Annotated in this window: 101 protein-coding genes and 1 tRNA gene (1 of these 102 running past the window's edge); 62 read left to right on the top strand and 40 right to left on the bottom strand. The window is 62.3% G+C overall.

What is annotated here, in order from left to right:
• Positions 1-467 carry the 5' portion of an amino acid ABC transporter permease gene (locus OKB87_RS19305; protein ID WP_270828290.1) on the bottom strand. 199 nt of this gene lie to the left of the window's left edge, so the window shows 467 of its 666 coding nt (coding positions 1-467); the start codon lies at positions 465-467; its stop codon lies off the left edge, out of view.
• On the bottom strand, positions 464-1,675 hold the full coding sequence (locus OKB87_RS19300) for a threonine synthase (RefSeq protein WP_270828289.1): 1,212 nt from the start codon (positions 1,673-1,675) through the stop codon (positions 464-466). The genes OKB87_RS19305 and OKB87_RS19300 overlap by 4 nt, the downstream gene beginning before the upstream one ends.
• Before the next feature lie 235 nt (positions 1,676-1,910).
• Between OKB87_RS19300 and OKB87_RS19295 the strand changes: the two genes are divergently transcribed.
• The 4 genes from OKB87_RS19295 to OKB87_RS19280 all read left to right on the top strand — a co-directional run bounded on the left by OKB87_RS19295 (position 1,911) and on the right by OKB87_RS19280 (position 7,905).
• Complete coding sequence (locus OKB87_RS19295; protein WP_270828288.1) at positions 1,911-4,058, top strand: prolyl oligopeptidase family serine peptidase; 2,148 nt, start codon at positions 1,911-1,913, stop codon at positions 4,056-4,058.
• Between the two features lie 189 nt (positions 4,059-4,247).
• Positions 4,248-6,407 carry an AsmA family protein gene (locus OKB87_RS19290; protein ID WP_270828287.1) on the top strand — a complete coding sequence of 720 codons (2,160 nt, stop codon included), beginning with the start codon at positions 4,248-4,250 and terminating at the stop codon, positions 6,405-6,407.
• A gap of 171 nt (positions 6,408-6,578) precedes the next feature.
• Positions 6,579-7,115 carry a GNAT family N-acetyltransferase gene (locus OKB87_RS19285; RefSeq protein WP_270828286.1) on the top strand — a complete coding sequence of 179 codons (537 nt, stop codon included), beginning with the start codon at positions 6,579-6,581 and terminating at the stop codon, positions 7,113-7,115.
• A 55-nt stretch (positions 7,116-7,170) separates the two neighbouring features.
• Complete coding sequence (locus tag OKB87_RS19280; protein WP_270828285.1) at positions 7,171-7,905, top strand: SDR family oxidoreductase; 735 nt, start codon at positions 7,171-7,173, stop codon at positions 7,903-7,905.
• Positions 7,906-7,955: 50 nt separating this feature from the next.
• On the opposite strand, the gene glnE is transcribed toward OKB87_RS19280, so the two are convergent.
• The 3 genes from glnE to OKB87_RS19265 all read right to left on the bottom strand — a co-directional run bounded on the left by glnE (position 7,956) and on the right by OKB87_RS19265 (position 12,830).
• Positions 7,956-10,829 (bottom strand): bifunctional [glutamate--ammonia ligase]-adenylyl-L-tyrosine phosphorylase/[glutamate--ammonia-ligase] adenylyltransferase, encoded by a 2,874-nt coding sequence (gene glnE / locus OKB87_RS19275; RefSeq protein ID WP_270828284.1) that lies wholly within the window; start codon positions 10,827-10,829, stop codon positions 7,956-7,958.
• Between the two features lie 130 nt (positions 10,830-10,959).
• A complete protein-coding gene (locus OKB87_RS19270; RefSeq protein WP_017410669.1) occupies positions 10,960-11,400 on the bottom strand; it encodes a GNAT family N-acetyltransferase in 441 nt (146 codons plus the stop codon).
• A gap of 179 nt (positions 11,401-11,579) precedes the next feature.
• Entirely contained in the window at positions 11,580-12,830 is a 1,251-nt protein-coding gene (locus tag OKB87_RS19265; protein ID WP_029302409.1) for a methyl-accepting chemotaxis protein, read from the bottom strand.
• A gap of 31 nt (positions 12,831-12,861) precedes the next feature.
• On the opposite strand from OKB87_RS19265, the gene OKB87_RS19260 reads away from it, so the two are divergent.
• The 10 genes from OKB87_RS19260 to OKB87_RS19215 all read left to right on the top strand — a co-directional run bounded on the left by OKB87_RS19260 (position 12,862) and on the right by OKB87_RS19215 (position 26,195).
• Positions 12,862-13,683: a potassium channel family protein gene (locus tag OKB87_RS19260; RefSeq protein ID WP_011704725.1), complete on the top strand. Its 822-nt coding sequence runs from the start codon at positions 12,862-12,864 to the stop codon at positions 13,681-13,683.
• A gap of 152 nt (positions 13,684-13,835) precedes the next feature.
• Positions 13,836-14,441 (top strand): TIGR04211 family SH3 domain-containing protein, encoded by a 606-nt coding sequence (locus OKB87_RS19255; RefSeq protein ID WP_011704726.1) that lies wholly within the window; start codon positions 13,836-13,838, stop codon positions 14,439-14,441.
• A 269-nt stretch (positions 14,442-14,710) separates the two neighbouring features.
• Entirely contained in the window at positions 14,711-17,875 is a 3,165-nt protein-coding gene (putA, locus tag OKB87_RS19250) for a bifunctional proline dehydrogenase/L-glutamate gamma-semialdehyde dehydrogenase PutA (RefSeq protein ID WP_270828283.1), read from the top strand.
• Positions 17,876-18,075: 200 nt separating this feature from the next.
• A complete protein-coding gene (gene nudC / locus OKB87_RS19245) occupies positions 18,076-18,855 on the top strand; it encodes an NAD(+) diphosphatase (RefSeq protein ID WP_270828282.1) in 780 nt (259 codons plus the stop codon).
• 155 nt (positions 18,856-19,010) lie between these two features.
• Positions 19,011-20,078: a uroporphyrinogen decarboxylase gene (hemE, locus tag OKB87_RS19240; RefSeq protein WP_024943205.1), complete on the top strand. Its 1,068-nt coding sequence runs from the start codon at positions 19,011-19,013 to the stop codon at positions 20,076-20,078.
• 180 nt (positions 20,079-20,258) lie between these two features.
• The gene (locus OKB87_RS19235; protein ID WP_270828281.1) at positions 20,259-21,188 is read left to right on the top strand and encodes an ROK family protein; all 930 of its coding nucleotides are present in this window, start codon (positions 20,259-20,261) and stop codon (positions 21,186-21,188) included.
• Between the two features lie 49 nt (positions 21,189-21,237).
• Entirely contained in the window at positions 21,238-22,248 is a 1,011-nt protein-coding gene (epd, locus tag OKB87_RS19230) for an erythrose-4-phosphate dehydrogenase (RefSeq protein WP_010635047.1), read from the top strand.
• A gap of 62 nt (positions 22,249-22,310) precedes the next feature.
• Entirely contained in the window at positions 22,311-23,474 is a 1,164-nt protein-coding gene (locus OKB87_RS19225) for a phosphoglycerate kinase (protein ID WP_043164440.1), read from the top strand.
• 116 nt (positions 23,475-23,590) lie between these two features.
• A complete protein-coding gene (gene fbaA / locus OKB87_RS19220) occupies positions 23,591-24,670 on the top strand; it encodes a class II fructose-bisphosphate aldolase (RefSeq protein WP_011704732.1) in 1,080 nt (359 codons plus the stop codon).
• A 220-nt stretch (positions 24,671-24,890) separates the two neighbouring features.
• The gene (locus OKB87_RS19215; protein WP_270828280.1) at positions 24,891-26,195 is read left to right on the top strand and encodes an NAD(P)/FAD-dependent oxidoreductase; all 1,305 of its coding nucleotides are present in this window, start codon (positions 24,891-24,893) and stop codon (positions 26,193-26,195) included.
• Positions 26,196-26,379: 184 nt separating this feature from the next.
• Here the strand turns inward: OKB87_RS19215 and OKB87_RS19210 are convergent, their stop codons facing one another.
• From OKB87_RS19210 to cutA, 3 genes are all read right to left on the bottom strand, one after another.
• On the bottom strand, positions 26,380-26,793 hold the full coding sequence (locus OKB87_RS19210) for a hypothetical protein (RefSeq protein ID WP_242796194.1): 414 nt from the start codon (positions 26,791-26,793) through the stop codon (positions 26,380-26,382).
• A gap of 124 nt (positions 26,794-26,917) precedes the next feature.
• Complete coding sequence (locus OKB87_RS19205) at positions 26,918-28,690, bottom strand: protein-disulfide reductase DsbD (RefSeq protein ID WP_270828279.1); 1,773 nt, start codon at positions 28,688-28,690, stop codon at positions 26,918-26,920.
• Positions 28,687-29,004, bottom strand: a complete 318-nt coding sequence (cutA, locus tag OKB87_RS19200; protein ID WP_039214661.1) for a divalent-cation tolerance protein CutA — start codon at positions 29,002-29,004, stop codon at positions 28,687-28,689. Before cutA ends, OKB87_RS19205 begins: the two co-directional genes overlap by 4 nt.
• A gap of 193 nt (positions 29,005-29,197) precedes the next feature.
• On the opposite strand from cutA, the gene OKB87_RS19195 reads away from it, so the two are divergent.
• Positions 29,198-29,539: a hypothetical protein gene (locus tag OKB87_RS19195; RefSeq protein WP_016349513.1), complete on the top strand. Its 342-nt coding sequence runs from the start codon at positions 29,198-29,200 to the stop codon at positions 29,537-29,539.
• Positions 29,540-29,633: 94 nt separating this feature from the next.
• Here the strand turns inward: OKB87_RS19195 and OKB87_RS19190 are convergent, their stop codons facing one another.
• Complete coding sequence (locus OKB87_RS19190) at positions 29,634-30,071, bottom strand: PACE efflux transporter (protein ID WP_011704738.1); 438 nt, start codon at positions 30,069-30,071, stop codon at positions 29,634-29,636.
• A 124-nt stretch (positions 30,072-30,195) separates the two neighbouring features.
• Between OKB87_RS19190 and OKB87_RS19185 the strand changes: the two genes are divergently transcribed.
• Positions 30,196-31,074 carry a LysR family transcriptional regulator gene (locus tag OKB87_RS19185; protein ID WP_270828278.1) on the top strand — a complete coding sequence of 293 codons (879 nt, stop codon included), beginning with the start codon at positions 30,196-30,198 and terminating at the stop codon, positions 31,072-31,074.
• A gap of 13 nt (positions 31,075-31,087) precedes the next feature.
• Here the strand turns inward: OKB87_RS19185 and ygfZ are convergent, their stop codons facing one another.
• Positions 31,088-31,993, bottom strand: a complete 906-nt coding sequence (gene ygfZ / locus OKB87_RS19180) for a tRNA-modifying protein YgfZ (RefSeq protein WP_270828277.1) — start codon at positions 31,991-31,993, stop codon at positions 31,088-31,090.
• 113 nt (positions 31,994-32,106) lie between these two features.
• Between ygfZ and OKB87_RS19175 the strand changes: the two genes are divergently transcribed.
• Both OKB87_RS19175 and OKB87_RS19170 read left to right on the top strand, forming a co-directional pair.
• A complete protein-coding gene (locus OKB87_RS19175; protein WP_011704741.1) occupies positions 32,107-32,376 on the top strand; it encodes an FAD assembly factor SdhE in 270 nt (89 codons plus the stop codon).
• Positions 32,377-32,395: 19 nt separating this feature from the next.
• Positions 32,396-32,773 carry a protein YgfX gene (locus OKB87_RS19170; protein WP_270828276.1) on the top strand — a complete coding sequence of 126 codons (378 nt, stop codon included), beginning with the start codon at positions 32,396-32,398 and terminating at the stop codon, positions 32,771-32,773.
• Positions 32,774-32,958: 185 nt separating this feature from the next.
• Here the strand turns inward: OKB87_RS19170 and nadB are convergent, their stop codons facing one another.
• The gene (gene nadB, locus OKB87_RS19165; RefSeq protein WP_011704743.1) at positions 32,959-34,566 is read right to left on the bottom strand and encodes an L-aspartate oxidase; all 1,608 of its coding nucleotides are present in this window, start codon (positions 34,564-34,566) and stop codon (positions 32,959-32,961) included.
• Between the two features lie 182 nt (positions 34,567-34,748).
• Here nadB and rpoE point away from each other — a divergent pair, with 182 nt between their 5' ends.
• From rpoE to pdxJ, 10 genes are all read left to right on the top strand, one after another.
• Entirely contained in the window at positions 34,749-35,330 is a 582-nt protein-coding gene (gene rpoE / locus OKB87_RS19160) for an RNA polymerase sigma factor RpoE (RefSeq protein WP_005309371.1), read from the top strand.
• Between the two features lie 22 nt (positions 35,331-35,352).
• Entirely contained in the window at positions 35,353-35,943 is a 591-nt protein-coding gene (locus tag OKB87_RS19155; RefSeq protein WP_011704744.1) for an RseA family anti-sigma factor, read from the top strand.
• Between the two features lie 19 nt (positions 35,944-35,962).
• Positions 35,963-36,943: a MucB/RseB C-terminal domain-containing protein gene (locus tag OKB87_RS19150; RefSeq protein ID WP_016349517.1), complete on the top strand. Its 981-nt coding sequence runs from the start codon at positions 35,963-35,965 to the stop codon at positions 36,941-36,943.
• A 93-nt stretch (positions 36,944-37,036) separates the two neighbouring features.
• Positions 37,037-37,498 (top strand): SoxR reducing system RseC family protein, encoded by a 462-nt coding sequence (locus OKB87_RS19145; protein ID WP_011704746.1) that lies wholly within the window; start codon positions 37,037-37,039, stop codon positions 37,496-37,498.
• A gap of 120 nt (positions 37,499-37,618) precedes the next feature.
• Entirely contained in the window at positions 37,619-39,412 is a 1,794-nt protein-coding gene (gene lepA, locus OKB87_RS19140; RefSeq protein WP_016349519.1) for a translation elongation factor 4, read from the top strand.
• A gap of 3 nt (positions 39,413-39,415) precedes the next feature.
• Entirely contained in the window at positions 39,416-40,339 is a 924-nt protein-coding gene (lepB, locus tag OKB87_RS19135) for a signal peptidase I (protein ID WP_016349520.1), read from the top strand.
• Positions 40,340-41,011 (top strand): ribonuclease III, encoded by a 672-nt coding sequence (gene rnc, locus OKB87_RS19130; RefSeq protein WP_011704749.1) that lies wholly within the window; start codon positions 40,340-40,342, stop codon positions 41,009-41,011. It begins immediately after the preceding gene.
• Positions 41,008-41,907, top strand: a complete 900-nt coding sequence (era, locus tag OKB87_RS19125; protein ID WP_011704750.1) for a GTPase Era — start codon at positions 41,008-41,010, stop codon at positions 41,905-41,907. Before rnc ends, era begins: the two co-directional genes overlap by 4 nt.
• A complete protein-coding gene (gene recO / locus OKB87_RS19120) occupies positions 41,908-42,615 on the top strand; it encodes a DNA repair protein RecO (protein WP_017410656.1) in 708 nt (235 codons plus the stop codon).
• A gap of 162 nt (positions 42,616-42,777) precedes the next feature.
• Entirely contained in the window at positions 42,778-43,515 is a 738-nt protein-coding gene (pdxJ, locus tag OKB87_RS19115) for a pyridoxine 5'-phosphate synthase (protein WP_270828275.1), read from the top strand.
• Positions 43,516-43,600: 85 nt separating this feature from the next.
• Here the strand turns inward: pdxJ and ast are convergent, their stop codons facing one another.
• The 9 genes from ast to kbaZ form a co-directional block, all read right to left on the bottom strand.
• Positions 43,601-45,511 (bottom strand): thermostable cytotonic enterotoxin Ast, encoded by a 1,911-nt coding sequence (ast, locus tag OKB87_RS19110; RefSeq protein WP_270828274.1) that lies wholly within the window; start codon positions 45,509-45,511, stop codon positions 43,601-43,603.
• Positions 45,512-45,613: 102 nt separating this feature from the next.
• Positions 45,614-46,468, bottom strand: coding sequence for a tagatose bisphosphate family class II aldolase (locus OKB87_RS19105; protein WP_270828273.1), 855 nt, complete (start codon positions 46,466-46,468; stop codon positions 45,614-45,616).
• On the bottom strand, positions 46,459-47,658 hold the full coding sequence (gene nagA, locus OKB87_RS19100) for an N-acetylglucosamine-6-phosphate deacetylase (protein ID WP_270828272.1): 1,200 nt from the start codon (positions 47,656-47,658) through the stop codon (positions 46,459-46,461). Before nagA ends, OKB87_RS19105 begins: the two co-directional genes overlap by 10 nt.
• Positions 47,659-48,093: a PTS galactosamine/N-acetylgalactosamine transporter subunit IIA gene (gene agaF, locus OKB87_RS19095; RefSeq protein WP_010635027.1), complete on the bottom strand. Its 435-nt coding sequence runs from the start codon at positions 48,091-48,093 to the stop codon at positions 47,659-47,661.
• Between the two features lie 46 nt (positions 48,094-48,139).
• Positions 48,140-49,018: a PTS N-acetylgalactosamine transporter subunit IID gene (gene agaE, locus OKB87_RS19090; RefSeq protein WP_019839846.1), complete on the bottom strand. Its 879-nt coding sequence runs from the start codon at positions 49,016-49,018 to the stop codon at positions 48,140-48,142.
• Complete coding sequence (agaW, locus tag OKB87_RS19085; RefSeq protein WP_011704758.1) at positions 49,008-49,784, bottom strand: PTS N-acetylgalactosamine transporter subunit IIC; 777 nt, start codon at positions 49,782-49,784, stop codon at positions 49,008-49,010. Before agaW ends, agaE begins: the two co-directional genes overlap by 11 nt.
• Positions 49,785-49,799: 15 nt before the next feature.
• On the bottom strand, positions 49,800-50,273 hold the full coding sequence (agaV, locus tag OKB87_RS19080; protein WP_005309404.1) for a PTS N-acetylgalactosamine transporter subunit IIB: 474 nt from the start codon (positions 50,271-50,273) through the stop codon (positions 49,800-49,802).
• The gene (locus OKB87_RS19075) at positions 50,273-51,442 is read right to left on the bottom strand and encodes an SIS domain-containing protein (RefSeq protein ID WP_270828271.1); all 1,170 of its coding nucleotides are present in this window, start codon (positions 51,440-51,442) and stop codon (positions 50,273-50,275) included. The genes agaV and OKB87_RS19075 overlap by 1 nt, the downstream gene beginning before the upstream one ends.
• A gap of 12 nt (positions 51,443-51,454) precedes the next feature.
• Positions 51,455-52,768, bottom strand: coding sequence for a tagatose-bisphosphate aldolase subunit KbaZ (gene kbaZ, locus OKB87_RS19070; protein WP_039214649.1), 1,314 nt, complete (start codon positions 52,766-52,768; stop codon positions 51,455-51,457).
• A gap of 272 nt (positions 52,769-53,040) precedes the next feature.
• Between kbaZ and OKB87_RS19065 the strand changes: the two genes are divergently transcribed.
• Positions 53,041-53,838 (top strand): DeoR family transcriptional regulator, encoded by a 798-nt coding sequence (locus OKB87_RS19065; protein ID WP_005309410.1) that lies wholly within the window; start codon positions 53,041-53,043, stop codon positions 53,836-53,838.
• A 69-nt stretch (positions 53,839-53,907) separates the two neighbouring features.
• On the opposite strand, the gene OKB87_RS19060 is transcribed toward OKB87_RS19065, so the two are convergent.
• From OKB87_RS19060 to barA, 3 genes are all read right to left on the bottom strand, one after another.
• A complete protein-coding gene (locus OKB87_RS19060; protein ID WP_270828270.1) occupies positions 53,908-54,828 on the bottom strand; it encodes an N-acetylmuramoyl-L-alanine amidase in 921 nt (306 codons plus the stop codon).
• A 3-nt stretch (positions 54,829-54,831) separates the two neighbouring features.
• On the bottom strand, positions 54,832-55,311 hold the full coding sequence (locus OKB87_RS19055; protein WP_011704763.1) for a DUF1456 family protein: 480 nt from the start codon (positions 55,309-55,311) through the stop codon (positions 54,832-54,834).
• Between the two features lie 72 nt (positions 55,312-55,383).
• Positions 55,384-58,095 carry a two-component sensor histidine kinase BarA gene (barA, locus tag OKB87_RS19050; protein WP_024946174.1) on the bottom strand — a complete coding sequence of 904 codons (2,712 nt, stop codon included), beginning with the start codon at positions 58,093-58,095 and terminating at the stop codon, positions 55,384-55,386.
• A 153-nt stretch (positions 58,096-58,248) separates the two neighbouring features.
• Between barA and rlmD the strand changes: the two genes are divergently transcribed.
• The 14 genes from rlmD (at position 58,249) to rpoS (ending at position 72,866) form a co-directional block, all read left to right on the top strand.
• Positions 58,249-59,571, top strand: coding sequence for a 23S rRNA (uracil(1939)-C(5))-methyltransferase RlmD (rlmD, locus tag OKB87_RS19045; RefSeq protein ID WP_270828269.1), 1,323 nt, complete (start codon positions 58,249-58,251; stop codon positions 59,569-59,571).
• A gap of 266 nt (positions 59,572-59,837) precedes the next feature.
• Entirely contained in the window at positions 59,838-62,048 is a 2,211-nt protein-coding gene (relA, locus tag OKB87_RS19040; protein WP_016349532.1) for a GTP diphosphokinase, read from the top strand.
• Positions 62,049-62,132: 84 nt separating this feature from the next.
• Positions 62,133-62,930 carry a nucleoside triphosphate pyrophosphohydrolase gene (gene mazG / locus OKB87_RS19035; protein ID WP_041217124.1) on the top strand — a complete coding sequence of 266 codons (798 nt, stop codon included), beginning with the start codon at positions 62,133-62,135 and terminating at the stop codon, positions 62,928-62,930.
• Between the two features lie 141 nt (positions 62,931-63,071).
• The gene (gene pyrG, locus OKB87_RS19030) at positions 63,072-64,709 is read left to right on the top strand and encodes a glutamine hydrolyzing CTP synthase (RefSeq protein WP_017410643.1); all 1,638 of its coding nucleotides are present in this window, start codon (positions 63,072-63,074) and stop codon (positions 64,707-64,709) included.
• An 89-nt stretch (positions 64,710-64,798) separates the two neighbouring features.
• Positions 64,799-66,100, top strand: coding sequence for a phosphopyruvate hydratase (gene eno / locus OKB87_RS19025; protein WP_106553325.1), 1,302 nt, complete (start codon positions 64,799-64,801; stop codon positions 66,098-66,100).
• A gap of 178 nt (positions 66,101-66,278) precedes the next feature.
• Positions 66,279-66,596, top strand: coding sequence for a cell division protein FtsB (ftsB, locus tag OKB87_RS19020; protein WP_011704770.1), 318 nt, complete (start codon positions 66,279-66,281; stop codon positions 66,594-66,596).
• Positions 66,589-67,320, top strand: a complete 732-nt coding sequence (ispD, locus tag OKB87_RS19015) for a 2-C-methyl-D-erythritol 4-phosphate cytidylyltransferase (protein WP_270828268.1) — start codon at positions 66,589-66,591, stop codon at positions 67,318-67,320. The genes ftsB and ispD overlap by 8 nt, the downstream gene beginning before the upstream one ends.
• Complete coding sequence (gene ispF / locus OKB87_RS19010; RefSeq protein WP_065479376.1) at positions 67,317-67,793, top strand: 2-C-methyl-D-erythritol 2,4-cyclodiphosphate synthase; 477 nt, start codon at positions 67,317-67,319, stop codon at positions 67,791-67,793. The genes ispD and ispF overlap by 4 nt, the downstream gene beginning before the upstream one ends.
• Positions 67,793-68,851 (top strand): tRNA pseudouridine(13) synthase TruD, encoded by a 1,059-nt coding sequence (truD, locus tag OKB87_RS19005; RefSeq protein WP_077096098.1) that lies wholly within the window; start codon positions 67,793-67,795, stop codon positions 68,849-68,851. Before ispF ends, truD begins: the two co-directional genes overlap by 1 nt.
• Positions 68,832-69,578, top strand: a complete 747-nt coding sequence (gene surE, locus OKB87_RS19000) for a 5'/3'-nucleotidase SurE (protein ID WP_270828267.1) — start codon at positions 68,832-68,834, stop codon at positions 69,576-69,578. Before truD ends, surE begins: the two co-directional genes overlap by 20 nt.
• Before the next feature lie 4 nt (positions 69,579-69,582).
• Positions 69,583-70,200 carry a protein-L-isoaspartate(D-aspartate) O-methyltransferase gene (locus tag OKB87_RS18995; protein ID WP_011704775.1) on the top strand — a complete coding sequence of 206 codons (618 nt, stop codon included), beginning with the start codon at positions 69,583-69,585 and terminating at the stop codon, positions 70,198-70,200.
• Positions 70,197-70,778, top strand: a complete 582-nt coding sequence (locus OKB87_RS18990; RefSeq protein WP_016349540.1) for a YqaA family protein — start codon at positions 70,197-70,199, stop codon at positions 70,776-70,778. The genes OKB87_RS18995 and OKB87_RS18990 overlap by 4 nt, the downstream gene beginning before the upstream one ends.
• A gap of 10 nt (positions 70,779-70,788) precedes the next feature.
• Entirely contained in the window at positions 70,789-71,835 is a 1,047-nt protein-coding gene (locus tag OKB87_RS18985; protein WP_270828266.1) for a peptidoglycan DD-metalloendopeptidase family protein, read from the top strand.
• A gap of 47 nt (positions 71,836-71,882) precedes the next feature.
• Positions 71,883-72,866 (top strand): RNA polymerase sigma factor RpoS, encoded by a 984-nt coding sequence (gene rpoS, locus OKB87_RS18980; RefSeq protein WP_011704778.1) that lies wholly within the window; start codon positions 71,883-71,885, stop codon positions 72,864-72,866.
• A gap of 82 nt (positions 72,867-72,948) precedes the next feature.
• Here rpoS and tsaD read toward each other — a convergent pair whose 3' ends face one another.
• On the bottom strand, positions 72,949-73,962 hold the full coding sequence (gene tsaD / locus OKB87_RS18975) for a tRNA (adenosine(37)-N6)-threonylcarbamoyltransferase complex transferase subunit TsaD (protein ID WP_024946180.1): 1,014 nt from the start codon (positions 73,960-73,962) through the stop codon (positions 72,949-72,951).
• Between the two features lie 179 nt (positions 73,963-74,141).
• Here tsaD and rpsU point away from each other — a divergent pair, with 179 nt between their 5' ends.
• The 5 genes from rpsU to OKB87_RS18950 all read left to right on the top strand — a co-directional run bounded on the left by rpsU (position 74,142) and on the right by OKB87_RS18950 (position 79,043).
• Complete coding sequence (gene rpsU, locus OKB87_RS18970) at positions 74,142-74,357, top strand: 30S ribosomal protein S21 (protein ID WP_005309452.1); 216 nt, start codon at positions 74,142-74,144, stop codon at positions 74,355-74,357.
• A 15-nt stretch (positions 74,358-74,372) separates the two neighbouring features.
• Positions 74,373-74,816, top strand: a complete 444-nt coding sequence (locus OKB87_RS18965; protein ID WP_016349543.1) for a GatB/YqeY domain-containing protein — start codon at positions 74,373-74,375, stop codon at positions 74,814-74,816.
• 88 nt (positions 74,817-74,904) lie between these two features.
• Positions 74,905-76,692, top strand: a complete 1,788-nt coding sequence (gene dnaG, locus OKB87_RS18960) for a DNA primase (protein ID WP_242796129.1) — start codon at positions 74,905-74,907, stop codon at positions 76,690-76,692.
• Positions 76,693-76,875: 183 nt separating this feature from the next.
• Positions 76,876-78,771, top strand: coding sequence for an RNA polymerase sigma factor RpoD (gene rpoD / locus OKB87_RS18955; protein WP_263642045.1), 1,896 nt, complete (start codon positions 76,876-76,878; stop codon positions 78,769-78,771).
• A 195-nt stretch (positions 78,772-78,966) separates the two neighbouring features.
• A tRNA-Ile gene (locus OKB87_RS18950) sits at positions 78,967-79,043 on the top strand.
• Positions 79,044-79,471: 428 nt separating this feature from the next.
• Here OKB87_RS18950 and OKB87_RS18945 read toward each other — a convergent pair.
• The 5 genes from OKB87_RS18945 to purH form a co-directional block, all read right to left on the bottom strand.
• Entirely contained in the window at positions 79,472-82,054 is a 2,583-nt protein-coding gene (locus tag OKB87_RS18945; protein ID WP_270828265.1) for an alpha amylase C-terminal domain-containing protein, read from the bottom strand.
• 274 nt (positions 82,055-82,328) lie between these two features.
• Positions 82,329-82,883 (bottom strand): cytochrome b/b6 domain-containing protein, encoded by a 555-nt coding sequence (locus tag OKB87_RS18940; protein ID WP_270828264.1) that lies wholly within the window; start codon positions 82,881-82,883, stop codon positions 82,329-82,331.
• Positions 82,864-83,238, bottom strand: coding sequence for a cytochrome b562 (locus OKB87_RS18935; protein WP_011704785.1), 375 nt, complete (start codon positions 83,236-83,238; stop codon positions 82,864-82,866). The genes OKB87_RS18940 and OKB87_RS18935 overlap by 20 nt, the downstream gene beginning before the upstream one ends.
• 264 nt (positions 83,239-83,502) lie before the next feature.
• Positions 83,503-84,792 (bottom strand): phosphoribosylamine--glycine ligase, encoded by a 1,290-nt coding sequence (gene purD / locus OKB87_RS18930; protein ID WP_011704786.1) that lies wholly within the window; start codon positions 84,790-84,792, stop codon positions 83,503-83,505.
• Between the two features lie 110 nt (positions 84,793-84,902).
• Complete coding sequence (gene purH, locus OKB87_RS18925) at positions 84,903-86,495, bottom strand: bifunctional phosphoribosylaminoimidazolecarboxamide formyltransferase/IMP cyclohydrolase (RefSeq protein WP_270828263.1); 1,593 nt, start codon at positions 86,493-86,495, stop codon at positions 84,903-84,905.
• Positions 86,496-86,906: 411 nt separating this feature from the next.
• Between purH and zntR the strand changes: the two genes are divergently transcribed.
• From zntR to OKB87_RS18910, 3 genes are all read left to right on the top strand, one after another.
• Positions 86,907-87,344: a Zn(2+)-responsive transcriptional regulator gene (zntR, locus tag OKB87_RS18920; protein ID WP_005309469.1), complete on the top strand. Its 438-nt coding sequence runs from the start codon at positions 86,907-86,909 to the stop codon at positions 87,342-87,344.
• Positions 87,334-87,870: a dihydrofolate reductase family protein gene (locus tag OKB87_RS18915; RefSeq protein ID WP_270828262.1), complete on the top strand. Its 537-nt coding sequence runs from the start codon at positions 87,334-87,336 to the stop codon at positions 87,868-87,870. Before zntR ends, OKB87_RS18915 begins: the two co-directional genes overlap by 11 nt.
• Positions 87,871-87,997: 127 nt before the next feature.
• Positions 87,998-88,216, top strand: a complete 219-nt coding sequence (locus OKB87_RS18910) for an alternative ribosome-rescue factor A (protein ID WP_017410628.1) — start codon at positions 87,998-88,000, stop codon at positions 88,214-88,216.
• A gap of 254 nt (positions 88,217-88,470) precedes the next feature.
• Here OKB87_RS18910 and hemW read toward each other — a convergent pair whose 3' ends face one another.
• Both hemW and OKB87_RS18900 read right to left on the bottom strand, forming a co-directional pair.
• Positions 88,471-89,616 carry a radical SAM family heme chaperone HemW gene (gene hemW / locus OKB87_RS18905; protein WP_270828298.1) on the bottom strand — a complete coding sequence of 382 codons (1,146 nt, stop codon included), beginning with the start codon at positions 89,614-89,616 and terminating at the stop codon, positions 88,471-88,473.
• Between the two features lie 134 nt (positions 89,617-89,750).
• Positions 89,751-90,347 (bottom strand): XTP/dITP diphosphatase, encoded by a 597-nt coding sequence (locus tag OKB87_RS18900; protein ID WP_011704791.1) that lies wholly within the window; start codon positions 90,345-90,347, stop codon positions 89,751-89,753.
• Positions 90,348-90,569: 222 nt separating this feature from the next.
• Between OKB87_RS18900 and OKB87_RS18895 the strand changes: the two genes are divergently transcribed.
• The 3 genes from OKB87_RS18895 (at position 90,570) to OKB87_RS18885 (ending at position 93,446) form a co-directional block, all read left to right on the top strand.
• Positions 90,570-91,733, top strand: coding sequence for a multidrug effflux MFS transporter (locus OKB87_RS18895; RefSeq protein ID WP_042065976.1), 1,164 nt, complete (start codon positions 90,570-90,572; stop codon positions 91,731-91,733).
• 108 nt (positions 91,734-91,841) lie between these two features.
• Entirely contained in the window at positions 91,842-92,891 is a 1,050-nt protein-coding gene (locus OKB87_RS18890; RefSeq protein ID WP_270828261.1) for an oxidoreductase, read from the top strand.
• Positions 92,892-93,200: 309 nt separating this feature from the next.
• Positions 93,201-93,446, top strand: a complete 246-nt coding sequence (locus tag OKB87_RS18885) for a hypothetical protein (RefSeq protein WP_005309486.1) — start codon at positions 93,201-93,203, stop codon at positions 93,444-93,446.
• 102 nt (positions 93,447-93,548) lie between these two features.
• Here OKB87_RS18885 and rimJ read toward each other — a convergent pair whose 3' ends face one another.
• Both rimJ and OKB87_RS18875 read right to left on the bottom strand, forming a co-directional pair.
• A complete protein-coding gene (gene rimJ / locus OKB87_RS18880) occupies positions 93,549-94,100 on the bottom strand; it encodes a ribosomal protein S5-alanine N-acetyltransferase (RefSeq protein ID WP_101617728.1) in 552 nt (183 codons plus the stop codon).
• Entirely contained in the window at positions 94,100-94,654 is a 555-nt protein-coding gene (locus tag OKB87_RS18875) for a GNAT family N-acetyltransferase (RefSeq protein WP_017410624.1), read from the bottom strand. Before OKB87_RS18875 ends, rimJ begins: the two co-directional genes overlap by 1 nt.
• A gap of 351 nt (positions 94,655-95,005) precedes the next feature.
• Between OKB87_RS18875 and OKB87_RS18870 the strand changes: the two genes are divergently transcribed.
• Positions 95,006-96,775, top strand: coding sequence for a M4 family metallopeptidase (locus OKB87_RS18870; RefSeq protein WP_118881854.1), 1,770 nt, complete (start codon positions 95,006-95,008; stop codon positions 96,773-96,775).
• A gap of 52 nt (positions 96,776-96,827) precedes the next feature.
• Here OKB87_RS18870 and OKB87_RS18865 read toward each other — a convergent pair whose 3' ends face one another.
• Positions 96,828-97,727 (bottom strand): LysR family transcriptional regulator, encoded by a 900-nt coding sequence (locus OKB87_RS18865; protein ID WP_024946193.1) that lies wholly within the window; start codon positions 97,725-97,727, stop codon positions 96,828-96,830.
• 207 nt (positions 97,728-97,934) lie between these two features.
• Here OKB87_RS18865 and mdtH point away from each other — a divergent pair, with 207 nt between their 5' ends.
• A complete protein-coding gene (gene mdtH, locus OKB87_RS18860; protein ID WP_011704798.1) occupies positions 97,935-99,128 on the top strand; it encodes a multidrug efflux MFS transporter MdtH in 1,194 nt (397 codons plus the stop codon).
• Positions 99,129-99,192: 64 nt separating this feature from the next.
• Here mdtH and OKB87_RS18855 read toward each other — a convergent pair whose 3' ends face one another.
• The 3 genes from OKB87_RS18855 to aspA all read right to left on the bottom strand — a co-directional run bounded on the left by OKB87_RS18855 (position 99,193) and on the right by aspA (position 103,374).
• Entirely contained in the window at positions 99,193-100,284 is a 1,092-nt protein-coding gene (locus OKB87_RS18855) for a porin (RefSeq protein WP_024946195.1), read from the bottom strand.
• A 200-nt stretch (positions 100,285-100,484) separates the two neighbouring features.
• The gene (locus tag OKB87_RS18850; protein ID WP_011704800.1) at positions 100,485-101,804 is read right to left on the bottom strand and encodes an anaerobic C4-dicarboxylate transporter; all 1,320 of its coding nucleotides are present in this window, start codon (positions 101,802-101,804) and stop codon (positions 100,485-100,487) included.
• A 127-nt stretch (positions 101,805-101,931) separates the two neighbouring features.
• Entirely contained in the window at positions 101,932-103,374 is a 1,443-nt protein-coding gene (aspA, locus tag OKB87_RS18845) for an aspartate ammonia-lyase (RefSeq protein ID WP_011704801.1), read from the bottom strand.
• A 448-nt stretch (positions 103,375-103,822) separates the two neighbouring features.
• On the opposite strand from aspA, the gene OKB87_RS18840 reads away from it, so the two are divergent.
• Positions 103,823-104,299, top strand: a complete 477-nt coding sequence (locus OKB87_RS18840; protein WP_162493509.1) for an FxsA family protein — start codon at positions 103,823-103,825, stop codon at positions 104,297-104,299.
• 23 nt (positions 104,300-104,322) lie between these two features.
• Here the strand turns inward: OKB87_RS18840 and OKB87_RS18835 are convergent, their stop codons facing one another.
• Positions 104,323-105,723 carry an MATE family efflux transporter gene (locus OKB87_RS18835; RefSeq protein ID WP_270828260.1) on the bottom strand — a complete coding sequence of 467 codons (1,401 nt, stop codon included), beginning with the start codon at positions 105,721-105,723 and terminating at the stop codon, positions 104,323-104,325.
• Between the two features lie 182 nt (positions 105,724-105,905).
• Here OKB87_RS18835 and OKB87_RS18830 point away from each other — a divergent pair, with 182 nt between their 5' ends.
• From OKB87_RS18830 to OKB87_RS18810, 5 genes are all read left to right on the top strand, one after another.
• Positions 105,906-106,199, top strand: a complete 294-nt coding sequence (locus tag OKB87_RS18830) for a co-chaperone GroES (RefSeq protein WP_005309514.1) — start codon at positions 105,906-105,908, stop codon at positions 106,197-106,199.
• A gap of 41 nt (positions 106,200-106,240) precedes the next feature.
• On the top strand, positions 106,241-107,875 hold the full coding sequence (gene groL, locus OKB87_RS18825) for a chaperonin GroEL (RefSeq protein WP_011704804.1): 1,635 nt from the start codon (positions 106,241-106,243) through the stop codon (positions 107,873-107,875).
• 95 nt (positions 107,876-107,970) lie between these two features.
• Positions 107,971-108,468: a molybdopterin-binding oxidoreductase gene (locus OKB87_RS18820; protein WP_270828259.1), complete on the top strand. Its 498-nt coding sequence runs from the start codon at positions 107,971-107,973 to the stop codon at positions 108,466-108,468.
• Positions 108,469-108,491: 23 nt separating this feature from the next.
• A complete protein-coding gene (locus OKB87_RS18815; protein ID WP_270828258.1) occupies positions 108,492-110,423 on the top strand; it encodes a putative bifunctional diguanylate cyclase/phosphodiesterase in 1,932 nt (643 codons plus the stop codon).
• A 58-nt stretch (positions 110,424-110,481) separates the two neighbouring features.
• Positions 110,482-110,670 carry a hypothetical protein gene (locus tag OKB87_RS18810; RefSeq protein WP_073348952.1) on the top strand — a complete coding sequence of 63 codons (189 nt, stop codon included), beginning with the start codon at positions 110,482-110,484 and terminating at the stop codon, positions 110,668-110,670.
• Between the two features lie 73 nt (positions 110,671-110,743).
• On the opposite strand, the gene rluA is transcribed toward OKB87_RS18810, so the two are convergent.
• Together rluA and rapA are read right to left on the bottom strand one after the other, a co-directional pair.
• Complete coding sequence (gene rluA, locus OKB87_RS18805) at positions 110,744-111,400, bottom strand: bifunctional tRNA pseudouridine(32) synthase/23S rRNA pseudouridine(746) synthase RluA (RefSeq protein WP_069528708.1); 657 nt, start codon at positions 111,398-111,400, stop codon at positions 110,744-110,746.
• A gap of 109 nt (positions 111,401-111,509) precedes the next feature.
• Entirely contained in the window at positions 111,510-114,377 is a 2,868-nt protein-coding gene (gene rapA, locus OKB87_RS18800; RefSeq protein ID WP_270828257.1) for an RNA polymerase-associated protein RapA, read from the bottom strand.
• Positions 114,378-114,797 lie beyond the last annotated feature (420 nt).

The following is a 114,797-nucleotide window of genomic DNA, read 5'->3' as shown; positions in this document are numbered from 1 at the left end:
AGAAAGATGAAGTTGGCAAACAGCGCCGGCAGGCTGGCAAGCCAGGCCTGGGGCAGTTGGACGTGGCGCAGCAACTGCCAGCGGGAGAGGCCGATGGCTCGCCCCGCCTCCAGCTGGCTGGGGGGGACCGCCTGAATGCCCGCCCGCAGCGCCTCGGTCAGGTAGCCGCCGCCGAGGAAGGTCATGGCGATCACCGCCGTGGCAAAGCCGGAGAGCGAGATGCCGAGCGCCGGCAGCCCGAAGTAGAGAAAGAACAGCTGGATCAAGAGCGGCGTGTTGCGGGCCAGCTCCACATAGGCGCGGATCACCCCGTTCAGCCAGGGCTTGTGCAGGCTTTGCAGCGTCACATTGAGCAGCGCCACGACGAGCGAGGTGAGGATCACGATGGCGCCGAGCTGCAAGGTGACCCAGACCGATTGACCGAACGCCGGCAGGGTGGTGAGAACAAAGGACCAGTCGAAGCTCATGCCGGGATCCTCCCGTCGCGGCGCAGCCGCTGGGGCACGACCGTGATGGCGTCCGGGTACTTGATGCCGGCGCCGGTGTTGAGCACCACCACCCGCTCGCCCCCCTGGATCCAGCCCGCTTCCCGCAGCTGGCGGGCGGCGGCGAAGGCGGCCGCCCCTTCCGGGCAGATGAAGCAGCCCTCCTGGGAGGCGAGTTGACGCAGCTCGCGTTGGATGGCGCCATCTTCCACCGCGACGGCGCAGCCCTCGGTGCGATAGAGGGCATCCAGCACCAGAAAATCCCCCAGCGCCTTGGGCACGTTGATGCCGAACGCCAGGGTCTGGGAGTCGGGCCAGAAGTGCGACTCGCGCTCCCCCTGCTGCCAGGCCTGGACGATGGGGGCGCAGCCGCTCGCCTGCACCGCCACCAGTCGCGGCAGCGGTCCCTGCACCCAGCCCAGCTCCTGCAACTCCCGCAGCGCCTTGTAGATGCCGATGAGGCCGACGCCGCCGCCAGTGGGGTAGAGGATCACGTCCGGCAGAGTCCAGCTGAGCTGCTCGGCAATTTCAAACCCCATGGTCTTTTTGCCCTCAATGCGATAGGGCTCCTTGAGGGTGGAGGCATCGAACAGCCCCTGCTGCGCCACCGCCTCGGCCACCTGGCGACCGGCGTCGCTGATGAGGCCGTCCACCAGGTAGAGGCGGGCACCGGCCAGGGCGCTTTCCAGCCGGGTGATGGCGGGGGCTGCCTGTGGCTGGACTATGGTGCTGCGCAAGCCGGCGCGGGCGCCGTAGAGTGCCCAGGCCGCGCCGGCGTTGCCGTTGGTGGGCATGGCGAAGTGGGTGACGCCGAGTTCGCGGGCACGGGAGACGCCGACTGCGGCGCCACGGGCCTTGAAGGAGCCGGTGGGGGTGAGGCTCTCATCCTTCATCCAGAGATCTGGAATGCCGACCTGCTTGCCGAGGCGCGGCAGCGGCAACAGCGGGGTGAAGCCTTCCCCCAGGGTGACCACCTGGGCGGGGTCGCGCACCGGCAGCAGCTCGTGGTAGCGCCACAGGCTGGCGGGGCGCCCCAGCAGGGCGGCCGGGTGCCAGGCCTGCTTCAGGGCCTCGAGGTCGTAGCTGGCCAGCAAGGGGGCGCCGACCGGGCTCAGCTGCTGGGGCTGATCGGCATCCACAATCTCGCCGGTCTTGCTGCAACGCAGATGTGATAGGTAGCTGTACGGCATGCTTTATCCTGAATGAGTCGAGATGGTCAGTCGCTTATTCCATCCTGTGACCCAAGTGCCGGATAACAAACAAAATAAACTGGCAAACCTAAGCGAAAAAATTCATATGACTCCGATTGGTCAGGGTTGTGGCGGCTTCCCGCTCATGTCGCGTGGTCACCCGCTGGGGGGTTGGGCCGTCCGGCACTCTTTGCTAACCTGCCCGCTTCACCCGAAATCGCAGGGAGCCGCATCGATGCGAGCCATTGTCAGCCTGCTGGCCCTGTCACTGCTGTGTGCGTGCAGCGGCCAGTCAACCAAAGAGGATGCCATGTCAGGGAAAGCGCGCCTTCACTACCCCGTCACCCGCCAGGGTGAGCAGGTGGATCACTACTTCGGCCAGGCCGTGGCCGACCCCTATCGCTGGCTGGAGGATGACCGCAGCCCCGAGACCGAGGCCTGGGTCAAGGCCCAGAACGCCGTGACCCGGGACTACCTGGCACAGATCCCGTATCGCGCCGCCATCAAGGAGAAGCTGGCCGCCTCCTGGAACTACGCCAAGGAGGGGGCGCCGTTTCGCGAGGGGCGCTACCACTACTTCTTCAAGAACGACGGCCTGCAGAACCAGAACGTGCTGTGGCGCCAGCTGGAGGGCAAGCCGGCCGAGGTGTTCCTCGATCCCAATACCCTCAGCCCTGACGGCACCACGGCGCTGGATCAGTTGAGTTTCTCCCGCGATGGCCGCATCCTGGCCTACTCCTTGTCGCTGGCGGGCAGCGACTGGCGCGAGATCCACCTGATGGACGTAGAGAGCAAGCAGCCGCTGGAGGCGCCCCTCAAGGACGTGAAGTTCAGCGGCATCAGCTGGCTCGGCAACGAGGGCTTCTTCTACTCGAGCTACGACAAGCCGGATGGCAGCGAGCTGTCGGCCAAGACCGATCAGCACAAGGTCTATTTCCACCGGCTCGGCACGGCGCAGGAGGATGACCGGCTGGTGTTTGGCGCCATCCCGGCCCAGCACCACCGCTACGTAGGGGCGACCGTTACCGAAGATGACCGCTTCCTGCTCATCTCGGCGGCGAACTCCACCTCCGGCAACCGCCTCTATGTGAAGGATCTGAGCCAGGAGAACGCGCCGCTGCTGACGGTGCAGGGGGATCTGGATGCGGACGTGAGCCTGGTGGACAACCAGGGCAGCACCCTTTACCTGCTGACCAACCGGGACGCCCCCAACGGCCGGCTGGTGACGGTGGATGCCGCCAACCCGGGCCCGGCCCACTGGCGGGATCTCATCCCCGAGCGTCAGCAGGTGCTGACGGTGCACAGCGGCAGCGGCTATCTGTTCGCCGAGTACATGGTGGATGCCACCGCCCGGGTCGAACAGTTCGACTACGAAGGCAAGCGGGTGCGCGAGGTGGCGCTGCCCGGCCTTGGCAGCGTCAGCGGCTTCAACGGCAAGCATGATGATCCCGCCCTCTATTTCGGCTTCGAGAACTATGCCCAGCCGCCCACGCTCTACCGATTCGAGCCCAAGAGCGGCGCCATCAGCCTCTATCGCGCCTCGGCGGCGCCGTTCAAGCCAGCGGATTACGTCTCCGAGCAGCGCTTCTACCAGAGCAAGGACGGCACCCGGGTGCCACTCATCATCAGCTACCGCAAGGGGCTGAAACTCGATGGCAGCAACCCGACCATCCTCTACGGCTACGGCGGCTTCGACGTGAGTCTGACTCCGAGCTTCAGCGTGTCGGTGGCCAACTGGCTGGATCTGGGGGGCGTCTATGCGGTGGCCAACCTGCGCGGGGGCGGCGAGTACGGTCAGGCCTGGCACCTGGCGGGCACCAGGATGAACAAGCAGAACGTGTTCGACGACTTCATCGCGGCGGCCGAGTATCTCAAGGCCGAGGGCTACACCCGCACCGATCGGCTGGCGATCCGCGGTGGTTCCAACGGCGGTCTGCTGGTGGGGGCTGTGATGACCCAGCGGCCGGATCTGATGCGGGTCGCCCTGCCGGCGGTGGGGGTGCTCGACATGCTGCGCTACCACACCTTCACCGCCGGGGCGGGCTGGGCTTATGACTACGGCACCAGCGCCGACAGCGAGGCGATGTTCGACTACCTGAAGGGCTACTCGCCGCTGCACAACGTCCGGGCCGGGGTCAGCTACCCCTCGACCCTGGTGACCACGGCGGATCACGACGATCGGGTGGTGCCGGCCCACTCCTTCAAGTTTGCCGCCACCCTGCAAGCCGACAATGCCGGCCCCCATCCCCAGCTCATCCGCATCGAGACCAATGCCGGGCACGGGGCGGGCACACCGGTGGCCAAGCTTATCGAGCAGAGTGCGGACATCTATGCCTTCACCCTGTACGAGATGGGCTATCAGCAGTTGCCGCGTCAGCCTTGATCCGGGCGAGGCGGGCGCCAGCCATCCACTATCATCAGGGCCCTGCGGGGCCCTTTTCATTGCCGCGTGTTTGAACGTGGGCCTGCGACCATCCCTGTCTCGCCGCTGGCCCGTTTTGGCAGACGGGCCCCATCTGTCATCCCCCCGGTGGTATAGTCAGCCACAAGATCCGCATTCAAGGAGTCCATCGTGAAGAAGATCATCTATATCCTGCTGGGGTTGGCGCTGGCGGCCGTGGTGGCCATCGCCGCCCTGGTGTCCCTCATCGATCCCAACCAGTTCAAGTCCCAGCTGGTGGAACAAGTGCGCAAGAGCACCGGCCGCGAGCTGGTGATACAAGGGGATATCGGCTGGCGTTTCTGGCCAAGCCTGGGCCTCTCCCTCGAGCAGGTGGCACTGCGCAACCCCGCCGGCTTTGCCGAGCCCGACCTGGTGCGCTTCACGCGCGGGGAGGCCTCGGTGGGCCTGCTGCCGCTGCTCTCCCAACGGCTTGAGATCGGCAAGGTGACCCTGAGCGGCGCCCATCTGTTTATCCAGACCAAGGCTGACGGCAGCTCCAACCTGAGCGATCTGCTCAAGGCCTCCGCCGAGCCCAAGGGGGAGGCGACGACCTCCGAGCCCGCAGCAACGACGCCCCCGCCCGCCAGTGACAAACAGCCCTGGCAGATCAGTCTGCAAGGGGTGGAGCTGCAACAGGCCAGCGCCCTGCTGCAGGACGATCGCAACGGCACCGTCTCCCGCCTCGAACAGCTGGACCTGAACCTGGGCCAGCTGGCGGTGGATCAGTGGGTACCGGTGACCCTGGCCGCCAAGGGAGCCCAGGGTGAGCTGGCGTTTGATCTCAAAGGGTCGGCCCAGCTCAAGCTGGCGTCCGATGCCAGCCGCAGCGAGCTGAAAGATGTCGCACTGGCGGGGAGCCTGAGCGAACCGACCCAGCGGCTGGATGCCTTCTCCCTCAAGGCCGATCGGCTGGCACTGGGGCAGTGGAGCAGCCTCATCCTCAGTCTGCAGGGGGCCCAGGGGGCGGCGGACAAGCCGACCCTGGCCGGAACCCTCGAAGGAACCCTAAAGGCGCGCCTCGATGAGAACCGGCAACTGCTGGAGATATCGGATGCCGTGCTGGCCGCCAAGCTCAGCGGCGATGCCCTGCCACGTCCGCAGATGCAGGTGAAGCTGGCGGGCTTTGCCCGCGCCGAGCTGGACAAGCAGGCCGTCACCCTCAGCAACCTGGTGATGGGGGTGGATGATGCTCTGCTGAGCGGCAACGGCAGCGTGCAGCTTGGCGCCGTGCCCAGGGTAGGGTTTGACCTCAAGGGGGAGAAGCTGGATCTCGACGGCTGGCTCGGTCAACCGGCCAAGGCTGCACCTGTGGCCGCCACCTCGGGCGCTGCAGCCCCGGGCGGGACGACGGCGCAGGCCGCCGCACCCGCCGCCCAGGCGCTCTCCACGGCCGAACCGGATCTGACCGCCCTCAAGTCGGTGGATCTGGCCGGCCGACTGCAACTGGGCAGCCTGCGCCTCAAGGGACTGGATCTGAGCGCCGTCGATCTGCAGCTTGCCCTGGCCGGTGGCCAGCTCACCCTCAAGCAGTTCAGCGCCGGGGTGGCCGGCGGCCAGGTGACCGCCAGCGGTGTGCTCGATGCCCGTCAGCATCCGGCCCGCTATCAGGTGCACAAGCGGGTGCAGGGGGTCGATGTACGGCCGCTGCTGCAGACCCTGGCTCAGACCGACCTGCTGGAAGGCAAGGGGGATCTGGAGGTCGAGGCGCAGGGCTCAGGACTCTCCGAGCAGGCGCTGCGCAGCCGGATGCAGGGCAAGGTGAACCTCAGGCTGAGCGACGGTGCCCTGCACGGCATCAACCTGGCACAGATGATCCGCGAGGCGCGGGCCACCTTGACCGGCAAGGGAGCGGATCAGGTGAAGGAGGTGCGCAAGACCGACTTCAGCGCCCTCACCGCCAGCTTCCAGATTGCCGACGGGGTTGCCAGGAGCGACGACATCCAGCTGTTTGCCCCCGCCCTGCGGGTGAAGGGGCAGGGCCAGACCGCCCTGGTGCCGGAGACCCTCGACTTCCTGTTCCTCACCTCCGTGGTGGAGAGCAGCAAGGGGCAGGGGGGCAAGACAGTGGACGAGCTCAAGGACATCACCATACCGGTGCGCATCGGCGGCCACTGGCAGGCGCCGAGCTACAAGCTTGACGTGAAGGAGCTGCTCAGCAACAACAAGGTGCTGGAGGAGAAGGCCCGCAAGGAGGCCGAGCGCGGTCTCAAGAAGCTGCTGGGTGACAAGGCCGACAACGAAGGGGTGAAGGGGGTGGCGGACCAGCTGCTCAAGGGCCTGTTCAAATAGCCAACTTCCCGTTGTTGCCATCAAGAGCCCGCCCCGTGCGGGCTCTGTGCATGGTGCGTCGCTGCCTGGCAAAGTGTCGACACGCGATGTTGCCTGTACAGGTAGTGAAAAACAGGGGTGTTTAGGTCTGAAAAAGATGGTATCACTGTGGTTTTACCAAGGAGTAGATGAATGAGTCGAAGTGAAACCGTAAGAGAGATATCCCATCCGGACTGGCCGCTGGTCTGGCAGATCTATGGCAGCAGCTTTCCCCGTTACGAACAGCGCCAGCCGCAGCATCAAGAGCTCAAGATGGGAGACTCGCGCTTTCACTGTCAGCTCTTTTATCAGGGCGAGCAGCTGCTCGGCTTTATCTTCTGGTGGGACTGCGGCGAGCAGATCTACATCGAACACCTGGCCATCAACCCGGCCCTGCGCGGCCAGAACCACGGCTCACGCCTGCTTGCCGCCTTTTGCGAGACGGCGGGGCGCCCCGTCATCCTGGAGATAGACCCGCCAGAGGACGAGATCGCCCTGCGCCGGCTGCGCTTCTACCAGTCGCTGGGTTTTTGCCTGAACGAGCATGACCACGTGCACCCGCCCTATCAGCCAGATTGTGAAGGACATGCGTTGCGGGTGCTGAGCTATCCGGCCCCGCTCGATGAGCAGGGCTATAAGCGCTTCAACAAGGTGCTGGTGGAGACTGTGATGGATCACGGCCCGGTCTGACGCGGCTGCCATCCATCTCGCAGTGCCACCATGCGCCACACGACCAGGAGGGTCCATGAACAAACGGGTGCTGATCACTGGCGGCGGCAGAGGCATTGGCGCCGCCACCGCCCGCCATCTGGCGGGGCAGGGCTATCATCTGTGCCTCAACTATCGCCATGACAAGGGCAGTGCCGAGGCGCTGGTGGCCGAGATCCTGGCCCACTATCCGGTCCGCTGCATCGCGGTGCAGGCCGATGTCGGGGTGGAGGCAGAGGTGGTGCGTCTGTTCGAGGAGATGGACGCGCGGCTTGGCCCCATCACCCATCTGGTCAACAACGCCGGCAGGCTGCAGCCGCAGATGCGGGTGCTGGAGATGAGCGCCGAGCGCATCAACCAGACCCTGACCACCAATGTCACCAGCTGCTTTCTCTGCTGCCGTGAGGCAGTGCGCCGGATGACGGCGGGGGGCGCCATCGTCAATGTCTCCTCGGCCGCCGCCCGGCTGGGTTCGGCGGGGGAGTACGTGGACTATGCCGCCGCCAAGGGGGCCGTCGACGTGCTGACCAGGGGGTTGTCGCTGGAGGTGGCGGCCCAGGGGATCCGGGTCAACGGGGTGCGTCCGGGTTTTATCTATACCGACATGCACGCCGACGGCGGCGAGCCCGGTCGGGTCGACCGGGTGAAGGGGCAGATCCCGCTGCAACGGGGTGGTCAGCCGGCCGAGGTGGCTGCCGCCATCGCCTGGCTGCTGTCAGACGAGGCTTCCTACGTCACCGGCACCTTCATCGACGTGGCCGGCGGGCGCTGACCCCGACCCGAGAGTGAATACAACAAGGGGCGCCTCGGCGCCCCTTCGGTTTATTCCCCCAGCAGCTGTTGCCAGACCGCCAGCACATGGCCGCGCTCCGGCAGCAGCCTGTCGTCGCCAACCTTGCGGGAGACCTCGGAGAGGTTGAGGCGATGGCCGAGGTTGCGGATCTCCAGATAGGCGTGCTTGAGCCCCTCTGCCTGCTCCAGCGTGAGTACCCCCGCCAGCACGCACTCATCGAAGATGCGCACGTTATCGGACCAGCGGGTGAGCGCTTCGGGTTCGCCGCAGGCATGGGCCAGCACCAGGTACTGGGCGATGAATTCGATGTCCACCATGCCGCCGGGAGACTGCTTGAGATCGAACTCGCCGGCACCGGCTTTGAGCAGGTGATCCCGCATCTTGTGGCGCATCTCGCGCACCTCGCGGGCCAGGGTCGGCAGCTCGCGCTCCTTGGCCAGCACGGCGCGGCGGATGCGGGTAAACTCGGCGATCACAGCTTCATCGCCATAGATGGGGCGAGCCCGTACCAGCGCCTGATGCTCCCAGGTCCAGGCCTCGTTTTGCTGATACAGCTCGTAGGCCGACAGCGACGAGACCAGCAGGCCGGAGTCGCCGGAGGGGCGCAGCCGCATGTCGATTTCGTAGAGGATGCCGGACGGGGTGCGGGTGCTGAACAGGTGCAGGATCCGCTGGGCCAGGCGCAGGTAGAACTGGCGGCTGTCGATGGGCTTGCGCCCGTCGGTGTAGCTGTTGGGGTCACCGCCGTGCAGGAACACCAGGTCGAGATCCGAGCCGTAACCGAGTTCGATGCCGCCCAGCTTGCCGTAGGCCACCACCGCAAAGCCGCGCTGGCCGCTCACCGCCACCTCGGGCGGCACCCCGTAGCGTTCGCTCATCTGGGCCCAGGCCTGATTGACCACCTCTTCGGTGATCGCCTCCGCCAGCCAGGTGAGGTGGTCGCTCACCTTCATCAGCGGCAGGGCGCCGGCGATGTCGGCCGCCACGATGCGCAGCAGCTGCACCTGCTTGAACTGGCGCAGCGCCTCCATCTGCTGCTCTACGTCCTCTTCGGGGATGCGCAGCAGGAACTGGCGCAGCTGGGGCTTGTACTGATCGAGCGGGGTGGGGTGATAGAGGTGCTGGGGATCGAGCAGCTCGTCCAGCAAAATCGGGTAGCGGGCCAGCTGCTCGCTCACCAGATGGCTGGCGTCACACAGCCGCACCAGCTGGCGCAGGGCGCCCGGGTTTTCCGCCAGCAGCTGCAGATAGGCGCTGCGGGTGAAGATGCGGGTGAGCAGCTCACAGACTCGCTCGAACAGGCGGGCGGGCTGCTCGCTGGCGACCACCAGTCGCAGCAGCTCCGGCATCAGCCAGTCCAGCGCGATGCGCCCCTGCGGGCCGACCTGACGGCGCTTGTACTCCTCCTTGAAACGCAGCAGGGCGGTGCAGAGCGGGGCGGGCTCGGCCACCCCCTGCGCGGTCAGCAGTTGCTCCAGCTCGGCGGCGTCGAGCTCGGTGCGCCACAGATCGAGCCAGAGCTGCTCCAGATGGGCGGGGGCCTCTTTCTCTTCCCCCACCACTGCGGCGAACTCCTGATGGACGGCCGCCATCTCCTGATCGAGATGAGCCATAAAGGCACCCCAGTCAGCAAAGCCGAGGGCGGCGACGAGTCGCTGGCGATCCCGCTCCTCGGTGGGCAGGGTCTGGGTCTGCTGATCGCCGATCTCCTGCAAGATGTTCTCGACCCGGCGCAGGAAGCGGTAGGCCGTCAGCAGGCGCTCGCAATGGGCGGACTCGAGGGCGCCGCACTGGGCGATGGCGGCCAGCGCCTCCGGCAGGTGGCGCACCCGCAGCGCCGGCTCACGCCCGCCGCGAATAAGTTGCAGCGCCTGGGCGATGAACTCCACTTCGCGAATGCCGCCGGCCCCCAGCTTGATGTTGCCCTCCAGCCCCTTGCGGCGCACCTCGGCGGCGATCATCGCCTTCATCTGGCGCAGGCCGTCGATGACGCCGAAGTCGATATAGCGGCGAAACACGAAGGGGCGCAGCATCTCGGCCAGCTCCACTGCATGTTCGCACTGGGGCCCCAGCACCCGCGCCTTGACCATGGCGTAGCGCTCCCAGTTGCGGCCGTGGTGCTGGTAGTAATCCTCCATGGCGGCAAACGAGATGGCGAGCGGCCCCGCGTCGCCAAAGGGGCGCAGCCGCATGTCGACCCGAAACACCTGGCCGTCGACCGTGCTCTGGTGCAGGGCGTTGATGATGCGCTGGCCCAGCTTGATGAAGAATTGCTGGTTGGCGAGCTCGCGCCGCCCGCCGACCGTGTAGCCGTTCTCGGGGAAGGTGAAGATAAGGTCGATGTCCGAGGAGAAGTTGAGCTCGCCGCCCCCCAGCTTGCCCATGCCGAGGATCAGCAGCGGCTGCGGGTTGCCGTTGCCATCCATCGGGGTGCCCAGCTCGCCGCACTGCTTGGCGTAGAGCCAGTCGCGGGCCGCGCAGATGAGGGCATCCGCCAGTCTGGTGAGATGGACAAAGCTCTCTTCCACCGCCGCATGGCCCAGCAGCTCGCGCCAGGCGATCACCAGCATGCGGCTGCGACGGAACTGGCGCAGGATGCGCTTGAGCGCCTCCTCGTCATCCACCTCGGCCAGCAGGGCGGTCAGATCGTGCTGGTAGGCGGGCCAGCGCTCGGCCTGCTCCAGCTCCCCGGAGGCGAGCAGCTCGGTCAGCAACTCCGGTTGTTTGAAGAGGGAGTCGGCGACAAAATCGGAGAGACCGAGCAGGGTCAACAGGGTCTGACGCACCGGCTCGGGCAGCGTGCCGTAGTCGGGGGCCAGTTCAGTCAGCCGTTGCCAGTGGCGCTGGGCCAGCTCCTGCAGCAGGGGGGAGAAGGCGGAGAAAGAGGGAGAGTGCTGGGCCACGGTTGCCGTCCTTGTGATTAACGAAACTGCCGGATAAAAAGCTGGCTGCCAATCTAGCACTGTCGGGCCCCCGCGTCACAGTGCAGGGGCGAGAAGCATGATCCGGCGGGAATTATCGGCAGCCGGCCATTCAGGTGCGCTGGTAGATATCGGGGTGGTAGATCTCCATCAGGCTGCCGGGGCTTGCTGGCGGCACGAAGCCGAAACCGGCGTAGAGGCCGTGGGCATCCGAGGTGGCGAGGGAGAGGCGACGCAATCCCTGCAACTCGGGATGGTCGAGCATGGCCGCCACCAGCGCCTTGCTGTAGCCCCGGCCGCGATGCTCAGGCAGGACAAACACGTCGGCCAGATAGCCGAAGGTGGCCCGGTCGGTGATGACCCGGGCGAAGGCGACCTGCTGAGCGCCGAGGTAGCCGCCAAAGCAGAGCGAATGGTTGATGGCCCGCTGCAGGGTGGCAAGGGGAATGCCGCGACACCAGTAGGCCTCTTCAGACAAGAAGCGGTGGATCAGCGGCACGTCGAGCCGTCCCTTGTCGGCGCTGATTTCAAGCGCAAGTTCTGTGGTTTGCATCCTGGCTCCTTGCCGCGATGAAAAAAGAAAGGCCCCTCGTGGGGCCTTCCAGTCTAACCGGATTGCGACGTTCAACAACAGCGGCCCTGTGTCAGGCCAGTTTGAAGACCTGAATGATGAGTGCTGTCCAGGGGCTGGCTGTGCTGAGCCATCCCTTCCTGTCGGTGAGATGACGCCCGTCAGGCCAGTTTGAAGGCCTGGATATGGGTATCCAGGGTCTGGCTGTGGCGCTCCACCAGTTCGGAGGCCTCCTGCAGCTCGCGCAGCACCACCACGGAGCCCTCCACCACCTGCTTGACCTGCTCCAGGTTGCCGCTCATTTCCTCGGCCACCGAGCTCTGCTGCTCGGAGGCGGCGGCGATCTGGCGGTTCATGTCGGCCACCCCTTGTACCCTCTGCACTATGGTAGCGAGCTGGTCGCCGGCTTGGGTCACCTGTTCCACCCCCTTGTCGGCCTGCTGCACGCTCTGGGCCATCAGTTCGGCGGCCTGGCGGGCGTTGCCCTGCAACTGCTCGATCATCTTCTGGATCTCGACGGTGGCGGCCTGGGCCCGGTTGGCCAGTTCGCGCACCTCGGAGGCGACCACCGCGAAGCCGCGGCCGGCCTCGCCGGCGCGGGCGGCTTCGATGGCGGCGTTCAGCGCCAGCAGGTTGGTCTGCTCCGAGATGCCGCGAATGGTATCCACGACGGAGCCAATCTGCTCGACCCCCTGTTCCACCTGATTGACCACGGTGGAGGAGCGCTGAATGTTGCCGGAGAGGGTATCTATGGTATTGACGGTGGCGGCCACGCAGCGGCTGCCCTCCTCGGCCAGCAGGCTGGTCTCGGCGGTGGCGTGGGAGGCCTGCTCCGCATGGGCGGCCACCTCGCGAATGGCGCCCACCATCTGGCTCATGGCGCTGGCCAGTTGCTCAATCTGGGTGAACTCCTCGCTGATGGCCTCGTTGGCCTCCTCCATGCAAAGGGTGACCTGGGAGGCGATGTCGTTGAGCTCCTTGCAGGCGACGCGCTGGGTGCCGAACACCTCCTTGAGGTTCTCCTGGGAGTGGGCCACCGCCTTGGCGATGTCACCGAACTCGTCACGGGACTTGAGCAGCACCCGGTGGCTCAGATCCTTGCGGGCGAAGCGCTCCAGCAGGCCCACCAGATAGTGCACCTGCTTGACCATCAGGCGCGAGCCGGTCAGCAGCAGCACCACGAACAGCAGCCCCATGATGGCGGTCTCCATCAACCCGGTCCAGAGCAGGCTGTTGGCGATAGTGTCCGCCTTGTCGGGCGCGATGCCTTCGCTGAGCAGGGTGGTTTCCAGATTGCTGGCGTCGAACCAGAGCTTGACCAGCAGCAGCACAGTACTGAACACCATGAGCAGTACCACTTTGGGTACCAGCCGGATATTGCTCATTCGCCTCTCCAGCGGGTTTAACTGCATAATATTTCTCCTTTTAATGACCGGTTTTCCTTTGTCCTCAGGACTATCGGCATTATCTTCCTTTTTATTAATTCGCACCGTGCCTAAAGTGGGAAAATGTATGCGACATCACTTAACTCATCTGCGCGCCATGGATCTGCTGATGGCGTTTCTGTCGGTGATCTCGGTTTTGCTGGTCACGGCCCGCTGGTGGGGGCATGCCCAGCTCACCCCCCAGACCCTGCAGCTGTTCTATGACGTCGACAGCCTGATCTGCTACTTCTTCCTCGCCCACTTCGCCTATGGCTGGGCCCGAGCCTCCGACCGGATGGCCTTCTTCAAGGCCAACTGGTTCTATCTGCCGGGCAGCCTGCCGATGGTGGAGCAGTTGCGCTGGGCCCGTCTGCTGCAGCTGTGGCGGGTCTATCAGTTGTTCAAGGAGCACCCGGATCTCTGGGCCATGTTCCGTCGCGAGCGCAACGAGACCACCCTCTCCGGCATCCTGTTCCTGTTCTTCCTGCTGCTGGGGGTCGGTTCCGGGGTCATGTATCTGATCGAATCGGGCCAGCCCGGCAGCCAGATCCAGACCCCCTACGATGCCTTCTGGTGGACGCTGGTGACCCTGTCGACCGTGGGGTACGGCGATCTGGTGCCCAAGACGGAGCAAGGGCGTTTCGTCGCCAGCCTGCTGATCCTGTTCGGGGTCGGCCTGTTCGGCGCCATCAGCGGTTTCATGGCCAGCCTGTTTCTGCAGCCGGGGCGGGGGGATGGCGAGCTGGAGAAGTGGCGCCATCACCAGAGTGCGCAGCAGGATCTGTTGTTGCAGGAGCTGCGTGCCCTGCGGGACGAGGTAAAGGCACTGAAACAGAAATAGGCAGCGGCGTCCGGAATGGTCGCGTCGCGGCGCAGACAAGTTGCGAGCCAGCTCTCAGCTCGGGGGGCGCCACTTTTCTTTGCTTGTCCTTTGACCCGCAGGCGGCTTAACATTCGCCAGTCACCTAACCAAACGAAGAGAACCGATCGACCATGCGCGCCCTTCTCGGGATCCTGATCTGCTTGTGTGCCCAACAGGCACTGGCCGATACCCGTTATGTTTCAGACAACATCTTTACCTTTATTCACAATGGTCCGGGTACCCAGTACCGGATCCTTGGCAGCGTCAAGGCGGGTGAGCCGCTGGACGTCAAGGCTGTGAACAACGAAGCCGGTTTCACCCAGGTGGTGGATGGTCGTGGCCGTGAAGGCTGGATCAAGAGCAGCGAGCTGCAGGGCGAGATCAGCCTGCGCGAACGGCTGCCCCAGGTGCAAAAAGAGCTGGAAGAGGCCAAGGCCCGCCTGCTGAACCTCAACGGTGACAACGAGAAACGCTTCACCGAGAAGGATGGCAAGATCGCCGAGCAGAGCAAGGAGATCGCCAGCCTGAAGGCTCAGCTGGCCAGCCAGAGCGAGGAGATGGGCAATCTCAAAGAGCAGAACGACGCCCTGACCCAGAGCTACGACAACCAGGAGCACGACATGCAGATGGACTGGTTCATCCGCGGTGGTGCCATGGTGGGTGGCGGCATCCTGCTCGGCATCCTGTTGCCCATGCTGCCCCGTCGTCGCAGCCGCGGCGATCGCTGGATGAACTGACAACGGCTGTCGGAAGCAGAGTGAAGGGTCGCCATGGCGACCCTTCTTTTTTGCCTTGAGAAAAATTGTATACAAAATAAGGCGATGAATTTTGCCTGGTTAGCATATGGGGCCGATATCGTGCGTCATATGAGCCAATCAGCGATCTTTGTTAATAACAGGCAACAATTTCATTTCATCTATGGGTCGATATTGTATACATTATCGGCGTTTCGGCGGCACGGCCGCCTTCGTCGATATCAGCCCTAGGGCGTACAGGAAGACCCCATATGTTCAAAGCTACCCAAGTGCTTGCCGCTGACTATGTTCCCTCCGATCTGGCCGCCCTGCGCGAAGCCATCACCCAGAACTACGTGGTGGATGAAAATGCCTATCTGGCCGAGCTGTCGGCCATGCTGCCGGGGGATGGCGCCTCGCTGGAACGGGTGACCCAGCGTGCCCGCACCCTGGTGACCAAGGTGCGCAAGGAGAGCGGCTCCGGCGACGGCATCGATGCCTTCTTGCAGGAGTACAGCCTGGATACCCAGGAGGGGATCATCCTGATGTGCCTGGCGGAGGCGCTGCTGCGCATTCCCGATGCCGAGACCGCCGATGCCCTGATCAAGGACAAGCTCTCCGGCGCCAACTGGTCGTCCCATTTTCGCAAGAGCGACTCCACCCTGGTGAACGCCTCCACCTGGGGGCTGATGCTGACCGGCAAGATCATCAAGCTGGACAAGAAGCTGGACGGCAACCCGGCCAACCTGCTGGGCCGCATGGTCAACAAGTTGGGGGAGCCGGTGGTGCGCTCCGCCATGTACGCCGCCATGAAGATCATGGGCAAGCAGTTCGTGCTGGGGCGCGACATGAAGGAAGCCCTCAAGGCGAGCCGCAAGCCCCGCGAGAAGGGTTACACCCACACCTACGACATGTTGGGGGAGTCCGCCCTGACCCTGGCCGATGCCGACAAGTATTTCGGTGACTACCAGCGCGCCATCGAGGCGGTGGGCAACGAACGCATCAGCGACGGCGGCCCGGCCCCCTCCATCTCCATCAAGCTGTCGGCGCTCCATCCCCGTTATGATGTGGCCAACCGCGAGCGGGTGCTCGGCGAAATGTGCGAGCGGCTGGTGGGACTGGTGCGCCTCGCCCGTGACAAGGACGTGGCCATCAGCATCGACGCCGAAGAGATGGACCGCCTCGAGCTGTCGCTGGACTTGTTCGAGCAGCTCTATCGTTCCGAGGCGAACCGCGGCTGGGGCAAGCTCGGCATGGTGGTGCAGGCTTACTCCAAGCGAGCCCTGCCGGTGCTCTGCTGGTTGACCGGGCTGGCCCGCGAGCAGGGAGACCTCATTCCGGTGCGGCTGGTGAAGGGCGCCTACTGGGACAGCGAGCTGAAATATGCCCAGCAGGCCGGCCTGCCCGGCTACCCGCTGTTTACCCGCAAGGCGGGCACCGACATCTCCTACCTTGCCTGCGCCCGCTACCTGCTGAGCGAGGCGACCCGCGGCTTCATCTCGCCCCAGTTCGCCACCCACAACGCCAATACCGTGGTCAGCATTCTGGAGATGGCCGGCGATCGCCAGTTTGAATTCCAGCGCCTGCACGGCATGGGGGAGGAGCTGCACAACGCCGTACTGAACGAACATCCCGGCCTGCACTGCCGCATCTATGCGCCTGTGGGTGCCCACAAGGATCTGCTGCCCTACCTGGTGCGCCGCCTGCTGGAGAACGGGGCCAACACCTCCTTCGTCCACAAGCTGGTGGATCCCAACACCCCGGTCGATTCCCTGGCCGAACACCCGCTGCGCACCCTCAAGCGTTACTCCAGCCTGGCGAACGATCGCATTCCGCAGCCGGTGAACCTGTTCAGCGACCGCAAGAACTCCAGCGGCGTCAACATGAACATCGTCTCCATCCAGCGTCCCTTCTTCGCCAAGCTGAAAGAGCTGGAGAACAAGCAGTGGCTGGCGGGCCCCATCGTCGATGGCGAGACCCTCAAGCGTAACGAAGCCCGCGTGGTGTTGAGTCCGCAGGATGTGAGCCTGACCGTCGGCAAGATCCACTGGGCCGACGAGCAGGCGGTGGAGCAGGCGCTGGCCTCGGCCCATGCCGCCTTCCCGCGCTGGCGCGAGACCCCGGTGAGCGAGCGTGCCGCCGCCCTTGAGAAGCTGGCGGATCTGCTGGAAGCGAACCGCGAGCAGTTCATCTCCCTCTGTACCCGCGAGGCGGGCAAGCTGCTGCAGGACGGCATCGACGAGGTGCGCGAGGCGGTGGACTTCTGTCGCTACTACGCGGTGCAGGCCCGTGGCCTGATGGGGCAGGCGACCCTGCTGCCGGGTTACACCGGCGAGATGAACGAGCTGTTTCTGCAGGGACGCGGCGTGTTCGTCTGCATCAGCCCGTGGAACTTCCCGCTGGCGATTTTCCTGGGACAAGTCGCCGCGGCGCTGGCCACCGGCAACACCGTCATCGCCAAGCCTGCCGAGCAGACCGGTCTCATCGCCCACCTGGCGGTGACCCTGGCTCATCAGGCCGGCATTCCCGGTGACGTGCTGCAACTGCTGCCGGGTGACGGCGCCACCGTGGGTGCCAAGCTGACGGCGGATGCCCGCATCGGCGGTGTCTGCTTCACCGGCTCCACCGAGACCGCCAAGCTCATCAACATGACTCTGGCCCAGCGCGATGGCGCCATCCTGCCGCTCATCGCCGAGACTGGCGGTCAGAACGCCATGATCGTCGACTCCACCGCCCTGCCGGAGCAGGTGGTGCGCGACGTGGTGAGCGCCGCCTTCCAGAGCGCCGGCCAGCGCTGCTCCGCCCTGCGGGTGCTCTACCTGCAGGAAGAGATCGCGCCGCGGGTGCTGGAGATTTTGACCGGTGCCCTGCAGGAGCTCAAAGTGGGCAACCCGGCCGAGCACAACACCGACGTGGGCCCGGTCATCGACGCCGAGGCCAAGGTCGGGCTGGATGCGCACCTGGTGCACATGATCCCGCGTGCCCGCCTGATCGCCCAGGCGCCGATGCCGGCCGTGACCCTGGGGGGCCACTTCGTGCAGCCGACCGCGCTGGAGATCGGCTCCATCCGCGAGCTGACCCGCGAGCAGTTCGGCCCCATCCTGCACGTGGTGCGCTACGCCGCCCGGGAGCTGGACAAGGTGATCGGCGATATCAACGGCACCGGTTACGGCCTGACGCTGGGGATCCACAGCCGCAACGAATCCCATGCCGAGGAGCTGGCGAGCCGCATCAACGTGGGCAACGTCTACATCAACCGCAACCAGATCGGCGCCATGGTCGGGGTGCAGCCGTTCGGCGGGCAGGGCCTCTCCGGCACCGGTCCCAAGGCGGGCGGCCCCCACTACCTGAGCCGTTTCATTACCGAGAAGACCCGCACCATCAACACCACGGCGGTGGGCGGCAACGCCTCCCTGCTGGCGATGGGCGACGCCTGATCGACCGTGACCGACATCAGGCCGCCTGCGGGCGGCCTTTTTCATGGGCGTTCTCATGAGCATTGAAAAGCCGCCATCTTGGGGTCGCCACCCGGCTTGCCGCGTCTTAATATGGTGGCCGGTTGTCGCTTTCATCCGTCACCGCCGCCCAGCCCCGGGCGCGCATTCCGACCGACGTCACAACAAAGAGTGCTGCATCTATGCCATTAACCGAACAGGCCCGCTGGTTCGTGCTGGGGGGCGATCACCTCGTCCTGCTGGATGACCAGGGGCGCATTCCACAAGGCCCCCGTGCCTGTCTGCCCAGCCACTTGCAGCATGCCGCCTTTGAGCGCTTTGATGAGTGGGACGGGCTGCCCTGCCTGCTGCTGGATCTGGGGGAGGCGGCTGACACCGAGGCCCTGACCCCCCTGCGCCAGCTGATGGTGGCCGGTGATGAAACGGGCTTTCAGCTGGCCGGCCGCGCCTGGCAGCTCGTCACCTTTCGCCGCACCCACCGTTTCTGCGGCGAGTGCGGTACCCCCATGAGCCCGAAGGCGGGGGAGTGGGCGCAAGGGTGCCGCCATGGCCACGTCGTCTATCCGCGCATCTCCCCCTGCATCATCGTGGCGGTACGCAAGGGGCCCGCCATCTTGCTGGCGGCCCACCGCCGTCACTATCAGGCCGAGGATCCCATGTATACCGTGCTGGCAGGCTTCGTGGAGGCAGGGGAGAATCTCGAACAGTGCGTGGCGCGGGAGGTGTTTGAGGAGAGCGGCATCCGGGTGCGCAACGTGCGTTACGTGGCGAGCCAGCCCTGGCCCTTCCCCCACAGCCTGATGATGGGCTTCACCGCCGATTATGAGAGTGGCGAGATCCGGGTGCAGGACGAGGAGCTGGTGGCCGCCGACTTCTTCGAGGCAGACCGGCTGCCGCGGCTGCCGCCCCACGGCACCATAGCGCGGCGGCTGATCGAGCAGAGCCTGGGCGAGGCGGGCTGAGGTCGGGTTGAGCCTGGCAAAAAACGGGGCGCTTGTTTGCGCGCCTTCACATCTTTGCACTCCAACGGCGGCGGCAGGCGTTTGAGCCGCCCCCCGCCGCGTACAAAGTGGTATCATATCCGCCATTTTATGCTGGATATGACTCAGGAACTGGGATGAAAGAGCTGAAGAACGATCGTTACCTGCGTGCCCTGCTGCGCCAGGAAGTGGACATGACCCCGGTATGGATGATGCGCCAGGCTGGCCGCTATCTGCCGGAATACAAGGCCACGCGCGCCCAGGCGGGGGATTTCATGTCCCTGTGCCGTAACGCCGAGCTGGCTTGTGAAGTCACCCTGCAGCCGCTGCGCCGCTATCCACTCGATGCCGCCATCCTCTTCTCCGACATTCTCACCGTGCCCGATGCCATGGGGCTGGGTCTCTACTTCGAGCAGGGTGAAGGCCCGCGCTTCGAGCGTCCGATCACCTCCATGGCCGATGTGCAGGCGCTGCCGGTGCCGGATCCGGAAGATGAACTCGGCTACGTGATGAACGCGGTGCGCACCATCCGCCGCGAGCTCAAGGGCGAAGTGCCGCTCATCGGCTTCTCCGGCAGCCCCTGGACCCTGGCCACCTACATGGTGGAGGGGGGCAGCTCCAAGGCGTTCACCAAGATCAAGCAGATGATGTATGCAGAGCCCATGACCCTGCACCTGCTGCTCGACAAGCTGGCCGACAGCGTGATTGCTTATCTGAACGCCCAGATCAAGGCGGGTGCCCAGGCGGTCATGGTGTTCGACACCTGGGGCGGCGTGCTCACCCCGCGCGACTACCGCGACTTCTCCCTGCAATACATGCACAAGATCGTCGACGGCCTCATTCGCGAGCACGATGGTCGCCGCGTGCCGGTCACCCTGTTCACCAAGAACGGTGGCCAGTGGCTGGAGCAGATCGCCGCTACCGGTTGCGATGCGCTGGGTCTGGACTGGACCACCGACATCGCCGACGCCAAACGCCGGGTCGGCGACAAGGTGGCGCTGCAGGGCAACATGGACCCCTCCATGCTCTACGCGAGCCCGGCCCGCATCCGTGAAGAGGTCGCCTCCATCCTGGCCGGTTTCGGTCACGGCAACGGCCACGTCTTCAACTTGGGTCACGGCATCCATCAGGATGTGAACCCGGAGCATGCCGGCGTGTTCGTCAACGCGGTACACGAGCTGTCCGCTCAGTACCACGGCCGCTGAGCGCCGCCGACAGCACAGTGAACAACGGGGCCTGCGGGCCCCGTTTTGCTGCCCGCGACGGGGGCTGCATCCTGACCGCCGCTCGGGTTACACTGCAACCCGGTAGCGGGCGGTCGGCTGCAGGCGGGCACGGCAAGGTGCACCCGGGCCTGACGCCCCAAGGTCATGGCTGGAGGCAGGATGAGCAACAGGTTGTTGGATTGGGGTATCGACCTTGGCGGTACCAAGTGCGAATGCGTGGTACTGGACGGGGACGAGGTGCTGCTGCGCCATCGCATTCCCACCGAGCGTGCCGGCGGTTATGACCACATGATCGGCCAGATCGCCAAACTGGTGGCAGAGTGCGCCGAGAAGATCGGTCAGCGGCCGACCCTCATCGGCATGGGGACGCCGGGGGCGCGGGATCCGCAAACCGGCCTGATGAAGAACTGCAACACCACCGAGCTCAACGGCAAGCCGTTCAAGGAAGATCTGGAACGCAAATTGGGTGTGCCGGTGCTGATTGCCAACGACGCCAACTGCTTCGCGCTGGCGGAAACCCATCTGGGGGCGGTGCGCCAGCACCACCCTGATGCCAAGGTAGTGTTCGGCATCATCATGGGCACCGGAGTGGGCTCCGGCATCGTCATCAACGGTCGCATCCTCAACGGTCACCACGGCATTGCTGGCGAGTGGGGCCACAACGTGCTCTCCCCCGACGGCCCCGAGTGCTACTGCGGCAAGCGCGGCTGCGTCGAGACCTTCATCAGCGGCCCGGCGCTGGAGGCCTGGTACGAGGCCAAGGCCAAGCGTCACCTCTCGCTGGCCAAGATAGCGGCGGCGACGGCTCACGACCACGTGGCCAAGCTCACCATCGATCGGCTGCATCTGCTGTTTGGCCAAGCGCTTGCCAACGTGGTCAACATCCTGGATCCGGATGTGATCGTCATTGGCGGTGGGGTCGGCAACGTGCAGAGCCTGTACAGCGTGGGACGGGAGACTATTTTGCCCTTCCTCTTTAATCCCCGCTTCGCCACCCCCATTATTGCTCCAGCCCTGGGGGACAGCGCCGGGGTATTCGGGGCGGCACTGCTGGCCCGCGGTGAATTTCAGGATGCTTTGCTGTCGTGAGTCAGCCATCCGCTTGTCCCTTTGTCCCAGTTAAGGACCCAGAGTTTTCATGATCAAGATTGCCATCAACGGGTACGGGCGGATCGGCCGCAACGTGCTGCGGGCCCTCTACGAGAGCGGCCGCGACAAGAACATCAAGATAGTGGCCATCAACGAGCTGGCCGCCCCCGAGGCCATGGTGCACCTGACCCGCTTCGACACCAGCCACGGTCGCTTCCACCATCCGGTGCAGCTGGCCGGCAACAGCATGCTGGTGGGGGAGGATCTCATCTCCCTGTTCGCCGAGCGGGATCCGTCGCGCTTGCCGTGGCGAGCGCTGGGAGTGGACGTGGTGCTGGACTGCACCGGGGTGTTTGGCTCGCGGGCCGATGCCGAGCTGCATCTGGCGGCGGGGGCGGGCAAGGTGTTGTTCTCCCATCCGGCCGAGGCGGACGTGGACGCCACCATCGTCTACGGGGTCAACCATCAGGTGCTGACCGGGCGCGAGCGGATCGTCTCCAATGCCTCCTGCACCACCAACTGCGTGGTCCCCGTCATCGAAACATTGCATCGAGAATTCGAGATAAATTGTGGTACTATTACGACAATTCATTCGGCCATGCATGATCAGCAAGTCATCGATGCCTACCACAGCGACTTGCGTCGAACCCGCGCTGCCAGCCAGTCCATCATCCCGGTGGATACCAAGCTGGCCAAGGGGTTGGAGCGGATCCTCCCCCACTTCGCCGGCAAGTTCGAGGCTATCGCGGTACGGGTACCGACCATCAATGTAACGGCAATGGATCTCAGTATTACTGTTCGTAAAAAAGTGACGGTTACTGACGTAAATCAAGCCCTGCAACGGGCATCCAGAGGTACATTAAGCGGTATTCTGGATTACACGGAAGAGCCACTGGTCTCCGTAGACTTTAATCATGATGCTCACTCCTGCATCATTGATGGTACCCAGACCCGGGTCAGCGATGCCAACCTCGTCAAGATGTTGATGTGGTGTGATAACGAATGGGGCTTCGCCAACCGCATGCTGGATACCACCCGGGCCATGATGGCCGCAGGCTGAGAGCCTGCACCGGGCGCAAGGTTACTGTTTTTAACATTACCTGAAAATATAGAGGACTGAATATGTCTGTTATCAAGATGACTGACCTGGATCTGGCGGGCAAACGCGTTCTGATCCGTGCTGACCTGAACGTGCCGGTAAAAGACGGCAAGGTCACCTCCGATGCACGTATCGTGGCGACTCTGCCGACCATCAAGCTGGCTCTGGAAAAGGGCGCCAAGCTGATGATCACCTCCCACCTGGGTCGTCCGACCGAGGGTGAATACAACGAAGAATTCTCCCTGGCTCCGGTTGTCAACTATCTGAAAGACGCACTGTCCTGCCCGGTTCGTCTGGCCAAAGACTACCTGGATGGCGTAGACGTCGCCGCCGGTGAGCTGGTTGTGCTGGAAAACTGCCGCTTCAACAAAGGCGAGAAGAAGAACACCGAAGAGCTGGCCAAAAAATACGCCGCCCTGTGTGACGTCTTTGTAATGGATGCGTTCGGTACTGCTCACCGCGCCGAAGGCTCCACCTACGGTGTGGCCCAGTTCGCACCGGTCGCCTGTGCCGGCCCGCTGCTGGCGGGTGAACTGGAAGCCCTGGGCAAAGCCATGCTGAAGCCTGAGCGCCCGATGGTTGCCATTGTTGGCGGCTCCAAGGTCTCCACCAAGCTGACCGTACTGGAATCCCTCTCCAAGATCGCTGACCAGCTGGTGGTCGGTGGTGGCATCGCCAACACCTTCATCGCTGCTGCCGGTCACAACGTCGGCAAGTCCCTGTGCGAGCACGACCTGATCGACACCGCCAAGAAACTGGCTGCCGAAACCAACATCCCGGTGACCACCGACGTGGTTGTCGGTGCCGAGTTCTCCGAGTCCACCCCGGCCACCATCAAGTCCGTCGCTGACGTGACCGACGGCGACATGATCTTCGACATCGGCCCTGACTCTGCCAAGGCCCTAGCCGACATCATCATGAACGCCAAGACCATCCTGTGGAACGGCCCGGTCGGCGTGTTCGAGTTCGACCAGTTCGCTGAAGGCACCAAGGTGATCGCCGAAGCCATCGCTGCTTCTCCGGCCTTCTCCATCGCTGGCGGTGGTGACACCCTGGCTGCCATCGACAAGTTCGGCATCGCCGATAAGGTCTCCTACATCTCCACCGGCGGCGGCGCCTTCCTGGAGTTCGTGGAAGGCAAGGTACTGCCGGCTGTTGCGATTCTGGAACAGCGCGCCAAAGCCTAATTGACCCGAGACGGGGGGCAAAAGCCTCCCGTTTCGTTTATCATGTGCCCGCTGTGCCGGTTCATGATGAACCCCCCATTTTTTATTAACGGCATACGAGAACAGGACGATTAAACATGTCTAAGAAAATTTTCGACTTCGTAAAACCCGGCGTGATCACTGGTGATGACGTTCAGAAAGTGTTCGCCATCGCGAAAGAGAACGGCTTCGCTCTGCCGGCCGTCAACTGCGTCGGTACCGACTCCGTCAACGCCGTACTGGAAGCTGCCGCCAAGGTGAAAGCACCGGTTATCGTTCAGTTCTCCAACGGTGGTGCCGTGTTCACCGCCGGTAAGGGTCTGAAACTGGAAGGCCAGCAAGCTGCCATCATCGGTGCCATCTCCGGTGCCAAGCACGTTCACGCCGTTGCTGAAGCCTACGGTGTACCGGTCATCCTGCACACCGACCACGCCGCCAAGAAGCTGCTGCCGTGGATCGACGGTCTGCTGGACGCGGGCGAGAAGCACTTTGCTGAAACCGGCAAGCCGCTGTTCTCCTCCCACATGCTGGATCTGTCCGAAGAGTCTCTGGAAGAGAACATCGACATCTGCTGCGAGTACCTGACCCGCATGGCCAAGATGAACATGACTCTGGAGCTGGAACTGGGTTGCACCGGTGGCGAAGAAGACGGCGTCGACAACAGCCACATGGACCAGTCCGCCCTGTACACCCAGCCGGAAGACGTGGCCTACGCCTACGAGCGTCTGTCCAAGATCAGCCCGCGTTTCACCATCGCTGCCTCTTTCGGCAACGTACACGGTGTTTACAAGCCGGGTAACGTCAAGCTGACTCCGTCCATCCTGGACGCTTCCCAGAAGTACGTTTCCGAGAAGTTCGGCATCCCTGCCAAGTCTCTGGACTTCGTATTCCACGGTGGTTCAGGTTCCACTCTGGAAGAGATCCGCGAATCCATCTCCTACGGCGTGGTGAAGATGAACATCGACACCGACACCCAGTGGGCGACCTGGGAAGGCATTCTGGGCTTCTACAAGAAGAACGAAGCTTACCTGCAAGGTCAGCTGGGCAACCCGGAAGGCGCCGACAAGCCGAACAAGAAGTTCTACGATCCGCGTGTATGGCTGCGTGCTGGCCAGACTACCATGATCGCTCGTCTGGAGAAGGCTTTCTCCGACCTGAACGCCATCGACGTACTGTAATTCGTTACGGTAATTTGATTGCATGAAAAGGCGCCCTGCGGGGCGCCTTTTGCATTGCAGCATGGCGGGGTCGCCAGCGGACGTGAGCAAGGTGTCTTTCGAGGCACCTTTTGCATTTCTGTGATCCCTGCGGGCTGGATTGGCGGCGGGTGGCTGAGTATTATCGATGACAGGCCGTTTATTTTAGTAAACGCAACGCTATCAAGGCAGGATGCTGAGCATGCAGGCAGGAAAGCACTACCCCCATCAGGAGCACGTGGCCTCCTATTACGCGGCTACCCGCAACGACAATCAGCAATGGCCTGAACTCAGTGGCGAACTGAATGCCGAGGTCTGCATCATCGGCGGCGGCTTCACCGGTCTCAACACCGCCATCAATCTGGCCGAAGCCGGTTACAAGGTGGTGTTGCTGGAGGCCAACCGCATCGGCTGGGGCGCCTCCGGGCGCAACGGCGGCCAGCTCATTCGCGGTATCGGCCACGACACCAGCCAGTTCGCCCGCTGGATTGGTGCAGAGGGGGTGCGCGAGCTGGATCTGATGGGGCTGGAGGCGGTCGAGCTGGTGCGCGAGCGGATAGAGCGCTTCAACATCGATTGCGACCTGCGCTGGGGCTACTGCGATCTCGCCACCCGTCAGCGTCATCTGGCCGGGTTTGCAGAGGAGGCGGCGCACTTGGCGAGCCTCGGCTACCGGCATGAGGTGAAGCTGGTGGCACGGGAGGATATTCACCGTGTGGTGGGGTCGGATCGCTACATCGGCGGCATGATCGACATGGGCTCCGGCCACCTGCACCCTCTCAACCTGGCGCTGGGTGAGGCGCGCGCGGCGGCCAGCCTGGGTGTGGCTCTGTTTGAGCAGTCCAGAGTGGTGCACATCGACTATGGCGATCGGTTGCAGGTCACCACGGCCCACGGCCGGGTCAGCGCCGACTACCTGGTGATCGGCTGCAACGCTTATCTCAACGACCTCAACCCCGAGCTGGGGGGCAAGGTGCTGCCGGCGGGCTCCTACATCCTCGCCACCGAGGTGCTGGAGAAGCGGCTGCGCCAGCGGCTGCTGCCGCAGAACATGGCGGTGTGCGATCAGAACGTGGCGCTCGACTACTACCGCCTCTCCGCCGACGGCCGGCTGCTGTTTGGCGGTGCCTGCAACTATTCAGGAAGGGATCCTCGCGACATCAAGGCCTTCATGCTGCCCAAGCTGCTGCGGGTGTTTCCCGAGCTGGCGGATACCGCCATCGAATTCCAGTGGGGCGGCATGATAGGCATCGGGGCCAACCGGCTGCCCCAGATCGGCCGTCTGCCGGAGCAGCCCAACGTCTTCTATGCCCAGGCCTATTCCGGCCACGGTCTCAATGCCACGCACATGGCGGGCAAGCTGGTGGCAGAAGCGATCAAGGGGGAGAGCCGGGGTTTCGATCTGTTCGGCAGCGTGCCCCACATGACCTTCCCCGGTGGCCCGGCGCTGCGCTCGCCATTACTGGCGCTCGGCATGCTCTGGTACCGCTTCAAGGATATGTTTTGAGGGGCGCTGGATCTGGTGCGCCACGGCGTGGTGGTTGGTCGGATTGATACTGCTATTTGGCTGGAGCAGTCAAACAATCAGCGTCCGCCCACCCCGTGTGTTGAACGGGGCTGCGCGCCGAATAGAGAGGGGATAGGGCGGATACCCAGGCCTGAGTCAGCCTGGGTATTCTGGCTGGCTAAGCTCAGTGCGCAGGCTCGGCCAGACGCCAGCCCTGCTCGGTTTTCATCATCCACACTTCGGCCTGCTGCGGCAGCACCTGGCCCGCCTCGAACTGGCCGTATTTGCGTTCCAGCTCCATCAGCCCCATCTCCTGCTGGAAGGGACCGACCCTGTCATAGACCAGATCCTCGTCGTGCAGCACCTGCAGCTGTTCCATCCCCTGCTTGAAGTGGAGCTGGTAGCTCACCTTGACCAGATAGACCCCCTCCATGCGCTCTTCCTTGTCCAGGATGGTGAAGTCACTGATCTCGAACAGATTGGCGTCGGTGTCTGCCTGCAGTTTGGCGGTGACCTGGGTCCGGATTGCCTCTTCACCTGGACCTGCGTAACAGCCATACAGCCAGAGGGCCAGCAGGGGGATGAACCACTTTTTCATCAAAACTCCGGACGAACGAGACGGGAAAGCGCAAATATTGCCACGCTGTCGATCATATACAAGGGATTGCCGGAAAAATGGCGGTCAAACCGGGGGCCCGCACGATTGCACGGGCCACCCGGCCTCAGCGCAGCTTGTCCAGCTGACCGAGAAATTCGGTGGGCCCCATAAAGCCGGTGACCCGCTGGCCGCTTACCTCGTTGCCGGTGCGATCGAAGAAGATGAGGGTCGGCAGCCCCAGCACGTTGAGGCCATTGAGCAGTTCCACATCGGCATCGTCGTTGGCGGTGACGTCCGCCTGCAGCAGCACCATCTGTCCGAACCGCTCGCGCACGGCGGGATCGCTGAAGGTCTTGTGTTCGAACTCCTTGCAGGCCACGCACCAGTCGGCATAGAGATCGAGCAGCACTGGCTTGCCGCGGGCGGAGGCCAGCTGGGTCTTGAGATCGTCCAGCGTCTTGATGCGAATGAAGGCCGGTGCCTCGGTCTGAGCGGTAGTGCTGGCACCCTGGGGTGGCAGCAGCAGATCCTTGCCCACCACCACGGCGCTGATCATCGCCAGCAGCAGTACGAAGCCGCGCAGGCTGCGCCCCACCGAATGGCCCTGATGCTGGTTGTGATGATAGAGGTAGCCGCACAGCAGCAGCCCCCAGCCGAGCCAGGCCAGGGTGGTGACCTGATCGCTCCACAACCGTGACAGCAGCAGGATGGGTACTGCCAGCAGCGCAAACCCGAACAGCTGCTTGATCAAGTCCATCCAGGCGCCCGCCTTGGGCAGCAGCTTGCCGCCCGAGGTACCGAGCAGCAGCAGTGGCAGCCCCATGCCGAGCGACAGGGCGTAGAGAGCCGCGCCGCCGAGCCAGAGATCGCCGCTCTGGGCCACGTAGATCAGCGCTCCCGAGAGCGGTGCCGTGGTGCAGGGGGAGCAGACCAGGCCGGAGATCATCCCCATGATGCCGACCCCTAGCACGGAGCCGCCCTGCTGGCGGTTGGAGAGGCCGGACAGCTGGGTCTGCAGGCTGCTCGGCAGCTGCAGGGTGTAGAGCCCGAACATGGAGAGGGCCAGCAGCACGAACATCACCGAGAGGCCGATCAGCACGTAGGGGTGTTGCAGCGCAGCTTGGAATTTCAAGCCTGCCGAGGCCACCACCAACCCGAGCAGGGTGTAGGTGACCGCCATCCCCTGTACGTAGACGAAGGAGAGCAGGAAGGCGCGGCGGGTGGAGAGATGATGGCCGGCCCCGGCGATGATCCCGGTCAGGATGGGATACATGGGGAAGACGCAGGGGGTGAAGGCGAGGCCGAGCCCGAGTGCGAAGAAGGCGGCGACGCTGAGCCAGAAGCCCTGGCTGCCGAGGGCGGCCGCCAGCTGATCCTGCTGGCTGCTGGCCGGTATGGGCTGGTCAGGCTGCTCGCTCTGCTGGGCGGTGAGCGGCTGGATGCTGATCAGCTTGTCGGTGGGGGGATAGCAGAGGCCGTCGGTACAGCCCTGATAGCTGATCTTGAGGCTGGCCTGCTGGCCGGCCTCGGTCAGGGTGACGGGGATCTGCACCTCCCAGTAATAGACCTGGGTCTTGCCGAAGAAGTCATCTTCATGCTCGGTGCCAGCGGGCAGCACCGGCTCCTCGAAGGCGAGGTTTTCCCCCTTGAAGCGGAAGCTGTGGCGATAGAGGTAGTAGTCGTCGGCGATACGCAGGCGCAGCAGCAGCCGATTGCCCTGCTGTTCGCTCTCGAGGACGAACGCCTCGTCCACTTTCAGAAATTTGGGTTGGGCGCTGGCCTCGATGCCGAGGGCGCTCAGCAGATCCGTGCTGCTGGCGCGGGCCGGCAGTGAGCCCAGGCCGGCCAGCAGGGCACAGAGCAACAGCAGGGGAAAGAGCAGGCGAGACGGAGTCATGAGGTTTCCTGTTTTATCCAGTCGAGATAGGGCTGGTGGCCCTGGCTTGTGGGCAGCGCCAGGATCTCCGGCACCTCATAGGGGTGATGAGCAAGAATGCACTGGCGCAGCGGCTCGAACAGGGCAGCGTGCGACTTGATGATGAGCTGGATCTCCGTGGCCCGTTCGATCTGGCCCTGCCAGCGGTAGACGGAGGTGAGGCCGGGCAGCTGGTTGATGCAGGCCGCCAGCCGCTGGTTCAGCAGTTGTGCGCAGATGAGGTCGGCACTGGCTTCATCCGGGCAGGTGCAAAGCACCAGAATGGTGTCGGTCATGGTGAAATATCTCGTCCGATCGGGGCGGTTCGGCGCCCGTAAACCAGTGGCTACTATACCTAGCGACGGGTCAAATAGCATCTGGCGCACTTTGCAGCTGCGACATGAAAATAAGTGGGGGGCATGAGATAGACGCTGTCAGAGCGACAAGGCAGAATGAGCGGGCTTGTTCCCATTCGACGTAAGGAAATGTATGACCCAACAGAATGAGCAGCAGAGAAACCGCATGTTGAGCCTGTTGCGCGAAGGTGAGCGCCGTATGTTGGTGCAACTGGCCGGTCTGCTGCGTACCAGTGCCGATGAAATCAATGCCGAGCTGGAAAAAGAGGAGTTGCTGGATACCCTCGAGCAACCGGTCACGGTGGAGTATCTCAACGGCGTGGTGCAGCACCATCTGTTCGAGCGCCTGCACAAGGGTGACATGGTCGCCGCCCAGCGACTGCTGACCCAGTACCAGAGCGACATCGAGGCCATGCTGACGCAGGAGTCGGCCGAGGCAGAGGCCCCGACCGAAGAGCTGAAGGCGCAAGCCTGAACGCTGCGGCAGGCCCGCCGGGCTTGTCCTCCCCAGCACCATCATGCCCCTTGCATGATGGTGCCTCGTTTTTCCTGCCGTTTTTTGCCGTCGTTCAACCCAGTGCGTTCTGCTGCCACTGGCCCGGGATCGGGTACACCTTGTCGTAGCTCCAGTTGTAGATGAAGGCGTAGACCAGATAGAAGGTCACGAAGCCGATGTTGAGCGCCAGTGCCGCCAGCAGGGCGAGATCCAGCCACCAGGCGATCACCGGCAGGGTCAGCGCCATGAAGCCCCCTTCAAAGCCGAACGCATGGACCACGCGCTGCCACAAGGTCTTGTGCGGGTGCCCCTGGTACTTGAGCAGCAGCTTGTCGAAGCCGATGTTGTAGACATAGTTCCAGACGGTGGCCAGCACCGAGAACAGGATGGCCAGCGGCCCCATGTGGCTGAGCTCGATACCTGTGACCCAGCTGGCCAGGGGGGCGGCGATGAGCAGACCTATCACTTCAAAGCCGATGGCATGGCGGATACGGTCGTTGCGGGTACGCATAAATTCCTCTCTTTAAACAGGTATGTTGACTGACTGGTTGGCAATCTATCCCTGTTTGTTGATAGTTTCACGTTGGTATCCATCGCTAAAATAGATAGATGACCGTATTTGCAGGAGCAGAACGATGAATCCATCGCTGGAACAACTGAGGGTATTGCTGGCCGCCGCACAGGCGGGCTCCTTTTCGACGGCAGCGCGCCAGCTGGGCAAGGCGCAGTCGGTGGTCAGCACCGCCATCGCCAATCTGGAGATAGATCTGGGGCTCGAGCTGTTCGATCGCAGCGGCCGCTATCCGGTGCTGACCGAGGCGGGCGTGCGCATCAGCCAGGAGGCCGGCATTTTGCTGGCCCAGAGCGAGCGCTTGCAGGCCATCGCCGGCGAGTTGGCCAGCGGCGTCGAGTCGCGCCTGACCCTGGCCATCGACGATGACTCCCACCTGCCCTGGCTCGGCTCCGTGCTGGAGGGGTTCGCTACCCGCTACCCGACGGTGGAGCTGGAGCTGCTGTTTCCGTTGATGGAGGATCTCACCGAGATGTTGACCAGTGGCCGCGCCCAGCTCGGCATCAGCTATCAGAAGGAGCACCCGCAGCGAGAGATCGTCGCCCGCTCGCTGGGAGGCGTGCCCATGCCGCTGGTGGTCTCCCCCGAGCATCCGCTGGCCCACAAGGCGCCGCTGCGGGAGAGCGATCTGCAGGGGGCGCGCCAGTTGATGGTGACAGGGCGGCGGGAAGGGACTGAGCGTCATCGCTTTCGCCTGTCGGCGCAGGTGTGGTGGGTCGAGGGGGATCTGGGAGTGCTGGAGCTGGTCAAGCTGGGACTGGGCTGGGCGGCGGTGCCCGATTTTCTGCTGCACCGGCCGCTGGCGCGGGGCGAGGTGGTGGTGCTCAAGCCGGACTTTATTACCCAGCCGGAGCTGGCACTGGAGCTGCAGTGGCATCGCGCCCGTCCGCTCGGGCAGGCGGGGCGCTGGCTGAAGGAGGCCCTGCTGGCGCGGGCGCGCTAGCAGAGCTCTTCGCTTACTCGGTCAGCTGATAGGGGAGGGGCTGCAGGCTCAGGCTTGAGCCCTCCTCCTGCTTGAGCCGGAAGCGGGCGTCGGCTTCGGTGTCTTTGGGCAGCACGGCGGTGAGCCACAGCTCGCCATCCTGCTGCCAGGCGTTGAGCACCATGCCGCTGCGGCGCCAGTTGTCACCGAGCTGGATCTCCAGGGTGTCACCGCTGGCAACCGGTGTAGTGGCGGTGCCGCTCAGCACGAACAGGGCGCGGTTGTTGGCGCCACGATACTTGGCGCGGGCCACCGTCTCCTGCCCCATGTAGCAGCCCTTGGTGAAGCTGATGCCATCGAGCGCCTGCAGGTTGAGCATCTGGGGAATGTACTCACCCTGATGAACCGCCTCCAGATGGGGGATGCCGGCCTTGATCTCCAGTCCCCACCAGAGCGACTCGGGGCCGCTGGGCAGAGTCAGCACCAGCGGCTGTTCGTTGACCAGCAGCCAGCGATCGGCCTCGACCCGCACCGCCATGCCACCCTCGATGAGGCCGCTCTGCTGCAGGCCGTATTGCCCTGCGATCCAGCCATCGGTCCCCTGGCCGGCCACGCCGACCGCCTGGCCGTGATTTTCGCTGATCTCGACCTTGGCAAAGATCGCGAACTTCTTGAGCTCGGGCAGCTGGCGGGCCAGCACCGACGGCTTGGTCAGCATCAGCAGGCGATCGCTCAGGCAGAGCAGGCGAAAATCGCTCCACAGCTTGCCCTTGGGATCGCAGTGACCGCCCAGGGTGTGCTGGCCCGGCTGCAGGGCGTTGACGTCACAGGTGACCTGACCCTGCAGGTATTTGGCGCGATCCTGGCCGCTCAGGCTGGTGATGGCCAGATCGGTCAGAGGGAACAGGGTTGGCTCGGCGGGAAGGGTTGGCAGGCTCACGATGGCATTCCAGAGACAGAAAGTATGTGACCTGCATGGTAAAGACGTAAGGAATGTTTGTCAGCCGGAAAATCCAGCTGTTACCATCGCCGGGTCTTTGTAAGGAGAGTTCCATGTTGAGCCCAATTGAAAAATCCCGCCTGAAGTGGGCCTGCCGCCGTGGCATGCTCGAGCTGGATGTGATCTTTATGCCTTTCTTCGAACACGAGTTCGACGGTCTGAGCGAGGCGGAGCAGCAAACCTTCATCCGCCTGCTGGAGTGCGAGGATCCGGAGCTGTTCCGCTGGAGCATGGGCCACGGCGTGCCGGAAGATCCCGCCTTCGCCGCCATGATCCCGCTGATCCTGGAGCGCAATCAGGCCCGCCACGATCGCCAGCGCTGATCCATCCGTACGGGTGTCGATGCCCGTCACCGTCTCCAGGCAGCAGCGCCTGCTGCTGTTGTCGCTGTTTCTGCTGATCCTGTGGCCGCTGGCCGCCCTGATCCACGGCTGGCAGTGGGCACTGTTGCTGCCCTGCTGGGTGCTGGGGTTGTGGCGCGCCTGGCTTGGCGCCAGCCGGATGAGCGGCGTGCTGGAGTGGGACGGGCAGTGGCTCACCTGGCAGGGTCGTCGTTACCAGCTGGGGGCGGGCAGCCGCATCTGGCCTGGGGTACTCTGGCTGCAACTGGTAGTGGCGGAGCGTCCCGCCATCCGGCTCTGGCTGTTCAGCGATGCGCTGGCGCCGGCTCATTACCGCACGTTGGCTCGCGCCATCCACTTCTCCCAGCCGACCCGCTAGTTCTCTTCCCCATAAAACAGATGACCTCGCCGGAGCGAGGTCATCTGGATGTTATTGCTTGCTGCAGAGGTTAGTCCCGCTCCGGCGTCAGCACGGTCGGCTTGGAGTCCGGCTGCATATCCGGGTAGTCCGGGTTGCAGCGGTGCAGGCCGCGGGACCCTCTGGCTTATTACTGAACGAAAGGATTAGTCCCGCTCCGGCGTCAGCACGGTCGGCTTGGAGTCCGGTTGCATGTCCGGGTAGTCCAGGTTGTAGTGCAGGCCGCGCGACTCCTTGCGTTGCAAGGCACAGTTGACGATGAGTTCGGCCACCTGCAGCAGGTTGCGCAGCTCCAGCAGGTTGTTGGAGACCCGGAAGTGGGCGTAGTACTCCTGCACCTCCTGCTTGAGCAGGTCGATGCGGCGCTTGGCCCGGGCCAGGCGTTTGTTGGTACGCACTATCCCCACGTAGTCCCACATCATCAGCCGCAGCTCGTGCCAGTTGTGCTGGATCACCACCAGTTCGTCCGAATCTTCCACCTTGCTCTCGTCCCACACCGGCAGGCGGGGCGGCTCCACGCTCATCGGCAGCTTGGCCAGAATGTCGGCCCCCGCCTGATGGGCATAGACCACGCATTCGAGCAGGGAGTTGGAGGCCATCCGGTTGGCGCCGTGCAGACCGGTGTAGGTCACCTCGCCGATGGCATAGAGGCCGGGGATGTCGGTCTGGCCGTTGTTGTCGATCATCACGCCGCCACAGGTGTAGTGAGCGGCAGGGACGATGGGCATCGCCTCCTTGGTGATGTCAATGCCGACCGCAAGGCAGCGCTCATGGATGGTCGGGAAGTGCTTGATGATGAAGTCGGCCGGCTTGTGGCTGATGTCCAGATACATGCAGTCGGCGCCGAGCCGCTTCATCTCGTGGTCGATGGCGCGGGCGACTATGTCCCGTGGCGCCAGCTCGGCCCGCTCGTCAAACTCCGGCATGAAGCGGCTGCCATCGGGACGGCGCAGGTAGGCACCTTCGCCGCGCAGGGCTTCGGTCAGCAGGAAGTTGGGGTCATCGGGGTGGAACAGGCTGGTGGGGTGGAACTGGTTGAACTCCAGGTTCGCCACCCGGCAGCCGGCGCGCCACGCCATGGCGATGCCGTCACCAGAGCTGACATCCGGGTTGGAGGTGTACTGGTACACCTTGGAGGCACCGCCGGTGGCCAGTGCCACGAAGCGGGCACGGATCACCTCGACCTGCTCGGCGTTGCGGTTCCAGACATAGGCGCCCAGCACCCGGTTGCCCGGCAGACCCAGCTTGCGGGTGGTGATGAGGTCGACCGCGTTGAAGCGCTCCATCAGCTGGATGTTGGGGTGAGCGCGTACCTGATCGATCAGGGTGAGCTGCACCGCCTTGCCGGTGGCATCCGCCGCGTGGAAGATGCGGCGATGGCTGTGGCCCCCTTCGCGGGTCAGGTGATAGTGGGATTCGCCCTCGGCGTCCTCCTCCTGATCGAAGGGGACCCCCTGCTGGATCAGCCACTGGATGGATTCGCGGGCGTTACGGGCGGTGAACTCCACCACAGCCGGGTCACACAACCCGGCCCCGGCGTTGAGCGTGTCGCTCACGTGGGATTCGATGCTGTCGGTCTCGTCGAACACGGCAGCGATGCCTCCTTGCGCATAGAAAGTGGCCCCTTCACTGATGGGCCCCTTGCTCAGAACCAGGACTTTGGCCTGGTCTGCCAATCGCAATGCGAGAGACAAACCGGCGGCACCGCTGCCAATGATCAGTACGTCGCAAAGGTATTCAACACTTGCTTTCATAAGTATCATTGGCCTGGATTAAGAACTGGCACCATGGTAGCCCAAGCGAGGGTGGTGATGCAGCCTGCGTCACATTTTTTTCAATGCAAGCGAACTTTCCCTGATTCCTCCTGTCTGAACTTGTGCGCTTAGGAAGGGCCGGAAAAGAAAAACGATAACCTGATGGGGGTTTTACGGCTCTGATGAGCGACCAGAATCTACTGGACGAACAGCTGGTTGAACGGGTCCAGCGTGGCGATAAAAATGCATTCAACCTGTTGGTAAAAAAATACCAGCACAAGGTGGTCAACCTGGTGGCCAGGTATGTCAACAACCCGGGCGATGTACCGGATGTGGCGCAGGAGGCATTCATCAAGGCCTACCGTGCGTTGCCGACATTCCGTGGCGAGAGCGCGTTTTACACCTGGTTGTACCGGATCGCCGTGAATACGGCCAAAAATTATCTGACCTCTCAAGGGCGCAGGCCGCCCAGCAGTGACGTAGAGGCGGAAGAGGCAGAATACTATGGCGGTGGCGAAGCCTTGCAAGAGGTGGCTACCCCGGAAAACCTGACGCTGACCGACGAGATCAAGCGCACCGTGTTTTCTGCCATAGAAGCTTTGCCGGAAGACTTGAGGACAGCTATCACCCTTCGCGAACTGGAAGGGCTGAGCTACGAAGAGATTGCCGAAATCATGGATTGTCCGGTGGGTACGGTGAGATCCCGCATCTTCCGGGCGAGGGAAGCAATCGATAAAAAGCTGCAACCTCTGATCGAGAATTAACTGGGGAAAGACAGGTTAACTTATGGCAACTAAAGAGCAACTCTCGGCCCTGATGGACGGTGACTTGAGCGATGTTGAGGTTCTGAACGAGCTGGGAACGGATCCGGCTCTGCAAGACACCTGGTCTCGTTACCACCTGATTGGTGATGCCATGCGGGGGGACCTGCCGGTCAATCTGCAACTGGATCTGAGCGACAGCATCATGGCTGCGCTGGAAGATGAACCCACCATCCTGGCGCCCAAGCCGGTGGAGAGCAAACCTGCCGCACCGCAGCCGGGGACCGCCAAGGTCGTGCCGTTTCTGCGTCGTGCCGGCCAGCAGGTGGGGCAATACGCCATTGCCGCCTCGGTCGCTGCCGCCGTCATCTTCGGGGTGCAGCAGTATCAGGGGCAGGATGGTCTGCCGACCAACCCGGTACTCAACACTATCCCCGTTGGTGGCAGTGCCTCACCGGTGAGCGTGCACTACCCGCAGGATGGCAACCGGGCCACTGCCCGTCAGCAAGGGCTGAGCGAGCAGCAGATGCAGGAGCAGCGCGAGCGCATCAATGCTTTCCTGCGTGACCACCAGTTGCAACAGCGTCTGCTGCAAGACAAGCAGATTCAGGAATAACGGATTTAGGGATCAGAACGTGCGCCAGTCCAGCCGTATTTTGCTGGCCTCTCTCCTGCTGATCAGTGCCAAGGCCTCGGCCGACGACAAGTCGGCCGAGGCCTTGTTGCAGCAGATGCAGAGTGCCGTCTCGCAACAGAATTTTGAATTGTCCATGGTCAAGGCCCGGCAGGGGCGCCTCGAACCCATCCGCTTCAGCCATGGCGTGATCGATGGCAAGGAGGTGGCCCACCTCAGCTATCTCGATGGCAAGACCATCGAATATCTGCAGCGCCAGGATGAGTACACCTTCTTCGAAAATACCCACGAACCCTACACCCTCAAGGGCGCCCGCTTCCCCGGTGTGTGGGCGAGCCTGGTCAGGATGCCGCTGCCACGGGTGCTGGAGAGCTATGATCCCGTGCTGGCCGGTCGCAGCCGGGCGGCCGGGTTGGTGGCTCAGGTAGTGCGGCTGGTGCCCAAAGAGGCCGACAAATACGGCTTCGTGCTCTGGATCGACGAGCAGAGCCACCTGCTAGTGCGGGTGGACATGGTGGATCGCGAAGGCAATCTGGTTGAACAGGTGCTGGGGGTGGATCTGGACAGGCTGCCTGCCCCGGCGCCCTGGCTGGTGAAGCTGGCTGGCAGCAAGCTGCCCCAGGCACTGGCACTGGAAGACGCCTACCCGGCGCCGCAGCAGCAGCTGAACTGGCACCTGACCTGGTTGCCGGAGGGGTTCAAGGTGCTCTCGCGGGATCGGCATCAGCTGGTGACCACCAGCCTGCCGGTGGATTACATGATGCTCTCCGACGGGCTGGTGGATCTCTCGGTCTACGTTGCCCGGGTCGACCCCAAGCAGGCGGTGCGCCAGCAGTTGATCCGTCAGGGCGCCACCTCGCTGGTGAGCTATGTCAACGACGTGGGGGTCGAGATCACCGTGGTGGGGGAAGTGCCGGCCGATACCGCCAAACGCATCGCCGAGTCGGTGCAACCGCTGGCCCGCAACGAGACCGTCCAGTAGTCGCCGATGCACTGTTGCTTGCCCAATCCAGACAGTCATGTTCAGATTGGGTCAATCTCTGTCTAGTTAATGTGGAACCGTCTTGTGAGTGGAATGAGCGAAGAGCTGGCAACCGTAGTGGCCATTGATGGACAACATGCCTGGGTGGAGTGCGAACGGCGCTCCGCTTGCAGCGGTTGTCATCAACAGTCCAACTGCGGCACCGGCACGGTAGCCAAGGCGTTTCCGTTGCAGGCGCAGCGGCTGCGGGTGGCGCTCACCATCGAGGTGAGCGTCGGCCAGCAAGTGCGGCTTGGCATCCCCCAGGCGAGCATTCTGCAGGGGGCGGCGCTGGTTTACGTGCTGCCGCTGTTCTGTCTGCTGGCGGGAGCTCTGCTGGGGCAACTCTGGCTGGCTCCCTTGCTGTCGGCCGGGGAGGGGGTCACCATCCTCAGTTGCCTGCTGGGCGGCCTTATCGGATTTTCACTGGTTCGTTACTTTTCCAACCGGCTCGATCAGGGGGCTTATGGTCCCCGCATGCTGGGTGTGGTCCTGCCCACCCGCCACCTCTCCTGACACTGTCCAGGCCTGTATTTCTGGTGCTTCGTCGACTAAAGATTGGCCGTCGACCGGGTTATCCAGTAAAATCCTGCCTCCATATCCGGCCCTAACCTAATTTTGAGTGATTCTTGCTCGATGAAACACATTCGTAACTTTTCGATTATTGCGCACATCGACCACGGTAAATCGACCCTGTCGGACCGTCTGATCCAGACTTGTGGCGGCTTGTCCGACCGCGAGATGCAGGCTCAGGTGCTTGACTCCATGGACCTGGAGCGCGAGCGCGGCATTACCATCAAAGCACAGAGTGTGACCCTGAACTACCAGGCACAAGACGGTAACACCTACCAGCTGAACTTTATCGACACCCCTGGCCACGTGGATTTCTCCTACGAGGTCTCCCGCTCGTTGGCGGCCTGTGAAGGGGCGCTGCTGGTGGTGGATGCCGGCCAGGGGGTTGAGGCACAGACTCTGGCCAACTGCTATACCGCCATGGAAATGGATCTGGAAGTGGTGCCAGTGCTGAACAAGATCGACCTGCCGGCCGCCGAGCCGGAGCGGGTTGCCGAAGAGATCGAAGACATCGTCGGCATCGACGCGGTCGATGCGGTGCGCTGCTCCGCCAAGACCGGCCTGGGTGTTGACCTGGTGCTGGAAGAGATCGTGGCCCGGATCCCGGCGCCGGAAGGTGATCCGGATGCGCCGCTGCAGGCGCTGATCATCGACTCCTGGTTCGACTCCTATCTGGGCGTCGTGTCGCTGGTGCGGATCAAGAACGGTTCTCTCAAGAAGAACGACAAGATCAAGGTGATGAGCACCGGTCAGGTGTGGGGTGTCGATCGTATCGGTATCTTCACGCCCAAGCAGGTGGACACCATGGGGCTGGGTTGCGGCGAGGTAGGTTGGGTTGTCTGCGGTATCAAGGACATCCACGGCGCGCCGGTGGGCGATACCCTGACCCAGGCCAAGAACGGTGCCGAGAAGGCGCTGGCTGGCTTCAAGAAGGTGAAGCCGCAGGTGTATGCGGGCCTGTTCCCCATCTCCAGCGATGACTACGAGTCGTTCCGCGACGCCCTCGACAAGCTCTCCCTGAACGATGCTTCCCTGTTCTTCGAACCGGAGAGCTCCACCGCGCTGGGCTTCGGCTTCCGTTGCGGCTTCCTCGGCATGCTGCACATGGAGATCATCCAGGAGCGGCTGGAGCGTGAATACGATCTGGATCTGATCACCACGGCGCCGACCGTGGTCTACGAGATCGAGCTGACCGACGGTACCACCATCCACATCGACAGCCCGGCCCAGATGCCCGCCATCACCAGCATCAAGGAGATGCGCGAGCCGATCGCCGAGTGTCACATCCTGCTGCCGCAGGAGTACATGGGCAACGTGATCACCCTCTGTATCGAGAAGCGCGGCGTGCAGACCAACATGGTCTACCACGGCAAGCAGGTGGCGCTGACCTACGAGATCCCGATGGCGGAAGTGGTACTCGACTTCTTCGACCGCCTGAAGTCCACCAGCCGCGGCTATGCCTCGCTGGACTACGGCTTCAAGCGCTTCGAGACCTCCGACATGGTCCGTCTGGACATCATGATCAACGGTGAGCGGGTCGACGCCCTGGCCATCATCACCCACAAGGAGAACGCCCAGTATCGCGGTCGCCAGGTGGTGGAGAAGATGCGCGAGCTGATCCCGCGCCAGATGTTCGATATCGCCATCCAGGCTGCCATCGGCAACCAGATCATCGCCCGCAGTACCGTCAAGGCGCTGCGCAAGGACGTGACCGCCAAGTGTTACGGTGGTGACGTGAGCCGGAAGAAGAAGCTGCTGAACAAGCAGAAAGAAGGTAAGAAGCGGATGAAGTCTCTGGGCCGTGTCGACGTGCCGCAGGAAGCTTTCCTCGCAATTCTCCACGTCGGAAAGGACTAATAGATGGCAAGCACGTTTTCCCTGATCCTGGTGGTGGTCTGCGCGATCACCGGTGTTATCTGGTGTCTGGACAAGATGATCTGGTCCAAGCAGCGGGCCGCCAAGATTGCCGTGGCCCGTGCCCACGGCGGCGCCCATCTGGACGAGAAAACCCTGGCCAAGGTGGCGCCGGTGCCGGTCTGGATCGAGCAGACCGCCGGGGTATTCCCGGTCATCACGCTCGTGCTGATCCTGCGTTCGTTCATCTTTGAACCGTTCCAGATCCCGTCAGGCTCCATGATGCCCACCCTGCTGGTGGGCGACTTCATCCTGGTGGAGAAGTTTGCCTATGGCCTCAAGGATCCGGTGACCAACACCAAGTTCCTCGAGACCGGTGAGCCCAAACGCGGCGACGTGGTGGTGTTCAAGTATCCGCTGGATACCCGGGTGGACTACATCAAGCGGGTGGTCGGCATGCCGGGGGATCGGGTCATCTATCGCAACAAGGAGCTGATGATCCGGCCCAAGTGCGATGAGCAGGAAGGGAAAACGTGCCCGGGCTTCCAGAAGCTCGACGTCAAGTTTGAACAAAGGGGTGAATTTACCCAGATGGGGATCCCGCTTGACCGCTATACCGAGCAGCTGGGCGAGGTGTCTCACGAGACCCTGCGCAACCCGCTGATGCCCGATATGGTCGGCCGTTACTACCGCCAGCCCGGTACCTACCCAGACGAATGGGTAGTGCCGGAAGGCCAGTACTTCGTGATGGGTGACAACCGTGACAACAGTACCGACAGTCGTTTCTGGGGCTTCGTGCCCGAGCAGAACCTGGTCGGCAAGGCGGTCGCTATCTGGATAAGTTTTGAATTCGAGCGCGAAGAAGGCTCCCTGCTGCCAAGCTGGGTACCGACAGGGGTGCGCTTCAACCGCATTGGCGGAATCAAGTAAATGAATATCAAGATGAACAGACTGCAGTCCCGTCTCGGGCATGTCTTTCAGGATCAAGAACTGCTGACCCGGGCGCTGACTCACCGCAGCGCCGGCTCCCGTCACAACGAGCGACTGGAATTCCTGGGTGACTCCATTTTGAGTCTGGTGATTGCCGATGATCTCTTCCACCGCTTCCCGCAGGCGGCGGAAGGGGATCTCAGCCGCATGCGCGCCACCCTGGTGCGCGAGAAGACCCTGGCCGAACTGGGCCGGGAGTTCGACCTCGGGGATCACCTGATCCTGGGGCCGGGCGAGCTGAAAAGCGGCGGTTTTCGCCGTGAATCCATTCTGGCCGACACGGTCGAGGCGGTGATCGGTGCCGTCTATCTGGATACCAATCTTGAGACGGTACGGACGCTGCTGCTGGGCTGGTACGCCAGCCGCCTGGACGAGATCAAGCCGGGCATAGAGCAGAAGGATCCCAAGACCCGTCTGCAAGAAATTCTGCAGGGAAGCCGCAAATCCCTGCCGACCTACACAGTGACCAACGTCAAGGGCGAAGCCCACAACCAGGAATTCACCGTCCAGTGTGACGTGGAAGGCCTGGATGGTCCGCTGGTCGGGGTCGGCACCAGCCGTCGCAAGGCCGAACAGGCCGCTGCGCAGCAAGCATTGGAAAAACTGTCATGACAGATACCACTTACTGCGGCTTTGTCGCCATCGTGGGCCGCCCCAACGTGGGCAAGTCCACCCTGCTCAACAAGCTGCTTGGCCAGAAGGTCAGCATCACCTCGAAGAAGCCCCAGACCACCCGTCACCGGATTCTGGGGATCGACACCGAGGAGAACTACCAGACCATCTATGTCGACACGCCGGGTCTGCACATCGAAGAGAAACGGGCCATCAACCGCCTGATGAACCGCGCCGCCACCAGTTCGCTGGGGGATGTGGCCATGGTGGTGTTCATGGTCGACGGGACTCACTGGACCAAGGACGACGAGATGGTGCTGGGCAAGCTGCGCCACCTCAAGTGCCCTGTGGTGCTGGCGGTCAACAAGATCGACAACGTCAAAGAGAAAGAGGATCTGCTGCCGCACCTCGAGTGGCTGGGTCAGCAGATGAACTTCGCCCACATCCTGCCCATCAGTGCCGAGAAGGGCACCAACGTGGAGAAGATCCGCGAGTGGGCCAAGGATCTGCTGCCGGAGAACGTCCACTTCTTCCCGGAAGACTACGTGACCGACCGCTCCTCCCGCTTCATGGCCTCCGAGATCATCCGCGAGAAGCTGATGCGCTTCACCGGTGAGGAGCTGCCCTACTCGGTGACGGTGGAAATCGAGCGCTTCAAGGTGGAAGAGAACGGTCTCTACCATATCCATGGCCTCATTCTGGTGGAGCGCGATGGCCAGAAGAAGATGGTCATCGGCAACAAGGGTGAGAAGATCAAGACCATCGGCACCGAGGCGCGCCTCGACATGGAACGGCTGTTCCAGAACAAGGTGCACCTGGAGCTGTGGGTCAAAGTCAAATCCGGTTGGGCTGACGACGAGCGCGCCCTGCGCAGTCTCGGCTACGGTGACGACTGATTGCTGACCCCGGCTTTCGTCATCCACAGCCGGCCCTATCGTGAGACCAGCCAGCTGGTCGAGGTATTCACCCAGGATAGTGGCCGCTTTACCCTGGTGGCTCGCGGTTCTCGCGGGCCACGCTCCCCTCTGAAGGGGCTGCTGCAACCTTTTACCCTGCTCACCATCGCCTGGCGTGGTAAGGGCGATCTCAAGAATCTCACCCAGGTCGAGTGCCCGGATCACTCCCTGCGGCTCGGCGGCGATCGCCTCTTCTACGGCCTCTATCTCAACGAGCTGGTCTACTACCTGCTGGAAGCCCACACCCCGTTCCCCGAAGTGTTTGACGCCTATGCCCGCGCCATCATGGCGCTGGCCGACGGCGAGACGCCGGAGCTGCCGCTGCGCCGCTTTGAATTCCTGCTGCTGCAGGCGCTCGGCTACGCGGTGGATTTCGAATATGCCGCCGATGACGAGTCGCCGATCCAGCCCGAGCTGCTGTACGGCTTCGAGCGTGAATTGGGCTTTGTCGCTTGCGAGCGGGCGCCGGATCCCCGTACCCTGTTTCTCGGCGCGCACCTGCTGGCCTTTGCCGAGGGGCGCTTCGACAGTCCGCCCCTGCTGCAGGCGGCCAAGCGTTTCAGCCGGCTGGCGCTGCAGCCCTATCTGGGGCGGCGCCAGTTGAAGAGCCGGGAGCTGTTTTTGAAGCGACGAAGCAGTCTGGGTTAACCACTTTTCGGCGTTACCCGACACGGCAAGAATGTTACCTAGGTCCGATTACGCTGCGCTAATCGAACCTACGAGCTGCCACACACGTGACATATGGATATCGGCACTGGCGCCAAGGCGGCAGTTGCACAGTTAACAGCGAAGAGTTTCAAGGAGTCCTCAATGAGTGAAATCTATCTGGGTGTGAACATCGATCACATCGCCACCCTGCGCAACGCCCGCGGCACCCAGTATCCGGATCCGGTGCAGGCCGCCTTCGTGGCCGAGCAGGCCGGTGCCGATGGCATCACTGTGCACCTGCGCGAAGATCGCCGCCACATCACCGACCGTGACGTGGAGATCCTGCGCCAGACCATCCAGACCAGAATGAATCTGGAGATGGCGGTGACCGAAGAGATGATCGGCATCGCCTGCCGCATCCAGCCCCACTTCGTCTGCCTGGTACCGGAGAAGCGCACCGAGGTGACCACCGAGGGTGGCCTGGATGTGGCCGGCCAGCTGGACAAGGTGGCTGACGCCGTGGCCCGTCTCGCAGCCGTCGGCGCTCAGGTATCCCTCTTCATCGATGCGGATCCGCTGCAGATCGATGCAGCAGCCGAGAGCGGTGCCCCCTTCATTGAGATCCACACCGGCCGTTATGCCGATGCCACCACAGATGCCGAGCGCAATGCCGAGTTCAAGCGCATCGCTGCCGGTGCCTCCTATGCCGCCGGCAAGGGTTTGAAGGTCAATGCCGGCCACGGCCTGCACTACCACAACGTCAAGGCCATCGCCGCCATCCCCGAGCTTTATGAGCTCAACATCGGTCACGCCATCATCGGCCGCGCCGCCTTCGACGGTCTGGCCAAGGCGGTCAGCGACATGCGCCTGCTGATGCAGGAAGCCCGTCAGGGGATCTGAGCTGTCGGCAGGGGCTGAGCCCCGCGGCACGAAGAAAAAAGGGACGCCACGGCGTCCCTTTTTGTCAGGTCAAACTTGGTCTGGGTCAGGACTTTTTCGCAGCAGCGGGTTTGGCTCCCGCCGGGGTCAGCTCCAGGGTGATCAGCTCCAGCGGCGCCAGGGTGATGAGGCGGGGGGCATCGAGGGTGGCCGGCACGCTGGCATTGCTGCCGTAGCGCGGCTGCACCGTGAAGCGGGTGGCCTCGCCCGCCGGGATCTCCAGCTGGCGCTGAGGCTCCAGCAGGAATGTCTGCGGCTGGCTGGAGGGATTGCGCAGGGTGATGAAGGCGCGGCTCGGACTCCAGGCCGCCCAGCCATACACCGCCAGCAGGGTGGGGTCGCCGCCGATCCAGTGGCTGTCGAACAGCACGGCCTGATTCTGCTGTGACCAGAGCGCGGCCTTGGCCAGCAGGTCCCAGTTCTGGCCGCTCAGCAGTTCCGGCGTGAGATAGAGCTCCTGCAACTGGGTGCCGGTGGCGAAATAGCTCCAGGCCTGATCGGCGAAGTCTTGCGGTGACTGCCGATCCAGATGCTTGGCCTGTTTGGCATAGACCAGCCCGTGCAGCATCAGGGAGTTGAGCGGGAACAGGGGGCCGTTCTTGACGATGGAACGATAGGTCTCGGCATCCCGGTAGGTGATCCACTGCTGCACCCTGGAGCCGGGTCCGTAGAAGTTGATGTCATCGCCGCCGCGCCAGATGGAGTCGGCAAAGAACAGCCAGGCGGGGGAGGCGGTGGTGCCGGTGGTCAGGTTGATGAACACCTTTGGATTGGCAGCCCGCGCATCCGCAATCAGGTGGATGGCGGCATCGAAGTCGCTGGTGAAGCGACTCCCCTCGATCAGCTTGTCCGCATTGCCGGTCCCGTCGAACTTGAAGTGGGTGACCCCCTGCTCCTTGATGAGCGACATCACCTTCTGGTGGAAGTTCTGGTAGTAGACCGGGCCGGAGAGGGCGAACTTGCCATCGCTCAGCTCATAGCCGAACTCGGCGGCATGGGAGACCCGCTCATCCCTTGGCTTGTTGTAGCCACCCCAGGGGGAGAGCCAGATCCCGAGCTGGGCATGGTAGCGTTCGGCCGCGCGCTTGAGCTTGCTGAAGCCGTTGGGGAAATCCTTGCTGAAACCCCAGTTGCCCAATCGATCGTCCCAGCCGTCGTCAAACAGAAAGCCGTTCATGGGCACGCCGCGCCGACTGATCAGCGCCTCGCCGAACTGATCGATGCGCTTGAGTGCCTCGGCTTCCGTGTAGGGATTGAAGAAGCCGATGTCGAGCCAGGAGTTGTAGTGCAGGTAGGGGGCGTAGGGGCGATCGCGGGCCTCGTTGAGGAAGCGGTTGAAGTCGCGTCTGAGCTGACCCTCGCCAAAGGTGCCGACATAGGTGCGATAGCTGAGCGGCTTGCCCTGGGCGAGCGGCAGCTTGAGCGGGATCAGCTGGCTGACGCCACCCTCGTAAGCCCGGGTATTGACCAGTGGATTCTGGGGGGTAATGAAGAAGCTGTCGCTGACGATGGGCGAACTGTTGATGGCGCCATAGACAAACGGCGCCTGGGAGTGGAAGGGAAGCATGGAGAAGCCGTTGATCTTTTTGCCGTTCTTGAGGGTATCGAGGGCAAAGTCGATGCTGGCGTAGCGCTTGTCCCGGCCCAGCCGGATGGCGCTCTTGACCACGAAGTCGGCATTTTCCAACGCCATCTCGATCCGGTCGTCGCGCTTGGTGAATGCGGTGACCCTGAAATCGGCGGAGGGGGTCAGCCGATCATCCGTCCCCTTGATGTCGAATAGGTTGTCTGAGCGAATGAGATCGCCGTTGGCGGTATTGGTGAAGGTCAGCTCCCGGAACTTGCCGGCATCGGTCTCGACCTTGATACGGTACTGGTCACCTTCCAGCGACAGGGTTTCGGCCTGGGCGAAGGGGGTCAGCATGAGCAGCAGCGTCATGGCGGTACGTGCGTGCATGGTTGTCTCCATGTGTTGATTTGAGTCAGATGTGAGTCGGCAGAACCTCGCCTGTGATACCGGGATGGAGGCAGGCCCGCCGCAGCGGGCCCGGCTCGGGGATTACAGCTTGCCGTCGCTCATGCACATGCGGATCTTGGCGGCGACCACCTCCTCCATGGCGGCCATGGCGGGCACCAGATACTGGCGCGGGTCGCTGGCGTCGGGGTGGGAGGCCAGGAACGCCTTCATGGCGTCGGAGAAGGCAATTTTGAGCTCGGTGGCCACGTTGACCTTGCACACCCCGAGCTCGATGCAGCGGCGCACGTCACGGTCGGGAATGCCGGAGGCACCGTGCAGCACCAGCGGCACCGCTACCCTGGCCCGGATGGCGGCGAGGCGCTCGAAGTCGAGGCGCGGCTCCTCCTTGTAGAGGCCGTGGGCCGTGCCGATGGCAACGGCCAGGGAGTCAATGCCGGTGCGCGCCACGAACTCGGCCGCCTTGTCCGGGTCGGTCAGATGGGCGTTGGCGGCGTCCACGATGAGGTCATCCTCCTGGCCGCCGAGCTGGCCCAGCTCGGCTTCCACGCTCGCCCCCATGCGGTGGCAGAAGGTGACGACCCGCTGCACCTTGGCGACGTTCTCCTCGAACGAGAGGTGGGAGGCGTCGATCATGGCGGAGTGGATGCCGGCCTCGACCTTGTAGTGGATATCCTGCTCGTCCTCGTGGTGGTCCAGATGCAGTACCAGCGGAATGCGGTACTGGTGGGCGGCCGAGGTGCATATGGAGACCAGGTACTCGACCCCCGCGTGGCGGTAGGTACCCGGCGTGGCCGCCAGGATGACCGGGGAGCTCAGCTTGGCGGCGGTGCGGGCCACCACCTCGACGGTCTCCAGGTTGTGGATGTTGAAGGCGGGCACCGCATAGCCGCGGCGCTGGGCATCTTTAAGCATTTCGTGGGACGAGATCAGATACATGAGGACTCCTTGGCACCCTGGCGGGCACCAGCTTCAGGGAAAGAGAGCGGGGTTGGGGCGGGGAGGATCTCCCGGCCGGCCACCCAGATATGTTGTTGATTGAGCTCCGCGGTCAGGGCGAGCAGGTTGGCCTGCTTGCCGACGGCCAGCGAGCCGAGGCGATGTGCCATCCCCAGCATCCGGGCCGGTGCCAGCGAAGCCATGGGGATGGCCTCCTCCAGCGGCACGCCGGCCAGCTGCACCATATTGCGCACGGCGCCGAGCAGGGTGAGGGTGCTGCCCGCCAGGCCGCCGGTGTCGGTGCGCACCACCCCGTCCTTCATCTCCACCCGGTAGTCGCCGAGCAGGTAGTGGCCGTCCGGCATGCCGGCGGCGCGCATGGCATCCGTGATGAGCAGCAGGCGATCCCTGGCGCAGCAGTGACAGAGTCTGAGCACGCTAGGGTGGACGTGGTGGCCATCGGCGATGAGCTCCAGCCAGGCATCGGGATGCACCAGGCCTGCGCCGACCATGCCGGGTTCCCGGTGGTGCAGGCCGCGCATGCCGTTGAAGCAGTGCACCAGTCCGGAGGCTCCCGCCGCCAGCGCCGCCATGGTGGTGTCGTGGTCGGCGGCGGAGTGACCCAGCATCACCCGGATGCCGGCCTGCTTGAGATGACGGATGGCGGCCAGCGCCCCGGCCTTCTCGGGGGCGAGGGCGACCACCTTCAGGGTGCCTTGTGCCACCTGTTGCAGCCGGTCGAGCTCCGCCAGATCCAGCTCCCGGAACAGGGCCGGATCATGGGCGCCCTTGTTGTCCGGGGTGAAGTAGGGCCCCTCCAGATAGCTGCCGAGCAGTTGTGCACCCGGCAGGGGACTGGTCATGGCATCGGCGATGCGACCCAGGGTGCTGAGGATGGCGGGCAGCGGGGCGGTGACCGTGGTGGCGAGGAAGGCGCCCACCCCTTCTGCCGCCTTGGCAAGGGAGAGGCGGGCCAGGGCGTCGGCCGCCTCATCCATCACGTCGACGCCGGCCCCGCCGTGGACATGGCCATCGATGAGGGCGGGGACCAGCAGCTCGACCTCCCGCACCGGGTCGTCGGCCGGGATGGGGTCGATGGCGGTGATGACGCCCCCCTCATGGGTCAGTACCTGATGTTCCCGCCAGCCCTGCTCGGTCAGCAGGCGGCGGGCGCGGATCCGCTCTGCCATCTAGATCCCCTCCTCGGCCAGGGTCTCGGCCCGCTCGCGCGCCAGCTCGTCCACCAGGCTGGTGAGGCCGCGATGACCGCAGCACAGCGCCTGTTCACGAAACTGGGACGGGGTCAGCTCGCCGCGCTCCATCACCATCTCCAGCAGCAGCTGCAGATTGGTGCCGGTGACCACCTCTCGCCCGGGCTGGCGCAGCGCCAGGGTGGAGGCGACCCGAAACGGGGTTCCCCCCAGCAGGTCGGTCAGAAAGACCACCCCATCCCCTCGTTCCACCTGAGTCAGGGCGGTCTCGCACTGATCCTGCAGCAGGGCCGTGGTGGAGGACTCGGGAAAGTCGATGGCGACCACCGCCTCCTGCTCGCCGAGGATCTGCAACATGGCCTGTTCCATGCCGCTGGCGAAGCCGCCGTGTCCGCAAATGATGATGCCCAACATAACCTGTTCCTTTACAGCAAAGGGCCGGCCTGGTGCCGGCACCGGATTAGAGGAAGCCTGCAAACTTGCCGACGATGCCGAGCACGACCGTGATGACGATGAGGCGCAGCGGACTCCAGCCGCGGCGGATCAGCCCATACATGGCCAGGGTGTAGAGCAGCGGCAGGAAGGCGGGCATCAGCTTGTCGAGCACGTCCGCCTGCAGTTTCACCACCGCATCGCCGGCGGTGATCTCCAGGGTGGTGCCGAGCCGCACATAGGTGGCGACCAGGGCGCCGATCACCGTCATGCCGACGATGGAGGCGGCATGGCCCACCTTGCGGGTGTTGGCCTTGATGAGCGGAATGGCAGCCACCCCCATGCGGTAGGCGTAGTGCGCCAGCCCGAAGCGCAGACCGAAGTGCACCAGGTTGAACAGCAGGAAGAAGACCACTGCCCCCATGATGGAACCCTGCAGGGCCAAATCGGCACCGATGCCGCCGCAGATGGGCAGCAGGGTGAGCCAGAACATGGCATCGCCGATCCCGCCGAGCGGGGCACCGACCGCGATCTTGGTGCTCTGGATGCTGTTGACGTTCTGCTTGGAGCGTTCCATCGCCAGCACTATCCCCATCACGAAGGTGACCAGGAAGGGGTGGGTGTTGAAGAAGCCCATGTGGCCCTTCATCGCCCGGGAGAGATCCTTGGGGTTGCTGTGGATCTTCTGCAGGGCCGGCAGCAGGCCGTAAAGCCAGCCGGAGGCCTGCATCCGCTCGTAGTTGAAGGAGGCCTGCAGCAGCAGGGAGCGCCAGGCGAAGCGGTTGATGTCCTGGCGGGTCAGCTCGGCCCCCAGCTGCTGATCTTCGTAGACGTCGTCGGAGACGGTGCGGGTCGGTTGCGGCTCGGCCGCCTGGGTCAGCCGGGTGGCGGTGTTGTTAGATGCCATCTTCAGTTTCCTCCTGGATGGGGCGGGCTTGTGGCGCCGGGTCCTTGCGCATGAAATCGATCAGAGCCATGGCCAGGGCGGCCGCGGCAATGGCCAGCACCGGCAGCTTGAGCCAGGCGGCGGCAACGAAACCGAGGATGAAGTAGGGGATGTAGACGTTCTTCATCATGATCTTGAGCAGCACGGCGAAGCCGATGGCGGGCATGATGCCGCCGGCGACGCCGAGGCCGTCGATGAGACGGGCGGGCAGCACGTCGATGGCGGTCTTGGCGTGTTCTGCCCCGAAGTAGGTGGGCAGGAAAGCACACAGGAAGTAGAAGGAGCCCAGTGCCAGCAGCGCCAGGTAGTTGACCCGCTCGATGCCGCGCACATCCCCCTGTTCCGCCATCCGGTCACAGCGGGACATGACCCCCGACATCACCGAGAAGAGGAAGGTGATCCCCATCTGCACCGCCACCGCGAACGGTACCGCGACCCCGACCGCCACATCCGGCTTGACCCCGGTGGTGATGGCGAAGGTGGCGCCGACTATGGTGCCGATGATGACGTTGGGCGGCTGGGCGCCTGCCAGCGGGGCCAGCCCCATCCAGACCAGCTCCAGGGTGCCGCCCACCAGAATGCCGGTGGGCAGGTCGCCGAGGATCAGGCCCACCAGCGGGCCCAGTACCACGGGCCGGTGGAAGTGGGTCAGGCCGTTGAACAGGTCAAGCCCGGCGAAGAACGCCAGCATGCCCAGCAAGAGCCCTTGCAACAAACTGATTTCCATCACAATTATCCTTAATCAGATGAGGTTGAAAATGTCCTGTGCCGGTTCGGTCGGCACCCCCTGGACAAAGCAGGCGACGTGGGCGTCCTGCAGGGCGCGAAACGCCGCTATGTCCGACTCGTCCACCGATACCGTCTTGTGGATCTGACGCTTGCCGTCGGCGTAGTGCATGTTGCCGACGTTGATGCGGGGGATGGGCACCCCACCCTCCACCAGGGTGCGAAAGTCCGCCGGACTCTTGCACACCAGCAGGATCTTCTGGCGATCGGCCGCCTTGCCGATGTTGTCGATCACCTTCTGCAGCGGCCAGAAGCGCACTGCGATGCCCTCCGCCAGCACCATCTCCATCAGGTTCTGCTGGATGGGGTCCTCTGCGACTTCGTCGTTGGCCACCAGCACCAGATTGGCGCCGGCGAAGCCGACCCATTGCACGCCGACCTGACCGTGGATCAGGCGCTCGTCGATACGGCTCAGCACTATGTTCGGCATCAGACGCCTCCTTGCTGGTTGAACGGATAGATGTTGACCCCCTGCACGACCCGGTTGACCCGCCCGCTCGGGCAGGGGTTGTCCGGGGTGATGCCCAGCACCAGCGCGGTGTGGAAGGCGTAGTACTGGGCGTAGAGCAGGTAGCAGAGCGCCAGCTCGGCGTCGTCACCGTTGAGGGGGATGGGCAGATAGATGTGTTCGCCGGCGCTGATGAGCGGATCCGGCCGGTCGGCCAGGGCGACCACCCGGGCGGCATGGCCGTCCTGGCGCAGCTCGCCGAGCAGATCCAGATCGTACTGGCGGGTATAGGGATCGTTGGACACCATCAGCACGATCAGGGTCTGCCGATTGATGGCCGACTTGGGCCCGTGGCGAAAGCCGGTGGGGGAGTCGTGCATGGCCATCACCTGGCCGGCGGTGAGCTCCAGCAGCTTGAGTGCCGCCTCCTGGGCCACCCCTTGCAGGCTGCCACTGCCAAGGTAGATGACCCGCTCCGGCAACGGCCGATCCCACTCGGGCACCTTCAGTTCGGCCTGGGGCAGAATGGCGTCCCCCAGCGCGATGAGCGGCTGGCTGGCGATCGGGTTGAACTGGCGTGGCAGGAACACCGCCAGACAGCTCAGCATCATGCTGGTCAGGCTGCTGGTCATGGCAAAGCTGCGGTCGTGGGTCTGGGGCGGCATCAGCAGCGCCAGGGAGCGGGCATCCTTCTGACAGCGGCGATAGAGCTCCCCTTCGTCGTTGCAGGTCAGCACCAGGTGGTGGCACTCGCTCAGCAGCTGGCTGGCCAGCTCCACCGCCGCCACGCTCTCCGGGCTGTTGCCGGAGCGGGCGAAGGAGATGAGCAGGGTCGGGCAGTCCTGTGCCAGGTATTCGCCCGGATCGGTGACGATGTCGGTGGTGGCGATCGCCTCGAAACGGCCGTTGAGGCGGGCACTGAGATAGGGGGCGAGGGCGCGGCCGGCAAAGGCGGAGGTGCCGGCCCCGGTCAGGATCACCCGCAGGTTGCCCCGTGACAGCAGGGGCAGCAGGAAGCGCTCTATGGTGGCGCGGCACTCCTCCACCATGGTGAGGGTCTCCCGCCAGGTGGCGGGTTGCTGGCGAATTTCACGGGCGGTGGCCAGGCCGTTGGCCGACCGCAGCGTCTCTTCTGGATAACCAAGGATCATCTCTACAACTCCTTATACAACCGGGGTCAGCCGGGAGTGGCTGGCGGGGACGGCGCTGCAGGCCGCCGCGTATTGGCGCAGCACCTCCTGCACCTGATCGAGAATGAGGTCGTGAACCCGGGGCGACAGCGTGCCCTGGCGCACCTTGCGGTATTGCAGCGGCAGGTGCTGGCTGAGCAGCGGCAGGGGAATGGGTTCGGCGGCCAGGTTGGCCAGCAGCCGGGCGTAACAGTCGTCAACCCGGCTGTCGGGCCAGTAGTAGCGAATGCGATCGGAGTAGCTGTAGCCGCGGGCCAGCCGGCACTCGTTGGGGCTGCCCTGATAGTGGCTGCGCCAGAAGTCGGGGCGATCCAGCATGGTCTCTTCCAGCACCTGGCGCAGGCCCGAGCAGGCCTTGGCCACCACCAGCTCCTCCTCGATGGCAGCGAGGGCAAACAGCGCCTCGCGCAGGGCAAAGGTGAGGGCGGGGCCGACCTTGAGGATGGCGAAGTGATCGCGCACCAGCTGGCGGTAGGCGTCCGGGGTCTGGTAATCGGTGGAGTGGGCCTCGAACACCAGATGGGGATAGGCCTCGATCATCCGGCTCAAGGGGGCGGCCCGCTCGGGACGGTAGTCGATAACGTGGGTGTGGTCGAACTCCACGCCGGGCTGCACCACCAGACCAATCACCCGCGGCCAGAGCTGGGCCAGCCCGGCCTGCTCGAAGGCCTGCTGGTGGGCGGCCAGGGTGTGGCGCGCCGCCTCCGGCGTGGTGACCGCCAGCTCGGCCAGCTCTTCGTGGGCGCCGCCCGGTACCGGCACTTCGGTGCCAATCACATAGACCAGGTCGCTGTGGCCAAACTGCCGGGTGGCGGTCTGCTCGGCCACGTTTGCCAGCCGGGCGGCGCGCGCCGCCACCAGCTCGTCGGTCAGCGGCACCGGATCCCCCTGGCAGGACATGCTGCAGTCGAGGTGGATCTTCTTGAAGCCGGCCGCGACATAGCTGGCGATGAGATCCTCGGCGTGGGCCATGGCCTGTGCGGCGGGCTCGCTCTGCCAGCGGTTGGGGCCGAGGTGATCGCCTCCCAATACCAGTCGCTGCACGGGAAAGCGGCACTCGGCGGCGAGCCGGTGCAGCAGGTCGCGAAAATCGGCCGGCGTCATGCCGGTGTAGCCGCCAAATTGATCCACCTGATTGGAGGTGGCCTCGACCAGCAGTAGCTGGTCCCCTTGCGCCGCCAGTCGCAGGGCCGCCTCCAGTACCAGCGGATGGGCGGAGCAGACGGCGTAGATCCCGACCTGCTCCCCCTGCTTGTGTTGTGCGACCAGATCCAGCATTGATTTCATTTCCCTCTTCCTCTTGGCCTGAACAAGATACTTTGCTTTCGATTTCTTTCTTTACCCTAGGCGTACGGCGTTCGAAACGAAATAAAAGCGTGTTCACATCTTGAGCAAGATCACAAAAAGAAATGAATCGAAAGGTTTGTGGCTGTTTTAGGGAGTCTGACGGCACTTTTCAATTCAATGAAAGCTTGATTTGCCATCGAGGCTGAGTGTTAATAGGGAAACGTAACGAAGTGAAAGCTCTACTTTCACCACAGGACTCCGGCAGAGAGACTATGCAAATCACCGAAAAGAGCGTGCTCGGCACCAGCGAGCGACGGGAGCGCATCATTCAACAGCTGCGCAGCAATGGCAGCGTTCAGGTCAACGAGCTGGCCGGCCACTATCAGGTCTCCACCGTCACCATCCGCAACGATCTGGCATTTCTGGAGAAACAGGGGGTGGCGGTGCGCGCCTATGGCGGCGCCCTGTTGTGTGAATCCGGCCAGCCGGTAGCCGAACGCACCATCGCCGACAAGAGCGTGCTCAACACCCCGGTCAAACAGCGCATCGGCGCCATGGCGGCGAGCCTGGTGCAGCCGGGCTGCCGCCTCATTCTCGACTCGGGCACCACCACCCTGGAGGTGGCACGCCACCTGCGCGATCACCAGGAGATAGTGGTGATGACCAACGGCATGAACGTGGCGAATGCCCTGCTGGAGGCGGAAGGGGTGGAGCTGCTGATGACGGGGGGCCATTTGCGTCGCAAGTCACTCTCCTTCTACGGCGCCCAGGCGGATCTCTCCTTGCAGAACTATCACTTTGACTTGTTGTTTCTCGGGGTGGATGGCATCGACCTGGAGCGCGGCGTCAGCACCCATCACGAAGACGAGGCCAGGCTCAACCGCTGCATGTGCCACGTGGCCGAGCGGATCATCGTCGTGACCGACTCCAGCAAGTTTGGCCGGCTGAGCCTGCACAAGATCATCGATACCCGGCGCATCCACACCCTGATCACCGACGACGCCATTGCGGCCGAGACCCTGGCCGGTCTGCGTCAGGCCGGGATAGAGGTGCTGCTGGTGGAGGCCTGAGCCGGCACTCGACTGAGAATGTGAAAGAGGGACGCTGCGGCGTCCCTCTTTCGTGGTTGGGGGCAAAGGTCAGCGTTGCTTGGGAAAGTAACGCTCGAGCAGGGCAGTGAGGATGGCCTGGCTCTCGGCATCCGCTTCACCACTGACCAGGGCGGGCCGAAAGTGGAGCTGGAAGGCGCGCAGAGCGGCGCGGCTCTGCTCGTCCCAGTTGCCGCTCGGGGCAATGCCGTAGCCGTAGCGGGCCAGTCGTTGCTGCCAGCCGAGGGCATCCCAGGCCGGTGCCGGCTGCCGGCGCAATTCAGCCAGCCGGGTTTCGTCGGGCCAGGCTCCCACCCCGTAGTGCAGGGCCAGCTCGCGCCAGGGGAAATGGGGGCCGGGATCCTGCTTGCGCTCGGGGGCGACATCGCTGTGAGCCAGCACCTGGGTGGGGGGGATCTGGTAGCGCTCGACCAGCTTGCGGGTGAGGGCTCCGAGGGCGGCTATCTGTGCCTGGGTGTAGGGCTGCCAGCGACGCTGGTGGGCGGGCAGCAGTTCGTCTTGTGGCGGGTAGCCGAGGTTGACGATTTCGATGCCGAGCGAGCTGGCATTGAGCCCCGCATATTGATGCCAGCGACTGCGGCCGGCATGCCAGGCGCGCTGGCTGTCGGGCACCAGCTGGTAGACCGGCAGCGGCCGTTCATGGGTATCGCGCGGGATCAGGTAGTGGGCGCTCACCTGATGGGCCGGCTCGGTCAGCAGGCGCAGGGAGTGGCCATCGTCTTCGTCCGTGTAGTGCAGGATCAGAAAGGCGATGCGCTCGTTCTGGCTGGCGCTCTGATAGTCGTGGTTGAGCCGATAGGGGGCGGGCTGGCAGGCACTAAGCAGCAGGGCGAGGCAGAGTGCAAACCCGTGGCGAGGAGTGCCCGGGAGGTGAATACCCAGTTGCCATGGCCGGCGCCACCCACCGGCCGCCTGCTGGCGGGATGACGGTGAGTGCAGACGCCGGCCCATGGTTCAGCCGCGATACTTGGCGGTGAGACCGATGAGGAAGTTGCGCAGGATCTGATCCCCGCAATCCTGATAGTGCTTGTGGTCCCGTGAACGGAACAGGGCACTCAGCTCGGACTTGGAGAGGTTGAAGTGGGCCAGCTTGAGGGTGCCCAGCATGTCCTCTTCCTTGAAGTTGAGGCCGATGCGCAGCTTGCGCAGGATCATGTTGTTGTTGATCCGGTTCGGGATCACCTGGGCCGGCGCATCTTCCCGCGCGCCGCGGCGCACCAGGATGAAGCCGTCGAGGAACTGGCTCAGGGCCGAATCCGGACAGGCGGCAAAGCCCGCTTCCTGCTCTTCCCCTTCCTCCGCCTCTTTGATCAGCCAGCCGTGCAGCTGGGCATGGGTGACGGTCAGGTTGCCCTTGGCAAACATGTCGACCATCTGGTCGTTGCTGATGCTGAGGGCGTAGCGCAGGCGGCGCAAAATATCGTTGTTGGTCATGTCGACTCCTGTGGAAACGGCGCAACTTTACCATCTGGCGGGGCCCGCGTCAGAAAAAGCGGGTTGCCCGGTTCAGGATAGATAGCGTGGTGCCTCCTGGCGTACCTGCTCCATCGCATCCTGCAGCTCCAGCAGCTCGGGCTCGAGTTCGGCCACCGGCACCCCGTCGCGCAGCTGCTGCTCCAGCTGGGAGAGCAGCCGTTGCAGGCCGGGCACGCCGGAATAGGCGCAGCCGCCGTTGAGGCGATGGAGCTGGGCCAGCACCTCGCTATCCTCCACCTGGCCGGCAAGCGCCGCCTCCAGCACCGGATCCACCTCGTCGAAACTGGCCATCAGCATGGTCAGCATCTCCTTGGCGAGATCCAGCTTGCCCGCCGCCTGACGCACCGCCAGCGCCCAGTCGATCTGCTGGCTGGCGTGATTCTGGTGGCGACGATGGGCGAAGTCGGTGATGAGCTTGGCCAGCATGGCCTCGTCGATGGGCTTGGCCAGGTAGTCGTCCATGCCCTGGCGGATCAGCCGTTCCCGCTCGCCGGGAATGGCGTGGGCGGTGACCGCGACGATGGGCGTCTCGGTGTTGAGCGACTGGCTGCGAATCGCCTGGGTGGCGCTGATGCCGTCCATGATCGGCATCTGGATATCCATGAAGATGATGTCGAACGGCTGGCTCTGGGCCAGTCTGACCGCCTCCTTGCCGTTCTTGCACACCACCACCTGGCTCACCATCTCCTTGAGCATGGCGGCGATGAGCTTGAGGTTGGCGGCGTTGTCGTCCACCGCCAGCACCTTGATCTCCTGCACGCTGCGCGGGGAGGGGGTCGGCAGCGGGGCGCTGCGGACCGCCTCGGGGGAGAGCAGGGCATGCAGCAGCTTGCGATGGTTGATGGGTTTGGAGAGGCAGTGCTGGGCGCCGTGGGCCAGCATGGCCTCGTAGAGCGAAGGCTCGTGGCTGCTGAGCAGCACTATGGTGTTCTGCTGGCGATCCAGCCCGTCGAGGCGCGCCACCACCTGTTGTGGACTGTGCTGGGTGCCGCTACCGATGATCACCATGTCCTGGCTGCTCATTTCGGGCCAGGGGGCATCGCTGGCGAGGGATTGCACCTCCAGCTGCCACTCCGCCAGCAGGGCGCAGAGGGCCGAGTGGCTGAAGGGATCCGGCTCCAGCAGCCAGACCCGTTTGCCCTGAATGCGATCCAGCGGCAGCTTGTCGGTCTGGGGCAGGGGAGAGACCTCCAGATCCAGGCTGAAGGAGAAGACAGAGCCCTTGCCGAGCTCCGATTCGAACCGGATCTGGCCACCCATCTGCTGTACCAGCTTCTGGGTGATGACCAGGCCCAGCCCCGTGCCGCCATAGCGGCGGGAGATGGAGGAGTCGGCCTGGTTGAAGGCCTGGAACAGCTGGCGCTGCTGCTCTTCCGAGATGCCGATGCCGGTGTCGCGGATCAGCACGTTGAGCCGCACCTTGCTGCCGCTGGCACTGCCGATCTGCTCGATGCGCACATCCACGTTGCCGTGCTCGGTGAACTTGATGGCGTTGCCGGTAAGGTTGGTCAGCACCTGCTGCAGGCGCATGGGGTCGCCGGTGAGGTAGTCCGGCACCTCGGCATCCACCTGCAGGGAGAGCTCCAGCTGCTTGTCGTGAGCGCTGGGGCCGAGCAGGTGCATGGTCTCGTTGAGGGTGTCGCGCAGGCTGAACGGGATGTGCTCCAGCTGCAGCTTGCCCGCCTCCAGCTTGGAGAAGTCGAGGATGTCGTTGATGATGCCGAGCAGGTTGCGAGCCGACTTCTCGATGGTCTGCATGTAGTCGGTCTGGCTCGGGGTCAGGCTGGTCTTGAGCAGTTGGCGGGTAAAGCCGATGACCCCGTTGAGCGGGGTGCGCAGCTCGTGGGACATGTTGGCGAGGAACTCCGACTTGACCCGCGCCGCCTCCTGCGCCCGCTTCTTGGCCATGTCGAGCTCGACGTTCTGGATCTCGATCTGCTCCAGCGTCTCGCGCAAGTCGGAGGTGGCCTGATCGATGTTCTGCTGCATCTCCTCGTGGTATTCCGAGAGCGCCTTGGCCATGGCGTTGATGCCGTTTTTCAGCATGTCCAGTTCGCCGGTGAGCTGACCGCTGACCCGGGTATCGAGCCGCCCCTCCCTGATCTTGTGCACCGCCTGCACCATGTCGGTGATGGGCTGGGTCACGCTCTTGACCAGCCTGAAGCCGAACAGGGTACTGAAGGCGATGCCGATGAGCACCATGATCACCGCGAAGAAGGTGTCGCGGTATTGCAGGATCATGGCCCGGTCGGTGGTCATCTGCATGGAGATGTAGCCGATCATCGGCGGCTCCACGTCGCTCGGCAGCGGGAAGCCGTCCATGCTGGTCTCGGCCTGGATCGGGGTGCGCAGTATGATGTCGTCGCCATAGAGGGTGACGCTGGTGAGCTCGGGGATCTGGCTGCCGTCCGGCAGCCGCAGCCGGGTGAAGTCCCTGTGGTAGTTGGACGTCACGAACAGCTGATTGTCCTGGGTGAAGACGGCGATGGACTTGATGAGCGGCGAGTTCTTGCGGTGGGTGAGGCCGATCAGCCGCTTGAGCGACTCGCGACTGTGCTGGGTCATCCCGTATTCGCTGGCGATGGCCAGCGGCTCTATGATGTTGATGCCCTGATCGATGAGGTTGTTTTCCAGCTGCTGGTAGCGGTGGAAAGTGAAATAGCCGGCCATCAGGCCGCCGATGATCAGGGTCGGCAAGATGGTAAAGGCCAGCACACGCGCCCGAAGGCCGTATTTGGTCATGCGGATGGTCCCCCGATGAGCAGGGTTGGCAATGGCGTAAACGAGCGGGAGCGGGCCCACAGGCCGTATTTGGTCATACTATTATTCTTGTGGGACAATAGCCTGCTGCAGATTCCACAATCATGACATAGCCACCTATAGGCACCAAGTTTTATGGCCCAGTTTTTCAAGCCCCAAAAGAAATCCACCCAGCCCCAACGCATTGAATTTACGGTAGACAGCCTGGATCACCACTGCGTCGGGATCGGCCGCCACCAGGGCAAGGCGATCTTCATCGAAGGGGCGCTGCCCGGTGAGCAGGTCAAGGCCCGCATCCTCGAAGACAAGAAGCAGTATGCCCACGCCGCCCTGCAACAGGTGGTGACCCCGGCGGCCAATCGCATCGCCCCCTTCTGCAGCCACTACCGCGAGTGCGGCGGCTGCAGTGCCCAGCACCTGGCCGAAGGGGATCAGCGCGCCGCCAAGGAGGCCGGACTGGTCAGCCTGTTCAAGCGGCTCGGCAACATCCAGCCTCCGGCGCTGGAGCCCGTGCTGGGCGGAGAGTCCCGCGCCTATCGCCGGGTCTGCCGGCTGGCCATCAAGTTCGACAAGAACGGCCGCTGCACCCGGGTGGGCTTTCGTCGTCGCCAGTCGAACGATCTGGTGGAGATCGGCGGTTGCCCGGTGCTGGCCGAGCCGCTCTCCGTGCTGATCAGCCCGCTGCGCGAGTGCCTCAACCGCCTCAAGAGCCAGCGCGAGCTGGGCCATGCGGAGCTTATCCAGGCCGAGCAGGGGATCCTGATGCTGCTGCGCCATACCGGTCGGCCGACCGAGGCGGATCGGGCGCAGCTGATCGAGTTTGCCAAGACGCAGGGGATCGACCTCTATCTGCAGGCGGCCGACGAGCAGATTGAGCCGCTGCACCAGCAGTTTGCCCCCTCCTATTCGCTGGATGGCCTGTCTCTTGCATTCGCACCCGGTGACTTCATTCAGGTCAATGCGCCGGTCAACCAGCGCATGGTGGAGCAGGCGCTCTCCTGGCTGGAGGCGGGCAAGGATGACAAGGTGCTCGATCTGTTCTGCGGTATCGGCAACTTCACCCTGCCGCTGGCCCGTCAGGCCCGCGAAGTAGTGGGGGTGGAAGGGGAGCTGGCCATGGTGGCGCGCGCCGAAGAGAACGCCCGTCGCAACGGCATCAACAATGCCCGTTTCTACAAGGCGGACTTGAGCGGCGACATCGCCGGCATGTCCTGGGCACGGGAGGGCTTCGATCTGGTGCTGCTGGATCCGGCCCGTCCCGGTGCGTTCGAGGTGATGGAGCATGTCGTGAAACTTTCACCCAGACGGGTGGTCTACGTTTCCTGTAATCCGGTCACCCTGGCGCGCGACAGCCAGGTGCTGGTGAAAGGGGGCTACCGGCTGGTGCGCCTCGGCATGCTCGACATGTTCCCCCACACCGGCCATCTGGAGTCCATGGCGCTGTTCGAGCGCAAGTAACGGGCGCAGCGGGGCAGATGGAATGGTACCGCCGCAGGGGCGTCGGCTCGCCAGGTTGGGTGGCATTTGCCCTGTCCATAACGCTGTCTGGGCGGCCATGATTGGGGTAATCTAGACCCTCGTAAATCGGCAGGGGCTGGCGGAGAACTCTATTGTCTTTCTTGACAATATGCCTTGAAAACATCTCCGCATATCCCCATTTGAGGCATTCTCATGAGGGGGAGGGGGCGACAGCCTTCGGCCCAATAATTTAAAGGATTGATACCATGGTTGCGGTTCGCGATATTCATTTGAAAGACAACTTCACCCTGGAGGAGTGGGTCAGCTCGCTCACCCTGAGTGACAGTGACAAGGATCAGCTGCGAACCGTCTACCAGTACTGTCTGACGCTCGGTGACGAAGCGCTCACCAACCGCCTGCTGGTACGCGGGGTCGAGATGGTGGGCATCCTGCTGATGCTCAGCATGGATCTCGGCACCCTCAAGGCCGCCATCATCTATCCCTTCGTGGAAGCTGGTCTCATCAGCCAGGAGCGGATGGACGAGGACTTCGGCCCCAAGATCGCCAAGCTGGTGGAAGGGGTGCTGGAGATGGAGGCCATCCGCTCCCTGCAGACCCTGCACCGCAGCGAAACCTCGCCAGAACAGGTCGACAACGTGCGGCGCATGCTGCTCGCCATGGTCGAGGATGTGCGCGCCGTGGTGATCAAGCTGGCTGAGCGGATCGCCTGCCTGCGGGAAGCGAAGAAGGCGGATGAAGAGACCCGGGTGCTGATGGCCCAGGAGATCACCAACATCTACGCCCCGCTGGCCAACCGGCTCGGCATCGGTCAGCTCAAGTGGGAGCTCGAGGATCTCGCCTTCCGCTACCTGCACCCGGATACCTACAAGCAGATCGCCAAACAGCTGGATGAGAAGCGGCTCGATCGGGAGCGCTACATCCGCGAGTTCGTGCAGTCTCTGCGCGATGCCCTGAAAGAGGCGGGGGTCGAGGCCGAGGTCTACGGCCGGCCGAAACACATCTACAGCATCTGGCGCAAGATGCAGAAGAAGCACCTCGAATTCAACGAACTGTTCGACGTGCGGGCTGTGCGGGTGGTGACCAAGCGGCTGCAGGATTGCTATGCGGCGCTCGGCATCGTCCACACCCACTTCCATCACATTCCCCGCGAGTTTGACGACTACGTCGCCAACCCCAAACCCAACGGCTACCAGTCCATCCACACCGTGGTGGTGGGGCCCGAGGGCAAGACGGTGGAGATCCAGATCCGTACCGACCAGATGCACCAGGATGCCGAACTCGGCGTCGCGGCGCACTGGCGCTACAAGGAAGGGGCGCAGGCTGGAGGCAAGGCCAACACCTTCGAAGACAAGATCGAGTGGCTGCGCAAGCTGCTCGCCTGGCAGGAAGATCTCTCCGAGAGCGGCTCCCTGCTGGAGGATCTGCGCAGTCAGGTGTTCGAGGACAGGGTCTACGTCTTCACCCCGAAAGGGGATGTGATCGACCTGCCGGCGGGCGCCACCCCGCTCGATTTTGCCTATCACGTGCACAGCATGATCGGCCACCGCTGCATCGGCGCCAAGATCGACGGCCGCATCGTGCCGTTCACCTATGCGCTGCAGACCGGCGATCAGGTGGAGGTGATCACCCAGAAGGAGCCGAACCCGAGCCGCGACTGGATGAACCCCAACTCCGGCTTCCTGCGCTCCAGCCGGGCGCGGGCCAAGGTGGCCACCTGGTTCAGAAAGCTGGATCGGGACAAGAACATCGCCGCCGGCAAGGAGTTGTTGGAGAAGGAGCTCGACAGGCACAACCTGACCCTCTCCAAGGTGGACAAGGTGGTGCTGGAGCGCTTCCATGCCGACGAGCTGGAAGATCTGCTGGCCGGCATCGGCAGCGGCGACATCCGTATCAACCAGCTGCTGAACTACCTGGACACCCGCTACAACAAGCCGACGGCGGAAGAGGAAGATCGCCGCCTGCTGGAGAAGCTGGAGCAAAAGGCCAACGTGCCGTTCCGGCCCAAGCCCAAGGATCACATAGTGGTGGAAGGGGTCGGCAACCTGATGACCCACATCGCCCGTTGCTGCCAGCCCATTCCGGGGGACGGCATCCAGGGCTTCATCACCATGGGGCGCGGCGTCTCCATCCACCGGGAGGATTGCGAGCAGCTCAAAGAGCTCTCCCGTCGCAACCCGGAACGGCTGATCGACGCGGTATGGGGGGAGAACTACTCCGGCGGCTACGGCCTCACCATCCGCATCCTCTCCAACGACCGCTCCGGCTTGCTGCGCGACATCACCACCGTGCTGGCCAACGAGAAGATCAACGTGATGGGGGTGCGCTCACGCTCCAACGTGCGCGAGCAGACCGCCGAGATCGACATGGAGCTGGAGATTTACAACATCAACGCCTTCAACCGGGCGTTGGCCAAGCTCAGTCAGCTCAACGACGTGATCAGCGCCAAGCGCCTCTGATTGTCATCAACAACCAACTCGTGACCGACCGCCAGGTCGGTCACTGTTTTCCCCCTGCGTTACGAATCAAGAAGCGAATATCCCATGTCCCAACGTTACGACCTGCCTCAACTGCTCGACATCATGGCCAGATTGCGCGACCCGAACGGGGGTTGCCCCTGGGATCTGAAGCAGAGCTTCCAGACCATAGTGCCGCACACTCTGGAGGAGGCCTACGAGGTGGCCGATGCCATCGAAACCCAGGATTGGGACGGATTAAAGGGTGAACTGGGCGATCTGCTGTTTCAGGTAGTGTTCTACGCGCAGCTCGGCAAGGAACAGGGGCTGTTCGATTTTGCCGATATCGTCGATACGGTGAGCGAGAAGCTGATCCGCCGCCATCCCCATGTTTTCTCCGATGCCGATCTTGGCGACGAGCAGGCGGTGAAGGTGAACTGGGAGGCGGAAAAAGCCAAAGAGCGTGCCGCGCTCGACAAGGAGAGCGTGCTCGATGACATCCCGCTCTCGCTGCCGGCGCTGACCCGCGCCGCCAAGATCCAGAAGCGCTGCGCCACTGTCGGCTTCGACTGGAAGACCCTGGGCCCGGTGGTGGACAAGATCCACGAGGAGATCGACGAGGTGATGGAAGAGGCGCTGATGGCCGACGTGGACGAAGAACGGGTGAGCGATGAGCTCGGCGATCTCTTGTTCGCCACCGTCAATCTGGTACGCCATCTGGGCAAGGATCCGGAGCAGGTATTGCGGGGCGCCAACGCCAAGTTCGAACGCCGGTTTCGTCAGGTTGAGCAGTTTATCGCCGCAGAAGGGCTGAAAGTGAGCGATTGTTCGCTGGAAAAGCTCGATGCCGCCTGGGACAGGGCCAAGGAAACCGAACAAAGTTGATTTGGCGCAAGATGGGGGCGCCGGGAGCCTGATAGATTTTTGTTCATTGTTTGGGAGAGGGGGTTTTGGTATACTGTTTCCCCGTCCTGCTTCATCCCCGAAGCACCCCTTAAAATTCCCTAAACTTCTTTCAGGTTCAGCATGACGACAAAATATATTTTTGTAACTGGTGGCGTTGTTTCATCCCTCGGCAAAGGCATTGCCGCAGCTTCTCTGGCAGCCATTCTGGAAGCCCGTGGTCTGGATGTGACCATCATGAAACTGGACCCCTATATCAACGTGGATCCGGGCACCATGAGCCCGACCCAGCACGGTGAAGTGTTCGTAACCGAGGACGGGGCCGAGACCGATCTGGACTTGGGCCACTACGAGCGTTTCATCCGCACCAAGATGACCCGCCGCAACAACTTCACCACCGGTCGCATCTATGCAGACGTGCTGCGCAAAGAGCGCCGTGGCGACTATCTGGGCGCCACCATTCAGGTGATCCCGCACATCACCAACGCCATCAAGGAGCGGGTGATTGCCGGTGCCGAAGGCCATCAGGTTGCTATCGTCGAAGTGGGCGGTACCGTGGGCGATATAGAGTCCCTGCCGTTCCTCGAAGCCATTCGTCAGCTGGCTGCCGAAGTGGGTCGCAACAATGCCATGTTCATGCACCTGACGCTGGTTCCTTACCTGGCTGCCGCCGGTGAAGTGAAGACCAAGCCGACCCAGCATTCCGTCAAAGAGCTGCTCTCCATCGGTATCCAGCCAGACGTGTTGATCTGCCGCTCCGACCGTGCCATTCCGGCCGTTGAGCGCGCCAAGATCGCTCTGTTCTGCAACGTGCCGGAGCGCGCCGTCATCTCCATGAAAGACGTCGACTCCATCTACAAGATCCCGGCACTGCTCAAGTCCCAGAACCTGGACTCCTACTTCACCGAGCGTTTCGGTCTGGAGTGCAAGGAGGCCGATCTGGCCGAGTGGGAACAGGTCATCTATGAAGAGGCCAACCCGACTGCAGAAGTGACCATCGGCATGGTCGGCAAGTACGTATCCCTGCCGGATGCCTACAAGTCCGTCAACGAGGCACTCAAGCACGGTGGCCTGAAGACCCGTCTGTCCGTCAACATCAAGTACATCGATTCCCAGGACATCGAGACCCGTGGCGCCGAGCTGCTGGAAGGTCTGGACGCGATCCTGGTACCCGGTGGCTTCGGTGAGCGCGGCGTGGAAGGCAAAATTCAGGCGGCCCAGTATGCTCGCGAGAACAAGATCCCCTACCTGGGTATCTGCCTCGGCATGCAGGTTGCCATGATCGAATTCGCCCGCAACGTGGCAGGCATGGAAGGGGCTCACTCTTCCGAATTCAAGAAGGATTGTGCCTATCCGGTGGTGGGTCTCATCACCGAGTGGGTGGATGACGAAGGCAACGTCGAGACCCGTACCGAGAAGTCCGATCTGGGCGGTACCATGCGTCTGGGTTCCCAGCTCTGCCACCTGGTCGAAGGTTCCAAGGTGCGCCAGATGTACGGCAGCCCGACCATTTACGAGCGCCACCGTCACCGTTATGAAGTGAACAACAAGTTGCTGCCGCAGATTGAAGCAGCAGGCCTGAAAGTGACCGGTCTCTCCGCCGACAAGAAGTTGGTGGAAATTATCGAGATCCCGGATCACCCTTGGTTCGTGGCCGCGCAGTTCCACCCGGAGTTCACCTCGACTCCCCGTGATGGCCACGCCCTGTTCGCCGGTTTTGTGAAGGCGGCAGGCGAGTATCAGAAGCGTAATCTGAAGTAATTGAAAATAAATGCGGTTGGGGCCCTGTGCCACAGCCGCTTTTTTTGGCATATTTTTGTTGTTTTTTTACGAAACCTGAGGAAATACACATGTCCAAGATCGTTAAAGTGATCGGTCGTGAAATCATCGACTCCCGTGGTAACCCGACCGTTGAGGCCGAAGTTCACCTGGAAGGTGGTTTTGTTGGTATGGCAGCCGCTCCGTCTGGCGCGTCCACCGGTTCCCGCGAAGCGCTGGAACTGCGTGACGGCGACAAGAGCCGTTTCCTGGGTAAAGGCGTGCTGAAAGCTCTCGAAGCCGTAAACGGCCCGATCGCTCAAGCTCTGCTGGGTAAAGATGCCAAGGACCAGGCCACTGTCGACCAGATCATGATCGACCTCGACGGTACCGAGAACAAATCCAAGTTCGGCGCCAACGCCATCCTGGCTGTTTCCCTGGCCAACGCCAAAGCTGCCGCTGCTGCCAAAGGCATGCCGCTGTACGCCCACATCGCCGAGCTGAACGGCACCCCGGGTGTCTACTCCATGCCGCTGCCGATGATGAACATCATCAACGGTGGTGAGCACGCCGACAACAACGTCGACATCCAGGAGTTCATGATCCAGCCGGTTGGCGCCAAGACCCTGAAAGAAGCTGTCCGCATGGGCGCTGAAGTGTTCCACAACCTGGCCAAAGTGCTGAAGTCCAAGGGCTACAACACTGCCGTTGGTGACGAAGGTGGTTTCGCTCCGAACCTGAAATCCAACGCCGAAGCGCTGGAAGTGATCGCCGAAGCCGTTGCCGCTGCCGGTTACAAACTGGGCACCGACATCACCCTGGCCATGGACTGCGCTGCTTCCGAGTTCTACGACGCAGAGAAGAAAGAGTACAACCTGAAAGGCGAAGGTCGTGTCTTCACCTCCAACGGTTTCTCTGACTTCCTGGCTGACCTGACCACCAAGTTCCCGATCGTCTCCATCGAAGATGGCCTGGACGAATCTGACTGGGAAGGTTTCGCCTACCAGACTGCCGAGCTGGGCAAGAAAATCCAGATCGTGGGTGACGACCTGTTCGTAACCAACACCAAGATCCTGAAGCGCGGTATCGACAACGGCATCGCCAACTCCATCCTGATCAAGTTCAACCAGATCGGTTCCCTGACCGAAACTCTGGCTGCCATCAAGATGGCCAAAGACGCTGGCTACACTGCCGTCATCTCCCACCGCTCCGGTGAGACCGAAGACGCTACCATCGCCGACCTGGCCGTTGGTACCGCTGCTGGCCAGATCAAGACCGGTTCCATGAGCCGTTCTGACCGTGTTGCCAAGTACAACCAGCTGATCCGTATCGAAGAAGCGCTGGGTGCCAAGGCTCCGTTCCGTGGTCTGAAAGAAGTGAAGAACCAGGCTTAATTTTCGCCTGCTTCCACGCTTTGCAAAGCCCCGCCAATCGGCGGGGCTTTTTCGTTTCTGCCGCCGCCGCGGCGGGTTTCTGCATTTTTTATTCCGGCCCAACCCATCCGGGGCACAGGCTTTCTTTTGTCTTGCCTGCGAATATGGGAAACTAGACCGCTTGAAGGAGACTCAGTGCATGCGGCTACTCACTCTTATCCTGCTTCTCCTGTTGGGGGGGCTTCAATATGACCTCTGGCTGGGGAAGAACGGCCTGTCTGACTATCATGAGCTGTCCGATGCCATCACCCGGCAACAGCAGGACAATCTGGTACTCAAGGATCGCAACAACCTGATTTATCGCGAGATCGACGATCTGACCTCGGGCCTGGAAGCCATCGAGGAGCTGTCGCGCAACGATCTTGGCTACATCAAGCAGGGCGAGACCTTCTACCGGATCATCCCCAAGGACAAAGACAAGGGTTCCAGCTCCGGAGACGCAGCCTACGATGACTGATCTCCGCCCCGGGCTGACCGCCATCGTCCCGGCAGCGGGCATCGGCAGCCGAATGGGGGCCGAGTGCCCCAAACAGTATCTGCAGCTGGCGGGTCTGACCATTCTGGAACATACCCTGACCCGGCTGCTCTCCCACCCGGCCATCGCTCAGGTGATCGTGGTGCTGGCTCCCCATGACCGCTGGTTCGACACCCTGGCCGTGGCCGCCGATCCGAGGATCCTGCGAGTGGAAGGGGGCGCCGAGCGGGCCTTTTCCGTGCTCAATGCGTTGCACGTGGCCGCAGGGGAGTGGGTGCTGGTGCACGACGCAGCCCGCCCTTGTCTGACCCACGGCGATCTCGATGCCCTGATTGCCACCGCCATGGCCTGTGATGGTGCCATCCTCGGCAGCCGGGTGCGCGACACCATGAAGCGCTCCGACGGGGCGGGCAACATCCTCGCCACCGTCGATCGCGAGCAGCTCTGGCATGCCCTGACCCCCCAGATGTTTCCCACTCGTCCTCTGCTGCGGGCACTGGAAGAGGGGTTGGCGCTGGGGGCCACGATCACCGATGAGGCCTCCGCCATGGAGCGTGCCGGTTTCACGGTGCGGATGGTGGAAGGACGAGCCGACAATATCAAGGTGACCCGGCCGGAGGATCTCTCTCTGGCGGGGCTCTATTTGCAGCAACAGAACGCGCGCCAGCCGGCGCAACCCGATTCACCCACAGAGGAGCTGGCATGATCCGGATTGGACATGGTTTTGATGTACACAAGTTTGGTGGGGTTGGCCCCTGCATGCTGGGCGGGGTGGCGGTGCCGTATGAGCAGGGCCTGCTGGCTCACTCCGATGGCGATGTGGTGCTGCACGCCGTGAGCGATGCGCTGCTCGGCGCCATCGGTGCCGGTGATATCGGCCGTCACTTTCCCGACACGGCGGCCGAGTTCAAGGGGATCGACAGCCGCATCCTGCTGCGGGACGTGTTTGCCCGGGTGCAGCAGTCGGGCTATGCCATCGGCAACCTGGATGTGACCATCATTGCCCAGGCACCCAAGATGGCGCCGCATATCGACGCCATGTGCGCCGTGCTGGCCGCCGATCTGCAATGTGATTTGAACCGGGTGAACGTCAAGGCGACCACCACCGAACAGCTGGGATTCACGGGGCGCAAGGAAGGGATCGCCACCGAAGCCGTCGTCTTACTGGTGAAACAATAATGCTGGAACAACTTGCCTATCTGCACGGGGCGCCGACTGCCCGTGGCATCCTCAAGGCACAAGCCGCCGATTTCGTGGTCAATGAAGATCTCGGGTTTGAACCCTGTGGCGAGGGGGAGCACATCTTCGTCCGGGTGCGTAAAACCGGGGAGAATACCGCCTGGGTGGCTGGTCTGCTGGCCGATGCGGCCGGGGTCAACCGCAATGCGGTGACCTGGGCCGGGCTGAAAGACCGCCACGCGGTGACCGAACAGTGGTTCGGCATTCATCTGCCAGGCAAGGCGGAACCTGATCTCTCTGTGATCGAGAGCGACAGCATCCAGATCCTGCAGGTGAAGCGCCACAACAAGAAGCTGCGGGTCGGCTATCTCAAGGGCAACCACTTCACCCTGCGCCTCACCGGGCTGGAGCAGGCCGACGGTCTGGAATCGCGCCTGCAGGCCATCGCGGAGCAGGGGGTGCCCAACTATTACGGCGAGCAGCGTTTTGGCCGTGGCGGCAACAACCTGGAGGCGGCCAAGGCGATGTTCGCCGGCAAGCGGATCAAGGATCGCAACAAGCGCTCCCTCTATCTCTCCGCTGCCCGCAGCATGCTGTTCAATGCCATCGTCAGTGCCCGCATCGAGCAGGGACTGGCCCATCAGCTGCTGGCCGGCGACTGTGTGATGCTCAAGGGCAGCCACTCCATCTTCAGCGAAGAGGGCGTGACCCCTGAGCTGGCGGCGCGTCTGGCCTCCGGCGACGTGCAGCTCACCGCGCCCCAGTGGGGCCGTGGCCGGTTGGCCAGCCAGGGTGCCGCCGCCGAGTTCGAACAGAGCGTGCTGGCCCCCTATCACGATTGGTGTGACGGCCTGGAAAAAGCCGGGCTGGACCAGGACCGCCGCCCGCTGCTGCTCAAGCCGCAAGCCATGAGCTGGCAGCTGGAGGGGGCCGTGTTGACCCTGTCGTTCTTCCTGCCGGCCGGGGCGTTTGCCACCAGCGTGGTGCGCGAGTTAATGCAGGCCGAAGAGGCCGATCATGGTTTCAGGAATCAGTCCGATGAGAATTCTGGTCAGTAATGATGACGGTGTGCATGCGGAGGGCATAAGAGCCCTCAGCGAGGCGCTGGCTGCCTGTGGCGAGGTCATCGTGGTGGCACCGGATCGCAATCGCAGCGGGGCGAGTCATTCCCTGACGCTGGAAGTGCCGTTGCGGGTCACCCGCATCGCCGAAACCGGATATCATGCGGTGAAGGGCACGCCGACCGACTGCGTGCACCTGGCGGTCAACGAGCTGGTGCGCCCGGAGCCCGACATGGTGGTGGCCGGCATCAACCACGGCGCCAACCTGGGGGATGATGTCATCTACTCGGGCACAGTGGCGGCGGCAACCGAGGGACGCCACCTCGGCTTCCCCTCGCTGGCCATCTCGCTGGTAGGCAAGACCCATTTCGCCACGGCGGCCCACTACGCCGCCCAGCTGGTGAAGGGCATGATGGTGCACCCGCTGCCTGCCGATCAGATCCTCAACGTCAATGTGCCGGACCTGCCCCTCGATCAGATCAAGGGGATCAGGGTGACGCGCCTTGGCAACCGCCACCGGGCGGAATCGGTCATATGCAGCGAGGACCCCCGTGGCCAGCCCATCTACTGGATTGGCCCCCTCGGCAGCCAGCAAGATGCGGGCGAAGGCACGGATTTTGCCGCCATCGAGCAGGGCTACGTCTCGATCACCCCCCTGACCATCGATATGACTGCCTACAGCAGTCTGGCGGGGCTGGGGGCTTGGTTGGACCTGCAGGGATGAAGGTGTGATAGTACAGCGCCTGTTAAACCAGCTGATCGCGCAGGACATTCGCGATTTCCGCGTACTCGCGGCGATTGCCAAGGTGCCGCGCCAGCTGTTCGTGGATGAAGCCATGGCCCACAAGGCCTGGGACAATACGGCGTTGCCCATCGGCCACGGTCAGACCATCTCGCAACCCTACATGGTGGCGCGGATGACCGAGCTGCTGATCCAGAACGATCCGGCCCATGTGCTGGAGATCGGCACTGGCTCGGGTTACCAGACGGCGGTGCTGGCTCATCTGGTAGAGCACGTCTACACGGTGGAGCGGATTAAGTCGCTGCAGTTCCAGGCCCGGCGCCGGCTGCGTCAGCTCGATTTGCACAATGTCTCCGCCAAGCACGGCAATGGCTGGCTGGGCTGGCCCAACAAGGGCCCCTTCGACGCCATTCTGGTCACGGCGGCCGCCAGCGAGGTGCCGACGGCCCTTACCGACCAGCTGGCCGACGGTGGCCGGCTGGTGTTGCCGGTGGGGGACAGCCAGCAGACCCTGCAGCTGATCGAGCGGTCGGGCTCCCAGCTGACCAGCCGGATCCTGGAGCCGGTCCGTTTTGTCCCCCTGATTGACGGAGATGTCGAGTGAAGTTGTTTTCCCGCCTCTATGTGCTGGTGATGCAGTGGGCACGCCACAAGTATGCCCCCTGGTATCTGGCGATCACCGCCTTCATCGAGTCGGTGTTCTGGCCCATTCCGGTGGACGTGATGCTGGCCCCCATGGCGCTGGCCAGACCGCACAAGGCTTGGCACTACGCCGCACTGGCGACCCTGTTCTCCGTGCTGGGCGCGCTGTTCGGCTATCTGCTCGGTTATGCCCTGTGGGAGCCAGTGGTCCAGCCGCTGGTGGTCTCGGTGGGTTATGAAGACAAGATTGCCTTGGCCCGGCAATGGTTCGAGCAGTGGGGCATCTGGGTTATTTTTATTGCCAGTTTCACGCCGATCCCCTACAAGGTGTTTACCGTGACGGCCGGCCTGTTGCAAATGGCACTGCTGCCCTTCATCGTGACCTCGCTGATCGGGCGTGGCATGCGCTTTTTCCTGGTGGCAGGTCTGATGCGCTGGGGTGGCGAGAAGATGGAGCGCAAGCTGATGCACTATGTGGATGTGCTGGGTTGGCTCTGTATTGGTTTGGCCGTTGTGGCCTATTTCTGGTTTAGTCGTTAAAGGATCCACTATGCGTTCGCGTGTTTGGCAAGGAAGCAGTGTCGTCGTGTTGTCATGGCTGCTGCTCGCTTGCTCTTCCAGTAAGACTGCTGCTCCGGTACAAGGATTGGGCAATGATGGTCTCGTCTCTACCATTCCGGCTCGCCAGATAGCGGCCCAGCCCGCCATTCAGGGCAACAGCTACACGGTGAAAAAAGGGGACACCCTCTACTCCATCGCCTTCAATTCGGGCAATGACGTGCCCTCGCTGGCCAGTCTCAACGGCATCAGCCCCCCCTACAACATCTATCCGGGTCAACAGATCCGGCTCGATGCTTCCGGCAGCACCATGGCTGTTGCGCGCAGTGCAGGTACCTATCAGGTTCGTCCAGGGGATACGCTGAGCAGCATTGGCCGCCAGTTTGGCATGTCGAATCAGACTCTGGCACAAAGCAACAATCTGCAGGCACCCTACGCCCTGCAGGTCGGGCAGGTGCTGAATGTGCAGTCCGCCAGCAGCGGCAGCGGTAGTAGCCAGATGGTGGCGGCGACGCGCCCGGTGGTGACCCAGAGCTCCGGCCCCGAACCCCTGGCGCCAGCGACCTCAGGTACGACCACTCCATTTATCAAACAGAAAACGATTGCTCAGCCATCTTCAAAAGAATACGCTCAGGTAAAAGAACAAAAATCAGACAATTCCTACAGCAAGCTATCTTGGCACTGGCCTACCAAGGGCCGGATCGTCGAAGGTTTCTCTGTTGCAGAACAGGGTAACAAGGGCATAGATATCGCCGGTCAGAAGGGGCAACCCATCTACGCGGCGAGCGGCGGCAAGGTCGTCTATGCCGGTAGCGCACTGAGGGGTTATGGCAAGCTGATCATTCTCAAGCATGATGATGACTACCTCTCTGCTTACGCTCACAACGATGAGTTGCGAGTGAAGGAAGGGGATAGCGTCAAAGGCGGATCAGTCATTGCCAACATGGGTAGCACGGACGCGCCGGATGTGCGATTGCACTTTGAAATCCGGTACAGAGGCAAGTCGATTAACCCGATGAGCCATTTGCCAAAGCGTTAGACCCAGAGAGTTAAGTCTTACTCTGGTGCCGGTCAGGGAGACACGCCATGAGCCAAGAACAACTGGTTATGCAGGATGCAGAGTTAGAGTTCGACGAAGAGCTGGAGACCCACGAAGAGGAAGAAGTTCAGGAAGTCGCGGCCGAGGCCGAAGAGACGATTTCCGATGAACTGATGGCGCCTGAACTGAACAAGGTGATGGACGCCACCCAGCTCTATCTCGGGGAGATTGGTTTTTCCCCGTTGCTCACCGCCGAAGAAGAAGTCTATTACGCCCGTCGTGCCTTGCGAGGTGACAAAGCCGCCCGCAAGCGCATGATCGAGTCCAATTTGCGACTGGTGGTCAAGATCGCCCGTCGCTACAACAACCGCGGCCTGGTGCTGCTCGATCTCATCGAAGAGGGCAACCTCGGCCTCATCCGCGCAGTCGAGAAATTCGATCCCGAGCGTGGCTTCCGTTTCTCTACCTATGCCACCTGGTGGATCCGTCAGACCATAGAGCGGGCCATCATGAATCAGACCCGTACCATCCGTCTGCCCATTCATGTGGTCAAGGAGCTGAACGTCTATCTGCGCACCGCCCGCGAACTCTCCCATCGGCTCGATCATGAACCGACGGCGGAAGATATCGCTTTCGCGCTGGATCGCTCGGTAGACGATGTGAATCGCATGCTCAAGCTCAACGAGAAGATCACCTCGGTCGATACCCCTATCGGTGGCGATCGCGACAAGGCGCTGCTGGATGTGCTCTCCGACGAGCGCGGCATGGGCCCTGAGCTGGAGTCCCAGGATGACGACATGCGCGCCAGCATAGTGCACTGGCTGGAGGAGCTGAACCCCAAGCAGCGCGAGGTGCTGGCCCGTCGCTTCGGTCTGCTCGGCTATGAGCCGGCGACTCTGGAAGACGTGGGCGCCGAGATTGGACTGACCCGCGAGCGGGTTCGCCAGATCCAGGTAGAAGGGCTGCGCCGCTTGCGGGAGATCCTGCTGGGGCAGGGACTCTCCATCGAGGCGCTGTTCCGTACCAACTAATGGCTGTGAGAGTGAAGATCCTTACCAAGCAAAACAAAAAGGGGCCGAAGGCCCCTTTTTCATGCTGACTGGATCCGCTGGATCAAACCGGATCCAGGGTATCCAGCGGCCAGCGTGGCACGGCCTTGACTGCCAGTGGCTCGAACACCCCGGCTTTCAGGCGCTGCATGCCGGCATAGGCGATCATGGCGCCATTGTCGGTGCAATATTCGGTGCGCGGGTAGAACACTTCCCCCTTGAGGCTCTCCATCAGCTCGGCCAGCTGGGCGCGCAGATGACGGTTGGCGCTGACGCCGCCGGCCACCACCAGGCGATTGAGGCCGGTCTCCTTCAAGGCGCGGCGACACTTGATGGCCAGGGTGTCGACTACCGCGTCTTCAAACGCTCGGGCGATATCGGCGCGGGTCTGTTCATCATCACCGTTGGCGGCGATGGTGTTGGCGGCGAAGGTCTTGAGGCCGGAGAAGCTCATGTCGAGCCCGGGGCGGTCGGTCATGGGACGCGGGAAGGTGAAGCGCCCGGTGGTCCCCTTCTCCGCCAGCCGAGAGAGCAGCGGACCGCCTGGGTAATCCAGTCCCATCAGCTTGGCCGTCTTGTCGAAGGCTTCGCCTGCAGCATCATCGATCGACTCGCCCAGCAGCTGATAGCTGCCGATGCCATCGACCCGTACCAGCATGGAGTGACCGCCGGAAACCAGCAGCGCCACGAAGGGAAACTCGGGGGCTCGTTCTTCCAGCATGGGCGCCAGCAGGTGGCCTTCCATGTGGTGCACGGCAATGGCCGGTTTGTTCCAGGCCATCGCCAGCGAGCGGCCGATGGTGGCCCCCACCAGAATGGCGCCAACCAGGCCTGGACCTGCGGTGTAGGCGATGCCGTCGATGTCGTCCTTGCCCAGTCCCGCCTCTCGCAACGCGGCCTGGATCAAGGGGATCGTCTTGCGGACGTGATCCCGGCTGGCCAGCTCGGGAACGACGCCGCCGTAGTCCGCATGCAGCTTGACCTGGCTATATAACTGGTGGGAAAGGATCCCTTTTTGATCGTCGAAGATCGCGATCCCGGTTTCGTCACAGGATGTCTCTATGCCCAATACACGCATTGCTAAAAAATTTCACTGCTAAAATGAGACGGCTATGGTAACCTTCGCGGGTTTTTTAAACCAGAGCGATCTCTGCGGGTTTACTTTCATTCCCTGTCCAGAGTATAATTTCGCACCATTTTAAGACATGCTGATCGATTGAAGGTCAGCTAACAATTTATCACTGAGGTGAAAGGCACATGCCAGTAATCAAAGTCCGTGAAAATGAGCCGTTTGACGTTGCTCTGCGTCGCTTCAAGCGTTCTTGCGAAAAAGCCGGTATCCTGTCCGAAGTTCGTAGCCGTGAGTTCTACGAGAAGCCGACTACCATTCGCAAGCGTGCCAAAGCGTCTGCCGTTAAGCGTCACGCCAAGAAGCTGTCCCGCGAAAACGCACGTCGTATCCGCCTGTACTAATCAAGGGTTCATGCCGTGTCGCTGAAGGATCAACTCAAGGATCAACAAAAACTCGCCATGCTTGCCAAAGACAAGGCTCGCTTGGGAGCGATCCGTTTGTTGATGGCTGAAATCAAGCAACGTGAAGTTGATACCCGTGTCGAGCTCAATGATCAGGATATCCTCGCTGTGGTGACCAAAATGGTCAAACAGCGTCGTGATTCCATCAGTCAATTCGAAGCTGCCGGTCGCCAGGATCTTGCCGACAAAGAGTCCGCAGAGATCGTTGTGTTGCAGGAGTTCCTGCCGCAACAGCTGACCGCAGCCGAAATTGCCGCACTGATTGAGCAAGCCATCGCTGAAAGTGGTGCTGCCGTCATGGCTGACATGGGCAAAGTCATGGCTGTCTTGAAGCCGAAAATTCAGGGGCGTGCCGATGTCGGCGCCGTCAGTGCTCAGGTGAAAACCCGCTTGGCGTAACAGGCAACTCTCTTGTTTGGTCAAAGAAGCCGTGCTTCCCTGGGAATGCGCGGCTTTTTTATTTTCTATGCAATGAAACAGGACGGTTATGGCAGGCAGGATCCCACAATCCTTCATCGATGATCTGCTCGTACGCACCGATATAGTCGAGTTGATCGACTCGCGGGTGCGGCTGAAGAAAGCCGGTAAGAACTACCAGGCTTGCTGCCCTTTTCATAACGAAAAAAGCCCCTCTTTTACTGTCAGTCAGGAGAAGCAGTTCTATCACTGCTTTGGTTGCGGCGCTCACGGCAATGCCATCGGCTTTGTCATGGAGTATGACGGGCTCGAATTTCCCGATGCCATTGAGGAACTTGCCAGCCTGCACGGCATGCAGGTTCCCCGTGAGCAGACAGCAGGTGGGGCGAGCAGTAGCCAACCTGCGGTCAGCAAGGATTTGTTCGAGCTGATGAACCAGATTGCCCGTTTCTACGAGAGCAATCTCAAGAACGCGCCGCAGGCGGTGGAATACCTGAAGGGGCGCGGTCTGACCGGTGAAGTGGTCAAGCGCTTCAACATCGGGTATGCCCCTGCCGATTGGGATCAGGTGCGTCGGCGCTTTGGTGCCAGCCGGGAGCACGAGCAGTTACTCATCTCGGGCGGCATGCTGATCACTCGTGACAGCGGGCCCGGCAGCTATGATCGCTTTCGCGATCGCATCATGTTCCCGATCCGTGACAAGCGTGGCCGGGTCATCGGTTTCGGTGGCCGGGTGCTGGGGGAGGGGACGCCCAAGTATCTGAACTCGCCGGAAACACCCATCTTCCACAAGGGGCGAGAGTTGTTCGGCCTTTACGAGGTCAAGCAGGCACACAAGGATCCGCGCCGGATCCTTGTGGTGGAAGGCTATATGGATGTGGTGGCGCTCGGCCAGTACGACATCGATTATGCGGTGGCGGCGCTGGGCACCGCGACCACCAGCGACCATATCCATACCCTGTTTCGTACCACGGCCGAGGTCGTCTGCTGCTACGACGGCGACAATGCCGGTCGGGAAGCGGCTTGGCGGGCGCTGGACAATGCACTTTCCCATCTGCAGGACGGCCGTGAACTCAAGTTCGTGTTTTTGCCGGATGGGGAGGATCCTGACTCGCTGGTGCGCCAGATAGGCAAGGAGGGATTTGAAGCTCTGCTCGACCAGGCCCAGCCGTTCGCCGACTTCATGTTTGAGCGCCTCGGGCGCGATGCGGCTCTTTCCGGTGAAGCGGGCAAGTTCGAAGTGGCCAACAAGGCCGCCGAGCTGATCCGGCGAGTCCCGGAAGGGTTCACGCGTGAGGGGTTGATCACCCGCCTCTCCAGCATGATGCGTTGGGGGGAGAACAAGCAGCGGATCGCCGAACTGTTTGCCCGCAACAGTCAGCCAAAGGCCGAGGTCAACAAGCCCAAGGCGGCCAAGCTGACGCCGCTGCGCCGGGCATTGGCACTGATGGTGCAGTATCCGGCGATCACGGCCGAGCTGCCGCCCATGCCTGAACTGGCCGGACTGCGCCTGCAGGGCATCAAATTCCTGCTGCAGTTGCATCAACAGATCCTGACTCAACCCGGGGTCACGACGGGCATCCTGCTGGAGCACTGGCGTGGCACCAAAGAGGGAGAGATCCTGGCGCAACTGGCAATGCACGATCTGTTTGAAGAGGTAAAACTCGACCAGGAGCCGGATATTCTGGGAGAATTGCAGGATACTTTCGTCGGTTTCATCAACCTGTTCCTGAAGCAGCGCATCGAGGAATTGCAGGCCAAGGTGGCACAGGAAGGGCTAAGCTCTGAGGAAACTCAGGAGCTGATGATGCTGATCAGAGAGGTGCAAATTGAGAAAAGAAATGAGAGTGGGGCTTGATATTTGAGTGATTAACCCCAATATGAATACCGTTGCCCGAATCGACGGGATTAAAAGCAAACATTTTATAACCGCCTGGCCCCGACAATACTGCGGGCAGGGGTTTCTCATGACCGACGCCGCAACCAGACATAGCATGTCTGGCGGTTTTCTATTAGAATTGGCTATTTGCGCAGCAGCGCACTGTACGCGCAACCTAGCAACACCAACCGGATGAGTTCTATGGAGCAAACCCCGCAGTCTCAGCTTAAACTCCTCGTTGCCAAAGGTAAAGAACAGGGCTACCTGACCTATGCCGAGGTGAACGATCACCTCCCGCAAGACATTGTCGACTCTGACCAGATCGAAGACATCATCCAGATGATCAACGACATGGGCATTCAAGTGGTGGAAAACGCCCCGGATGCCGATGACCTTATCATGGCTGAAGGTGGTACCGCCGATGAGGACGCTGCCGAAGCAGCGGCCCAGGCACTGGCATCTGTTGAATCCGAGATTGGTCGCACGACCGATCCCGTCCGCATGTACATGCGGGAAATGGGTACCGTCGAACTGTTGACTCGCGAAGGCGAAATCGACATCGCCAAGCGCATCGAAGACGGTATCAACCAGGTACAAAGCTCCGTCGCCGAGTACCCGGAAGCGATTACCTATCTGCTTGAACAATACGACAAATACGAAGCGGAACAGCTGCGTCTGTCCGACATCATTTCCGGCTTCATCGATCCCAACGAGACCGATGACGTCGCCCCGACCGCTACTCACATCGGCTCCGAGCTCAGCGAAGAAGATCTGGCTGACGAAGACGAAGACGAAGATGAAGACGAAGACGGTGATGGTGATGACTCCGACGATGATGGTGACGGTGGTCCGGATCCGGAAGTCGCTCGCGAGAAGTTCGGTGATCTGCGCGCCCAGTACGAAGTAACCCGTCTCTCCATTCAGCAGAATGGTCGTGCGCACGAAGATACTCAGGCTGCGATTGCCCAGCTGGCCGATGTATTCCGTCAATTCCGCCTGATGCCCAAGCAGTTCGATCGCCTGGTCAACAACATGCGCGAGATGATGGAGCGGGTCCGCGTGCAGGAACGCATCATCATGAAACTCTGCGTTGAGCAGGCCAAGATGCCGAAGAAGACCTTCGTCGCGGCCTTCACCAACAACGAGTGCGAAACTGCCTGGTTCGAGTACCAGAAGCAGGCCGGCAAGGCCTGGTCACCGCGTCTGGTCGAGATGGACGAAGATGTGCTGCGCGCCATTGGCAAGCTGCAGCAGATCGAGGAAGAGACCGGTCTGTCCATCGCCCAGATCAAGGACATCAACCGTCGCATGAGCATCGGTGAGGCCAAGGCCCGCCGCGCCAAGAAAGAGATGGTCGAGGCCAACCTGCGTCTGGTTATCTCCATCGCCAAGAAGTACACCAACCGTGGTCTGCAGTTCCTGGATCTGATCCAGGAAGGCAACATCGGTCTGATGAAGGCGGTAGACAAGTTCGAATACCGTCGTGGCTACAAGTTTTCGACCTATGCGACCTGGTGGATCCGTCAGGCCATTACCCGCTCCATTGCGGATCAGGCCCGTACCATCCGTATCCCGGTACACATGATCGAGACCATCAACAAGCTCAACCGTATCTCCCGTCAGATGCTGCAGGAGATGGGTCGTGAACCGAACCCGGAAGAGCTGGCCATGCGTATGGGCATGCCGGAAGACAAGATCCGCAAGGTATTGAAGATCGCCAAAGAGCCCATCTCCATGGAGACGCCCATCGGTGATGATGAAGATTCCCACTTGGGCGACTTCATCGAAGATACCACCCTGGCTCTGCCGGCGGATGCGGCCACCAGCGAGAGCCTGCGCAACGCCACCCGCGAAGTGCTGGCCGGCCTGACCGCCCGCGAGGCCAAGGTACTGCGCATGCGCTTCGGTATCGACATGAACACTGACCACACCCTCGAGGAAGTGGGCAAGCAGTTCGACGTTACCCGTGAGCGTATTCGTCAGATCGAAGCCAAGGCGCTGCGCAAGCTGCGCCACCCGAGCCGCTCCGAAGTACTGCGCAGCTTCCTGGACGAGTAATCCCGGGCGGGTCCAACCCGTAACCGCTGTCAAAAAGCCCCGCCATGCGGGGCTTTGTTTTATCTGTGGTGACGGGGGTGTGAAGATGAGCCACGGAACCGCTTGAATATGGATGAAATCTCGCCAAGTGGTTGATATGCCTATGGACGGGGTATCCGCCATCCCCTATAATCCACGCCGCAAACCAGTATCAATGGCCCCTTAGCTCAGTTGGTCAGAGCAGTCGACTCATAATCGATTGGTCGTGGGTTCAAGTCCCCCAGGGGCCACCATTTTCAGACAAAGCCGCTCTCTTGAGCGGCTTTGTCGTTTCTGGCGTTCACCGGCGCCGACCTCTAGGCATGAGCTCCATAGTGCGGCCTAGAGTGCGGCGTATAGTGCAATTCAAACAGCCAGAACCGGACAAGGTCTCGCACCGTGAGGCGTCGTAGAGCCTTGCTGTGGCGGCCTTCTTAACGAGGAAGGGTGCCGAGCAAGCTGGTCATGTGATCATGCCGTTCGGCTTGTGTGTGAGATGGGCTGCTCGCTCCTTTTCTTGGCGTTGAGAGATGGCATGGTTTGAGATGAGCCTGGACATGGCGCCAGAGCATCAGCCTACCGAAAGGCTGGAAGAGCGGTGGCATGACGCCATAAAAAAGGCCTCCCACCGATGGTGGAAGGCCTGGGTCAGTGCTTCAGGGTCTGGTGACCGAGTGTAGCCTTACTGGGCGTTCAGGCTGTAGGCCAGGGTCTGGTCGTTGAAACGCACCACATAGACACCGACCACGGCCGTGGTGATGTCGGCGCCGGCTAGATCGGCCACACCGTCCCTGTTGGTGTCGCCGTAGTTCTGGGTCCAGTCGCCCTTGACGTCGAACTTGAAGCGCTGACCGCCGTTGCCATCGCCACTACCGGTGAAGGTGACGCTGGCCTGCCAGAGGTGATCGCCTACCAGCGACATGGGGGTGGAGCCCCAGTTGTTGGTGGTGCCGCGAATGTTGAGGCTGGCGAAGTTCTTCGCGTAGCCGACGCTGATCGGGGTCAGGCTGTATTGCAGGGTCTGATCGTTGAAGCGTACCCGATACTGGCCGGTGACCGAGGTCAGGATGTCACTGCCGGCCAGTTCGGCCACTCCATCCTTGTTGGTGTCACCATAGTTCTTGCTCCAGTCCCCCTTGACGTCGAACTTGAAGCGCTGGTTTGCCTGACCATCGAAGGTGACGAGAGCCTCCCACTGGTTGTCGGCGACCAGCGTCATGGCAAGGGAGCCCCAGGCATTGGGAGTGCCGCGGAAATTCAGGGTAGGCAGCACGCTGGCGTAGGTGCCGTTGTCGTCGGTGACGGTCACGGTAGCGCTGGCACTGGCGGTCAACCCTTCTGCATCGGTCACGGTGACCGTCACGGTATGGGTGCCCGGGGTATCGAACCGGACCGTCTCGGTGGCGGCGGTGCCGCCGCTGGACCAGCTGTAGCTCACCACGCCCCCGTCGTCGCGGGAGGCGGAGGCATCGAAGACCACGCTCTCACCCGCCTTGACGCTGAGGGTCTTGGGAGAGAGGGCGGCCACCGGCGCCTGGTTGCTGGTGAGGGGGGTGACCGTATAACGCAGATCGCTTTCGTTCAGGGTGATGCGATAGGTGCCCGCCCCGCTGACCAAGATATCCTTGCTGCTGCCCTTGTCGGCGATGCCATCCCCTTCGTTGTCGCCGTAGTTTTCGGCCCAGTTGCCGAAGACGTCGAACTTGAAGCGCTGGGTGCCGGTGGCGTCACCGTTGCCGGTCAGGGTGAGGGTGGCTGACCAGACACGGTTGGCATCGACGGTCATGGGGGTATTGCCCCAGGCGTTGTGGGTACCGCGCAGGTTCATGCTGCTGAACTTGGTGCCCGGCAGGGGGGAACCACCGCAGGGGCTGGCCTTGGTGCAACCGGCGATGATGGCTGCTGCCTTCATGCCGGGCACATTCAGGCTGGTCTTGCCACTGCCGTCGACGGTGACATAGCCGCCGCTGCAGTAGTCATTGCCGCCCAGCAGGTTGCAGTACTCACCGGCCGGCAGCGCGGTCTGCAGCGAGGCCACCAGGCTGCCGCTCTCGTTGTTGATGGCGACGAAGCCCTTGTCACCGCGGCTGAAGGCGATCTGGTTGTTGCCGTTGTCCCACCAGTTGTTGACCGGCTGGCCTTCGGTCCGGTTGTGGAACAGGGCCATGTTCATGATGGTCGGCCGGCGCTGTTCGCAGTTCCACTGGCTGTCCGTGCAAGGTGTGCTGCCCGGCGCTCCCTTGTCGGTTTCATAGGCGCTCATGTTTTCGAAGCGATAGCCCGACATCACCTGCTTCCAGCCATAGGGCCAGGCCATCATGAAGGTGTTGGCCAGATCGTAGCGAGCACCGCTCATGAAGGTGAGCATGCCGCCCCCACCGTGGCCGCGTTCGCGGTCGTGGTTGACCACGAAGACGAAGGCCTTAGCGGAGGGGAGTAGGCCCCAGCTCTCGCCCAGGGTCTTGAGGTTCTTGATCTGACCGTTGAAGTTGGCGGCCAGATCGGTGCCGTATTTGAAGTCGGTGACGGTGACGGTGTCGATGTAGGTGTAGCGACCCGGCTGGATGTCGGCGGATTCACCGCCTGCGCCGATCACCTCCAGGTAGGCCCTGGGGCTGCCCGCCTTGTCGAGGATGGCCTTCACATCGGTCGGGGCCATGTGCTTAGCCGCATCGATACGAAAGCCCGCCACGCCCCAGCCGAGCAGGGTCTTCATGTAGGTGGCGATCTGATCCTGCACGTAGGGAGAGCCGGTATTGAGGTCCGGCATGCCGTAGAGGGCGCCGTTCCAGACGTTGTTGCTGTCACCGTAGTTGGTGATGTCGCCGCTGTGGTGGAAGTCGTTGTAGCCGAACTGGGGATACTGGTACTGCCCCGCGTTGTAGCTGCCGCCACCGGTGGCGGTGCCGGAGCCCGATGCCAGCTGGTTGAAGACGGCGTCGGCATAGACCTTGACCCCGGCTGCGTTGCAGCGGGCGATCATGCTTCTGAGTTCCGCCTCGCTACCGCCGAAGCTGTTGAAATTCTTGAAGCTGACGGGTTGGTAGACGGTCCACCAGACCTGGCTGCCTTGCTTGTGTTCGGCGGGTGGGGTGATCTGGACGCCCCCGAACCCCTTGGGCCCGAGCACGGTTTCGCACTCGTTGGCGATGTCGTTGAACTTCCATTGGAACAGGTGAACCATGACCCCTTCGGCGGTGGCAGTGTGGCTGAAAGAGCCGAGTGCCGCCGTCAGCAGGGCGGTTCGAAGCAGTGTGCTGTGCATGACGATTTTCCCTTCGATCTTGTTATTGACATATCACTGTCGTGTAGTCGAACGGACAACAAACAACCTCGTTCAGCTCAGTAGCATTCATGAAATCGCAGTGGTTGAAAATCGAACAGCCTGAATTAATTAAGAAATGTGAATGAAAATGCTTTCATGGCCCCTAGCGATGCAGGTGGCGAAAGAGAGGGCAAGAGCTGGGGACACGCAGGGAGTGTGGGATCAGGGGAGTGGCAGAGCAATGAACAGGGGCCCAGCAGGGCCCCATGAGTATTCAGGCGTCGGATTCCTGCGGCAAGGCCCGGGCCTTGTCACGGCGCCTTGGCAACATGCGCTTCACCAGATTGCTGCGCTGGCGCCAGGAGGTGAACAGGATGGCCAGCAGGTGCAGCGCTATCATGCCCTGCAGGGCCCAGGTACACCAGATGTGCCAGTCGTCCGCTCCCAGCTCGAACCCCATCTCGGTATTCTGGAACCAGCCGGTGCCGGCGGTGGCCAGGATCAGCAGCCAGAGCGTCCAGACCGCCAGCTTGCCGCTGCCGTGGTGACCGGGGGCCGGTGGCGTGCGCTCGCGCAGCTCCACCGCTTGCTGGCGAAAATCTTCCCGGCTTGGGATGAGGGCTCGCAACCGGGCATGGCCCTTGGCAAACGAGAGCCCCCACGCCAGGCGCAGGCTGATCAGGGCAATGGCCAGGTAACCCAGCCGCTCGTGCCACTCCTCGCCCGCCTCGTTGAGCCAGAGGTTGCCGATACAGATGGCCGCCACACCCCAGTGGGTGAGGCGGACCAGACTATCCCAGTGGAAGGGATCAGCCTTTTTGCTTGGCATATTTGTGGTACTCCTTCTTCAGGTCGTTGACCTTGGCCAGGTGCTCGCGCGCCTTGGCTTCGTCACCTGCCTTGAGGGCTGCCAGGCTGGCATCCAGTTCGGTCTGCACTTCGTTCATGCCTTCCAGGAACTTCTCTTTCTTGGCGGCCGGCATGTTCTTCTGCTTGGCGATGTCGAACTGCGCCTTCATCTCGTTGATGTATTTTTCCATGGTGGCGGCATCGTCGGCCTTGACCGCCTGCTTGTAGTTGAAGCCGATCTTCTTCATCGGCTGTTCCAGCTCACCGGCCATGGCGGGCAGGGTCATCAGGCCAAACATCAGGGGCAGCAACAGGGGGCGAACAGTTTTCAACATGGGATTTCCTTATTTAAACGACATGCTTATCGATCTTGTGTGGCTTCTTATGAACCCTTGTTCGGATTCATCACAGGCATGATGCCATGACAGTGCGTGAACTGTTTGTGAATATTGCTGTTTTTTGTCACAAAGGGTAACAGGGAAGGGGGAGATGTAAGGAAGTTGCTGAGCCAAGCGAACCAGGCCATTCGAGCCATCTGCCGGGCTGCGTGACCGCGAGATAACGCCAGATGAAGAGAGGGCCCTTGCGGGCCCTGTTCATTACTGCTGCTGTTCACGCTCGATGGCGCGCCAGCCGATGTCGTGGCGGTAGAAGACGCCGTCCCACTTGATGCGACCCGCCAGCTGATAGGCCCGTTTTTGCGCTTCGGCCACGCTGTGGCCGAGGGCAGTGGCGCACAGCACGCGGCCGCCGGCGGTCACCACGGTATCGCCTTCCAGCTGCGAGCCGGCGTGGAAGACCTTCTCGCCGCTCGCCTCTTCCACCGGCAGGCCGCTGATGGGCTTGCCCTGCTGGTAGTCACCGGGGTAGCCGCCGGCCGCCAGCACCACGCCGATGGCGACGCGGGGGTCATAGATGGCTTCGACCTGATCCAGCTTGCCGGCGCAGGCCGCCAGGCAGAGCTCCACCAGATCGGAGCGCATGCGCAGCATGATGGGCTGGGTCTCGGGATCGCCGAAGCGGCAGTTGAACTCGATCACCTTGGGGTTGCCCTGGCCGTCGATCATCAGACCGGCGTAGAGGAAACCGGTGTAGACGTTGCCCTCGGCCGCCATGCCGCGCACGGTCGGCATGATCACCTGCTCCATCACCTTGCGGTGCACGTCGGCCGTGACCACGGGGGCGGGGGAGTAGGCGCCCATGCCGCCGGTGTTGAGGCCGGTATCGCCATCGCCGACCCGTTTGTGATCCTGGCTGGTGGCCATCGGCAGCACGTGCTCGCCGTCCACCATGACGATGAAGCTCGCCTCTTCCCCGTCCAGAAACTCCTCGATCACCACCCGGGCCCCGGCGTCGCCAAAGGCGTTGCCGGAGAGCATGTCGCGGACCGCCTCTTCCGCTTCGCTCAGGGTCATGGCAACGATGACCCCCTTGCCGGCGGCCAGGCCGTCAGCCTTGATGACGATGGGGGCGCCTTTCTCGCGCAGGTAGGCCAGCGCCGGCTCCACCTCGGTGAAGTTCTGGTACTCGGCGGTCGGGATGGCGTGGCGGGCCAGAAAATCCTTGGCAAACGCCTTGGATCCTTCCAGCTGGGCGGCGGCGGCGGTCGGGCCGAAGATGGCCAGCCCCTCGGCGCGGAATGCATCGACCACCCCTTTCACCAGCGGCGCTTCCGGCCCGACGATGGTCAGACCGATGCGCTGCTCCTTGGCAAACGCCAGCAGGGCCGGTATGTCGGTGGCGGAGATGGCCACGTTCTCGATGCTCCCTTCGTGGGCGGTGCCGGCATTGCCGGGGGCGACGAAGACCCGGGTCACCAGAGGGGATTGCTTGGCCTTCCAGGCCAGGGCGTGTTCACGGCCGCCGTTGCCAATGATCAGTACTTTCATCGTATCGCTCGCTTCTATTCGGGGTCACGGGCGGGCTTGGGGCCTGCGCCGGTGAAAATAGCCAGGTGAAAAGAGACAACAAAAGGGCCGCCGGCGGCGGCCCTGATCCATCAGTGACGGAAGTGGCGCATGTTGGTGAACAGCATGCACATGCCGTGTTCGTTGGCGGCGTCGATCACCTCCTGATCGCGCATCGAGCCACCGGGCTGGATGACGCAGGAGATGCCGGCGGCCGCTGCGGCGTCGATGCCGTCGCGGAACGGGAAGAAGGCATCGGAGGCCATGACGGAACCCGCCACGGTCAGCCCTTCATCTTCGGCCTTGATGCCGGCGATCTTGGCCGAGTAGACGCGGCTCATCTGGCCGGCGCCGACGCCGATGGTCTGGCCGTCTTTGGCATAGACGATGGCGTTGGATTTGACGAACTTGGCCACCTTCCAGCAGAACAGCAGGTCGTTCAGTTCGGCCTCGGTGGGCTGACGCTTGCTGACCACCTTCAAATCCCCCAGCGTCACCATGCCAAGGTCGCGCTCCTGCACCAGCAGGCCGCCGTTGACGCGCTTGAAGTCAAAGCCTTGCGCCGGCGCGGTCCACTGACCGCACTCGAGCAGCCGCACGTTCTGTTTGGCGGCGACCGCGTCGCGGGCAGCCTGGCTGACGGTGGGGGCGATGATCACCTCGACGAACTGGCGCTCGACGATGGCCTTGGCGGTGGCACCATCCAGTTCACGGTTGAAGGCGATGATGCCGCCAAACGCGGAGGTGGGGTCGGTCTGCCAGGCGCGCTCGTAGGCGCTCAGCAGGTCGCTGCCGATGGCCACGCCGCACGGGTTGGCGTGCTTGACGATGACGCAGGCCGGCTGGTCGAACTCCTTGACGCACTCCAGCGCCGCGTCGGTGTCGGCGATGTTGTTGTAGGAGAGGGCTTTGCCCTGCAGCTGGACAGCGCTCGCCACCGAGCCCGGTGCGGCCTGCTCCTCGGCATAGAAGGCGGCGGCCTGATGGCTGTTCTCGCCGTAGCGCATGTCCTGCTTCTTGATGAACTGGCTGTTGAAGGTGCGCGGGAAGCGGGACTCCTCGTCACCCTCCTTGTTGTCACCGTAAGAGGGAACCATGGTGCCGAAGTAGTTGGCGATCATGCCGTCGTAGGCGGCGGTGTGTTCGAAGGCGGCAATGGCCAGATCGAAACGGGTCGCCAGTTTCAGGCTGTTGCCGTTGCCATCCATCTCGCGGATGACGCGGTCATAGTCGGCAGCCTTGACCACGATGGCCACATCTTTGTGGTTCTTGGCGGCGGAGCGAACCATGGTCGGGCCACCGATGTCGATGTTCTCGACCGCATCGGCCAGGGTACAACCGGGCTTGGCGACGGTGGCGGCGAAGGGATAGAGGTTGACCACGACCATGTCGATGGGGGAGATAGCGTGCTGGGCCATGATGGCGTCGTCTTGCTCGCGCCGGCCGAGAATGCCGCCGTGGACCTTGGGATGCAGGGTCTTGACCCGGCCATCCATCATTTCAGGGAATCCCGTGTAATCGGAGACCTCGGTCACCGGCAGACCGGCGTCGGCCAGCAGCTTGGCGGTACCGCCGGTGGAGAGCAGGGCCACGCCACGTTCGTTGAGTGCCTTGGCAAATTCCAGGATGCCAGTCTTGTCAGACACACTCAGCAGTGCACGGCGAATGGGTCGAGCTTGTTCCATCACACTATCGTCCTCAGCATAACGGGGACCGTTCCATGGGAGGCGAGGCTCAACACAGAGAGTCCCCAAATAAATGGAAGTGGGGGATTTCGCAAACCGCTCTCGCCTGAAAAACCTGCCGGCAGGCAAAAGCGTTTTAGGAAATGCCCGCTTGACGCGACGCTCTCTTGTGGGCGCGTATTCTACACAAAAAATGTGACCCGTGGTGGATTTTTTAAAGTGACAAAGCCTTGCCTGGTGCGGTGTTAAACGTTTTCTGGCTGGTTTTTGTGAAACGTTTGTCTTTTCAGTCTCTTGATGGCAAAAGGGTGGCCGCCTCCTCTTTCCCGCTGCCGGCTGGCAATCGCCGGGCAAAGGGGCGATAGTGGGGGCCGGTTGTGGCTGTGTGGCAAATTCAACGGGAGAAAAGGCATGTATCGGATCGGGGAGCTGGCCAAGGCGTGCGGGGTGAAGGCGGATACCCTGCGTTTTTACGAGAAGAATGGTCTCATCTCGCCAGGCATTCGCAACGAGTCCGGCTATCGCCTCTATGGCGAGCAGGACAAGCGGCGGCTGGAGTTCATCATCCGCGCCAAGTCGGTGGGGTTCTCGCTGGCCGACATCGGCGAGCTGCTGGATCTCGATACCAACAAGGCCAAGGTCACCTGTCAGGAGGTGAAGGCGGTGGCCGACACCAAGCTCGAACAGGTGGAGCAGAAGATCGTCGAGCTGACCCGTTTTCGCGACAACCTGCGCGAGCTCTCCAACATCTGCTGCGGCGGCCCGCGCTCGGCGGAGCACTGCGCCATCCTCGAGACGCTGGAGTCCGGCGCCCCCTCCCGTCATGAGCACCACGACCATGAGCACTGAGCTGCACCGGCCCCGGGTATCTGCCTTTCTCGCCCTCTCCCTCGACGGCTTCATTGCCGGGGAGGGGGGCGATCTGGCCTGGCTTGAGCCCTACAACGGCGACTCCCAGGAAGAGACCGGCTACAGCGCGCTGATGGCGAGCGCTGATACCCTGCTGATGGGGCGCAACAGCTACGACACTGTGCTGGCCTTTCCCGAGTGGTTTTATGGCGACAAGCCGGTGGTGGTATTGACCCACAGACCCGCCGCTCCCCGTGAGCACGTCTCCTTTCGGCAGGGGGCGCTGGCGCAGGTGCTGGACGAGCTGTGGCTGGCGGGCAGCCGCCATCTTTATCTGGATGGCGGCGAGGTGGTCAGGCAGGGGCTGCAGGCCGCGCTGGTGGACGAGCTGATCCTGTTCTGGGTGCCGGTCACCCTGGGGCGCGGGGTGCCGCTCTTTGCAGGGCCGTTGCCCGGCGCGCTGGTGCCGGTATCGAGCCGCGTGCTGCCAAGCGGGCTGGTGCGGGTCGTCTATCAACCGGCCTGAGGAGCATACCAGCCCCCTTGCAGGCGGACCGGGAGAGGTGCACAATCGGCACGTTTTTTCGCCGCCTGCCCCGGTTCCGTGGTGGCAGGGGCGATGGGCAAACACACAACTGCATCAAGGAGCCGATATGGCCAAGAAGAAGGTGACCCGGGTCACCACCGAGCCCGCCTGCGAACATCAGCGCGGCATCATTCAGGACAACCACCTCAAGGCACTGGTGACCTCCCCCCTGTTTCAGGCCCGGGTCGAACCGAGCAAGAAAGGCAAGGGCAGCTATCAGCGCAAGGCCAAGCACGGCAAACGGTGGGAGCCCGGCCAACAGCAGATGGTACGCGTCTGCTGTTGAGCGGGTTTCTGCTTTGAAACCTGTCCACGATCTTGCTGCGAGGCTGTGATCAAGGCTCATGTGCTGCTCGGAATCCTCATGTGTACTTACACACTCCGGTTCCTGCGCTGCTCTTCACCTTGCTGACAGCCTCTCGCGACAGACCGTGAACAGGTTCTTGGAACCAAAACAATCAGGGCGCCAATGGCGCCCTGATTGTTTCTCTATTCGTTGGTGCTGATTCACTCTCTTGCCGCAAGAGAGTGAACCCGTGCTCACTCGTCCATAAAGAGCTCGAGCAGCACGTTGAGATAGCGATGGCCGAGGGGGGTGAGCTGCCAGCTGTCGCCAAGATCCTCGATCAGCTCCTTGCTCTGGGCGATGGTCAGCATGGTCTCTACCCGTTCCAAGCCAAGGCCGGTGTAGGCCTCGAACTCCGCCTTGGGGGCCGGTTCAAACAATCTGAACCGGTTCATGAAGTACTCGAGCGGCAGATCGTCTGCAGTCACTTGCCACTGCTCGTCCAGATAGGGGCGGCTCGGGTCCAGATAGCCTTTCGGGTGCTTCACCTTGGCGGTGCGCAGGATCTGCTGGTTGGCGAGATCCGTCACCTTGCCGTGGGCGCCGCAGCCGATCCCCAGATAGTCGCCGAAGCGCCAGTAGTTGAGGTTGTGGCGGCACTGGTAGCCCGCCTTGGCATAGGCCGAGATCTCGTACTGCTGATAGCCGTGGGCGGTGAGCATGGCGTGGCCCTGCTCGTAGATGTCCCACAGGGTGTCATCCTCCGGCAGGGTGGGCGGCTTGGAGGCGAACGCCGTGTTCGGCTCTATGGTGAGCTGATACCAGGAGAGGTGCGGCGGTGCGCAGTCGATGGCCTGCTGCAGATCCGAGAGCGCGTCCGCCAGGCTCTGATCCGGCAGGCCGTGCATCAGATCCAGGTTGAAGGTGGGAAGCTTGATGGCGTGAGCCAGTGCAGCGGCCTTGCGCGCCTCTTCCGGGCCGTGAATGCGGCCGAGCCGGGTCAGCTTCTCCTGCTGGAAGCTCTGCACCCCGATGGAGATGCGGTTGATGCCGGCCCGCTGGAAGCCGGCGAACTTGTCCGCCTCCACTGTGCCTGGGTTGGCCTCCATGGTGATCTCGCAGTCCGCGGTGAGTTCGATGCGCGCGCGCACCCCGTCCAGCAGCGCCTGCATGGCCTCCAAGGAGAGCAGGCTCGGCGTGCCGCCACCGATAAAGATGGAAGAGAGGGGACGCCCCTGGGCCCAGTGCAGGTCTTGCTCCAGATCCTCCAGCAGGGCAGCCACGTACTCGAGGTGGGGCAGCTCTCCCTTCTGGGCGTGGGAGTTGAAGTCGCAGTAGGGGCACTTCTGGACACACCAGGGCACGTGAATATAGAGGGAGAGGGGCGGCAGTTGCAGCATGGGGTTTCCAGTATTCAAAAAATCACCAGGGGTCGGGTTGCCCTTGTCGTCGATGACAACGGGCCGGGGCGCCGCGAACGAAACGGGGGCCGACGGCCCCCATTGTAGATGACAACGCGGCGGGAGACAGCGCTTTAGTTGACCGCCGCCAGGGCCGCTTTCAGCTTGGCCAGCGCCTGACCACGATGGCTGAGCTGGTTCTTGAGCTCGGCCGGCATCTGGGCCGAGGTGCAGTCGTGATCCGGCACGAAGAACACCGGATCATAGCCAAAGCCGTGCTGGCCGCGCGGCTCGTCGATGATCATCCCTTCCCAGCTGGCCTGGCAGATGATGGGGGTGGGATCGTCGGCGTGGCGCATGTAGACCAGCACGCACCAGAAACGGGCGCTCTTGAGATACTCGGGGGCCCCTTTCAGCTCGCCCAGCAGCTTGTCGATATTGTCCTTGTCGCTGGCACCCTCACCGGCAAAGCGGGCGGAGTAGACGCCGGGACGGCCGTGCAGCAGATCCACTTCCAGGCCGGAGTCGTCGGCAACCGCCGGCAGGCCGGTGATGCGGGCGGCGTGGCGGGCCTTGATGATGGCATTCTCGACGAAGGTGGTGCCGGTCTCTTCGGCATCGGAGACCGCAAACTCGCTCTGTGGGATCACCTGGATCTTCATATCGGCCAGCATGGCGGCCAATTCCTTCACCTTTTTCTGGTTCCCTGTTGCCAGGACAAGCTTGTTCATCGAGCACCTCCGCAAAAATAATCTGCGCATTCTATGCGGGGCTGACGCCCAGGAAAAGCGCCAATTGCCCTGGACCACCCTCACCGGGGTCATGGCAAGATGTGAATAAAATGAATGTTTCCTGAATGGAATAACAGAAGTGATTAAATACCATTTCAATTCATTACTGTGAGCCAGTAGACTCGCGCCCCAATCTATTTTCCCCATGCCACGAGGTGACTGATGCCATTGATTCTTTTGCTTGTCCTACTGGTGCTGTTCAGTCCGCTGGCCATCGACATCTACCTGCCCGCCATCCCGCAGATGGCCGAGCAGCTGGGGGCCGAGGTGACTCTGATGCAGGGCACCATCACCTGGTTCCTGTTCAGCATGGGACTGGGACAACTGCTGGTGGGGCCGCTGGCCGATCGCTACGGCCGCAAGCCCATCGCCCTGGGCGGTGTGCTGCTCTACGGTCTGAGCGCCCTGGGTGCCGGCTTTGCCGCGAGCCTGGGCGAGCTGATGCTGGCGCGGGTGCTGCAAGGCTTCGGTGCCTGTGCCACCTCGGTGGCCGCCTTCTCGGTGGTGCGTGACAGCTACGGCCCCAAGAAGAGCGGTCAGATGATCTCCTACCTGAACGGTGCCATCTGCTTTATTCCGGCGCTGGCCCCCTTGCTCGGTGGCTGGCTCACCGCCAAGGCGGGCTGGTCTGCCAACTTCTGGTTCATGGCCGGTTATGCGGTCATCGTCGGTAGCTGGCTGTTGTGGCGGATGCCGGAAACCCGTCCGGAAGAGACCAGCAGCAGCGGCCCGCTCATCAGCTGGTCGCGCTACAGCCCGGTGCTGCGCTCCCCGAGCTTCCTGTTCAACGCGACGCTGTGCATGCTGGCGATGGCGGTGATCCTGGCCTATGTCACCGCGGCGCCGGTGCAACTGATGGTGAAGCTGGGGCTGGACATGAGCGGCTTCAGCTACTGGTTCACCGCCAACGCGGCACTCAACATCCTGGCCTGCTTCCTGGCGCCGCGCTTTATCGCCAAGGTGGGGCCAAGACGCACCCTGCGCATCGGCCTGCTGGTGCTGCTGCTCTCCGCCATCGCCTTGACTCTGGCCATGCACATCGAGCATCCGCTGGCCATGATGGGCCCGGTGTTCCTCTCCAGCATCGGCTTTGCCATGATCCTGGGCGCCGCCGCCGGCATGGCGCTGGCACCGTTTGGCCACTGCGCCGGCACCGCCGCCGCCCTGCTCGGTCTGTTCCAGATGAGCGGCTCAGGTGCGCTGGTAGGCTTCATCGGCGTGCTGATGCACGATCCGCTCAGCCAGCTGGCGCTGCACATGTGGCTGCTGCTGCCCCCCTTGCTGATGCTGATGACCCGCCAGGGCCGGCGCTTGTGTTTGCAATAAATCCTGTGCTCTGATGGGCACACTCAGGGGGCCTTGGGCCCCCTTCTCTATTTGGCAGGCAAGGGTTTGCCTGCACCCCGTGACACAGCTACCCGTGGAGAAAACCGGATGAGCCACACAATCAATGCCGCCCTGGTGGGCTACGGCTTTGCAGGCCAAACCTTTCACGCCCCGTTTCTGACCAGCACGCCCGGGCTCTCCCTCGGCTGGGTGGTGAGCCGCGATGCCGCCAAGGTGCAGGCCGAGCTACCCGGTTGCCGGGTCGGTTCGCTGGCCGAGGTGCTGGCGGACCCGTCGGTCGACCTGGTGGTGATCGCCACCCCCAACGACACCCATGCCCCCATCGCCCGTGAGGCCCTGCTGGCCGGCAAGCACGTGGTGATCGACAAGCCGTTCGCCCTGGATCTGGCCGAGGCGAAGGCGCTGGTCGAGCTGGCGGAGAAGCAGCAGCGGCTGCTCAGCATTTTCCACAACCGGCGCTGGGACGGTGACTTTCTCACCGTGCGCCGCCTGCTGGCGAAGGGGACGCTCGGTCAGGTTGCCCAGTTCGAATCCCACTTCGATCGCTATCGTCCCGAGGTGCGTCAGCGCTGGCGCGAGGCGGGCGGTCCGGGTTCCGGTCTCTGGTTCGATCTCGGCCCCCACATCCTCGATCAGTCGCTCCAGCTGTTCGGTCAGCCGGACTGGTTGCAGGCGGATCTGGCCCAGCAGCGCCCCGGTGCCCTGGCGGATGACTACTTCCACGTGGTGCTCGGCTATGGCGAGATGCGGGTCGTGCTGCACGGCAGCTGCCTGGTGTCGGCCACCATGCCGCGTTTCGTCATCCACGGCAGCGAGGGCTCCTTCATCAAGTTCGGCATGGATGTGCAGGAGGAGCAGCTCAAGCTCGGCAAGCGGCCGCCGGCGGCAGACTGGGGAGTGGACAGCGAACCCGGCCAGCTCAGCCGGATCTGCGACGGTCAGCTACAGCAGCAGAGCGTGGCTGGCGAGGCGGGGGACTACGGTGCCTACTATCGCGGCGTCTGCGCCGCCATCCGTGGGGAGGGGGAGAACCCGGTGCCGGCCGGCGAGGCGCTGGCGGTGATGGCGCTGCTGGACCTGGCTCGCGACAGCGCTCGCGAGGGTAAGCGGCTGGCTTGTCAGATCCTGTCTGATTGAGGCGCAGCCCGCACGGGGTTGTCGGCTCAATGCAGTAGCCGTTTATTGCCAGCAACCACGGGGCCTGTGGCGTTTTATTGTACAAAACTGCGCCGTTTACAGTGTTTTGTATTAATGTTTGTCGTTGTAGTAGTTCTTTTCATCCAGCCAACGAGAAAATATCATTGTGATACTCGTTTTCATTGGGCGCGTATGGGGATATATTTCGCGCGCCTCTTGGCTCCCGGCATATGGGTTTTTCACCGGGTGAAAGGACGCACTGTGATGGTTGTACCAACCATCTCTCCATATTTTTCTGAGGGTATGCACATGAACAAAGTACTGGTAGCCGGTATCCTGGGTCTGATGTTGACCGCTTGTGGTCAGAAAGAAGAAGCCGCCGCTCCGGCCGCTACTCCGGCCGCCGACGTTGCTGCAACTGTTGAGAAAGCCGCTAGCGAAGCCACCTCTACCGTAGAGAAGGCCGCTTCCGAAGCGACTGCAACCGTTGAGAAGGCTGCCGCTGACGTAGCCACCAAGGCGGAAGCCGCAGTGAGCGATGCCAAGGCCAACTAAGCCTGCACCTCATCTGAAGAACGGGCCCGAAGGCAACTTCGGGCCCGTTTTTTTATGTCCGCTCCTCGCCTTTGACGGGGTCTTCGCCGGCAAGAGAACCGGCTAGAGTGCCGGGTTGAGGCGCGCGGTGAGGATATGATCCTCCCAGCGGCCATTGATCATCAGGTAGTCTTTGGCGTACCCCTCCCGCTCGAAGCCGAGCCGCTCTAGCAGGGCGCCGCTGCGCAGATTCGACGGCATGTAGCCGGCCATGATGCGGTGCAGGCCGTGTTCCCGGAACAGGTAGTCGATGCCGGTTTCGACGATTTCCTGCATCAGCCCCTGTCCCTGGTGGGCCTGGTCGATGGCGTAACCCAGATGGCAGGCCTTGAAGGCGCCCATCAGGATGTTGGTGAAGTTGCAGGTGGCGATCACCTGCTCACCATGGGGATCGAGCGCCACCAGATGCACCCCGCTGCCATTGAAGAACTGGCCGTAGCTGTCGCGCAGCCGGCCGTGCCAGTGGCTCAGGGTGTAGAAGCTCTCGTCCCGGCTGGGCTCCCAGGGGGCGAGGTGGGCGCGGTTGCGCAGATAGAAATCCAGCATCAGGTCGGCCCGCTCGGGGGGCAGTATGGTGAGCTGGCAGCGGGCCGTGCACAGGTGTGGCAGCGCCATCAGTGATCCCTCTGTCTGAGCCACTCATCGCGCAGCAGGCTGTAGTGAACGTGATCCACGATGCGGTCGGCCAGCCGCTCGGCACGGCGGGTGATCCCCTCCTGCTGCATGCCGAGGCGCTCGCAGACGGCCCGGCTGGGCTCGTTGTCGGTGGCGGCGCTGATCTCCACCTTCTCCATCCCCATCTCCTCGAAGGCGTGATGGATCAGGGCCTGGCAGGCGCGGGTGATGATGCCGTTGCCCTGCCAGCGCTCGGCCAGCCAGTAGCCGATGCTGACCTTGGCCAGCGCCCGGTCGATCTGGTTGTAGCCGATGACGCCGACCACTTCCCCCTGATACTCGATGGCGGTGGTCAGCCCTTCGCCGCGGGCAAACTTCTCGATGGCATGGCGGATGAAGGTGGCGCTGTCGGCGGGCTGCTGAATGTAGGGCGGCCAGGGCAGCCACTGGGTCAGGTAGTCGCGGTTCTCCCGACACAGGGCAAAGAGTTCGCTGGCCATGTCGGGCTGCAGGAACAGCAGCGCCAGCTCGTCGTCCAGTTGCCATGAAAACATCCGCACCTCCCCTCCAGTCAGAGCCCGACGCGGGCCGCCAAACCGCCAATGTAGCCAATCAACCCCTTGTACGCCAAGGGTTTTCCATCTGTTCTTGCGCCCCGCCATCCCCATATGGAGGGGCGGTTGGTGGCAGCCAGAAAGCGCCTGGCCATTGTTCGGCTTTTTTTGGTGTTATTCGCCATTTTGAACTCTTCTCACGCTACCAAACAGGGGCAACAGCAGATCCTGCTATGGGTTTGTGCTGCTCTGTCACATATGACAGGCAGCAATCTTGAGCGTGCCAACTAGTGTAGGAGCGCCGGGCAACGGACCCGACGTGTAATCTTCATCGACTTAAGGAAAAGACGGATGAACAAAGTCTATTTGGCCGTGGTATTGGCCTGCTGGGGAAGCGCAGCGCTGGCTGCAGAACAGGTGAATGTGCATCAGGTTGCGGGCATTCAGGGGGCGCCGAGCGGCGCTGCCGGTGTGAGCGCACTGGCAGGGGATGGCGAGTTTCGTCAGGTGCGGGCGGTCAAGCTGCCCAACGGTCAGCAGCGGGTGCGTTATGAGCAGACCTGGCACGGGATCCCGGTGTGGGGCCAGGTGCTGGTGGCCGAGCAGTCCCTCGGCGGGCAGATAAGCCAGGTTTCCGGCCAGATCCTGCGCCAGATCGATGCCGACGTGGCCAGTCCGACCGCCGCCCTGTCGCCGGCCGATGCCGCCAGCAAGGCGCGGGCCGGGGCCAAGGGCAGCAACGAGCGGGTCAAGCTGTTCGTGATGCAGGATGAGGCCGGTCAGGCCCGCCTGGTCTATCTGGTCTCCTGGCTGGCGGCGAGCGATGAGCCGAGCCGCCCCTTCGTGGTGATCGATGCCCAGAACGGCAGCGAGCTCAAGCGCTGGGAAGGGATCAACCACAAGGACGCCACCGGCCCGGGTGGCAACGTCAAGACCGGCAAATATTTCTACGGCGCCGACTTCGGCCCGCTGCTGGTGGACGACAACTGCCGGATGACCAGTCCGAACGTGGACACCCTCAACATGAATCACGCCACCACGGGCGGCGCCATTCATCAGTTCACCTGCCCGGAGAACACGGTCAAGGAGATCAACGGCGCCTACTCGCCGCTCAACGACGCCCACTACTTCGGCAACGTGGTGTTCGACATGTATCGCAACTGGTACAACACGGCGCCGCTGACTTTCAAGCTGAAGATGCGGGTGCACTACAGCCGCAACTACGAGAACGCCTTCTGGGACGGCAGCCAGATGACTTTCGGTGACGGCGCCACCACCTTCTATCCGCTGGTGAGCCTGGACGTGGCGGCCCACGAGGTGAGCCACGGCTTCACCGAGCAGAACTCCGGGCTGGTCTACTCCGGTCAGTCGGGCGGCATCAACGAGGCCTTCTCCGACATGGCGGGGGAAGCGGCCGAGAACTTCATGAAGGGCAGCAACGACTGGCTGGTGGGCGCCCAGATCTTCAAGGGCAACGGCTCGCTGCGCTACTTCGAGGATCCGACCCGGGACGGCAGCTCCATCGGCCATGCCAGCGACTACTACGATGGCATCGACGTGCACCACAGCTCCGGTGTCTACAACCGCGCCTTCTACCTGCTGGCCAACACCAGCGGCTGGAATACCCGCAAGGCCTTCGAAGTGTTCGTGCTGGCCAACCGCCTCTACTGGGGTGCCAACACCACCTTCGATCAGGGCGCCTGCGGCGTGACCAAGGCCGCCACCGATCTGGGCTACAGCGTGACCGACGTGGCGGCTGCCTTTACCACGGTCGGGGTCAATGCTACCTGTGGCGGCACCACGCCGCAGCCGGGTAGCGTGCTGCAAAACGGGGTGCCGGTGAGCGGTCTCTCCGCCGCCAAGGGTGGCAAGCTGAACTTCACCATCGACGTGCCGGCGGGCAAGAGCCAGCTGGTGATCGCCAGCAGTGGCGGTACCGGCGATGCGGATCTGTATGTGAAGTTCGGCAGCGTGCCGACCAGCAGCAGCTATGACTGCCGCCCCTACAAGAGCGGCAACGCCGAGACCTGCACCCTGAACTCGCCCAAGGCGGGGACCTGGAACGTGCAGCTGAGCGCCTACAGCGCCTTCTCTGGGGTGACCCTCAAGGCCAGTTACTGAGCCTGAGCCACTGCAAATAGAGAGGGAGCGCCGGACTTGTCCGGCGCTTTTTTTATGCGGATTTGCCCGCCCAGCGCCGGGCCAGGGTACGGGCGGCCTCCAGTACCCGCTCCTTGGCGGGATTGGGCCGTTTTCCACTGCGCCAGGCCATCATCACATCCCAGTGATCCGGCGGCAGATCCACCACGTCCAGTTGCACCAGCCGGCCGAACTCCAGATCCCGGGCGATGGCGAGCGCCGGCATCAGGGTGATGAAGCCGTGCTCCAGCGCCAGCTCCCGCGCCGCGCTGGCGGGCTGGATGGCGTGCAGCGGGCTCGCCACCTGGCGCAGCAGGCGCAACTGCAGGATCAGCTCGTCGCAGCCGGTACCCCACTGCTGGGGGGCCAGCCGCTCGTTGGCGATGTCCTGCAGGGTCAGCCCCTGCCGCCCGGCCAGCGGATGGGTGGCACAGGCCACCGCTATGATGGGGGAGCGATAGAGCAACTCGAGCTGGATGCCGGCGATGGCCGGGCACTTGAGGATGAAGCCGACGTCGGTCTCGCCGGTCAGCAGCTCCTGCATGATGATACCGGAGTGATCCGTGTTGCAGCGGATCTCGAAGGTCTCGTCGACCAGTGCCAGCAGCAGGGGGCCGAACACCACGGTCGTCAGGGAGGGCAGGCAGGCGAGCCGGATGCGCGGCAGCGCCGGCGCTCCCTGCATCGCCAGGCGACCCCCTTCCAGCGCACTCAGTGCCGCACTCGCGGCAGGCAGGAACTGCTCGCAGGCCGGGGTGGGGGTGGCGCCGCGCCGATGGCGGCGAAACAGGGGCTGGCCCAGATCCTGTTCCAGCACGGCGATCCGCTGGCTCACCATGGGTTGTGACCAGCCGCGCACGGCGGCTGCCTTGCTGAAGCTGCCGCGATTGACCACATCCAGCAGCAATTGCAGATCGTCGAGGGTCATAGCCATAACATAATCCAATATAAAATATAGCCAGTTGTCGGCTACCACTATATCTGGCGTCCTTCCAGAATAGCAGTATCAATCGTTGTGCTTTGGCATATTGCCATATCGGTTCAGGGGCTTGTTGCACCTTGAGCCCGTTTGGTGACGGCGTCATTCGGGCGATGAGACGAATTAATCGGAATGTCATCAGAAAGCAGGGGACGGGTAGTCATGGTGGAGCGGGCGAGGCGGTTGGGGCGGTGGTTTTTGGCGTTGGATTCCCTGTTGGTGATCCTGGGGTTCTTCGTGGTGATGCCCATGATCAGCCTGCGCTTCGTGGATCAACTCGGCTGGGCGGCCGGGGTGGTGGGACTGGCGCTGGGATTGCGCCAGCTGACCCAGCAGGGGCTGGGCATTCTGGGCGGCTCGCTGGCGGACAAGTTCGGCGCGCGGCCGCTCATCGTGGGCGGCATGCTGCTGCGGGCGGCGGGGTTTGCCAGCCTGGCCTATGCCCAGAGCGGGCTGGAGTTGATCCTCTCTTGCGTCATCTCGGGACTGGGAGGCTGTCTGTTCGATCCGCCCCGCGCCGCCTTGGTGATCAAGTTCACCCGGCCCCGACAGCGGGGGCGCTACATCTCGTTGCTGATGATGCTGGAGAGCGCCGGCGCCGTGGTGGGGGCCCTGCTCGGCAGCTGGCTGCTCAACTTCGACTTCGAATATGTCTGCCTGCTGGGGGCCGGCCTGTTTGTCTGCGCCGCCCTGTGCAACCTGCTGATCCTGCCCGCCTACAAGCTCTCGGTGCGGCCGACCCCGATCCGCGCTGGTCTCGGCCAGGTGCTGGCCGACAAGGCGTTCTGCCGGCTGGTGCTGATCCTGAGCGGCTACTACGCGCTCTGGGTCCAGGTGATGCTGATCTTCCCCATCCTGGTCAAGCAGATGGCGGGCACCACCACGGCGGTGGGTTGGATGTATACCCTGGAGACCGCCATCTCGCTGGCGCTGCTCTATCCGCTGGCGCGCTATGGCGAGCGCCACTTCAAGCTGGAGAGCCGCTTGATGGCGGGGGTGCTGCTGATGACCACCGGCATCGGGCTGGTGGCCTTTGCCAACACCCTGCCCGCGGTGTTCATGCTGCTGGCCTGCTTCTATCTGGGGATCGTCATCGCCGAACCGGCGCGGGAGACGCTGATGACCAAACTGGCGCAGCCGGGGGCGCGCGGCAGCTACATGGGCTTCAGCCGGCTGGGGCTGGCGCTGGGGGGCATGACGGGTTACGTGGGAGGCGGCGCGCTGCATGACTACGCCATGCTGCAAGGTCAGCCCTGGTTACCCTGGCTGGTGCTGGGCACGGTCGGGGTGACGACCTTGCTGCTGCTGGTGAACTGCTTTCACCGCGAGCCGAGTCTGGCGCGGGTCAACATCTGACGGGCAATAAAAAACCGGCCGCTGGGCGGCCGGTAAAAAATACAGTAGGCAATTCAGGGAAGACTTAGAAGTTGTACTGCAGGGCCACGGCGACCACGTCGTCGGTGTTCTTGCCCAGCGAGTTGGTGTGGGTACCGTTGACGTTGTCCAGCAGGTTGATCTTGTAATCAACGTAGGCGTTGAAGTTGTCGGTGAAGTTGTACCAGGCACCGATGGAAACGTACTCGGTGGCGGTGTCATCGATGCCGCGAGCGTTGTCCTTCACGTCGGTGCGCAGGTAGGCCAGGGACGGCTTGAACTTGCCGAAGGCATACTGGGCGACGGCTTCGTAGCCATCCATCTTCTCGGCGTAGCCGTTGAAGGTGCTGACGTACATGTGGTCTTCACCGTGGGAGTAGGTGGCGGCCAGGTAGAGGTCGCCGACGGCGTACTTGGCACCGACACCGTACAGCTTGGCATCGCGGTCACCACCGAAGGCGGCGTTGGCAGCTTGCTCGTCGGTCTTGCCAGCCTGGTTGTAGGCGGTACCCAGGCTCAGGCCCATGTCGAAGTCATAGTTGGCGGACACGGCGAAGCCTTCAGCGGAACCCTTCGGATTCCAGGTGCTGTTGGCGCCAGTCAGGTTGGAGCGATCGGCGTTCTGCGGATCGTTGTTGCCGGTGAACTGGGCACCCAGGGTCAGGCCCTGATAGGTGTAGATGTACTGGGCCAGGCCGTTGGTACGACCGGTACCGAATATTTCGGTGTCCTTGCCCAGACCGTCACCACCCCACTCTGGCAGCACGTCGGTGTAGTTGTTCACGGCTTTGGTGAACAGACCATCCTGACGGCCGTAGCTGAAGGCACCGAAACGATCGTGCTTGATGCCGGCGTAGGCATAACGCAGCTCGTCGTTGTCGGAGCCGGAGACCGGCAGGTTGTATTCAGCGAAGCCGAACGCGGTCAGCTCGTTGTCGATCTTGGTTTCGCCGGCAACGTGCAGACGCAGGTAGCTCTGGTCACCTTCAGAACCGTTGTCATCAGTGCCGTAGTACATGCCTTGAGCGCGACCACCGATGTCGAGTTTGGTGTCGTTCTGGTTGTAGACGGTAGCGGCTTGCGCACCACCGGCCAGCAGCACGCTGGAAATGGCCATGGTCAATGCTGTCTTTTTCATTGTTCGTTCCTCTGGTGTAAACACTGTCGGACCTGTGCTCGGCCCTGTTGATCGGTTTCTGTTCCGATGCCCCAGAGTAGATCTGCGAACCTTGATAGAAACTGAAGCGCACAAGGATTAATTAATGATTTGACCTGAAAAGCAGGCATAAAAAACGGCCCGAACAGGGCCGTTTGCGTGTTTGTGGAATTAAATGCTGGTTAGAGCATCATGCCACCGAAGAAGAAGCCCAGCGCCACGGCGATGGCGATGGTGGCAACACCCGGTACGAAGAAGGGGTGATTGAATACCGCCTTGCCGATACGGGTGGAGCCGGTGTCGTCCATTTCGACCGCGGCCAGCAGGGTCGGGTAGGTCGGCAGCACGAACAGGGCGCTCACGGCGGCGAAGGAGGCGATGGCGGTCAGCGGGCTGACACCCAGTGCCAGAGCTGCCGGCATCAGGGCCTTGGTGGTGGCGCCTTGTGAGTAGAGCAGCATGGCGGCAAAGAACAGCACCACGGCCAGCAGCCAGGAGTACTGGTTCAGCAGGTCGCCGGCGATCAGCTGGATGGTGTCCATGTTGCCTTTCACGAAGACGTTGCCCAGCCAGGCCACGCCCAGTACGCAGATACAGGCGGACATACCGGACTTGAAGGTCGGCATGTTGGTGACCTGGGTGGCGTCCAGCTTGCAGACCAGGGTCATGATGGTGGCCGCGGCCAGCATGATGCCCATGATGGCGCCATCACGGGGGATCGGCGGGTTGGCGATCAGGCCCACTTTACCGGAGATGGCGGTGGCGTAGGCCATCACGGCCACGATGGCGGCGATGAAGATCCAGACCGACACCTTGGCGTAAGGCTTGAGCTCCAGCTTGGTGGTACCGCGCAGCTTGATCAGCCCTTTGGCCTTGCGCTCCAGGTAGACTTCGTCCTGGTCGAGCGGCTTGCCCAGCATGTTGGCGACGAAGGCACCGAGGATGCAGGCGATGAAGGTGGAGGGGATGCAGATGGCCAGCAGAGTCAGGTAATCCACGCCAAACGGCTCAAGCATGCCGGAGAAGGCAACCACGGCCGCAGAGATGGGCGAGGCGGTGATGGCGATCTGGGAGGCGATGACGGCGATGGAGAGCGGACGGGATGGGCGAATCCCCTGTTCCTTGGCCACTTCGGCGATCACCGGCAGGGTGGAGAACGCGGTGTGACCGGTACCGGCCAGCATGGTCATCAGATAGGTGACGACCGGGGCGGCGAAGGTGATGTATTTGGGGTTCTTGCGCAGGGCCTTCTCGGCCAGGGAGACCAGATAGTCCATGCCACCGGCCAGTTGCATACAGGCAATGGCGCAGATGACGGACGCGATGATCATGATCACGTCCCAGGGGATGTAGGTGACCAGCTGGTCGCTGGGAATTGGCATCCCCAGACCCCAGGTCAGTACCAGTACCCCCAAACCACCGGCAAAGCCGATGCCGATGCTGCCTATCCGGGCCCCCAGATAGATAGCGGCGAGCACGACAAGTAACTCGATTCCAATCATAGCGAACACTCCATTTTCCAGTTTTTTTAGGTTTTATTTGGCAGAAAAGCCAATTCCCGATGGGGCTGGGCAAGACCTATCGGGAACTGACTTTATGGGCCGGGATAAACCCGGCCCATTTGCTCGCTTATACGGTGGCTTCGCGGGTATAACGCTTGGCTTTGTATTGCGGGTTCATCAGGTTCTCGATGGAGAGAATTTCATCCAGCTGCTCGGCGGTCAGCAGGCCGCGCTCCAGCACGACTTCACGGACGTTCTTGCCGGTCTGGGCACAGATCTTGCCGACGATGTCGCCTTCGTGGTGACCGATGAAGGGGTTCAGGTAGGTCACGATACCGATGGAGTTCAGCACGTGGTTCATGCAGATTTCCGGGTTGGCGGTGATGCCTTCCACGCACTTCTCGCGCAGGGAGATGCAGGCTTTTTCCATCAGGCTCAGGGATTCGAACATCGCCTGACCGATCACCGGCTCCATGACGTTCAGCTGCAGCTGACCGGCTTCGGCGGCGAAGGTGATGGTGACGTCGTTGCCAAAGACCTTGAAGCAGGACTGGTTGACCACTTCCGGAATGACCGGGTTGACCTTGGCCGGCATGATGGAGGAGCCAGCCTGCATTTCCGGCAGGTTGATCTCTTTGAGTGCAGTACGCGGGCCGGAGGAGAGCAGACGCAGGTCGTTACAGATCTTGGAGAGCTTCATCGCCATGCGCTTGATGGCGCCGTGCAGCATCACGTAGGCGCCGCAGTCGGAGGTCGCTTCGATCAGATCTTCCGCCGGAACATAGGCGCGACCGGTGATCTCGGCCAGGCGCTTGATGGCCAGGGCGGAGTACTCGGGCGGGGTGTTCAGGCCGGTACCGATGGCGGTGGCGCCCAAGTTCACTTCCAGCAGCAGCTCCTGGCAACGCTTGATGGACTTGATCTCTTCGCGCAGGGTGACGGCGAAGGCATGGAATTCCTGACCCAGGGTCATCGGCACCGCATCTTGCAGCTGGGTACGACCCATCTTCAGGATGCCCTTGAACTCGGCAGCCTTGGCATCGAAGGCGGCGATCAGTGCTTCCAGGGCGTGCAGGGTGGTGTCGGTGCTGTTGACCACGGCCACGCGGAAACCGGTGGGGTAGGCATCGTTGGTGGACTGGCACTTGTTGACGTGGTCATTGGGGTTGATGACGTCGTAGCGGCCCTTGGCCAGGCCCATGATTTCAAGGGCGATGTTGGCCAGTACTTCGTTGGTGTTCATGTTGACGGAGGTGCCGGCACCACCCTGGTAAACGTCGACCGGGAACTGGTCGAAGCATTTGCCGGTGTTCAGCATCAGGTCGCAGGCCTCTACGATCTTGTCAGCAATTTCAGGACGGATGGTACCCAGTTCGCCGTTCGCCAGGGCGGCGGCCTTCTTGGTCAGTACCATGCCGCGGACGAATTCGGGAACGTCAGAAATCTTCTGAGTGCTGATCTTGAAGTTTTCAACGGCGCGCAGGGTATGCACACCGTAGTAGAGATCGTTGGAAACTTCTTTGGTGCCCAGCAGGTCTTCTTCAATGCGGACGTTCTTGATGTCGCTCATTGTAATGCCTCAGAAATCAGATAAATGGAAACGATCCTCACCGAGTGGTCGCGAGTTCCTTACGCACGGTTCATCCTGAAGCACCACACATCGAGTGGGGCGGTTGGGGGCTTTTTGCCCCCTTAATTACTGGCGTCGATATTACCCCAATTGAGGTATCTGATATTAGACCTGGATCACTAAATTTGAGACAACCTCAAATAACTTGTGGTCATTAAACAGATATTGCAATCAACCGATTTACTTTGACAGAACAATGACTTCAATCACAGTCTGGCAGGCCGGTTTTTCTGTGGATCCGGCGCCTCGTCACCCTGTGGACTTGAAAAATGCGCGTCACCCCCCATTTTAATCAACAGGAACCGATACCGTGGCGGGTTGGCAACGGCATCAACGGTTGTCGCACTTCGCCAGCGGTTCATTCACATTCATCCGCACTGAGGTTGTTATGGGCAAGTTGTTTCTATTGTTGGTCGGTCTGGTGGTGCTTGAGCTCACCGTGATGATCGAAGTCGGCTCCGTGATCGGTGCCTTGCCGACCGTCGGCTTGCTCATTCTGACGGCGGTGCTGGGCTCCTCGCTGGTGCGTAGCGAAGGGATCAAGACCCTGTTCAACGCGCAGCAGAAGATGCAGCAGGGGGAGATGCCGGGACGTGAGGTGATGGGGGGCATGATGCTGGCGCTGGCCGGTCTGCTGCTGATCATCCCGGGTTTCGTGACCGACTTCTTCGGCATCCTGCTGCTGCAGCCCTGGCTGCGCAACAAGCTGGCCGACAAGCTGATCGGCAGCAACCAGTTCAAGATGCAGATGGGCGGTTTTCAGACCCGTCAGCAGCCGTTCGACGAGGTGCCGGGCAATGACCAGCCGGGTCAAGCTCCGCGCAGCGGCACCACCATCGAAGGGGAGTTCGAGCGCAAGGAGTAACTGCTGCGCTTACTTTCCTGCCATCAGGGCCTGCCCTGATGGCACAACTGCTCGAAGCGGTGGCGGGCATACCACCAGGCCAGAGTGCCCGCCGCCAGATTGGCCACGAGAATGCCCAGATAGATCCCCTGCTCCCCTCCCAGTTTCGCCCCCAGCCAGGCTCCTGGCAGCAAGAAGACAAACAGCCGCAACCCGTTGAACAGGAAAGAGACGCTGGAAGCCCTCACGCCATTCAAGGCGGACGCGAGCAGCATCACCATGCCCTGAAAGCCGTAGCCGATGGGCACCAGGTGCAGATAGAGCACGATGAGGCGCACCACCTGCGGATGACTGCTGAACAGCTCGGCGATGGAGGGGGCCAGCAGCCAGGTCAGTCCGTATACCGCCAGCTGGAACAGCAGGGCAAAGCGCATGCAAAACTGCAGCGCCGCCTTGGCACGGGCCGGGTTGCCCGCCCCGCAGTTCTGCGAGATGAAGGGCGCGAGCACGGAGGAGAGCGCCATCATCACGATAAGCAGCAGGGCCTCCACTCTCGATGCGGCGCCGTAGGCGGCCACCACTTCCGTCCCCAGCCCGGCGAAGATGGTCATCAGCACGGCGTTGGCCAGTGGGTTGAGCATGTTGGTGAAGGAGGCGGGTACCGCCACGTGCAGCAGGGCGCGCCAGTGGGCCAGCAACTGCGGACGCGGGGAGAGGCGCCAGCGCAGCAGCCCTTCCCGGTGGCGCAATATATAGAGGCTGACCAGCATGGCTATCAGCCAGGAGAGGGAGGTGGCGATGGCGGCGCCGCGGATCCCCCATGCTGGGAAGGGGCCTATGCCGAAGATGAGCAGGGGATCCAGCACCCCGTTGACCAGCCCGGCCACCGTCATCACCAGGCTGGGGGTCTTGGTATCGCCGGTAGCCCGGATGGCGGCATTGCCCACCATGGGCAGCACCAGCATGGGGACGGTCAGATACCAGATCAGCATGTAGTCGTAGATGAGGGCGATCAGCTCATCGCTGGCGCCGAGCAACCGGAACAGCGGGTGTATGGTCAGCGCCCCCGCCAGGGCGATGAGGGCGACCAGCAGCACGGCCAGAAACAGGTTGTCGGTGGTGATGCGGGCGGCTTCATCATGCTTGCCCTGGCCGAGCGCATGACCCATCACCGCAGAGAGGCCGGCCCCCAGACCCATCGCCAGCGAGGTGACCACGAAGGTCACCGGAAAGGTGAAGCTGATGGCGGCCAGCGCCTGGGTGCCCAACATGCCGATGAAGAAGGTATCGACCAGGTTGAAGGCGAGAATGGCGACGATGCCGAGGATCATCGGGCCCGTCATGCGCAGCAATACGGACGTCATGGGGGCGGTCAATAGGGGATTGGGTCGGGTCACGGGCTCGTCTCTGTACGTCTGGCGGAGTTCTGGCTGCGGGCAGCACAAACCGGTTTCCTGACCGGGACTTCGGGAGATCCATCGAAGACGTTCATAGTACGTGAAAATATTTTTTTTGTATTTGCCCTTGAAGGGTTAACAAACGTGCCCCACATCGGAGACATATCTAATTTGGCCAGGAATGGCCATTCCTCAAAGCAACACAGAGACTCATTTTGGGAGAGTTATCGATGAAAATTCGTCCACTGCACGACCGCGTCATCATCAAGCGCATCGAAGCTGAAGCCAAATCCGCTGGCGGCATTGTCTTGACTGGTACTGCGGCCCAGAAGTCCACCCGTGGTGAAGTTCTTGCCGTGGGGACTGGCCGAATTCTGGATAATGGCGATGTCAAAGCCCTCGCCGTCAAGGTTGGTGACAAGGTGATCTTCAACGAAGGCTACGGTGTGAAGACCGAGAAGCTGGATGGTCAGGACGTACTGATCCTGTCTGAAACCGACATCCTGGCGATTGTCGAAGAGTAATCCACCCTTTCCCCCTGCGAATTGATTGAAGGATTGAAGAAATGGCAGCTAAAGAAGTCAAGTTTGGCAACGAAGCACGCAGCAAGATGCTGGAAGGCGTAAACATCCTGGCCGATGCCGTCAAGGTGACCCTGGGCCCGAAAGGCCGCAACGTGGTACTGGACAAGTCCTTCGGCGCACCGACCATCACCAAGGACGGCGTCTCTGTTGCCCGCGAAATCGAGCTGGAAGACAAGTTCATGAACATGGGCGCCCAGATGGTCAAGGAAGTTGCTTCCAAGGCCAACGACGCCGCCGGTGACGGTACCACTACCGCTACCGTACTGGCTCAAGCCATCGTCAACGAAGGCCTGAAGGCCGTTGCCGCCGGCATGAACCCGATGGATCTGAAGCGCGGTATCGACAAGGCCGTAGTGGCCGCCGTTGCCGAGCTGCAAGCGCTGTCCCAGCCGTGTGCTGACAACAATGCCATCGCTCAGGTCGGCACCATCTCCGCCAACTCCGACGAGAAAGTGGGCAAGCTGATTGCCGAAGCCATGGACAAAGTCGGTCGTGACGGCGTCATCACCGTTGAAGACGGTCAGGGTCTGGACGACGAGCTGGCCGTGGTAGAAGGCATGCAGTTCGATCGTGGCTACCTCTCCCCGTACTTCGTCAACAAGCCGGAAACCGGTGCCGTTGAGCTGGACGATCCCTTCATCCTGCTGGTCGACAAGAAAGTCTCCAACATCCGTGAAATGCTGCCGGTGCTGGAAGGCGTAGCCAAAGCGGGCAAGCCGCTGATCATCGTGGCCGAAGACGTGGAAGGCGAAGCGCTGGCGACCCTGGTGGTCAACACCATGCGTGGCATCGTGAAAGTCGCGGCCGTCAAGGCACCTGGCTTCGGTGACCGTCGCAAAGCCATGCTGCAGGATATCGCCATCCTGACCGGTGGTACCGTGATCTCCGAAGAAGTGGGCATGGAGCTGGAAAAAGCGACCCTGGAAGACCTGGGCCGTGCCAAGCGCATCGTCATCACCAAAGAGAACACCACCATCATCGATGGCGTGGGTGATGCATCCCTGATCGAGAGCCGTGTGGCCCAGATCCGTCAGCAGATCGAAGAGACCTCTTCCGATTACGACCGCGAGAAGCTGCAAGAGCGCGTAGCCAAACTGGCTGGCGGTGTTGCGGTGATCAAGGTTGGCGCTGCCACCGAAGTCGAGATGAAAGAGAAGAAAGCCCGGGTTGACGACGCCCTGCACGCGACTCGCGCCGCAGTAGAAGAGGGTGTGGTTGCCGGTGGTGGTGTTGCGCTGGTACGCGTGGCCGCCAAACTGGCCGGCCTGCGTGGCGACAACGAAGATCAGAACGTGGGTATCAAGGTCGCTCTGCGCGCCATGGAAGCCCCGCTGCGCCAGATCGTCATCAACGCCGGTGAAGAGGCCTCCGTCATCGCCAACGCGGTGAAGAACGGTGAAGGTAACTTCGGTTACAACGCCTACACCGAACAGTACGGTGACATGCTGGCCATGGGTATCCTGGATCCGACCAAGGTGACCCGTTCTGCCCTGCAGTTCGCCTCTTCCATCGCCGGCCTGATGATCACCACCGAGTGCATGATCTCCGAGCTGCCGAAGAAAGATGCCCCTGCCATGCCTGACATGGGCGGCATGGGCGGCATGGGCATGATGTAATTCAGCCCTGGTTACCAAACGGCTCGCTTTTGCGGGCCGTTTTTTTTATGGCGACTAAACTGAGTCTATTGTCAGTGACTTAATCAGAGGTGAGTATGCGTGTACTGGATTTGATTCCATTACTGTTTTCTCTGGCCATGCCGGTGATGGCACTTGAGGCGCCACAGGGGCCCGTCATTTTGAAGGTGACCGGCAATGTGCTGCCGGCCGAGGCGACGGAGGGGGTGGTCTCCTTCGATCTCGCCATGCTCAAGGCCCTGCCGCAGCATGAGATAGTGACCAGCAATCCCTGGGTCGACAAACCGCACAAATATGTGGGGCCCAAGCTGGCCGATGTCTTGGCTGCCGTCGGCGCGGATGGCAAGGCGATCACCTTGACGGCCTTGAACAGTTTTCAGATCAGGATCAACTGGGATAAGGTCAGGCAATACGACCCGATTCTGGCCTGGCAAGATGACGGGGTCACCATGCGGGTACGGAATAAGGGACCGCTTTGGTTTATCCTACCGCTGGATCAGTATCCCGAGCTGAAACGCTCGGAGTTTACCGACATGATGATTTGGCAATTGAACGCCATTGATATTCAGCATTGATGTAGTGGCTTGCGGGAGTACGAGTGAAAGCAAAGACCAAGGCGTGGCCTTTACTCATCGTTCTTTACCTATCCATCCTGTTGTTCACGGGAAGCACTCTCTATTGCCTTGCGCAGATACAGAATGCGACCCGAGTGATGGAGAGGTACACCTATGACGTCTCCTGGGCCCTGATGCAGTTGCAACTGGAGTTGGGGCGCTTCCTCAACTCCGTCGAGATCTACCATTATGGCGGCATCGATCACGACACCCTGATGCTGCGTTACGATATCCTGTGGAGCCGGACCCCCATCCTGCTCAGTGGCCAGTTGCGTCAGAGCATGAAGGACAAGCAGAAGACCTTGCGGCTGGTGCAGTTGATCGAAAGCAATATCCGTGAGATGGAGCCCAATATCACCAATCTGAAGGCGGGGACACCCGATTATCAGCAGATATTGATGCGCCTGGTTCCTCTGCAGGAGCCGCTCTCCTATTCTCTCGCCTCCGTGATGCAGAAGAACATCAACGTCTATTCAGGCAATGACAAACGCTTTGGCCAACTGCGCAATGCTCTGCTGTTCATGGTGTCAGGGCTGGTGCTGTCGGTGATGCTGCTGAGTGGTTTGTTGATCCGCGAGGCACGCCGTCATTTCAGGGCTGCGCGGATCGATCCCCTGACCGGGCTCTCTAACCGGTTGGCCTTGCTGGAGAAGATGGAGTCCTACGCCACCAAGGAGACGCCGTTTGGCCTGGTGCTGGTGGACATCAACGATTTTCGCGACATCAACAGCAAGTTCGGCTACAACACCGGTGATTTCCTGCTGCAGGAGCTGGCAAAGCGAATGCGCAGTTTGTGTGAGAACGGTGAGTGGGTGGCCCGGCTGGGCGGCGATCAGTTTGCCATGATCCAGCGTGAAAGCAGTGACCTGCGCCAGGTGAGGGAGCTGGTGGCCCGCCTGCTGCATGCGCTCAAGCAGGACATCATCATAGACAACTACCCGTTCCGCCTGGAGGTGGGCATCGGCATCGCCTTCTTCCCGATGGACAGCAAGCATACTCAAGAGCTGCTCAGCCGGGCCGAGCAGGCCTTGTTTCACAGCCGCAAGACCCATGTGCCATACGTCATCTACGACAACTCGTTGCTCAATGAAACGGCGCGCCGCAAGCATTTGGCAAGCGACATGATCATGGCGCTCGAGCACAATGCACTTGAGCTCTATTACCAGCCCATCGTCAACCTCGAGAGTGGCCGCTGCGAAGCGGTGGAAGCCTTGCTGCGCTGGCGTCACCCTGAGTTGGGTTTCATTCCCCCCAACGAGGTGATCCAGGTCGCCGAGGAGTTCCAGCTGGCCGAGAAGCTGGGCAGCTGGGTATTGAACACGGCCTGCGAGCAGCTCTATCAGTGGCAGCAACTGGGTTTGGTTGATTTGCAGATGTGCGTCAATATCTCACCCGGCATGTATCAGCGCAATCTGTTGAAGCTGGTTGCCAAGGCCTTGATGGACCACCATATTCCGGCCGCCAGCCTGGTGCTGGAGGTGACGGAAGACACCACCATGCGCGAGGTGAAAAACTCCCTGCAACTGATGCAGGACCTCAATCAGCAAGGGGTACAGCTGGCACTGGATGATTTTGGTACCGGCTACTCCTCGCTCAGCTATCTGCAGAAGCTGCCGGTCAGCAAGGTGAAGATCGATCGCTCCTTCATTCAGGGGATCGATACGTCCATCGAGGCATCCGAGCTGGTCGCCAACATCTGCCGGATGGGTTCCATGCTGGGCAAGAGTCTGGTGTGTGAAGGGATAGAGACGCAGGCTCAGCTCGACGTGTTGCGCACCCTCACGGATATTCACCTCTATGGTCAGGGCTATCTGTTCAGCCGCCCAGAACAGGCGGAGAAGGTTTATCAAACCCTGCTGGAGATGGAAGAGGAGTGGCTGAAGCGACGCCAACCCGACAAGGCGTATTTAATTTAGCCAAAATGGCTCATGCTTGGTCCAAGATGGCCGATAGTCTTAAAGCAGGAGGTACACCATGGATATATCTAGTTCTGCATCTGCGTCATTTGGTTCTGCATTGATGACGGCCAGCCTGGCCAAGAAACAACAGACCCAAGAAGGTGAATCTGCATTGAAACTGCTGCAAACAGCAGCTCAATCAGCACCGGTTGCACCGACATCGGCCAACGCTTCTTTGGGAAGTAACATCGATATTCGCGTCTGACCCTAACGAAAAAGCCCCCATCCAGTCGATGGGGGCTTTTTTATGTCTGCGATATCGCGATGCCTCTCTTGGCTCAGACCGGAAAAGGGGCTGGCGCCTCAAAAGTCATCCGCTCGCCGCTGCGGGGATGGCTGATGGTCAGACTGGCCGCATGCAGGTAGAGATGGGGGGCAGCCGCCAGCGCATCCGGATGGGCGTAGAGGTTGTCACCCAGAATGGGGTGCCCCAGTTCCAGCATGTGGACGCGCAGCTGGTGCGAGCGACCCGTGATGGGAGTCAGTTTGATCAGGCTGTTGCCGTTCTCCACCTTCAGCTTCTGCCACAGGGTCAGGGCATGACGCCCCTCCTCGTGGTCAACCTTCTGTTTCGGCCGGTTGGGCCAGTCGACGCAGAGCGGCAGGTCGACCTGACCGGACTCCGCCTCCGGTTCGCCCCACACCCAGGCGAGGTAGTGCTTCTCGGTCTCCCGCTCGCGAAATTGCCGACTCAGCTCCCGATGGGAATTGGGATTGAGGGGAATGACAATGACGCCAGTGGTGGACATGTCGAGCCGATGAGCCGCCGCCGCCTTGGGATGCTGCTGCTTTACCCGATGCAGGACGCTGTCTTCATTCTCGGGGCCGCGCCCGGGCACGCTCAGCAGGCCAGTGGGCTTGTTGACCACCATGATGTCCTTGTCCTTGAACAGGATATCGAGCCAGGGTTCCAGAGGCGGTGAGTATTCAAACATAAATGTCTCGCATCAGAAGGTGGGGGCAAGCCCCCATCAGTTATGAGTAACCACAATCATAAAGGGCATGTCATCCAGCATGAGCCGGTCATGTCTCTTCAGTATCGCGTCAGTTATGGGTGACCACGATAAAGCGGATGGCATCCAGCTTGAGTTGGGTCTGATCGATCAGGTGGTGCAATTCTGCCTGCAGATTGCGCAGATAATCCAGTTCGCTGTCGCGCACGTTCGGGTTGACCGCCTTGAGCGCTTCCAGCCTGTCCAGATCCTGCTGCAGGGTCTGCGCCATCTGGGCGCGGGCCTTGTCGACAATCCCGCCTTTCAGCTCTTCGGCAATGGCCTGGCCCTTGCCAATCAGACCGTGGATCACTGGTTGGGACGCGGTGACCAGCTTGCTGCCGAGGTGGCGATTGACCGGCGTCAGCTGGCGGTTGAAGGCATCGAACGCCACTTTTTCGCCCAGATTCTGGCCGTTCTTGTCCATCAGCAGACGGATCGGCGTTGGCGGCATGAAGCGGTAGAGCTGGGGATGGGCTGCAGACTCGGCAACGAAGATCAGCTCAAGCAAGATGGAGCCGATAGGCAGCGCCTTGTTCTTGAGCAGTGCAACCGAGGTCGCACCGATTTCGGAGCCCAGGATCAGGTCGATACCGCCACGCATCATGGGGTGATCCCAGGAGAGCAGCGCCATGTCATCCCGCGACAGAGCGGTGTTACGATCGAAGGTGATGGTCATGCCGTCTTGCGGCAGGCCCGGGAAGCTGGAGACCAGCATGTGATCCCCCGGGGTCAGCACCAGCGCGTTCTCGCCACGGTCATCCTGGTTGACGCCGATCTCGTCGAACATCTTGAGGGCGAAGGAGATCATGCCGGTGTCGTCATCTTCGGCGGCCAGCTTGTCGACCAGTTGTTGGGCAGCGGCGCCACCGCTGGAATGGATTTCCAGCAGGCGATCGCGACCCTGTTCCAGCCGGGCCTTGAGCGGCTCGTGCAGTTCGCGAGTCTTGACCAGCAGAGCATCGAGGGGTTCCTGATCGCCGGTATTGGCGGCCAGCAGCTCGAACAGCTCGTCACGTACCGCTTCAAATACCGGACGGGCCGTCGGGCAGGTCTGCTCGAATGCATCCAGACCATCGTGATACCAGAGCTGCAGGGCGCGCTGGGCAGTCCCTTCCAGGTAGGGCACGTGGATCTCGACGGTATTCTGCTGACCGATACGGTCCAGGCGACCGATACGCTGTTCCAGCAGGTCCGGGTTGAGGGGCAGATCGAACAGCACCAGATGGCTGGCAAACTGGAAGTTGCGACCCTCTGAGCCAATCTCGGAGCAGAGCAGTACCTGGGCGCCACCATCCTCTTGCGCAAAATAGGCAGAGGCCTTGTCCCGCTCGAGGATGGACATCCCTTCGTGGAACACGGCACCACGGATCCCTTCACGGGTGCGCAGCGCCTCTTCCAGCGCGATGGCGGTGGCTGCTTCGGAGCAGATCACCAGCACCTTCTGCTGACGGGCTGAGAGCAGCAGCTCCAGCAACCATTCGACGCGCGGGTCGAACTGGGTCCAGGTAGCGTTGTCGCCTTCGAACTGCTGGAAGATCTTCTCAGGATAGAGGTAGCGCAGGGCGCGGGTCTGCAGATCGCCGCCATTGCCGCCCATCATGCCCATCACCTTGATGGCGGTTTTGTACTGCTCCGGCAGCGGCATGGGGTAGACGTTGAGGTGACGCTCGGGGAAGCCCTGAATATTGGCGCGGCTGTTACGGAACAGCACCCGGCCGGTGCCATGCTGATCCAGCAGCTTGGCGACCGCCTGTTGACGGGCGGCGGCATCACTCAGATCCAGCCCTTTCAGCTGGGTGGCGAGGATCTGTCTGGCTTCATCGCTCAGGGTCTCGCCATCCAGCAGCTCTTGCGCTGCGCTGGCGACCTGACCGTAGGCTTGCTCCTCGGCGAGGAAGGCCTCGTAGTCGTAGAAACGCTCGGGATCGAGCAGGCGCAGACGGGCAAAGTGGCTCTGGTGGCCCAGCTGATCCGGGGTGGCGGTCAGCAGCAGCACGCCCGGCACCTGTTCGGCCAGCGCTTCCACCATTTCGTAGGCGCGGCTCGGCGCTTCCTCACTCCACTCCAGATGATGGGCTTCGTCGACAACCAGCAGATCCCACTCGGCTTCCAGCACCTGTTCGAAGCGACGACGCTTCTTGCGCAGGAAGTCGAGGCTGCAGATCACCAGCTGTTCGGTCTCGAAGGGATTCTCCGCATCGGCGAACGCCTCGATGCAGCGCTCCTCGTCAAACAGGGAGAAGTGCAGGTTGAAGCGGCGCAGCATTTCGACCAGCCACTGGTGCTGGAGAGTCTCGGGCAGCAGGATCAGCACCCGATGGGCACGGCCGGAGAGCAGCTGCTGGTGAATGATCATGCCCGCTTCGATGGTCTTGCCCAGACCCACCTCATCGGCCAGCAATACGCGCGGGGCGTAGCGGTGACCCACTTCATGGGCGATATAGAGCTGGTGCGGGATCAGGCTGACCCGGCCACCGGCCAGACCGCGAGTCGGGTTGCGACGACGTTGGTGCTGGTTGATCAACGCCTCGTAGCGCAGGGTGAAGCGGGACATCCGGTCAATCTGGCCGGCGAACAGGCGATCCTGCGGCTTGTTGAACTTGATGAAGTTGTTGAGAAACACTTCCTTGAGGGCAACGGGCTCATCATTGTCGGTACGCACACCGACATATATAAGCAGGCCGTCTTTCTCCTGCACTTCTTCGACCATCATGGTCCAGTCTTCGTGACTGGCTATCTGATCGCCCACATTGAAGCTGACCCGGGTTACCGGCGCCTCTTCTTTGGCATACATGCGGTTTTCACCGGTAGCCGGAAACAACAGGGTAACCATGCGTCCTTCAACAGCAACGACAGTCCCCAACCCCAGATCCGTCTCTGTATCACTAATCCAACGCTGGCCAAGTGCAAAAGGCATTAAACTCTCCAAAGCCCAAGAGTGTGTGAATCGCAAAGGGGCGCTATGTTACCCGAAGGCGTGAGCGCGATCACCATGGATATAGAGGTGGCAGGCGTCATTCATCGGGTGGGGCGAACCGACGTGCTCATCTATGGCTAAAGATAGAGGGATGTCGCTATATGGAGGCAGAATTGCTGAATAAGCCATCCATCTGGGGGATTGTTGAGCGGTTGAACTGTTTTCTCGAATTTAATTCGAAAAGCCTCTTGCAAGCGTGATCCAGATCCCTATAATGCGCCTCCATCGACACGGCAAGCGGCAACGCAAACAACCGGGTCGGTCGCCTCGAAAAAGCCTTTGCAAATAAGGCTTGACTCGAGAAGGCGGTTGAGTAGAATGCCACTCCCGCAGCAGCCAAAAGCTGCGTCGCTCTTTAAC

It is taken from the genome of Aeromonas sp. Y318-1 (assembly GCF_027706125.1).
GTDB lineage: Bacteria > Pseudomonadota > Gammaproteobacteria > Enterobacterales > Aeromonadaceae > Aeromonas > Aeromonas hydrophila.
Note: the sequence above shows the minus strand (reverse complement) of the source record. Positions and strands in the feature narration are given on the sequence as shown.

Coding starts and splice junctions, on each gene's coding strand:
- OKB87_RS19300 (WP_270828289.1), bottom strand. CDS start 1,675: ATGCCGTACAGCTACCTATCACATCTGCGTTGCAGCAAGACCGGCGAG.
- OKB87_RS19295 (WP_270828288.1), top strand. CDS start 1,911: ATGCGAGCCATTGTCAGCCTGCTGGCCCTGTCACTGCTGTGTGCGTGC.
- OKB87_RS19285 (WP_270828286.1), top strand. CDS start 6,579: ATGAGTCGAAGTGAAACCGTAAGAGAGATATCCCATCCGGACTGGCCG.
- OKB87_RS19280 (WP_270828285.1), top strand. CDS start 7,171: ATGAACAAACGGGTGCTGATCACTGGCGGCGGCAGAGGCATTGGCGCC.
- OKB87_RS19270 (WP_017410669.1), bottom strand. CDS start 11,400: ATGCAAACCACAGAACTTGCGCTTGAAATCAGCGCCGACAAGGGACGG.
- OKB87_RS19265 (WP_029302409.1), bottom strand. CDS start 12,830: ATGCAGTTAAACCCGCTGGAGAGGCGAATGAGCAATATCCGGCTGGTA.
- OKB87_RS19255 (WP_011704726.1), top strand. CDS start 13,836: ATGCGCGCCCTTCTCGGGATCCTGATCTGCTTGTGTGCCCAACAGGCA.
- putA (WP_270828283.1), top strand. CDS start 14,711: ATGTTCAAAGCTACCCAAGTGCTTGCCGCTGACTATGTTCCCTCCGAT.
- nudC (WP_270828282.1), top strand. CDS start 18,076: ATGCCATTAACCGAACAGGCCCGCTGGTTCGTGCTGGGGGGCGATCAC.
- hemE (WP_024943205.1), top strand. CDS start 19,011: ATGAAAGAGCTGAAGAACGATCGTTACCTGCGTGCCCTGCTGCGCCAG.
- OKB87_RS19235 (WP_270828281.1), top strand. CDS start 20,259: ATGAGCAACAGGTTGTTGGATTGGGGTATCGACCTTGGCGGTACCAAG.
- epd (WP_010635047.1), top strand. CDS start 21,238: ATGATCAAGATTGCCATCAACGGGTACGGGCGGATCGGCCGCAACGTG.
- OKB87_RS19225 (WP_043164440.1), top strand. CDS start 22,311: ATGTCTGTTATCAAGATGACTGACCTGGATCTGGCGGGCAAACGCGTT.
- fbaA (WP_011704732.1), top strand. CDS start 23,591: ATGTCTAAGAAAATTTTCGACTTCGTAAAACCCGGCGTGATCACTGGT.
- OKB87_RS19215 (WP_270828280.1), top strand. CDS start 24,891: ATGCAGGCAGGAAAGCACTACCCCCATCAGGAGCACGTGGCCTCCTAT.
- OKB87_RS19210 (WP_242796194.1), bottom strand. CDS start 26,793: ATGAAAAAGTGGTTCATCCCCCTGCTGGCCCTCTGGCTGTATGGCTGT.
- OKB87_RS19205 (WP_270828279.1), bottom strand. CDS start 28,690: ATGACTCCGTCTCGCCTGCTCTTTCCCCTGCTGTTGCTCTGTGCCCTG.
- cutA (WP_039214661.1), bottom strand. CDS start 29,004: ATGACCGACACCATTCTGGTGCTTTGCACCTGCCCGGATGAAGCCAGT.
- OKB87_RS19195 (WP_016349513.1), top strand. CDS start 29,198: ATGACCCAACAGAATGAGCAGCAGAGAAACCGCATGTTGAGCCTGTTG.
- OKB87_RS19190 (WP_011704738.1), bottom strand. CDS start 30,071: ATGCGTACCCGCAACGACCGTATCCGCCATGCCATCGGCTTTGAAGTG.
- OKB87_RS19185 (WP_270828278.1), top strand. CDS start 30,196: ATGAATCCATCGCTGGAACAACTGAGGGTATTGCTGGCCGCCGCACAG.
- OKB87_RS19175 (WP_011704741.1), top strand. CDS start 32,107: ATGTTGAGCCCAATTGAAAAATCCCGCCTGAAGTGGGCCTGCCGCCGT.
- OKB87_RS19170 (WP_270828276.1), top strand. CDS start 32,396: ATGCCCGTCACCGTCTCCAGGCAGCAGCGCCTGCTGCTGTTGTCGCTG.
- nadB (WP_011704743.1), bottom strand. CDS start 34,566: ATGAAAGCAAGTGTTGAATACCTTTGCGACGTACTGATCATTGGCAGC.
- rpoE (WP_005309371.1), top strand. CDS start 34,749: ATGAGCGACCAGAATCTACTGGACGAACAGCTGGTTGAACGGGTCCAG.
- OKB87_RS19155 (WP_011704744.1), top strand. CDS start 35,353: ATGGCAACTAAAGAGCAACTCTCGGCCCTGATGGACGGTGACTTGAGC.
- OKB87_RS19145 (WP_011704746.1), top strand. CDS start 37,037: ATGAGCGAAGAGCTGGCAACCGTAGTGGCCATTGATGGACAACATGCC.
- lepA (WP_016349519.1), top strand. CDS start 37,619: ATGAAACACATTCGTAACTTTTCGATTATTGCGCACATCGACCACGGT.
- lepB (WP_016349520.1), top strand. CDS start 39,416: ATGGCAAGCACGTTTTCCCTGATCCTGGTGGTGGTCTGCGCGATCACC.
- rnc (WP_011704749.1), top strand. CDS start 40,340: ATGAATATCAAGATGAACAGACTGCAGTCCCGTCTCGGGCATGTCTTT.
- era (WP_011704750.1), top strand. CDS start 41,008: ATGACAGATACCACTTACTGCGGCTTTGTCGCCATCGTGGGCCGCCCC.
- pdxJ (WP_270828275.1), top strand. CDS start 42,778: ATGAGTGAAATCTATCTGGGTGTGAACATCGATCACATCGCCACCCTG.
- ast (WP_270828274.1), bottom strand. CDS start 45,511: ATGCACGCACGTACCGCCATGACGCTGCTGCTCATGCTGACCCCCTTC.
- OKB87_RS19105 (WP_270828273.1), bottom strand. CDS start 46,468: ATGTATCTGATCTCGTCCCACGAAATGCTTAAAGATGCCCAGCGCCGC.
- nagA (WP_270828272.1), bottom strand. CDS start 47,658: ATGGCAGAGCGGATCCGCGCCCGCCGCCTGCTGACCGAGCAGGGCTGG.
- agaF (WP_010635027.1), bottom strand. CDS start 48,093: ATGTTGGGCATCATCATTTGCGGACACGGCGGCTTCGCCAGCGGCATG.
- agaE (WP_019839846.1), bottom strand. CDS start 49,018: ATGGCATCTAACAACACCGCCACCCGGCTGACCCAGGCGGCCGAGCCG.
- agaW (WP_011704758.1), bottom strand. CDS start 49,784: ATGGAAATCAGTTTGTTGCAAGGGCTCTTGCTGGGCATGCTGGCGTTC.
- agaV (WP_005309404.1), bottom strand. CDS start 50,273: ATGCCGAACATAGTGCTGAGCCGTATCGACGAGCGCCTGATCCACGGT.
- OKB87_RS19075 (WP_270828271.1), bottom strand. CDS start 51,442: ATGATCCTTGGTTATCCAGAAGAGACGCTGCGGTCGGCCAACGGCCTG.
- kbaZ (WP_039214649.1), bottom strand. CDS start 52,768: ATGAAATCAATGCTGGATCTGGTCGCACAACACAAGCAGGGGGAGCAG.
- OKB87_RS19065 (WP_005309410.1), top strand. CDS start 53,041: ATGCAAATCACCGAAAAGAGCGTGCTCGGCACCAGCGAGCGACGGGAG.
- OKB87_RS19060 (WP_270828270.1), bottom strand. CDS start 54,828: ATGGGCCGGCGTCTGCACTCACCGTCATCCCGCCAGCAGGCGGCCGGT.
- OKB87_RS19055 (WP_011704763.1), bottom strand. CDS start 55,311: ATGACCAACAACGATATTTTGCGCCGCCTGCGCTACGCCCTCAGCATC.
- barA (WP_024946174.1), bottom strand. CDS start 58,095: ATGACCAAATACGGCCTTCGGGCGCGTGTGCTGGCCTTTACCATCTTG.
- rlmD (WP_270828269.1), top strand. CDS start 58,249: ATGGCCCAGTTTTTCAAGCCCCAAAAGAAATCCACCCAGCCCCAACGC.
- relA (WP_016349532.1), top strand. CDS start 59,838: ATGGTTGCGGTTCGCGATATTCATTTGAAAGACAACTTCACCCTGGAG.
- mazG (WP_041217124.1), top strand. CDS start 62,133: ATGTCCCAACGTTACGACCTGCCTCAACTGCTCGACATCATGGCCAGA.
- pyrG (WP_017410643.1), top strand. CDS start 63,072: ATGACGACAAAATATATTTTTGTAACTGGTGGCGTTGTTTCATCCCTC.
- eno (WP_106553325.1), top strand. CDS start 64,799: ATGTCCAAGATCGTTAAAGTGATCGGTCGTGAAATCATCGACTCCCGT.
- ftsB (WP_011704770.1), top strand. CDS start 66,279: ATGCGGCTACTCACTCTTATCCTGCTTCTCCTGTTGGGGGGGCTTCAA.
- ispD (WP_270828268.1), top strand. CDS start 66,589: ATGACTGATCTCCGCCCCGGGCTGACCGCCATCGTCCCGGCAGCGGGC.
- ispF (WP_065479376.1), top strand. CDS start 67,317: ATGATCCGGATTGGACATGGTTTTGATGTACACAAGTTTGGTGGGGTT.
- truD (WP_077096098.1), top strand. CDS start 67,793: ATGCTGGAACAACTTGCCTATCTGCACGGGGCGCCGACTGCCCGTGGC.
- surE (WP_270828267.1), top strand. CDS start 68,832: ATGAGAATTCTGGTCAGTAATGATGACGGTGTGCATGCGGAGGGCATA.
- OKB87_RS18985 (WP_270828266.1), top strand. CDS start 70,789: ATGCGTTCGCGTGTTTGGCAAGGAAGCAGTGTCGTCGTGTTGTCATGG.
- rpoS (WP_011704778.1), top strand. CDS start 71,883: ATGAGCCAAGAACAACTGGTTATGCAGGATGCAGAGTTAGAGTTCGAC.
- tsaD (WP_024946180.1), bottom strand. CDS start 73,962: ATGCGTGTATTGGGCATAGAGACATCCTGTGACGAAACCGGGATCGCG.
- rpsU (WP_005309452.1), top strand. CDS start 74,142: ATGCCAGTAATCAAAGTCCGTGAAAATGAGCCGTTTGACGTTGCTCTG.
- dnaG (WP_242796129.1), top strand. CDS start 74,905: ATGGCAGGCAGGATCCCACAATCCTTCATCGATGATCTGCTCGTACGC.
- OKB87_RS18945 (WP_270828265.1), bottom strand. CDS start 82,054: ATGCACAGCACACTGCTTCGAACCGCCCTGCTGACGGCGGCACTCGGC.
- OKB87_RS18940 (WP_270828264.1), bottom strand. CDS start 82,883: ATGCCAAGCAAAAAGGCTGATCCCTTCCACTGGGATAGTCTGGTCCGC.
- OKB87_RS18935 (WP_011704785.1), bottom strand. CDS start 83,238: ATGTTGAAAACTGTTCGCCCCCTGTTGCTGCCCCTGATGTTTGGCCTG.
- purD (WP_011704786.1), bottom strand. CDS start 84,792: ATGAAAGTACTGATCATTGGCAACGGCGGCCGTGAACACGCCCTGGCC.
- purH (WP_270828263.1), bottom strand. CDS start 86,495: ATGGAACAAGCTCGACCCATTCGCCGTGCACTGCTGAGTGTGTCTGAC.
- zntR (WP_005309469.1), top strand. CDS start 86,907: ATGTATCGGATCGGGGAGCTGGCCAAGGCGTGCGGGGTGAAGGCGGAT.
- OKB87_RS18915 (WP_270828262.1), top strand. CDS start 87,334: ATGAGCACTGAGCTGCACCGGCCCCGGGTATCTGCCTTTCTCGCCCTC.
- OKB87_RS18910 (WP_017410628.1), top strand. CDS start 87,998: ATGGCCAAGAAGAAGGTGACCCGGGTCACCACCGAGCCCGCCTGCGAA.
- hemW (WP_270828298.1), bottom strand. CDS start 89,616: ATGCTGCAACTGCCGCCCCTCTCCCTCTATATTCACGTGCCCTGGTGT.
- OKB87_RS18900 (WP_011704791.1), bottom strand. CDS start 90,347: ATGAACAAGCTTGTCCTGGCAACAGGGAACCAGAAAAAGGTGAAGGAA.
- OKB87_RS18895 (WP_042065976.1), top strand. CDS start 90,570: ATGCCATTGATTCTTTTGCTTGTCCTACTGGTGCTGTTCAGTCCGCTG.
- OKB87_RS18890 (WP_270828261.1), top strand. CDS start 91,842: ATGAGCCACACAATCAATGCCGCCCTGGTGGGCTACGGCTTTGCAGGC.
- OKB87_RS18885 (WP_005309486.1), top strand. CDS start 93,201: ATGAACAAAGTACTGGTAGCCGGTATCCTGGGTCTGATGTTGACCGCT.
- rimJ (WP_101617728.1), bottom strand. CDS start 94,100: ATGGCGCTGCCACACCTGTGCACGGCCCGCTGCCAGCTCACCATACTG.
- OKB87_RS18875 (WP_017410624.1), bottom strand. CDS start 94,654: ATGTTTTCATGGCAACTGGACGACGAGCTGGCGCTGCTGTTCCTGCAG.
- OKB87_RS18870 (WP_118881854.1), top strand. CDS start 95,006: ATGAACAAAGTCTATTTGGCCGTGGTATTGGCCTGCTGGGGAAGCGCA.
- OKB87_RS18865 (WP_024946193.1), bottom strand. CDS start 97,727: ATGGCTATGACCCTCGACGATCTGCAATTGCTGCTGGATGTGGTCAAT.
- mdtH (WP_011704798.1), top strand. CDS start 97,935: ATGGTGGAGCGGGCGAGGCGGTTGGGGCGGTGGTTTTTGGCGTTGGAT.
- OKB87_RS18855 (WP_024946195.1), bottom strand. CDS start 100,284: ATGAAAAAGACAGCATTGACCATGGCCATTTCCAGCGTGCTGCTGGCC.
- OKB87_RS18850 (WP_011704800.1), bottom strand. CDS start 101,804: ATGATTGGAATCGAGTTACTTGTCGTGCTCGCCGCTATCTATCTGGGG.
- aspA (WP_011704801.1), bottom strand. CDS start 103,374: ATGAGCGACATCAAGAACGTCCGCATTGAAGAAGACCTGCTGGGCACC.
- OKB87_RS18840 (WP_162493509.1), top strand. CDS start 103,823: ATGGGCAAGTTGTTTCTATTGTTGGTCGGTCTGGTGGTGCTTGAGCTC.
- OKB87_RS18830 (WP_005309514.1), top strand. CDS start 105,906: ATGAAAATTCGTCCACTGCACGACCGCGTCATCATCAAGCGCATCGAA.
- groL (WP_011704804.1), top strand. CDS start 106,241: ATGGCAGCTAAAGAAGTCAAGTTTGGCAACGAAGCACGCAGCAAGATG.
- OKB87_RS18820 (WP_270828259.1), top strand. CDS start 107,971: ATGCGTGTACTGGATTTGATTCCATTACTGTTTTCTCTGGCCATGCCG.
- OKB87_RS18810 (WP_073348952.1), top strand. CDS start 110,482: ATGGATATATCTAGTTCTGCATCTGCGTCATTTGGTTCTGCATTGATG.
- rluA (WP_069528708.1), bottom strand. CDS start 111,400: ATGTTTGAATACTCACCGCCTCTGGAACCCTGGCTCGATATCCTGTTC.
- rapA (WP_270828257.1), bottom strand. CDS start 114,377: ATGCCTTTTGCACTTGGCCAGCGTTGGATTAGTGATACAGAGACGGAT.